Source organism: Candidatus Phytoplasma asteris (genome assembly GCF_038505995.1).
Classification (GTDB): Bacteria; Bacillota_I; Bacilli_A; order Acholeplasmatales; family Acholeplasmataceae; genus Phytoplasma; species Phytoplasma asteris.
Window position 1 is genome coordinate 286743 of the sequence record NZ_CP128414.1, and the last position, 115343, is coordinate 402085.

Below are 115343 nucleotides of genomic sequence, written 5' to 3' on the forward strand. Positions count from 1 at the left end.
GCAAAAAAATGTCTAAATCTTTGGGCAATGTCATCGATCCATTAACTGTTGCTGAACAAAAAGGAGCAGATATTATTCGTTTATGGGTTGCAAACACTAATTATAATCTTGATGTGCGCATTAATCCTTCCATTTTAAAACAAGTAGAAGATCTTTATCGCAAAATTAGAAACACCTTCCGTTTTATGTTAGGTAATTTAGATAATTTTAAAAAAGATACTAATTATATTGCCTTTGAACAAAGAACTTTTATCCATCAAGCAATGATGCTAGATTTTGAAGAAGTGTTAAAAAACGTACTACATTCTTATGATACTTATAATTTTGAAGGTGTTTTAAGGCATCTATTCCCCTTCATTACTAATAAAATCAGTGCTTTTTATCTCGATTTTGCCAAAGATATTTTATACATCGAAAAAGAAGATCACAAAGAAAGAAAGATGATTCAATCAACTATCTATGATTTGTTATTATCGCTTTTACAAGTTTTAACTCCAATTATTCCTCACACTACTTCAGAAGTTTACGGCTTTTTTCCTTTTGCTGTAGAAAAAGATATTTATTTAGAAAAAATGCCACAACTCAAAGCACGTCCAACTTCTCATCTTTTATTAGAATATCATAAATTTTTAACATTAAGAAAAAACGTTTTACAATATTTGGAAAAAGCAAGACAAAGTGAGCTTATTAATTCTTCTTTGCAAGCCCATATTACGTTATCATTAACCCAAGAAGAAATGCATGCTTTGGATGTTTTACAAATTAAAGATCAATTGCATCAACTTTTTATAGTCTCTAAAGTAACACTTCAATTAAAAGATACTTTTGATGTTAAAGTTGCCAAAGCTTCTGGGTATGCTTGTCAAAGATGTTGGAATGTAGTAATCACCAAACCCCTTACTCCTTTGTGCACGCGTTGCCAAAATATATTAAAATAAAAGAAATAGGTTTATTATGAAAAATGGTATGGAAAATATTGAAAAATTTCCTCCAATAAAGAAAAAAATTCAATATGTTCAAGAATTTAAAAAAATATTAATTTTATCCTTATCCTTAATAGTATATGTTTTAGTTTCTGTTTGGGCTTTTGATTGCACCCGAGATGGCGGATATAAAACTGATCTTTTTCCTACTGGGGTTATTGGTTTAGGCAATGTAATAGGTAAATTATTACATAAAGCAGGAAAGATTGAAACCAATAATATTATAGTTATTGCTGGTACTTTTTACTTTGTTGTTAATGTTTTCTTATTGTTTTTTATCTCTCGTCGTTATTTGGGTAAATATTTTACCATTACTACTGCATTTGCAACTGTCCTTCTTTTTGTTTCAGTGTTTTTTATTGAAAACCAAGTTAAACAAGGTTTTTTATATCATACTGAACGATTTTTTGGAATATTCAAAACTGAAAGTGATTTTTTAAGCGATCTTACCAGAGTTTTTTTTGCAGGTATTTTAATAGGTATTTTTAATGGTATTCCTGTAAGAATTGGTGCTTCTACTGGAGGACTTGATATTGTTGCTAAATATTTATCTGTTTATAAGAAAAAAGATATCTCTTTTGTAGTAGAAATGTTTGGCTATACTCTTATGATTTTTGGTGCTGTGGGTGTTTTTATTATTGAATATTTTTATAAAGAAACAGGTCTCAAAGAACTTACTACACAAATATCTTTATCACTTTTTTATACTGTTTTACGTATTAAATTATCTGCCTTATTTATGGGATTGATAACTTCTGTTCCCCAAAAAGAAACGAAACTAAACTGCTAAAACAGTTTAGTTTTTTTATTTTATTTGCACGCTTCACTTATTTTTATTAGTTGTAAAACTCAATTTCATAATACATGCAAAACAAATTGAAATTTTTACTTTTTGCTTTGCACAAAATATTTTTTGTATTTATATTAAATTAAAGGAATTTTAATGAAACATTCATTTAGTCAAAAAAACCCTGAACAATCGCAAGCATTGTTACAAACCAAAATCACAAAAGGGCTTACTTCCCAAGAAGCCTTGCAAAGACTTCAAATTAACGGTAAAAATCAAATTCAATCCCTTACCAAACCCACTTTTTGGCATAAATTCCAACAACAATTTAAAGATTTTTTAGTTATTGTCCTTCTATTAGCAGCTACAATTAATTTCGTGATTGGTATTTTACAAGGAAACAAAGAAGAACTTTTGGAAGGCTGTTTTATTTTGATTATTGTCCTTCTTAACGCCTTTTTAAGTATTTATTACGAAACTAAAACCCAAAAAGTTTTAGCTAATGTATCAAAAAAAGCTTCCCTTAATGCCAAAGTAATAAGAGATAGCAAACCGCTTTTAATTCCTATGCAAAATTTAGTGATAGGAGATATTGTCATTTTAGAAACTGGTGATATTATTCCAGCTGATATGATACTTTTAGAAACATTTAATTTATATGTAGATGAATCTTTGTTTACAGGAGAATCGCAAGCTGTTTTAAAAAGTGCTTGTGTTTGTGTCCAAAATGCAGCTCTTACTAATCAAAACATGGCTTTTATGAATACTGTTATTTTAAAAGGAAGAGCTAAAGGAGTGGTTTTTGCTTCAGGAATGCAAACTGAAATTGGAAAAATTACCCAGTTTATTTCTCAACCCCAACAAGAAAAAACACCATTAGAACAAAATATTGCCAAATTAACCAAAAAGTTAACTTTGATAATTGGTATTATTATTTTCCTTAATGGCTTGTGGACGATTTTTAAAAACATTTACAGCTCAACTTTTAGCTCTCACATTTTGAAACATACTTTTTTGGATGCCATTGCTCTTGCAGTTGCTGCTATTCCTGAAAGTTTATTAATTATTATGACTTTAATTTTGGCTTTGGGAATGAAAAAACTTGCTCTTAAAAAAGCTATTGTCAAAAATTTAAAAACCTTAGAAACTTTGGGGGCTGTTAATGTTATTTGTACTGATAAAACAGGAACTTTAACCCAAAATAATATGACTGTTAAAAAAATTATAGTTTGTAATTCTTTGGAAAAAATAAGTCCCTTTTGTGTGGAAAATATTAATGAACCCAAACCCTTTAATTTAGAAAAGTTGCTTTTATTTGGTATTTTATGTAATGATGCTTTGATTAGTGTTGCAAAAACAACCAACGATAAAACTTCAAACAACTTAGAAATTATTGCTGATCCTACTGAAAAAGCCTTTATTAATTTAGCTTTGTTTTATCAATATGATGCGTTTTTACTCCAAAAGAAATATCCTCGATTTGCAGAAATTGCCTTTGATTCCCAAAGGAAATTGATGACTACTTTTCATCATAAAGACGGATTTATTTATGCCATTACTAAAGGTGCTCCAGAAGTTTTGTTGCAAAAATGTAGTCAAGTTCAATATCAAGAACAAACCATTGCAAAAGATACTAAAATAATAAAAATATTAGAAAAACAAATTAGTCAATTAAGTGAGCAATCTTTGCGAGTTTTGGGAGTTGCTTATCGTGTATTTTCTCTTGATTTAGAGACGATTATTAAAAACAATCCTGATATTTTTGAACAAGATCTTATTTTTTTAGGGGCAGTGGCGATGGAAGATCCCATTCGAAAAGAAGTTATGCAAGCCATTTTTAAATGCAATCAAGCACGCGTCACTCCGATTATGATTACAGGGGATCATTTAAAAACTGCTTTTGTGATTGCCAAAAAATTAAATATTTTATCCAAACCTCAAGATTTAGCCATTACAGGAGATGAATTAGCTCAAATGCCAGAGGAAGAATTTTTGGAAAAATTATTGCAAATTAAAGTTTATGCAAGAACTAATCCTCATCATAAATTAAAAATTGTGAAAGCTTGGCAAAAAAAAGGTTTTGTGGTGGCAATGACAGGAGATGGCATAAATGATTCTTTAAGCATTAAACAAGCCAATGTGGGAATTGCTATGGGAATTGCAGGTACTGATGTTTGTAAAATGGCATCAGATATGATTTTAACAGATGATAATTTTGCTACTATTACGAATGCTTTAGAAGAAGGGCGAAATATTTTTAATAATATTAAAAAAAGTTTAGTTTTTCTTTTGAGTTGTAATGTTGGTGAAATTATTTTGATTTTGCTTGGTAATTTTTTAGGAATTTTCTTTTTTGGGTGTGATTTTAAAATTTTGACTGCTTTACAAATTCTTTGGATTAATTTAGTTACTGATTCATTGCCAGCAATGGCTTTGGGAATCGAACCACAAGAAACAAATTCTATGTCGCCAAAAACTTATAATCCTAAAGGAAGTTTGCTAAATAAAAAAACTTATCAAAAAATTATTTTGGAAGGATTTTTAATTGGTCTTTTGGCTTTTGTGGCTTCTTTAATAGGATATTATAATCATGATAGTGATAAAATAAGATATGCTCAAACTTTTGCTTTTATGGTTTTGGCGTTTTCACAATTGATTCATGTATGGAATTTGCGAAGTTTTTGCACTTCTGTTTTTAAGTTAAAAATAAATTCCTTTTTGATTAAAGCGTTTGCCATTAGTGTATTTTTGCAATTAATCATAATTTTTGTCCCTTTTTTAAGAGATTTATTTCAATTAATTTCTTTAACAACAAAAGATTTTGTAATCATTTTATTACTATCTTTGTTGCCTTTGTTGTTTGTAGAAATTAAAAAAAGATTTTGTCATTGTAAATGCCATAAATGTAGATGATATTAAAAAACAAAAAAGACTCTTTCAAGAAGAGTCTTTTTTTATATTCTTAAATTAATTATTCAAATATTTATTTTCTAAATATTGTAAAAAGGTTTCAGGGTTAATTTGGGGCATGCCTGTTGCTTTGAACACAAATTCTTGGTTGGTATAAAAAGAACCCCAGTTTCTTATTTTTTGATCTAAATATTGATTTAAAGTTTCAAATTTGCCTGTTTCAAACCCCTCTTTAATATTAGGATTTGCTTTTTGAACGTTTTTCATTATCATGGATGCTAAAATAGCTCCATTTAAATAGCTGGGGAAATAACCAAAACTTCCTTGAGGCCAGTGAATATCTTGCAAGCATCCAAGACCTACGTTGGGTGGGGTAATTCCTAGATATTCTTTCATTTTGCAATTCCAAAAGTGAGGTAAATCATCCAAAGACAACTGATCAGAAATTAATAATTCTTCAATTTCAAAACGCAAAATAACATGGAAAGGATAAGTTACTTCATCAGCATAAATACGAACAAAATCAGGTTTTACTTGGTTGGCTTGTTTAAATAAATTTTGTGGAGTTAATGAAGGATTGTAAAAATTTAATTCTGTTTTTAAAATATTTACTAAGTAAGTTAAAAATTCTTGAGATTTAGCAACTTGTTTTTCCATTAATGAAGATTGGCTTTCATCAAAAGAAAAGCTTCGTGGAGTGCCTACTGGTTGATTTTTGTATTGTTGGGGTAAATTTTGGGCGTATAAACCGTGTCCTACTTCGTGTATAGTGGCTAAAAAACTATCTAAAAAATTGTTTGCATTATAATTGGAAGTAAGGCGAACATCATAAGGAGTGCCTCCACAAAAAGGGTGGATGGATTCATCTAGGCGACCATAATTGCAATCAAATCCTATTTTGGGCATAATGATTTGATTTAATTTTTTTTGGTTTTCTAAAGTCATTGCAATATCTTTGTAAAGGTGTTTTTCTTGTTCTTGTTTTTGCAAAATAGTTTTCATTAAAGGTGGTAATTTTTCTTTGATGACGTTAAATATTTGTTTGATTTTGGTAGCAGTCATTCCAGGGTCATATTGATCGATGAGAGCATCATACAAAGATACGCCTAATTTTTGGGATCTGAGATTTGCTACTTCTTTGGTGTAATTGAGTACTTTTTGAAAATAAGGTTTGAAGCTGTTATAATCATTATTTTTTTTGGCTTGTCTCCACATTATTTCTGATTTGGTAGTTGCTAAAATTAAATTATTTTGTAGTTCTTCAGGGATTATTTCTTCGGATTGTATTTTGGATGTTATTTCTCGTAGATTAGCTTGTTGCCAAGAATTTAGAGTTTCTTGTTCTTGTTGTGTTTGTAAAAGCAAATTTTTGGTTTCTTGTGAAGTTAATAGTTTTTTTATAATTTGGGTTAAATCGATGATTTCTAAAGTGCGGCTTTCTTGGGAGCCCTTTTTAATGTTGCAAGCCATATCCCAGTTTAATATATTGATAATATTTTCTAAACGACCAATTTTTTCAAATCTTTGTTCTAATTTTTGATAATTAATTGACATATAAGGATTCCTTAGTTATTTATATTATTTGTAAACAAATGTTTTTTTGCGATGGGTTTATGAGAGGTTAATTTTTGAAAAAAGCTTTGTTTTTTTATTAAAGTTGAAAAAAATAGTTTGATTTAAGTATAAATCAAACTTTAATTTTTAATAAATTATTATTTTGTTTATTGCGATTTTAATGGTGTGTAAGTTTGCAAATATTTTATTTTCTAATTTGCATCTTTTGGATTAAAAATTTGGATAAAACCTTTACCTATTAAATTAAAAGATAAACTAGTTAATAAAATAATGATAAAAGGTCCAAAAAATAAATGAGGATAGAATCTAATATCACTTCTACTAGCATTTAAAATATTGCCCCATTCAGGAATTGTAGGATCGAGACCTAATCCAACAAAACTTAACCCCGATATTGTTAAAATAACTGTTGCCATACCTATTGTTATTCTTGTGATAATAATAGACCATAGATGAGGCAAAACATGTTTGAAAATTATACAAAATTCATTTGATCCTAAAGCTTTAGAAGCTTTGATAAAACCTTTTTGCCTAATTTTCATGGTATTTGCTCTTATGATTCGAATAAAAGTAGGAGCATTAGAAATACTTAGAGCAATTATTAATGATAATTTTTTGTTGTCTTTCAAAAAAAACATAATTAAAATAGCTAAAATAACATCGGGAAAAACTACTAAAATATCACATATAAAATTAATGATATTATCAAAAATATTTTTGAAATAACCTGAAATAATTCCTAATAACGTTCCTATTATACTAGCCATCATAATAGAACAAAAACCTATAGTTAAAGATTTTTTAGTTCCTTCTAACATTCTATTAAATAAATCATGTCCAGTAGAATCTGTTCCCATGAGATGTTTTAAACTAATGCTTTGTAAACGTTTATAATGAGATGATGCATCAGGATTTTTATATAAAGGAGTAAAAGGAATTAAATAAACAGCTAAAAATAAAATAGTTAAAAATAAAGAACCAAATAAAATATTTTTATTTTTTGCCCAATATTTTAATTTTTTTTGGAAAAAAAGAAATGGTTTAAAGTTTTTTTTCATAATAAATGATTGTATCCTTTTTGCATATTTATCCCTTTTGTTTAATTTTGGGATCTAACCAAGCATACACTAAGTCTAGAAATAAATTCCAAATAGCTATAAATAAAGCGAGTAAAATAATACAACATTGAATAACAGGATAATTTCTATTATCAAATGCATGTTTTATTAAAACACCTACCCCTTTTATTTCGAAAATATTTTCTGTAATAATAGAACCACCGATTAAAAAACTTAGAAGTAAACCGATGTGTGCTACAACAGGAATTAAAGCATTTTTTAAAGCGTGCTTAAAAATAATATTTTTTTTAGACAATCCTTTAGAATAGGCCGTTTTGATATATGGTTGTGACAAACATTCTTCCATGCTTGTTTTAGTAGTTTTAAAAACAGAACCCGATATTAATAAAGAAAGAGTTAAAATAGGCAAAACCACATGTTTAGGAGTATCAAAATCAGCTACTGGGAATAATCTTAAATAATGACCTAATGTAAGTTGCAATAAGATGCCAATGATAAAACTAGGAGAAGAAATGATGATAATAGAATAAAAATCTAGTATAAAGCTTTTTTTGGACCCTTCATAAAAAGCTGATAATGCTCCTAAAAAAATCCCTAATAAAGAACCAAAAAAACAACTTAAAAAAGCCAATTTAAAGGTATTAGTAAAAGCTTTTGTAAAAAGGTTGAAAACTGGCTCTTTTGTGCCATAATAAGATTTTCCAAAATCTCCTATAAAAATATTTTTGAAATAATTTATAAATTGAGTTTTTAAAGGTTTATCTAATCCTAATTCCTTTTCCTTTAATTTTCTTAGTTCAGGAGTAAGTCCTTTTTCAAACATAGCATCAACAGGATCACCTGGTATCATTTTCATAGTAAAAAAACTGATAAATATGACTGTTATAAATAATGTTATAGTGTATAAACTTTTTTTAAAAATATATTTTATCAACGAAATTTACCTCAAAAATTTAGAATATTTCATTTATGAATTTTTATTGGGTGATTTAAATAATATAAAAAATTATAGGTTAATTTTAATTGATGTATTAAAAAACATATTTGTTTTCTATAACGAAATTAACCATTTTTTTAATATTAAATTTTTTTTATAAATGTATTAATCAAAACCCATTATTTTTTTATGATTTTTGTAAAATCAAAATGTGAGAAAAGATCTGATTTAAAGCCTTGTTTGATATTTTTGGAAGTAATTACATAATTAGGATAACTATATAAAGGAATAACATAAAATTCTTTATGTATATATTGGCTTATTTCTTTTAATAAATTAGTATATTTTTCTTCACTTGTTTCTTTTTCAACTTGTAATAATTTATTTTCTATATGGCTTTTATCATCATTATCAATATGACAAAAATTATTGGGATTGTTGTTAGTTAAAAAATAATCACGTAAAACTTTATGCCCCCATTTTGATTCATAGTTTTCACCTAAAAAAATCATATTGTAAGAAGAGTTATCTTTTTTGGCTTCTGTTAATAAAGCTTTAAAATCCATAGGAGCAAATTCTATTATAAAACCAACTTTTCTTAGTTGTTCTATTATTTTATGTTCAAAAAGATACTCAGATTTTGTAATGCATCCTATTTTAAGTTTTTTAGCAGTTTTATCTAGTTTTTGGACATATTTTTTAGCTTGTAAAAAGTTTGTTGGATAAGCATCTAATTCGTTATCGAATCCTTTCAAGGTTTCTGGCAAAAAAGTTTTTAATTTTTGAGCAGGGATTTCCAAATCAGATATTATTTTTTCAATATCTAACGACCAAGAAATAGCTTCTCTTGTTTCTAGAGAGGTTTTATCTTTATTAATGTATAAATATCTAGCTGAAACATCTTTATTTTCAACTACTTCAACACTATGGCTTAATTTATCTTTTATAATTTGAATTTTATGAGATGGATAATCCAGACAAGCGTCTAAAGAACCATTTTCTACTTGTTGTAAATTAGTATCATTATTTTTATTAATTTTGAAAATGATTGTTTTAGGACTGTCTTTAATTGTGTCTTTATTGTAATAATTATTAAATTTTTCCATTTTGATTTCATCATTTGATTTATATTCAATTAATTTATAAGGTCCAGTGCCAATTTGTAATCCTTTTTCTTCGTTTTCTTCTACAGCTTTTTTATTTAGGATTCTGATAAAATTACAAAAAGTAAAGTGCCAATAAGGTGTTTTTTCTTTTAATTCGATTTCAAATTCTATGTTGTTTATTCTTTTGATTGCTTTGATTTCTTCAAACTGAGGATGTTTATTTTTGTGTCCTCTTTCGATTGTAAATATAACATCATCAGTTGTTATATTTACGCCATTGTGAAATAAAATATCATCTCTAAGTTTAAACTTTAATAAAGTTTTGTCTTGGTTTTGATTTGCATCACTTTCAACTAATTTAGCTAATTTACTTATGATTTTACCTTCTTTTTCTTCTAATAAAGTGTCATGAACTAAACGTAAATATCTATTAGAATAAGTAGAAAAAGTGTTTTCTGGAGAAGTAATATCAAATCCTTGGATATCTGATATAACAGCTATTTTAATTGTGTCTTTATCGTCTTCATGTTTTTTGCTTGGGAATAAATGCCACCACAAAATGATTAAAATTATAAATGTTAAAACTCCAACACTTATATATATATTTTTATTTTTTTTCATTCATTTTGATTTGTTTTTACTTTCCTAATTATTTAATTATAAATCTATTTATTATTTATTGAATATTTTTTTATTTACTTAATTGGACTTTTGTAAAATCAGTTCTTGTGAAAAGATCACATTTAAGACCTTGGACTTTTTTGCTTGTTAAGAAATATATGTTTTGTTGATAAAAAGGAACAACATATTTCTTTTGGTCTAAATGAGTTTGAATTTGTTGAATTTTTTGTACGTAAGTACTTAAATCTATATTTGTTTGAGATTGTTCTAAAAGATCTTTTAGTGTTTGGTCTCCTGAAATATGAGCCCAAGTTCCTTGGGTAGAATCCCCCTCTTTTTTTGGTGTCATATAATCTGTTAAAACTTTATGACCGTATGCCATTTCATGCATATCACTCATAAACAAAATGTCATAATCTCCTTTTTTTAAATTTGTTTTGAATGTATTAAATTCTGGTATGTCTAATGTTACTTCAAAACCTACTTCTTGTAGTTGTTCTTTTATTTTGTTTGCTACTTCTGGAGTTTCCTTAGCAGAAAAACCGAATTTAATTTTTTTATTTGGAAGTTGGCTAACTTGGTTTTTAACTTCTTGTGTGTTTGTATTATAAGCATATGAAATATTTGGATTATGACCTTTTTCTCCTTCGGGGATAAAAGTTTTTAAAGGTTTAACTGGTAATTCCAGTTGAGTAATTATTTTTTCAATATCTAAAGCTTGAGCAATTAATTTTCTTTTTTCAAGTTCAACTTTTTGATTATTCATCATTAAATAACTACATTTAACAGCGGCATTTTCAACAACTGTAATATCTTTTTGTTTTTTTGCATCGGCTACTTTATTTACTGGAAAGTCTAAGACAGCATCCACAGTCCCTGCGCTTAACTGTAATAAAGCTGTATCCTGATTAGAAATGGTTTTAAAAACGATTTCTTTTTGGCTGTTTTTTATTTTTTCTTTGTCAAAATATTTATCAAAAAGTTTTAAATTTATTACTTTTTCAGAAGAATCCCATGAAACTAATTGATAAGGACCTGAACCAACCTTAAGTCCTTCTAATTGATCTTTTGTTTGGTCTTGTTTAACTGCTTCTTGGCTTATTATTCTTTGCTTAGCGATGCTTTCATAGGCAAAAGCAGGGAATGCTTTAAGATTTAGTTTTACTTTTGTGCCGCCTTCTAATTCTTCAACTGATTCAATATTTTCATATTCATCGTGTTGTTTTCCTTTTGCTCTTTCAAAAGAAAATTTGACATCTTTTGCAGTTAATTTTTTACCGTTGTGAAATAAAACATCATCTCTGAGAGTAAAAACAACTGCATCTTCATTTTCCACTTTAAACCATGATTTAGCTACTTGAGGTAAAACATCGCCATTTTCATTTGTAGAAACTAAAGTAGAGTGGATGCAGTAAAACAATCTATCTCCTTGTGCACTTTGAGTGTGATCTTTATTTCCTGGGTCATAACCTACAATATCATTTGGCATTGCTACTACAAAATTATTTCTTGGGGGAGTTGTTTTAAAAAGCTTTTTGTAGACTACAAAACCCATTACAACAAATAAAATAACTTCTGCTCCTATAACTAATTGTTTTTTATATTTTTGTAATAATTGTTTAAAATTCATTTTTTTATTTCCTTTTTTGTTTGTGTTTTGAAAATAAAATTATTTTTATTATGAATAAAATTTTATTTACTTACTTTAACTTGGGTAAAATCAGTTCTTGTAAAAGGATCGCATGTAAGACCTTGAACTTTTTTACTCGTTAAAAAATATATGTCTTGTTGATAAAAAGGAATAACATATTTATTTGTGTATAAATGAGTTTGAATATCTTTTACTGTTTGTTCGTAAATGTTTTTATCAGTGATTGTTTGGGTTTCATCTAAAAGTTTTTTTAGTGTTGTGTCTCCTTGAATGTGAGAATGGCTTTTGGGAGTTTGTTTTCCTTCTTTTTCGAATATTGGGTTCATATAATCTATTAAAACTTTATGACCGTATGGCATTTCATTCATATTACTCATAAAAGATATGTCATATTTGCCATTTTTGGAATTTGTAAAAAAAGTAAGCGATTCTGGTATGTTTACTATAACTTCAAAACCTACCTCTTGTAATTGTTCTTTTATTTTGTGTACTACTTCTTTTATTTCTTTAAAAGAAGCTCCTAATTTAATTTCCTTGTCTTTTTCGCTTAAAAGACTAACTTTGTTTTTAACTTCGTTTTGGTTTGAATCATAAGCGTATTGAATATTTTCGTTATGTCCTATTTCTCCTTGAGGAACAAAAGTTTTTAAAGGATTAACGGGTAAATTTAGATCAGCAATTATCTTTTCGATATTTAGAGTTTGGGCGATTAATTCTCTTTTCCCCTTTTTAACTTTGTTGTTGTTGATAAATAAAACACTACATTTGGCACCTTTATTTTGGACGACTTCAATATTTTTTTTGTTGCTTGCATTAGTTATTTTGTTTATTGGAAAATCTAAGATAGCATCCACAGTTCCTTCTTCTAATTGCAATAAAGAAGTATCGTAGTTAGAGTTAACTTTAAAAAGGATTTCTTTTTGGCTGTTTTTTATTTTGTCTTTATTAAAGTATTTGTCAAAAAGTCCTAATTTTATTATTTTGTTAGAAGAATCTTCATAAATTAATTGATAAGGACCTGAACCAATTTTTAGTCCTTCTAATTGATTGTGTGTTTGGTCTTTTTCTAGTGATTCTTTACTAAGTATTTTGTATTTAGCAATAAGTTCATAGACAAAAATAGGTAAAGCTTGCAACTTAAGTTTTACCTTTGTATCATTTTCTAGCGTTTCGATTGATTTAATAATAGCATATTCGTCATTTCCTTTTTCTTTGGCTCGTTCAAAAGAAAATTTGACATCTTGTGCAGTTAATTTTTTGCCGTTATGAAATAAAACATCATCTCTTAGAGTAAAAATAATGGCATCTTCATTTTCCACTTTATCCCATGATGTAGCTACTTGAGGCAAAACATCGCCATTTTCATTTGTAGAAATTAAAGCAGAGTGAATACAACAAAATAATCTGTCTCCTTGTGCGTTGGAAGTGTGTGCTTTTTGTCCTGGATCAAATCCGTTAACATAGTTAGGAATTATAACTATAAAATCATTTCTTGGGGGTTGTTTTTGAAAAAATATTTTGTAGGTTGCAAAACTTATTATACTAAGTAAAAAAAATGTTCCACTAATAATTAAATATTTTTTATATTTTTGTAATAGTTGTCTAATGACCATTTTGCTCCTATATTCTTCTTTTTGATTTTTTTATATTGCAATTATTTAATTTTTGCGGTAAAATAAGTATTTTTTTATTGTTGTAAAAGAAATAAGAATTCAAAATATGGATGAAATGTTGGGAAATAAAAATAATATTTAGTAACAAATAATATTAATAAATATTTAGGAGATATTATTGTTGATTCACTATTTTTTTAACAAACTAAACATTATGATAACCAAGCCCAGTTTTTAAAAAATTATTAAGTAAACTTTTAGTGTAGGGGTGTTTTGGATTTTTTAATATTTGGGATGTTTTAGCACTTTCTACAATTTGTCCTTGATACATGACAATAATATCATCGGCTACTTGAGAAACTACTCCTAAATCATGGGTGATAAATAAAACAGCAGTGTTTTGTTCTTGTTGTAGACAAGCAATTAAATTAAGAATTTCTTTTTGGACAATTACATCTAGGGCAGTAGTTGCTTCGTCAGCAATTAAAAGTTTAGGTTTACAAACTAATGCCATAGCAATCATTATTCTTTGACACATTCCGCCTGAAAGTTGATGAGGATATGAATTCATTACTCTTTGAGCGTTAGGAATTTGCACTTTTTCCAAAATATCAAGAGTTTTTTGATAAGCTTGGGTGTAATCAAGTTTTTGATGGAGCATTAGAACTTCTATAATTTGATTTTTGATTTTAAAAACAGGGTTAAGGCTAGAAATGGCATCTTGGAAAATCATAGCAATTTCGTTTCCTCTGATTTTTTGCATTTCTTTTTCACTAAATTGAGAAATAATACGATTTTCAAAAGTAATTTCGCCTTGGTAAATTTTTTGGTTTTTTTCAAATAATTTGAGAATAGAAATTGCAGTTTGGCTTTTGCCGCTACCAGATTCTCCAACTATTCCTAAAGTTTTGCCTTTTTGAACTTCAAAAGAAACACCACGAACTGCTTTGATTAGACCTTTTTGGGTTTCAAAATAAGTATGTAGATTGCTAACTTTTAATAAACTCATATTTTACTCCTTTATATTTTAGTAGCTTTATTTTTTAAAGTGCAAGAAATAAAATGATTAGGGGCTACTTGATACCAATCTAGGTCTTGTTTTTGAGTGTGAAATAAAAATCTAAATTTGTTAGTTTCGTAGGTGATTGGCATTTCTTCTAAAGCTTTATTTTGAGTTTTTAATTTAGGGATAGCATTTAGAAGTTGTTTGGTGTAGGGATGATAAGGTTTTTTAAAAAGGCTTTCTGAAGGTGCTATTTCAATTACTTTTCCTAAATGCATTACACAAATGCGGTCACTTAAAAAACGAGCAACTCCTAAATCATGAGTAATAAACAAGAAAGTTAGTTGGTAATCTTTTTTTAAATCATTTAAAAGGTTTAAAATTTGGGCTTGAATTGATACATCTAATGCTGATACTATTTCATCGCAAACAACAAATTTAGGTTTAATAATTAAAGCTCTTGCAATTGCAATTCTTTGTCTTTGTCCCCCTGAAAGTTGATGAGGATAACGGTCATAAAGAGAAGTATCAATGCCACATTTTTTCATGATAGCTAGAATCATTGTTTGATATTTGGGGTCTTTTTTGCCTTTTGTCATTTTGTGGATTAAAAGTCCTTCGCCAATGATATCTGATATTTTGAGATGAGTGTTAAGGGAAGAAAAAGGATCTTGGAAAATAATTTGTAAATCTTTTCTTAAAAAGCGCTTTTCTTTATTACTTAAAGTAGTTAAATCAATTTCTTCAATGTCTTTTGTCTGTGTTTCCTTAGTTTTGGGGATTGTTTCTTTGTGATAAAAAACATTGCCTGAAGTAGGTTTTACAAGTTGTAGAAGAACTTGTCCTAAAGTTGATTTTCCTGAACCAGAGCCTCCAACTACGGCTAATGTTTCGCCTTTGAAAATGGATAAATTAATATTTTGGTTGGCTTTTAGTAAGGTATCTGGTTTTAAAAAGTTTTTTTTGATAGAAAAGTTTTTGGATAAGTTTTTAATTTCAATTAAAACTTGGTTTGAGGATGTCATTTTTGCCTCCTTTCTTAGTTTTTTGCTTCATTTTGTGAAAAATTTACTTTTTGCCTTAATCCTTAATTATTATTGTTTTGATAAATTATTATTTAAAATTTTTTTTAAGAAATTAATATTTATCACAAAATAATAATTACTTTAATTATACACTAAAAAAAATAAAAATGCAAATAGATTTTAAATATTGTTGTAATAAATGATTTTTTTGGGTGGTTTTGTTAAACTGTTTTATTCCTATATTTTTTAAGAAATTTGTTATTATATTTATTTATAAATTATAATTTCATTTTATAATATTTTATAATATCAATATTTTTTTGCTTTAAGAAATTTGTTTATCAAGGGCAATAGTTTTTTTGATTTGTTTGGTAATTTGTTTTTGGTGATGTTTTATTTTGAATTTTCCTTTTTGTTTTTGCCAAAAAAAAGACCATTTTAAAAATATAGTTTTGAGTTTGGTTTGGAAATTAGTTAGTTTGATTTTAGTAAGTAAGTTTTTTTTGGTTTTTTTGATTTGTTTTTCTATTTTGGTTATTTTTTTGTGATTAGCTTTTTGTTTGTGAGTAAATGATTGGGATATTTTTTCTTTTTGTTTGTTGAAATGTTTAAAGATTTGGTTGTTTTTTTGTTTGATGGCTATTTTTTTATGTTCGAAAAATAATTTGTCTTTTTTTTCAAAATTGAGGAGAGCTTCTTTTTTGAGGTTTGATAGTTTTTGGCGTAATTCTTTTTGTGTTTGTTGCCATGATAAATTAAGATTGATAAGAGCATCACTTAGATTTTCGTTTAATAATCCTAATTTTTCTTTCATTAAATTAGTTGTTTGGGTTAAACTTTTTTCTTTGGATTTAATTGTTTTAGTAATTTCTTGTAATAAAGATATTTGATTTTGTTTAAATGTTTTTTCCAAAGAAACATTAATAACATTTTTTATTAATTCATTTTGGTTGTAAAAAACTTTGTTAAGGTGTTTAGTTGTGTTAGTGGTATTTGTAGTTGTTTGAATTAATTTTTGTTCTTTTTTTATTTGTTCTTTGAGTAAAGTATTTAAACATTGATAAATGTTTTTTTGATAATTATTATAGAATAAAATATCTTGGATAACATTTGTGATTGTTTTTTGGCAAGCATTAAAAAAAGATTTGTTTGATATTTTGAAATTGATTAAAGGAGTAAGAGCAATGTTTTTGGAGGCAGGTTTTAAATAGTGCCATAAAGTTAAAAGTTTGGTTATTTTAAGTTTGGTTTTGTTGATTTTTTTTTGGTGTTTGTTAGTTGTTTTTTCTAAAATATGTTGGTGTTTTTTGGTTGCTTTATCTTTTTTTGTGGTGAGGTTTTTGATAATTTTTTCATAACGTTCTTTGTGAGTTTTGATTTGGTATAAAAGGGGATATAGGTCAGTTCCTTTTTGTTTGTATTTGTGAAAAAATCCTTGTATTCCTTTCTTTTTGTCAGTGTGTATTTTTTGATTAAGAAAGGTTAATTGTTTGTCATAAAAAGATATTATTTGTTCGTTAAGATTAATTTTATTTTGTAGGCTAGTTTGGTTTAATTGGTGTTTTTTTTGTAAAAGATTAATTGTTTGATTAAATTGTTTTTGAATGATAGGAAATAAGTTAGTTTCAATTATGGTTTTTATTTGGTCTAAGATTATTTGTTCGATAAGACAAGTTTTAGTTTGATAATTACTTGTAAAAGTATTAATTTGTAATTGGATTTGTTGTAAAGTTTGTTCTAATAATGTGCTTTCTTTTTGCCAAGATGGATAAGTGTTGAGTAAATTATTTAAAGTTTGTAAAAGTTCTATATTTTGGGTTTGTAATAATAAATAGATGTCTTTTTGCATTAAGGTGATGTCTTGTAAAAAGAGATGTTTTTCTTTTTCTTGGGTAAGTTTGAAGGTTAGAAAATCATCTTTTTGAAATATTTTATTAAGTGTTAATTGGGTTTGGAAGTTGTTAATTTCTTTTTTTAAAGTAGTTGTTTGTTCTAAATAATAATGTTGGATTTTGGTTTTTTCTAATTTTAGTTGTAGGGCAATACTTTTAGTTTTAAGGTCAAATTCTTGTTTTTTTGCAAAGAAATGATAATGATAATCTATTTGGTAATTGTTTTTTTTACGTTGTAAGGCTAAAAGAGTTTTTTGATAAGCAAAGAAAGTTTCTTGATAGTCTTTTTGATTATCAAAGATAGCTGTTTCTTGGAGATGTAAGTTAAGGACTGTTTTTATTTGTTCTTTGATACCGTTTATTTTTTGGGAGAATAAATAATTTGTTTTTTGGTGGATGAGATGATAAATTTTTTCTAAGGTTTGTTGGTAGATGTGTTTGTATTTGTTTTGTTTGTGGTGTTCTAAATGCCACATATTAATTGCTTGTTGGTGTAAAAGATTGATGAGGTGATATTGTTGGCTCCATAAAGATTTTTGGTTTTGGTAAGAAAGGCAGTTTGTTTGTTGTTTGTAAAAAAGAGCTTTTTTGGATGTTTCAATTTGGTAATTGGAAAGAATTGGTATATTTATAAAAGGAAAAGGTCTTATTTGGAGAAAAAAAGCTTGTATTTGTGCTTGGATGATAGTTTTTTCTTGTTGGTAAGCATCTTTTATGGTGTCTAGTTTTTTGTCGTTTATACTTAGTTTATTTTGGTATAGTTTGTGAGTTTTGGTAATGGTTTTTTGATAAGTTTGTTTTTTTGTAGTCTTTATTTGTTCTAAGATGCAAATTGATTTGCCTTTGTCTTTTTCTTGTAAATTAAGAGTTGTTTCTAGTTGTTTTAATAAATTGGTGTTTTTTTGATTGAGGTTAAAATCAGTAGTATAAAAGTTTTGTTTTGATTCTTGGTTTTGTTTTTGGTTTTTGAGTTCTAATTTTTGTTTGTCTTTTTCAATTTGAATTAATAAATTATTAATGTTGTTATTTTTGTTGTTGAGATTAGTTATAAGAGTAGTTTCTTTGTGATTGTTTTTTTTAGTAATTTCCTTGAGTTCTTTTTGTAAGATTTCTTTTAATTGGAGGTTTTTATCGTTGTTTTTGTTTTTTTGATAAATAAGTTCTTGGGTTAAAAGAGTTTGGGTTTTTTGTTGTTGTGAGTTGTATTTTTGGAGGATTGTTTTTTTATTGGTTTGGAGTTTTTCTATTTGTGCGTAAATGTTTAATAATATGTGATGGTATTTTTCTTGTAATTGTTTTGTTTGGGTATTGTGTTTGTTATTTAGGGTTTGTAGTCTTTGATTTAATTGTTTGTTTTGGTTGTTTGTAATAATGTTTGGGGTTGTGTTTTTTTCTTGGATGTTTTTTAGGTTTGTGATATTATTTGTTAATTGGGATAAAAAAGGAGAGAAAAAATCGCTTGATAATGTTTTATTGCGTTTTAAGAATAAAGCCAAAAATCTATTATAATATGATGACATAAAATTTTTCCTTCAATCTAAATATTGATTAAACAATATAAAAACACTTAATTGTAGTTTATTATTAATTTTTTTTGTAATGTTATATTATTTTGGTTTTTCAAAGAAATAAGTTCTAAATTATTTTATCATTTACCTTTATCATAACATAAACCAAATTAATTTGGGATGTAAAAAAGAATACTTAGCTTTTATATTTAGATCTTAAAAACAAAAAAACTATCCTGAAGGATAGTTTCTTTCATTATTTATATTATTTTTATTTTTTAAATAGTTTATTAATTTATTTTAAATATGGAAATAATTATTTCTTACGATAAGGTTTATACCAAGTTGTTTTTTTAGGATAGAGATATTTTTGGATTAAAGTTGGTTCATAGTAAAAAATATATAAACTATTGTATTTATTTTTCATGTTTATGATTGCTTCTAAGGTATGTGTTTTATCCTTAATAAATGGCATTTTTCCATCATGATAGATAAATATAATATTTTGGGGACAATTAATAATTGACTTAGACATTAATTCGCCTTTGTTTTGATTAATTGTTTTGTGAAATGAGACTTTTTTGTAATAATTAGGATCAATATTTTTATGTATAAAGATAATAGCTTTATTAGTGTTTTTTACTTTAATGTTATGAATTGTATTATTTAGAGTCTCTTTTTTTACTTTTATTTTAAAAGTACTTTTGATTTGATAGTTTAATTTAAATGTTGAATGTGCTTTAATAAAATAAGAATTAATGTTAAGTAATAGTATTAATATATTTATAATTATAAGCATTAAAAAGGAATTAAAGTTTATATTTGGTCTTTTTTTAGAAGTCTTGTTAATTTTGTTAATGTAAAAAACAGACTCCTTTCTTTTAAAAAAGGTAGTTAATATTAATTATAAGTATAAATTATTAAGCTACCAAAAAGATAATATAAATTAATATATATAATTAAAAAGATAAAAGAAAAGATTTATTGTTGTTTATTGTTGAGTGTTTGCCCAATCTCTCAGACGCCTTACCATTCCTGAAATCCATCTAGAAGTAGGTTTTTAGCTCCATCTAATTTTTTGGTATTTTCTATGTCATGGTAAAAAATATACAAATTTGTATATTTGCCTGTCATTTTTGTTAGTTCTTGATAAGTATATTTTTTATCTAGGTCACCTCGAATTTCTCCATCATGATATAAACAAATTGTACTTGGCTCGCATGTTCCTGTAGCAATTTCGAACGATATATTCCCATCTTTTATTCTATTTATTGTTTTTCTTTTGGTTAATGTTCCATTAAAATTAGGATTAATCTTTTCTTTAATATGTTTTATTATTTTGTCCAGGTGGGAATCCCAATCCCCTTCAATTTCTACAAGGTGTAATTTTGGTCCTTGTTGTTCTTATGTTGGCTCTTCTTGTACTTGTGTTTTTGTTTGTGCTTTTCTTTCTTTTTTTCTCAAACTTATTTTTATACTTGTTTTATAATCATATCTTAATTTAAGATTTGATTGAGCTTTGGTAAAATGAGGGATAATAATAAATAAAGTAAATATTATAATAATTAAAAATAAAAGTGTTTTTTTGTTATAAGTATTGGATAAAAACATTTTAGTTAATGCCTTTTTTTAGAAAATTGATAAATTTTTGGAAAAATATCCCCTTCTTTCTTTCTAAAATTGACGGTTTTTTAATTATTTAAGTTAATTATAAAGTATTCATTAGGTTTTTAGTTAGTTAAACCATCAAAAAAGATAAAGAGTTTAAGACATCAAAGACTATTAAATAATTAATAGCCTTTGAATTGATTATTTGATATTTATTTAAGTTAATGAAAGATTATAAAATAATGTTATTAAAGAGTAATTTATTCAATTTATACATGTTTGTTAATGGAAAGTGTTTGTTAGTATGTGTTAGTGTAATTTATTTTGGATTTAGCTGATTGAGCTTCTGTTAGTTTGTTATTTTCTGCAATTACATTACCATTTTCATCCACTACTTCATATTGCATAGTTAATTCAAAATCAGCAGTATCGGTTTTATTTTTAACTAAACCATCAAGAGTTAATAATTCTACTTCTAATTGAACTTCTGCTGAAACAAATTTGTTATCTTTGGTAAGAGCAAATTTAGAGTCTTTGGTATATACTTCAAAATCATTGTTATCTTGTGTTTTAACTTTTACTCCAACTCTAAATTTGTCAGTTTTGTCTACGTCGTTAACTTTTAATGTTGGTAAAAATACTTTTAAGAACCATTTTTTAGTAGTTTCTTTGTTTTCAAAACCTTTTACGGAGGTGAAACATAAAAATGGGACTTCAACAAAATTAATTTATTAAAAAAACTCAAATTAATTTAGTTATATTGTTGTAATTTGACAAAATAATAATTAAAGTAGCAAATAAATAAGAAAAAAGTAAAAAAAGCTCAAAATAGATTGACAAAACAGCTTTTTTAAGATAAAATAAACTTAGGTTTAAAATTAATTTTTGCACGCTTTGGCATGATTATTAATTTTTTAAGCTTGATTAAAGTGCTAATAATAATTTTTGGCAGTTATTAATTGGGTTTTGATTAACCTTTTATTTGTTAAAAGTTTTATTATTATTTATAATAAATACTAAAAACAAAAAATTATAAAGAAAGGATTTGATAAAATGGCTGTTCCTTTTAGACGCACCGGAAAAACGGCAAAAAGAAAAAGACGTACTCATTATAAGTTAAGCAATCCTGCTTTAGTACTTTGCAAAGAAACTAATACTTTTACTTTGTCTCACAGAGTTACTAAAAATAGTGGTTATTACAAAGGAAAACTTATTTTGGAAAACAAACCTTCTAAATCTCAAAAAACAACTGACAATTAATTTATCATTATTAGACAAATTATTTTGTTTAAATAATTTTTTTCTTAGATGACGATATTGTTTTTTCTTATTTGATATTATTTTAATTTATAGTTTTAATATTATTTTGGATTTATTTATTTTTTGATAGTTACTATTTAATTTATTTTAAAAGAATTATTTTATTTTTAAGTGTATAAGATAAAAAAATAAATAAAATCAAGGAGAAACATAAATGTTATTAAAAAAATCATTATCACAATTTTTACTTACTGTTAGTTTTGTATTTTTAAGTGTGTTTGGGTCTTTTGTTGTTTTAGAAGCATCAAAAAAATATCAAGAAGCAGATACGGCATCATTTTCTAAAACTTATAATGATAATTCAACGAAATTTTACAAGGAGAATTCATATTCAGCTTCTTTGGTTAATGAAGAAGCTAAAAAAAGCTTATGATGCCAAATTAGAAAAACATAACGAAGATCAAAAAGCCCTCAAAGAAAAACAAGAAGTAACTAAAAAATACGTTTTCCTTTTTGTAGAGTTTTTCTTTGTATTGGCGTTAGTAGGATTTAATGGTTATTTCTGTTATTCTAAATCTAAATCATTTAAATAATTATAAGTAAAAAATATGTCTGATATTAAACAAAACATATCTTCTTTATTAAAAACATCAATTTTTTATTATTAAGTGTATTTGGAATGATTGTTACTTTTTTGATATATACGTTTTTTGAAAATCTAAATACTCAAAAAGTTTTACAACAATATCTAGATTCATTACAATCTAATACAAATATACTATCAAATTATAATTTATTATTACAACTTACTAAAAAACAAATGTATACAAGTTATTTAAGAGTTTTTATATTAGTTATTATTTGGGTTTTAATTATAATATTTAATGGTTATATGTGTTTTGCCAAAATTAACCCTTTTAAACAGTTTTTTAAATTTGTTAAAAAAGTTATCAATAAATATAAATATAAAAATGAACCTTTTCATTAAATCATTTTATCTTTTAATATAAAGATATTTGAATTAACTTAATGAGGATATTTGAATTAACTTATTGTATTTTTTAACAAACAAAATCCAAAATAAATAAATCTTTTCACCATTTTACTTATTTGAAACAGCTTTTTTTATTTTAAAAAACATTATTAATTACTTTTTTAACTTTTGTAATTAAAATGACTTGCAATAAAATCTTTTTTAAGGTATAATAAAAAGGCTTGTTTTAAATATTTTTTCTTTTAATCCAAAAAACAAAACACCAATGTCAGTTGTCTAAGAAAAAAATTATTTAAGCAAAATATTTGTCTAATAGGCAATATTTTCAAACATTTCTAAAAAAGGAGAATATAAGTGAACAAAAAAGAAAAAGAAATTATCAAAATAATTCTAAGAGCCTACGACCATCATTTAATTGATCAAGCAGCTAAAAAAATTATTGATATTGTCACTAAAACAGGAGCAAATATTGAAGGTCCAATACCTCTTCCTACCAGAAAAGAATTATTTACTGTTTTGCGTTCCCCTTTCGTTAACAAAGATTCAAGAGAACAATTTGAACGACGCACTCACAAACGTTTAATTCAAATTATCAATCCTAATAAAAAAACAATTGAATCTTTAATGCACATTAGTTTGCCACCTGCAATTGATATTTTGTTAAAAAAAAACCAATAGCAAAAGCAAAATTTAGGCACTATTCATTTTAATATGAATAAATATTTACTTTTTTATAACCATTTCATTTAAATCATTTCATTTGGTTGAATCACAATCACAATTGCAATTACAATTTCAATCAACTTTTGAAAATCACTTTAAAAAAACTTTTTACAAACTTTAAACCAAAATTAAAAAAAGAAAGAGGAAGGACATGGCTCAAGGAATCTTAGGTAAAAAAATAGGAATGACTCAAGTTTTTAACGAACAAGGAGAATTAGTTCCAGTAACAATAGTAGATGTTGCACCTAACGTTGTTTTACAACAAAAAAACGTTGACCAAGACGGCTATCAAGCTACTCAAATAGGTTTTTGCGACAAAAGAGAAAAAAACACTTCTAAACCTATGTTAGGAAATTTTAAAAAAGCAACTACTGCCCCTAAGCGCTTCATTAAAGAAATTAATTTTAGTTCGGATGTCAATTCAAACCTAGCTAATTTAGCAGTAGGCGCCCTAATCACAAACGATTTATTTCAAGTAGGTGATTTAGTTGATGTAACAGGAACTTCCAAAGGTAAAGGTTTTGCTGGTTCTATTAAGAGACACAATCAAAGCAGAGGTCCTGAAAGTCACGGGTCTCGTTATCACCGTCGTCCAGGTTCAATGGGCCCTATTAAAGGTAAATTAAAAGGTAAAAAACTACCAGGACACATGGGACACGAAACTGTTACTATCCAAAATTTAGCTATTCTTTCGGTTGATACTGAAAAAAACTTATTCTTAATAAAAGGCAATGTCCCAGGACCTAATAAAGGTTTTGTAATTATCAAATCTGCTGTAAAAAAATTGACAAAGGAGCAAACGCATGCCAAAAATTAATATTCTTAATCAACAAGGCGACTTCGTTTCTGAAAAGGTTTTAGCAACTACTGTTTTTGACATTAAACCTAATCAACAAGTTTTATACGACGTTGTAAATGCTCAAAGAGCTGCAATGCGTCAAGGCACACATGCTACCAAAACTCGCGCTTTAGTTGCTGGTGGAGGTAAAAAACCATGGAGACAAAAAGGAACTGGTCGTGCTCGTCATGGCTCTATTCGTTCTCCTTTATGGCGTGGTGGTGGAGTTACTTTTGGACCGTCCCCAAGAGATTATTCTGTTAAAGTAAACCAAAAAGTACGTAGTCTGGCTCTAAAATCAGCTTTATCACTCCAAGCTAAAAATAATCAATTAGTAGTTGTAGACAACATTAATTTAGCAACTCATAAAACTAAAGATTTCCAACAAATGTTACAAAAATTAAACATCACTTCCAAATCCTTAATTGTAGTTACTCAAATGACAGAACAATTAGCTTTGGCTTCTCGCAATCTATCTTATATTACTTTAGCTCCAGCTTCTCATGCAAGTGTTTATCAAATCCTTAATTGCAAACAATTAGTCCTAACTGCTGCTGCTGTTAACTATTTTGAAGAGGTTTTAAAATAATGAATAAATACTATGATTTAGTTAAAGCACCAATCATTACTGAATTAACTAATAAATTGATCGAAAGACAAAATAAATACACTTTTAAAGTTGCCAAAACAGCTAATAAAGTAGAAATTAAAAAAGCTTTAGAAAGCATTTTTCAAGTAAAAGTTTTATCAGTTAACACTCGCAACGTTTTACCACAATTCAAAAGAAAAGGTAAATTCGAAGGCTATACTTCGGGTTATAAAAAAGCTATTTGTAAAGTAGCTCCGGGACAAAAAATCGAAATCCTTGCTAACGAATAAACTCAAACCCAACCAAAACAACGATTAACGATTAAAAAAATACAAGGCAGGTATAAATTATGGCAATTAAAAAATATAAGCCTACTACAAATGGATGTCGTAATATGAGTGTTTCTGCTTTTTCAGAAATCACCACTCAAACTCCTGAAAAAAGATTATTGGTATCTCATAAAGACCAAGCCGGACGCAACAACCAAGGTAAAATTACAGTAAGACATCGTGGCGGCGGCGTTAAAAGAAAATACCGTTTAATTGATTTTAAAAGAAACAAAGATAACATTGTTGGCAAAGTAGCTACCATTGAATACGATCCAAACCGCAGTGCTAACATCGCTTTAATTCACTATTTAGACGGCGAAAAAAGATACATTCTTGCTCCTAAAGGACTTACAGTAGGGATGCAAATTGTCTCTGGTAAAGAAGCAGATATTAAAGTTGCCAATTGCCTTTCTTTAATGAATATTCCAGTAGGAACCACTGTTCATAACATCGAATTAAAACCAGGTAAAGGCGGACAAATTGCTCGTAGTGCTGGTTCTTTTTGTCAAATTATTAGTAGAGAAGACAAATACGTGCTATTACGTCTTCAATCAGGCGAAGTTCGCAAAGTTCTTGGAACTTGTCGTGCTACTATTGGAGAGATCGGCAACGAATCTTATAAACTAATTAATTACGGTAAAGCAGGCAAAAAACGTTTCTTAGGAATAAGACCAACAGTAAGAGGTTCTGCGATGAACCCGAACGATCACCCTCATGGCGGTGGTGAAGGTAGAGCTCCTATTGGACGCAAATCACCAATGACACCTTGGGGCAAAAAAGCTCGTGGGGTCAAAACTCGTGACCGTAAAAAAGCATCTAATGCTTTAATTATTAGACGTCGTACAAAATAAGGAGTTGTTAATATGCCACGTTCAGTTAAAAAAGGACCTATTGTTGCTAGCCATCTATTAGCAAAAATAGAAAAACAAAAAAACTTAAAAAACAAAAAAGTGATCCAAACTTGGTCACGCAGTTCTACAATCACACCTATTTTTGTAGGACACAAAATCGCTGTTTATAACGGACGCGAACACATTCCAGTCTACATTACAGAAAACATGGTAGGACATAAGTTAGGTGAATTTTCCCCTACACGTACTTACCGCGGACACAACAAAAAAGACAAAAAAATTCAAAAAAAATAAAATAATGGGAAGGAATAACTATGGAAACCAAAAACGCCAAAGCGATTGCTAGAAAAGTTTCAATCGCCCCTCGAAAAGCACGTTTAGTTGTTGATTTAATTCGAGGAAAAAATATTGCACAAGCTCAAGCCATTTTAACTTTTACCCCTAAAGTAGCTGCTCCCGTTATTTTAAAACTTTTAAACAGTGCTGTTTCCAATGCTGTTAATAATTTAAAATTAAACCGCGAACAACTTTATGTTAAAGAAGTTTTTGTCAACGAAGGTTTGCGTTTAAAACGTATGTTTCCAAGAGCTAAAGGTTCTGGTGATATGATTAAAAAAAGAACCAGCCACATTACTTTAGTAATAACTTCTAGCACAAACTTGCAAACATCAAAGGAGGAAGAACAAAGTGGGTCAAAAAACTAATCCTAACGGCTTAAGATTAGGCATTATTAGAACTTGGGAATCTCAATGGTGTGTTAATGATAAAGAAATTCCTAATTTAATTAAAGAAGATTTTTTAATTCGTAAACTAATCAATAATTTTACTAAAAAAAGTGCTATCAGTCAAATTGACATTGAACGCCTAAAAGAAAAAAATAAAAACCGTATCACTATTTCTGTCCACACCGCTAAACCAGGCGTTATTATTGGAAAAGATGGCGATACACGCAACAAATTAGTTGCCAAACTCAAAGAACTTACCCAAAAAGACGTTAATCTTAACGTGTTAGAAGTTAAAAACTCTGATAAAATCGCTTTATTAATTGCTCAAAATATGGCTGAACAACTAGAAAATCGTATGTTTTTCCGCCGTGTTCAAAAAATGGCAATCCAAAAAGCCCTAAAAGCTGGTGCCAAAGGAGTAAAAACTTTAATTTCTGGTCGTTTGGGTGGTGCTGAAATAGCTCGTAGCGAAGGACATGCCGAAGGCAGAGTTCCTCTACACACTCTAAGAGCAGACATCGATTACGCTGCTGTTGAAGCTCACACTACTTATGGAGTTTTAGGAATTAAAGTATGGATTTTCCACGGTGAAGTTTTACCAGGACAAACCATTCTAGACACTAGAAAACCGTTTGCTTCCCAATCTTCTAACACTCCTAACAGACGCCCTCGCAATTTCAAAGGAGGCAACAATAATCATGTTAATGCCAAAAAGAACTAAATATCGTCGTCCTCACCGCGTTAGTTTTGAAGGAAAATCAAAAGGTAAAAACGTTATTGCCAACGGAAACCACGCTTTGGTTGCCAAAGAAGGTGCTTTTATCACTAACAAACAAATTGAAGCCGCTCGTATTGCAATGACACGTTACATGAAAAGAACAGGAAAAGTGTGGATCAACATTTTCCCACATCTATCCTTAACTAAAAAACCTTTAGAAGTAAGAATGGGTTCTGGTAAAGGTTCTCCTGAAGAATGGGTAGCTGTGGTAAAAACAGGTAAAGTTTTGTTCGAAGTTAAAGACACCACTAATTCTTCCAAAGTAGAAATGGAAGCTTTAAGACTTGCGTCTCACAAACTACCGATTAAAACTAAAATCGTTAAAAAAGGTGCTGAAGTATGAAAACTCAAGAAATTTTAAAATTAAATCCAGAAGAATTAGAAAACAAAGTAGACAAGTTAAAACAAGAACTGTTTGATTTGCGTTTTCAATTAGCTTTAGGCAAACTCACTAACACTGCCAAAATCAAAAAGCTTAAAAAAACCATTGCTCGCATCAAAACAATCCTAACCCAAAAAAGCAATCAACAAACAGCCACTACTCCAACTTTTGTCACTTCCACTGCCAAACCTGTTTTATCAAATCAAAGCCCAACCCCACAACCAACTACCCCTGATTTAGATGACACTGTAGAAACTATCAAGGAGGAGCAACAATAATGCAACGCAATTTTAGAAAAACTTTCGTAGGTAAAGTAGTTTCAGATAAAATGGATAAAACCATTACTGTTATTGTTGATATTTACAAAAAAGACCCTTTATATGGCAAAAGAGTGAAACAATCGAAAAAATTCCACGTCCATGATGAAAATCAAGAAGCCAAACCAGGCGATTTAGTTAATTTTATGGAAACAAGACCTCTTTCTAAAACTAAAAGATTTCGATTATTCAAAATTCTTTCCCATGCAAAGAGCGCAAAGTAAGGAGATTTTGATATGATTCAACGAGAAAGTCGTTTAGTTGTAGTTGACAACAGCGGTGCTAAAGAAGTTTTAGTTATTGGTATTTTAGGAGGCACTCGTCGTAGTCATGTAAATATCGGAGATATTGTATTAGTAACTGTTAAATCAGGTTCTGGTACAGTTAAAAAACATGACGTTCTAAAAGCTGTCATTGTACGCACCAAAAAAGGTCTAAGACGTAAAAATGGCTCTTACATTAAATTTGACGACAATGCTGTAGTACTTTTAAAAGAAGATTTAAATATTATTGGCACCCGTATTTTTGGTCCAGTAGTTAGAGAATTGAGTGATAAGAAATTTTCCAAAATAGTTTCTTTAGCCCAATTAGTTTTGTAAGGAGACAACTCAATGCGTATTAAAGTAGGAGAAACAGTAGCTATTTTAGCTGGCAAAGATCGTTTTGTAACAGACGAATCAGGTAAAAAAATGACTAAAACAGGCAAAGTATTAAAAGTTTTTGCCAAAACTCAAAAAATTATTGTTGAAGGTGTCAACATCAAAATCAAACACCAACCCCCTTCCCAAAACGAAGAAAAGGGCACCATCGTTAAACAAGAAGCTCCCATTCATGTTTCTAATGTAGCTTTAGTTTGCCCCCAAACACAAACTCCCACTAAAGTAGGAATTCGAATACAATCAGGTAAAAAATTTCGTTATGCTAAAAAATCAAATCAAACATTAGACGAAAAAAATTAAGGAGGCTTTGCATCAATGTCAATGAAAAAAGAAAATACTCTAGACTATTCCAAAATCACTGCCACCTTAATGGAAACTTTTAATTATAAATCCGTTATGCAAGTCCCAAAAGTAGAAAAAGTTGTCATCAATATGGGCGTAGGCGATGCTATTTTTAATGTTAAAGTTTTGGATGATGTAGTAGAAGAATTAAAATTATTAAGCGGACAAAGCCCTGTTATCACTAAAGCCAAAAAAGCTATTTCTAATTTCAAATTACGTGAAGGCATGCCAATTGGAGCTAAAGTGACTTTAAGAGGAGCCCGCAAAGAGGCGTTTTTATGCAAACTAACTCGTTTAGTTTTCCCCCGCGTAAGAGATTTTAGAGGCATTTCTGGTAAATCTTTTGACGGCAGAGGCAATTACGCTCTAGGATTAAAAGAACAAATCGTTTTTCCAGAAATTAATATCGACAAAGTTAAAAAAATTCGTGGCATGGATATCATCATTGTAACTACTGCCAAAAATAACACTCAAGCCAAAAAGCTTTTAGAGCTTTATGGTATGCCGTTTAAAAATTAAAGGAACTATTACTTATGGCTAAAAAATCCAAAATCGTAAAAGATCAAAAACAAAGAGAGCTAGTTTTAAAATATGCCAAACTACGCTTAGAACTTAAAAAAAAAGCTGACTATGCTGGGTTGTCTCAAATTCCTGCCAAAGCATCACCTGTACGTTTAAAAAACAGAGATTCTATTGATGGAAGACCACGCGGATACATTCGTAAATTCGGCATTTCCCGCATTAATTTTAGGCAGTTAGCTCATCAAGGTAAATTACCTGGAGTCAGAAAAACTAGTTGGTAAAGGTAAAAAGGAGGCTCAAACATGGTTATGACAGACCCTATTGCAGATATGCTGACACGCATTCGTAATGCCAATCAAATGTCACATTTAAAAGTGTTAGTACCTGCTTCTAAGTTAAAATTAGAAATTTTAGCAGTTTTAAAAAAAGAAGGTTTTATTAAAGATTTTTATCTACCTCAGTCATCTCGCGAAATAATTATTAGTTTGAAATATGCTCCCAACAAAGAAAGAGTTATTAAAGGCTTAAAAAGAGTTTCCAAACCAGGACTTAGAGTTTATGCATCAGCAGAACAAATTCCTAAAGTGCTCAACGGTTTAGGAGTTGCTTTGGTTTCTACTTCTAAAGGAATTCTAACAGATGCTCAAGCTCGCCTTTCTCAAGTTGGTGGCGAAGTTTTAGCTTATATTTGGTAATTAATTGCCAAATCAAAAGTAGTTAAAGGAGATAAAGGAGAAAATTATGTCACGCGTAGGAAACAAAGCAATTGAAGTCCCTAATGCGGTTAAAGTTGATATCAAAGATAGAAATTTTATCTCAGTTGAAGGCCCTAAAGGCAAATTAGAATATCAATTCAATCACAGATTAACAATCACTAATGAAAACAAAGTCATCACAGTAAAACGCCCTAATGATGAAATTTTTATGAAAAAAATTCACGGCACCACTAGAGCCTTACTTTCCAATATGGTAGAAGGCGTAAGCAAAGGCTTTCAAAAAACCTTAAAAATTGTAGGGTTAGCTTATCGTGCTCAAATTAAAGATAAACAACTAATTTTATCTTTGGGTTTTTCTCATCCTGTAAGCGTTGCCATTCCTGATAATCTAGAAGTGGTAGTTAACCAAAACACAGAAATTGTTATCAAAGGAATTGACAAACAACTTGTCGGCGAATTTGCTGCCAAAAACGTAAAACTACGTAAACCAGAACCTTACAAAGGTAAAGGAATCCGCTACGTAGGACAATACGTTAGACAAAAAGCTGGGAAAAGCGCTAAAAAAACAAGAAAGGACTAAAAATAAGTTATGATAACAAAACAATCCTCTAACGTGCTTCGTAAAAAACGTCATCTTCGCCTTAGAAAAATTGTTTCAGGCACATCACAAAGACCACGTTTAAATGTTTTTAGATCTAATAAATTTCTTTATGTGCAAATAATTGATGACACCCAACAAACAACTCTATGCAGCGCTAATAGCAAAGAATCCAATGTTTTGGGATCCAACATCAAAGCCGCTGAAGCAGTAGGCGCTCTTATCGCTAAAAAAGCCTTAGCCCAAGGCATTAAAAATGTTGTTTTTGATAGATCAGGGTATTTGTATCACGGCAAAATCAAAGCCTTAGCTGATGCTTGTCGTAAATCAGGCTTACAGTTTTAAAGGAGAAAAGCAAAATGAAAGCAATAAAGAAAGAATTTAACAAAAAAGCCCCTCTTTTAGAAGAAAAAGTTGTTAAAATTAATCGTATTACTAAAGTAGTTAAAGGCGGTGCTCGTTTTCGTTTTTCTGCTTTGGTAGTTGTTGGCGATAAAAAAGGGCAAATTGGTTTCGCCACCGCTAAAGCTAAAGAAATTGTAGAAGCTATTAAAAAAGCTTTAGAAAAAGCCAAAAAACAATTAGTTCGCATTCCTATTACAGGAACTACTATTCCTCATGACACTATTGGACGTTTTGGAGCGTCTAAGTTTTTTTTAAAACCAGCTTCCAAAGGAACTGGAATTGTTGCTGGAGGAAAAGCTGCTAGAACTATTTTAGAATTAGTAGGCATTAATGATGTTCTTACTAAAACTTTTGGTTCACGCACCTCTATTAACGTAATAAGAGCAGTAATGGATGGATTACAAAGTTTACGCACTAAAGAAGAAGTAGCTAAATTAAGAGGCATCACTTTAGCGAAAAAAGAACAATGAAATTAAAAATTACTCTTACCAAAAGCCTTATTGCTTGTCGTGTTAATCAAATTAAAACCGCTCACTGTCTAGGTTTGAAAAAAATTAACAATCAAGTTATTAAAGATGACACTCCAGCCATCCATGGAATGATTAAAACCATCAGTCATCTTGTTGTAGTTGAAAAAGTTTCTGATACAAAGGAGCAAAAATAATGTTACACACACTAAAACCGGTCACTAATGCTCGTAAATCCACTAAACGTTTAGGACGTGGACCTGGTAGTGGCACTGGTAAAACTTCTGGTAAAGGACACAAAGGACAATTAGCACGTTCAGGAAAAACTTTGCGTCCCGGCTTTGAAGGCGGACAAATCCCTTTTTTTCAAAGAATTCCTAAAAGAGGATTTCACAACTTTGCCCAAAAAAGATACGCCCTTCTTAACCTTAAAACTCTAGAAAACTTTCCTCAAGATACCGTTGTTACTCCTCAATTATTGTTAGAAAAAAAAATAATTAAAGACCAATTATGTGGTATTAAAGTTTTGGCGCAAGGAACTCTCACTAAAAAATTAGTCGTAAAAGCTTCAAAATTCTCCAAACAAGCTCAAGCAGCCATTTTAGCAGTTGGTGGAAATATAGAGGTAATTTAAAGATGAAACGTCAATTAAAATTAGTTTTAGGCAATCGTAAATTAATGTTTCAAATCTTTTTTACCTTATTTATTATTTCTATTGTTTGTTTAGGAACTTCTTGGCCTCTTCCTTTTATTAATACTAAATCCCTTGATTTGTCCAAACTTTTTGGGGTTTTTTCCATAAATGCTGGTACTCTTTTTGGATTGGGAATCACTCCTTACATCACTGCTTCCATTGTAGTGCAATTTTTGCAAAAACTTCTTCCTATTTGTCGCGAATGGAAAGACCAAGGACAAATGGGCAAACGCAAACTTAATCTTTTAACACGTAGTCTTGCCTTATTGTTTGCTTTTGGGCAATCTTTTGCTTTTTTGAACAGTTATTCAAAACTTTTTGTCACATCAATAAGTACAAGCCAACTGTTTTTGTTAGCTTTAATTGCTACTGCAGGAGTTGCTATTTTAATTTGGTTTGCTGACCTTATCAATTCCAAAGGTATTGGAAACGGGACTTCTATTTTAATTGTTGTTTCGATGAGCCACAGCCTAATTAATCTATTTGTAAATCTGAACGAATCATATTTATCTCAAAACAATTTTTTAACTTTGAAAACTTTTAATTTTGCATGTATTGTTCTTTTACTTCTCTTATTTTTAATTTTTACTGTAGTTGTGCAAATAACATCTTTAAAAATACCTATCAATTATGCGCGCAATCAAGTGCAAGGGAAAAGCTACATTCCATTAAAAATTAATAGTGCAGGAGTTATGCCAGTTATTTTGGCATCTGCTTTATTGCAACCTTTCCAGATGTTAGCAGGAGTTATTGGGAATACAAAATTTACAGAATTAGTAGATTTTTTTGCCAAAACTAACTTTCCTGAAAACCAAATTAACTTTTTTGCCATAGGCTTTTTAGTCTTGTTAGTAATTGTTTTTTCTTTCTTTTCTGCTTTTATGAATGTCAATCCTGAAGATATTTCAGAACATTTATCCAAACAAGATGCCTATATTGCAGGTTTAAGACCAGGTGAACAAACTACTCGTTATTTAGCTAATACCTTATTTAAAATCACTGTTTTAGGAACTGTTTTTATTGCTGCTCTTGTTGTAACACCTATTCTTATGGAACATTTTTTAGGTTTGAAAGATATGAAATTAGGAGGAACCAGTTTGCTTATTATTGTTAGTGTAGCCCTTGAAACTATCCAACGCATCAAAGCTACTGCCAACAAAAAAGAATATCAAAAATTATTTTAATTAAGCAAACAAGACAATATGATACTAATATTATTAGGACCGCCCGGAATTGGTAAAGGGACTCAAGCTTCTGTTTTATCAGATATTTTAAAAATTAACCACATTGCAACAGGCGATATTTTTCGTAAAAATTTTAAAGAAAATACTGAATTAGGCATTTTAAGTAAAAAATTTATTGCTCAAGGACTTTTAGTTCCTGACGACATTACTAACCAAATGATAGCTGATTACTTGTCTAAGGACATCGCTACTAAAGATTTTTTATTAGACGGTTTTCCCCGCAATGTTTTGCAAGCTCGTTTTTTGGATGATTTTTTCAAAAACTCTCATTTATTTTTAACTAAAGTCATCTATTTTAACGCTGGCACCCAAGATTTAATGAAAAGAATTGTAGGACGCAGAATTTGTCCCGAATGTGGTAAGGTTTATCACATCGAAAACATTCCTCCCAAAACTCCAGGTATTTGTGACAAAGACCAAAAAACCTTAATTCAAAGAGAAGATGACAAACCAGAAACCTTCCTTAAACGCCTCAAAGTGTTTAATCAAGAAACATTGCCATTAGTGCAATATTATCGCGAACAAAATCAACTTTTTGAAGTAGATGGTATGCAAAACATCGACCAAGTTACTAAAATGATTTTAGAAGTTTTAGAAACAGACCGCAAATGATTTCCATCAAAACTCCTCATGAAATTGCTATCATGAAACAAGCAGGAAAAATCATTAACGAAGCCCACAGATTGCTTGCTTCCTTTGTTATTCCAGGAATGTCAACTTTTGATCTAGATTTATTAGCTAAGAATTTTTATCAAAAAAAAAGTGTTATTTCTGCTTTTAAAGGTTACAACGGATTTCCCAAACATATTTGTGCCTCAGTTAATGAAGTGGTAGTTCACGGCATTCCTTCCAAAAAAACCATCCTTAAACAAGGTGATATCATTACCTTAGATTTAGGAATTAACTATCAAGGTTATTATGTTGATTGTGCTTATTCTTATGCTGTAGGAACTGTTTGCCAAACTACTCAAAACTTGCTTGCAATTACTCAAAAAGCCTTATTTCAAGGTCTTTTGCAAATTAAACCCCAAAATCATTTTTCTGACATTTCTCATGCCATTGAACTTTTTGCCAAAAACAATAATTTAGGCATCGTAGAAGAATTTACCGGACATGGTATTGGTACATCTTTGCACGAAGAACCCTATATTCCTAATTTTGGCAAACCCCACGAAGGCGCAATCCTACAACCAGGAATGACTTTTTGTGTAGAACCAATGCTTACTTTAGGAAATCCCGAAATTGCTATTTTGCAAGATAATTGGACTGTAGTTACCACAGACAAAAGTCTAAGTGCTCATTTTGAACACACAGTTTTAGTAACTCCTACAGGATACGAAATACTTGCATAATATGTTTTTCATTTTACCAAATTACATCACAACCACCCCCAAACCCAGAAATCAAAATTAAAGGAATCACTTTGAATGTCAAAAAACAATTTAAACGAAACTGAATCCAAAATTGAAATCGAAGCTAAAGTTGTTGAATTATTATCAAATGATAAATTTAAAGTAGAGCTTCCAAATAAAAAAACGATTATCGCTTATGTTTCTGGTAAAATACGTATCAACAACATACGCATTTTACCTGGTGATAAAGTAAGAATTGAATTATCACCATACGACCCTACACGAGCACGAATCACTTATCGTTTTAAGTAAGGAGAAAAGATTATGAAAGTTAGAGCTTCAGTTAAAAAACGCAGTGAAGATGATATCATTGTTCGTCGTAAAGGACGCATTTATGTTATCAATAAAAAAAATCGTAGACACAATCAAAGACAAGGATAAAAGGAGATATTTATGGCGCGAATTGCAGGAATAGATATTCCAAGCGACAAAAGAGTAGTAATTGCACTAACTTATATTTATGGTTTAGGCAATAAATTATCTCATAAAATTTTAAACGAGTTAAACATTGACCAAAATATTAGAGTTAAAAATTTAACCGAACAGCAATTATCAGCTTTACGTAGTGAAATTACTAAATACAACGTAGAAGGCGACCTAAGACGTGAAGTTACTTTAAATATTAAACGTTTAATGGAAATTGGAGCTTACAGAGGGTTACGCCACCGTAAAGGATTGCCTGTAAGAGGACAAAAAACCAGAAACAATGCTCACACTGTTAAAGGTAAACCTAAAGCAATTGCTGGTAAGAAAAAATAATAAAATTAACTAAATAATAAAAATAATAAAGGAGAAAGGCATTGGCAAGAAAAAAAACTACCAAACGCAAAGTTAAAAAAAATGTTCCTTTAGGAATTGCACATATTCATACCACTTTTAACAACACTATCGTTACTATCACTGATCTTAACGGTAATGCTGTTACTTGGAGTAGTGCAGGTGCTTTGGGTTTTAAAGGAAGTCGTAAATCAACTCCCTTTGCAGCACAATTAGCCGCTGAAGCAGTTGCCAAAGCAGCGATGGAACACGGAATGGTTAAAGTAGAAACTTTCATTACAGGACCAGGTCCCGGAAGAGAAGCAGCTATCCGTTCTTTGCAAGCAGCAGGATTAGAAATTACTGCTATTAAAGATGTTACTGCAGTACCACATAATGGTTGTCGACCGCCAAAACCTCCTAGAGGATAATAATCTTGTTCGACATTTCAAGGAGTAATTATGAAAAATATTAAATTTATTAAACCTTTTTTTGTTGAAGAAATTGATGAAAATCCCATTTCTGGGAAATTCATCATTAAACCTTTAGAAAGAGGATACGGCATTACTGTAGGAAACGCTCTAAGAAGAGTTTTGTTATCTTCTTTGCCTGGTACTGCTATTGTAAATGTTAAAATTCAAGGAGTAGAACAAGAATTTACCACTATTCCTGGCGTTTATGAAGATGTCATGACAATTATTTTAAATTTAAAAAAAATTGTTTTTGCCGTAGACGACGAATCAGATGATTTTGAAGAAAAACTAGAACTAATTGCCAAAGGACCACAACGCCTAACCGCTTCTTCTTTCGAACTGCCTGCAGGAGTTAAAATCATCAACCCCGATCATTACATTACCACTCTTTCTGATGATGTTTGCTTTCATATGACAGTTACCCTTAAAAAAGGCATTGGTTATGTTGGCGCCAAAGACAACAAAGTTCACGGCGAAAATCAAGTAGGCGTTATTGCAATTGATTCTTTATTTACTCCTGTTGTCAATGTTTCTTATCAAGTAGAAAAAAAATTAGGCAACAAAGACGAATTAACTATTGAAATTACCACTAACGGCGCTCTTTTAGCTAAAGAAGCTTTAGCAACTGCAGCTAGCATTTTAGTAGATCATTTTAATGTTTTAGTAGAATTAAGCCAAAAACCTGCTCATGTAGAATTTGTTTCTGAATCTAAAAAAGAAGCTCACAATTACGTACTAGATTTAGAAATTGAACAACTAGATTTATCTGTAAGGCTTTTTAACAGTCTTAAAAGAGCAGGGATTGACACAGTTGCTGCTTTAGTAAAATTAAGTGAAAAAGAAGTTGTCAAACTTAAAAGCTTAGGACGAAAATCTTTCCAAGAATTAAAAGATAAATTTTTAGAATACGGTTTAGAATTCAATGATTATCTTAAAGAAGTTTTGCATCACAGCGTTGAAGAAGACAAAGACAAACATTAAAACTAAAAAACACATTAGAAAATAGAAAGGACAGATAAATTTTATGCCTTTTAGCAAATTAGGACGCAATAAATCTCAAAGAAGAGCTTTGTTAAGAACTTTAATGACTGATTTAATTGTGCAAGAAAAAATTATGATAACTGAACCCAAAGCTAAAGAATTACAAAAATTAGCTGATAAAATGGTTACTTTATCTAAAAAAAATACTTTGCATACTAGACGCCAAGCCAAAAGACATCTTTTTGATGAAAAAATCAACGATGACACTACAGTTTTGCAAAAACTATTTAAAGATATCTCATCTAAATATCTTGATCGTCCAGGTGGATATACTAGAGTTATTAAAACTGTTCCTCGTCGTGGTGATGGTGCTCCAATGGCAATTATTGCTTTTGTTTAATAACAATTAACCGAGCATTTTTAGGTTCTTGCTCAAAAAACTTAAATTATCAAAACCTTCTTATCTTAAGGATTAAGGAGGTTTTTTTTAATATTAACCCCTTTTTTCTTCACTCCTTATTTCCCATTTTAAATTCTTAATAAATATTTTGTAGTTACACAAGGAGGCATTTTTGCAACACTTTTTTTATAAATTAATTTTAAGCTATGATGGCACTTGTTATTATGGATATCAAAAACAACCTCAAAAAATAACCGTTCAACAAACTTTTGAAAAAGCTTTAAAAAAAATGACCCATCAAAACATCCCTAATTTTGCAGCTAGTAGAACCGATAAAGGAGTCCATTCCCAAGGGCAAACCCTCCATTTCCAAACCACTTTTTTTCTAAAACCCACACATTTCCAAAAAACTCTTAATTATTTTTTGCCTCCTGATATTAGAGTTAGACAAATGAACTTTGCCACTCCTAATTTTCATGCTCGTTATTCAGCGAAATCAAAAATTTATCAATATGTTTTTTCCAAAAAACCTCTCAACGCTTTTAACCATCATTTTCAAATTTTTGCTGACAAACTTGATTTTGATAAAATCACCAAAGCCCTAAAATTTATTGAAGGCACCCATAATTTTTTTGCTTTTACTAGTGAGACCCAACCTAAAAATTTTTTTAAAACCATTTTTCAAGCCTTTCTCAAAGAAACTTCACACAAATATATTTTAGTTTTTCATGGAAACGGTTTTTTAAAATATATGATTCGTTTTTTGGTAGGAAGTTTAATTGAAATTGGTAAAAATAAACTTTCTTTGGAACAATTTCAAGCGATGTTATTAGGCAACACAACTAAAAAAGCCACCCTTTTGGCTCCTGCTAAAGCCTTAGTTTTAAAAAAAATTTTTTATTGATTTTGTGACAATAAATAAAAATACACAAAAAGGAGAATTTATAATAAATGTTTATTTCTTTTGAAGGTTGTGAAGGCACCGGAAAAACCACCCATTCACGTTATTTATTTGAAAAATTAAGTAAAAAATATTCGTGTTTTTTAACCAAAGAACCTGGTGGCGGTTTATTTAATGAAGTAATTAGAAATATTTTGTTGCATTCTTCTAACAAACAAATAGATTTCTACACTGAGGCTTTGTTATTTGCAGCAGATAGAGCAGAACATTTAAGCAAATTAATTATTCCTGCTTTACAACAAAACAAAATAGTTATTTGTGATCGTTATTTAGATTCGACTATAGCTTATCAAGTTTATGCTCGCGGTTTAAGTCAAGATTTTGTTTTAAATATTAATAATTTTGCTCTAAATTACATGCCCAACATTACTTTTTATCTAGATTTAGACCCTAAAATAGGCATTCAAAGAGTCAAACAATTTAGATCTAAAGAAATTAATTCGTTTGATTTGCAAAAACTGTCTTTTCATAAAAAAGTACGCAAAGGCTACCTTGACCTTTGTCAAAAAGACCAACAAAAAAGAATTTTTTTAATTGATGCAAGCAAGCCCTTGGAAAACATTTATAACATCATTGAACAAAAACTCAAAGAAGTCTTTCAAATAGAATTATGAACAAAACCCAATCTTTGTTAGCCAAATTTAACCAAATTATCCAAAATAATAAACTCGCCCATCTTTATTTAGTTGTTGGCTCCACTCTTTCCCAACAAAAATTATTTGTTTTGGGACTTGCCTATCTTATTTTCAAACCTCATGACCCTCATCTTTTGAAAAAAGATACCTTACTTAATTCGCAATACCCCAATTTTTATTATTTAACCAAACAAAACCATCTTTTTACCAAAGAACAAATTTTGCAATTTCAAAAAAACTTTTTGCAAACTTCTTTATTCGGAACCCAAAGAATTTATGTAATTGAAGAAATAGAAAAAATAACTACCCAAACTTCCAACAGTTTATTGCATTTTTTTGAAAATCCTTCCAACAACAATACTATAGGTTTTTTATTAACAAATAATTTAGAACAAGTTTTACCAACCATAGTTTCTCGTTGTCAAATTATTAATATCTCTGATACTGTGGATGCAAAATCACAAAATTTAGACTCTAAAACCAAATCCCAAATAGATGATTTTGATTTTTCCTTAAGTAATTTAATAAATAAAAATTCCGATCAAATGGATTTATTTATTGCCAGCGATTATTATCAAAATTTTAAACAATTTTTTTTGGATTTTCTTATTCAATTCCCAAAAACAATTTCATTAAAATTAGCAGTTTTTGCCTCTCCTCTGCTTGCAAAACTTATCTCTTGTCCTCATTTTTTAAATGATTTTTTATCAGTGTTATTACGTTTTTTTTCTGATATTTTATATGAAAAAACACCTAACTCCAAAACACCCATTTATTTTTCCAAAACACAAATTTTAACAAATCCAGAATATCAAAAATACTATCAAACCCTACCCCTTCCAACCACTTTTAATATTTTAAAAATTATTCACCAAATTTACAAAAAACAAAATATATTATCTAATCAAGAAAATCTTTTCATGGCTTTGTTAATTCAATTAGAAGCCCAAAGACTTTCATTTTAAATCTTTAAAAATTTGCAACCCACTATTTAAAGCAATATAAAATTTTGCACACACCCAAACCCAACAAATAAGGTAAAAAATATGTTATTTCAACAACAAAGTTTTTGCAACGCCAAACCTACTTTATATTTGGTAGCAACTCCAATAGGCAATTTAGAAGACATCACCTTAAGAGCACTTGCCACTTTAAAAGAAGTTTTTTTAATTTTAGCAGAAGATACTAGAAGAGCCAAAAAACTTTTACACACTTATCAAATCCAAACACCTTTACTTTCTTATTATGAACACAATCAAACAAGAAGGCTACCTCAAATTTTAGAACTTTTATCACAAGGAAAAAATATTGCCTTAATTAGTGATGCAGGCACTCCTCTTATTAGCGATCCTGGGTTTTCTTTGGTTTGTGAAGTGCAAAAACATGGTTTTAATGTGGTAGCGATTCCAGGAGTATCTGCTTTTTTAACTGCTTTTATGACTTCTGCCATCCCCTCACCTTTTATCTTTTTGGCTTTTTTACCCCGTTTGTCTCAAGCTTTGGAAAAATATTTACTCCAATATAAAAACGCCTCAGAAAGCCTTGTTATTTACGAATCTCCTCATAGAATTAAAAAGACTTTACTTTTAATACATAAATTATATGGTAATAGAAAAATTTCTTTAGCGCGCGAATTGACTAAAAAATTCGAAACCATTATCAATGGCAATCTTGACTCTATTTTAGAATTTGATTTAATTAATAAGGGCGAATATGTCATTGTTGTTGCAGGCAACCCCAACCCCAACGAACATTTGCTTGCTCTAAGCATAAACGATCACGTTCTTTTTTACCTTAAATTAGGCTTTAACGAAAAAGAGGCTTTTAGCAAAGTTGCTCAAGAAAGAAACATTACCAAAAAAGAAATTTATCACCAATACAAAATCAAAAACCCCCAATCTTGATTTGATTTCCCAAACCACATGCAGATTTTTCCCAACAACCCACAATTAAAAAATATTTTTGTCACCATTTATTTAAGGAGTTTTTATGAAAACAACCCCCAACCAAAAACCTAAATTTTTTCTTTCCACAGCAATTGCCTATGCTTCTGGCATTCCGCACATTGGAAACGTTTACGAATCTATTTTAGCTGATGCCATTGCTCGTTTCAAACGCCTAGAAGGATTTGATGTTTTGTTTCAAACAGGAACCGATGAACACGGACAAAAAATTGCTGCCAAAGCTTTGCAACAAGGCAAAAATCCCCAAGAATACGTAGACCAAATATCTTTGGAAATTAAAAGAATTTATGATTTAATGCAAGTAAGTTACGATAAATTTGCAAAAACTACCAATCCCCACCACAAACAAACAGTTCAAGCCATCTTTTACAAGTTATGGCAACAAGGAGATATTTATTTAGGAAAATATCAAGGGCTTTATTCAGTTGCTGAAGAATCTTATGTGGCTGCCAAAGATTTAATTGATGGAAAAACTTTTAATGGTGAAACTCCTATTTTAATCAGCGAAGAAACTTATTTTTTTAAGCTTTCCAAATATCAAGCCCAGTTATTGCAATATTTAGAAAACAATCCCTCCTTAATTAAACCTGATGCCCAAAGAAAAGAGCTGTTAAATTTATTAAAAGAACCATTAGCAGATTTGTCTGTTTCTAGAACTTCTTTCAAGTGGGGCATTCCCGTTCCTTTTGACCCCAAACACGTTATTTATGTTTGGATTGATGCTCTAAGCAATTATCTAACCGGACTAGACTACAATCCTACATCCAAAAATAGTCAGTTTAATCGATATTGGCCCTGTGATATGCATGTTATTGGTAAAGATATTTTAAGGTTTCACCTTATCTACTGGCCTATTTTATTGATGGCACTTGAAATTTCACTACCCAAACAGTTTTTAACCCATCCATGGATTTTGTTTGATAAAAATAAAATGTCTAAATCTAAAGGTAACGTTTTGTACGTTGATGATTTGTTAAAATATTTTCCGGTGGATTCCATTCGTTATTTTGTTCTATCAGAAATTCCTTATGCTCAAGATGGTAATATCACTTATGAATTGTTAGTAGAAAGGCACAATAGTGACCTAGCTAATGTTTTGGGAAATTTAGTTCATAGAGTTTTTGGGATGGTAAAAAGTTATCGCCAAAATAATTTATCCAAAACTTTAATTACAACTAATTTAGATCCCAAATTTGATTTATCCAAACAAGCTTTAGCAACTCTTCCTTTGGTTCTTCTCAAAATGCAAGATTGTAAAGTAGGAGATGCCTTGAAAGAAATTATGAATTTGGCTCGTTTTGCTAATAAATACATTGATTTGGTAGAACCTTGGAATTTATTTAAAAATCCTGAAAAACAACAACTATTAGACCACACACTATATTCTTTGGTAGAAACTTTAAGGTTTTTAGGAGTTTTATTGCAACCTTTTTTACCTCAAACTGCTCATAAAATTTTAACTCAACTCAAAGCCTCCGATATTACTTTTGAAAGTTTAGATACTTTCGGGCTTCTTTCAAGTCAAAAATTAGATAATTATCATATTTTATTTAATCGTTTGGAAATTGATGAAGTTTTACCTAGATAATTAAATTATTAACATACAATAATTTTATTTATTTTAATGAGTTTGCACTTTTTTGAAACTTCTTTATATTATTACGTTTATATGTTCACATTTAAAATAATGAATTCATAATTAATTTTAATTTCTCGAAGAATGGGTATGGCTCCAATGATTATAATTTTAAAAAAGAACTTTTTGCGATGTTGCCTGATCCTTTTTATAATATCTTTTTGGAATTATTTTCTTTTTGCAAATTTAATGGTAAAAGGGGCAATACCCAAAAAAAATAATCCAGAAAAAGAATCCGAACAACCACAATCACAAGAAACAATTGCCAAACAAACTCCCAAAAAAAGAATAAAAAGATCTTCCAAACAATAAAACAAAACGGATTTTGAGCCAATCTCAAGTGAAACTAAATTTAATGATGTGGCAGGGATGGAAGAAGAAAAACAACTTCTCCAACGTTTTATTGATTTTTTAAAAGAACCTAAAAAATATCATGAAGCAGGAGCCAAAATTCCTAAAGGAATTTTGTTGTATGGACCTCCAGGAACAGGAAAAACCTTACTTGTAAAAGCTCTTGCAGGTGAATCAGACTCATCCTTTTATGCTTTTAGTGGTACTGATTTTTTGCAAAGAATTCATGGTGATGGTGCTAAAAAAGTAAGAGATTTGTTTGAAAAAACAAAAACCCATAAAACAAGCATTATTTTTATTGATGAAATTGATTCTTTTGGTATTGCTAGAAACGATTTTAGCCAAAAAGAAAAAGAAATAACTACAGAATTATTAAATCAAATGGATGGGATTAAATCCAAAGATAATGAAAATAATGTCATTTTGATAGCTGCTACTAACAGAGTAGAATCTCTAGATTCTGCCTTGCTTCGTCCAGGACGTTTTGATTATGTAGTTAATGTTTTGCTCCCTGACCTTAAAGCAAGAAAAGCTATTTTAAAATTATGTGCTAAAGGCAAACAAATAGCTGATGAGGATATTAATTTAGAACAATTAGCCCAAGAAACCCAAGGATTAAGTGGTGCTCAACTCAAAGCCATTTTAAATGAGGCTTCAATGCTTCAAGCAGAAAAAAACAAATAACAAGAATTGCAAAAAATTTCTTCTGAAACAATTATTCAAGCTAAAGAAAACGTTTTATTAGGGATAACAAATTCTTCCAAAACATATAATCACAAAGAAAAAGAAATTGTTGCTACTCATGCAGCTGCTAAAATAATTATCAGCCAAGTCAAAAACACTCATTTTTTAAGTTCGTTTTCTTTAATTCCACGCTCTTCTGATAAAATATTGACTTTATTTGCTAAAGAACAGACCCCTAATATTTTATTAAAAGAAACTTTAATCCAAGAAATTACCGTTCTTTTAGCAGGAAAATCTGCTGAAGAAGTGATTTGCGAAACAACTATTGATAAAGTTTGTTCTGATTTTGTTGAGGCTTTCCACAAATCCCAAGAACTAACACGTTTTTTTGGTTATAATTCGATATCAGTTAAAGATAAAGAAGATTTACAAAGAGATATTTTAAAAAAATGTTTTTCTGATGCCAAAGCTTTAGTGAAATTAAATGAACCTTTAATTAAAGAATTGTCTCAAAAATTACAAGAACAAAATATCACTCCAATGCCACAAATTAAAGAATTTTTACAAAACAAACAAATAAAAGATATGAAAGAAATTAAAATTCAACCATTCCAACCTGCAAAAGGTTTTAACAAAACTACTATTTGGCATTTTATTTGCACTTTGCTTTTTGTCCTTTTTCTTTTATTATCAAAAATTTTAATTTTTAAAACCATTTATTGGTTGTTTGCTATTCCTAAAAATTCTTTTATTTTCAAGAAAAAAATTATCACCCCCTTTTTAATTGTGGTAAGTTTGATGTTTTCTATTTTGTTGTTTTCTTTTGATTGCTATCATCATTTGCCTTTTATAAATGCCACTTCCAACATTACTGTTTCTGATTTATTGAATAAAATTGATAATTATGAAACCAAAAAAATTACTTATGTTGCTAAAAATAGTTGGCTGGAAGGTTTTTATTACCATATCAAATTAATTGATAAAAACGGAGTCCCTTTTTATTGCAAACTAAAACCTATTTCTCAAAACATTTTGGAACAAAAAATAGCTTCTCTTAAATACAAAGATTTTATTTCCCAAGAAGAAAAATATTTTGATTGGGTAAACTTATTAATTAAAATAATCCTTTCTTTGTCTTCATTTGTGTTTTTGCTTTATGGTTGCCTTAACATTAAACGGATTAGAAAACAATTCTCAAACGAACAAATTTCCAAAAAAATATGATTCATAAAAATGCATTTTTTCATTTTGTTTTAAAAATTAAAATAACTAAAACATATCTTTATTAATTAACATTTTTTAAATTATAATAAATGGTGTATGCCAAAACCCAAACCCCAAAAAAACAAAAGGAGTTTTAAATATAATGAGTAATTTAATGAATTATCAAGGACAAGATTTTGAAACCATAACTGCCACACAACAATTGGTAGTTGTTGATTTTTTTGCTACATGGTGTCCTCCATGTCAAAGATTATTGCCTGTTTTGGATGAAGTTTGCCTTTTAGAAAAAGACATTCTTTTTTACAAAGTAGACGTTGATTTTTTTAGACAATTAGCATTAGAAAAAGGTGTTTCTGGCTTTCCCACCCTTATTTTATACAAAGATAAAAAAGAATTAGCAAGACATAGTGGTTTTCTAAATAAAGAAGACTTGCTTAAATTTTTACATTCTTATAAATAATTTTACCACAAACCGAAAGTAAAATCAAACGTTATGAACGGATTTTTTTTAGTCAACAAACCAGAAAAGATGACATCACATGATGTAGTTTTTCAAATTAAAAAAAAATTTCATTTTGACAAAGTAGGACACACAGGAACTCTTGATCCTTTAGCCTCAGGACTTTTAATTATTTGTGTGGGTAAAGCCACTAAACTGGCTTTTTTGTTCGATAAACTACCAAAAACTTATCAAGGAACCTTTCTTTTTAATAAACATTATGATACTTTGGATGTGACAGGTAAATTGTTGGATACCAAAAACACCCCTTTAACTGATTGTACCATCCAAAAAAGTTTTGCATCTTTTCATCAAAAAAAGTATTTGCAAATACCTCCTATGTTTTCAGCAGTTAAAATTAAAGGGAAAAAAATGTATCGTTTAGCACGCAAAAATCAAGTTGTAGATATTCCTCCAAGAGAAGTTTTTATTCATCATTTTGAAAAAACATCTTTGTTTTGTCGCGACCAAGTAGATTTTTTGGCACATGTTTCCAAAGGAACTTATATTAGAAGTCTTGCGCGCGATCTAGCTTTGCAATTAAATACTTATGGTGCTCTTCTTCGTTTGCAAAGAACTGTAATTGGCACGCATTTATTACAAAACGCTAAAACTATTGAAAATTTAGAACTCAATGATTTGATTTTGGATAGTACTTTTTTTGCTGCTTACGATGAACTTATTTTAAATGATTATTTAATTAAGTTAGTAAAAAACGGCACTCATTTAGACCAAAGACAAATAACTACTAAAAAACCTTTTATAGTTAAAGATAGTAATAAAAATTTTGTTGCTTATTATGATACCTTGGATGAAAATAAATACTATCCGCGTTATTTTTTTTAATTTGCAATATTTTTAATTATTAACTATTAGAAAAACAAAAGACATTTTTGAACAATATTTTAATAATAAGTTTTTAAACATCAAACCACACAATCAAGTAAGGAAGGATTGGAAAATAATGCAAAGATTACAAAAAGTTTTGGCTTATGCAAATGTGGCATCTAGAAGAAAAGCAGAAATTTTAATTTTGGAAAAACGCATTAAAGTTAATGGCAAAATTATTTCTGAATTAGGAACCAAAGTATCTTCCAGCGACATTATAACTTTGGATGACAAACCGATCACCAAAACCACTTATTCTTATTTTTTGCTCAACAAGCCCAATGGATTTCTTTCCACTGCCAAAGACAATAAAAAACGCCCTACTGTTTTGGATTTAATCGAAGAAGCAAGCATACAAAGATTATATCCGATAGGACGCCTTGATTTTAATACTACAGGACTACTTTTAATTACTAATGACGGCGATCTTACTCAAAAATTAACCCATCCTTCCTTTTGTATTCCTAAAGAATATCATGTTAAAATTAATGCTTGTTTGCAAAAAAAAGACCTTGCCACATTCCGCAAAGGAATTATCATTGATAAAAATTATTTGGCTGTTTGTAAAGAAATTGATATTTTGAAAAGTTCTTATACACCCAAACCTTCTACTTGGTTAAAGCTAGTAATAACTGAAGGAAAAAACAGGCAAGTTCGTAAAATGATGCAAGCTTTAGGCTATCAAGTTTTAAAGTTAAAACGTTATCGTTATTCTTTTTTAACTATTGAAAATCTCACAATAGGTGCTTATCGCCCTTTAAAAATTCATGAAATTAAAAAATTAAAAACCTTAACTACTCAAATACCGCATTAATTTAGTAAATTTAAGATCACTATAAGGAGTTAGTTATATATGCATATGAAAAGTTTTAAAATCGCCATTGATGGTCCGGCAGGTTCTGGCAAAAGCACTATTAGTAAAAAGTTGTCCCAAAAATTAGGTTGGAATCACATTGATACTGGAGCAATGTTTCGGGCACTAACTTTATATTTGTTAGAAAATGAAGTTTCATGGCATCATGAAAAAAGTCTTAATCAAGCTTTAGATAAAATCAATCTTTCTTATTCTTGTAATAAAATTTTTCTTAATCAAGAAGACGTTTCTTTAAAAATTAAGTCTTTGGACGTCGAAAAACATGTCTCTTCAGTAGCTTTAATTCCTGCTGTAAGAACTAAATTATTGAAATTGCAAAAAGAAATTTGTGGCAATACTCCTAATTTAATTATGGATGGAAGAGATATTGGAACAGTTGTAATGCCAGATGCTAATTTAAAAATTTTTCTTACTGCCAACATTACTAAAAGAGCTTTGAGAAAACAACAAGAAGATGCCCAAAAAGGAAAAATCACAGACATTGCTCAAATTATGAAACAACTCAAGGAACGCGATCATAAAGATTATCATCGCCAACTTGCTCCCTTATCTAAAGCTTTAGATGCCATTTTACTAGATACTACCGAATTATCGATTGATGAAGTAATTGCCAAAATTATTGCCTTAATTGATAAAAAAAGGAGAACTTAAATGTCTTTTAAAATTGCTATTGTGGGTCGTCCTAATGTTGGCAAATCAAGTTTGTTTAACCGCATTATTGGGAAAAGACACGCTATTACTCATCAAAAAGCAGGCATTACTCGGGACCGCATTTATGCTACTGCCGAGTGGCTTACTAAAACATTTGGAGTTATTGATACGGGCGGTATCGAAATTCAATCAACTCCTTTTTTGGAACAAATTAAATTACAAGCTCAACTTGCAGTTGATGAAGCTGATGTAATTGTTTTTGTAGTTGATGGGCAAACAGGACTTACTCAAAATGACATTTATTTAGCTAAACTTTTGTATAAAACTAAAAAACCAGTTCTTTTGGCAGTTAATAAAATTGACAACCACAATTTATTATCTAACACTTATGAATTTTATGCTCTGGGATTTGATACTCCTTTTGCAATTAGTACTCAACATGGTATAGGTATAGGTGATTTGTTAGATAAAATTGTTTTTCTTATGCGCGATGCTGCTTTAATTTCTGATTCTTCCTTTTTAGAAGACCTTCCAATAGATACAGCTTTGCAAAGCCCCCCTTCCGAATTTAATTATGAAATCCCAGAAAAACAACTGTTAGAACCAGAACAAAACCAAAACCAAGAAAAAGACAACAACATTATTAAATTTTGTGTTGTGGGACGCCCAAACGTTGGCAAATCAACCCTTACTAATTCTCTTTTAGCATCCCAAAGAATGATTGTCTCTGATATGGCAGGAACTACCACCGATGCTGTTGATACTTTTTTTGAAAATGATGGGCAAAAATACCAAATTATTGACACTGCAGGTATTAAAAAAAGAGGTAAAATTTATGAACAAGAAGACAAATACAGCGTTTTGCGTGCTTTAGGTGCTTTGGAAAAAGCAGATATTGCTTGTTTAGTTTTAGATGCTAAAGAAGGTATTTTAGAACAAGATAAAAATATTGCAGGGTTTATTTTAGAACATCATAAAGCTTGCATTATTATTGTCAATAAATGGGATTTGTTAGAAAAAGATACCAATACCCTAAAGAACTTTGAGCAAAAAATTCGTCAAGAGTTTGTTTTTTTATCTTATGCGCCTGTTATTTTCTTATCAGCTTTGAAAAAAAGTCGTCTTACTCAAATTTTTGCTATTTTAAAACGAGTTTTTAACAATTATAAAAGTCAGTTTAGCACTAGTCTTTTAAACGATATTTTACAAGAAGCAACTCTTATAACTCCTCCCACTTTCTTTAATCAAAAAAAAGCTAAGTTTCAATATATTTTTCAAACTAAAACCAAAGCTCCTGAATTTCTTTGTTTTGTTAATGACCCTAAACATATTCATTTTTCTTATGAAAGATTTTTAAAAAATCAATTTAGAAAAAGCCTTGATTTAGAAGGAACACCCCTCAAAATTATTTTTCATCAAAAAAAGTCTAATTTTTAAAACTATTTTGAATCCCCCTTTTTCTCCTTCCCCTTCTTTTTGCATTTTGTTTGCAAGTATTTTATTATTTGTTCTTATTTTATGATTTAATTATAGTGGTTGAAAAAAAATTCAACCTTATTTTTAATTATCAAAAAAACTTTTGTCATTTTTGCTGTAACTTTTTTCATGACCGTTTTTGCTATTTTGATTACAAGAAAGAAGCTATATTTTATGAAAATTACTATTATTGGCAGTGGTGCTTGGGGTTCTACTTTGGCACAAGTTTTAACTGATAACAACAATCAAGTTTTACTCTATGACACTAACCTTTCTTATGTGGAAAAAATAAATCAAGGAAAACATCCCATTTTTAATGCTCCACTAGTAAATGTCAAAGCAGTTTCTTGCCTTAAACAAGCCCTTGATTATTCTGATTTGATAGTTTTGGCAGTTCCTATGAAATTTATGCGTCATCTTCTCAAACAAATTGCCCTTATGTTAACTACTCCCAAATCGTTTGTCAATGTTTCTAAAGGTATTGAACCTTTAACTTTTTTGCGTGTTTCTGAAATTGTCAAACAAGTTATTCCTGCCCCTCTTTTAGCTAATTTTGCTTCCTTAATGGGTCCATCGCATGCTGAAGAAGTTATTTTACGCAAATTAACTCTGTTAACTGCAGCTTCTTCCAATCCCGCTTTTGCCTTGGAAATTCAAAAATTATTTTCTTGCCCTAATTATTTGAAAGTATATACTTCTTCTGATTTGGTAGGAAATGAAATTTGCAGTGCTTTTAAAAATGTTTTAGCCTTTATTAACGGTATTTTAGTAGCCAAGAACTTTGGAATTAATTCTCAAGCAGCTTTGATGAGTCGTGGTATTTTAGAAATGTCGGTGTTAGTTACTTTTTATCAAGGAAACCCCCAAACCGTTTTAGGACTTCCAGGATTAGGTGATTTAATTGTGACTGCTTTTAGCAAATACTCCAGAAATTTTAATGCTGGTGCTAAAATTGCTGCAGGCATTACTTACCAACAAATTATTGACTCTTCTTTGCAAACCATCGAAGGATTCCAAACTCTTAATGCTTTTTATCAATTGCAATTAAAACATAATTTAGATCTGCCCATTATTCAAGCCTCTTATCAATTAATTTTTGAATCCAAGCCCTTTGAAACTGTTTTTGCAACTTTAATGCAAAGACCTTTCAAAAGTGAATTCTAAATTATTTTTTTACCCACCCACCATTTTTTTAATCCATTTTGCAAACACCCCCGCAGTCAATTAAGAATAAAATGCAAATAATTACCAATAATTTCAAATAATTGTTGGTTTGCGCTTGTAAATTATTTTTTTGATGTTATAATAAGTACGTAAATAAAAAGAAAAGGAGGCAAAAAATGAACAAATTAGAATTTTTAAGAAAATTAGCTGAAAAAAATGGCGTTAGTCAAAAAGAAGCTGATAAATTTCTTAATAACTTTATTGAAGTTATTTCTCAAAGTCTTCAAGAATTCAAAGAAGATGAAAAAGTTACTTTAACAGGTTTTGGCACCTTTGAAGTAAAACACAGAAGTGCTCGCGAAGGAAAAAATCCAAGAACTGGTAAAACTATTGACATTCCAGCTAAAAAGGTTCCTACTTTCAAATTTAGCAAAAGTTTTAAAGATCTTTTCGTTGCTTAAAATCTTTACTATTAAGTTTTTTAATATTTTACAATAAAAAAACAAACTAACTAGTTTGTTTTTTTATTTACACTTTTTGATAAAGTGAACCCATAAGGAAGTAGGTTAGTGCTTTTGCAACCCACAGCTAAAAATTATTTAATAGGAACTCGCGCCAAAGTTCAAAACGAACCCCAAATAGCAGTTATTACTCGCATTGATTATCAAAGAGGTTTTATTTACTTGTTATTTAAAAGAATGAGAGAAGAAAAATATCCTTTTCCCCAAGCCTTAGAACAAAACATTATTCAACCTATTGTTTCTAAAAATAAATCTCATCATCAATAATTTATCATTAATCAAATTTATAACTTATCTTCATTATCCATTATTTTAATTGCATTTGTAAATATTTAAATGTTAAATCAAAAAGGAAAGATATGAAAAGAAAATTAAGATTTAAAAAAATTGTTTTAAGAAATTATTTTAAAAAGCCCAATGTTGTTTTTCTTTTTTTAATGTTGTCTATTTGTACTTTAATGCTTGTTTTTTTTCATGATTTTAAAGAATGTGTTAACAAAGGACAAATTTATTGGCAATATAAGTACAAAGCCCCTACTTTTATGCCTGAAATTGATTTTGACACCACAGGAAAAGAAGACAACATTTTAGATTACGAAGAAGGTTATTATCCTGGGCACCACACTTTTATCAAAACAGTTTGGTATTTTACCCATCAAAGTAATTTATTTGTATTAATTGTTTATGCTTTATTTTTTACCAAAGTAAGACAAAAAAATTGGTATCATTATGTAGTTTTTGCATGTTTAGTTAGCATTTTGATGACAGCTTTAATTTTTCACACTTTAATTGATAAAGGTAGACATTTTTACGAACCTAAATTTAGTCTTTCTTTTTTTCTTTCTCATCTCCACCACACTTTAGCTCCTTTATGTTATCTATATTTTTATTTTAAAGTCAATTCTTATGCTATTCCTTATAAAAAAATGTGGATAGCTTTTATTCATCCCTTGCTTTATATGACCTTTTTTAGTTTATTTGGCTTTTTATCTATGCAAGATTATTTTCAAGATCTGCAAAAAGACAAACCAATTATAACTTCAGAAAAACAAGCAGCTAAAAGAGATCCTTTTAAAATGTTTCCTTATGTTTTCTTTTCTCCTTTTAAACAAAAATTAAATAATCCTGCAAATGCCCAAAATTTAGAAGATAAGGAAAATCGCCATCATAAACGTTATCGTTTTGTTTATTCATGTTATGACTTTGTTTGTTTGGTCTTTTCTTGCCTTTTTGTCTTTACAGTTTCTATGACTTATACTCTTTTATGGATTAAAAAACGTTTAATTAATAAAAAAACTACTCCTCATTATAAAAAAACTAAAAAATAATAATTTTAAAAACTCTTTATTATTTATTAAAAAATTTGATATAATAGTACTATATTGCTTAATTAGTTAGGAGAAAATTAACATGCGTGATTTAGTAAAATTAGTTTGTACAGAGTGCAAAAGAGAAAATTATCATACTGATAAAAATAAAAAAAAGACCCCAGGACGTTTAGAATTAAAAAAATACTGTCCTTTTTCTAGAACTCACACTCTACATAGAGAAAAAAAATGAAAAACAAAACAAATGTTTAATATTTAGAAAATCAAAACTTTTAGCCAAACAAATTTTTTCAATATTTTTCCAAGAAATTCGCAAAACAAAAGTTTAAATTACTTCCCAAAATCAAATTATTTAAATGTTTTAAAAAAGAAACATTATTTTGAAAATTAAAAATTTTTGGAATTATTTCCCAAAGCAAAAGTTTAAATTACTTCCCAAAATCAAATTTTTTCAAATCAAAAGTTAAATTATTTTGCCAAGTTTTTTGCCTGCTTTTTTATTCCAATTTTTTAATATTAAACATTTTTCCGTTTGCTTTATGAACTTATATTTTTTTCATTTCTATCTTAAAAAAGGAAAATCGTGTTTTTATGTTTTTGCACAATAGAAATAATTTCATCCAAAAAATGAAACCAAACACCGCTGCTCTTTTTTATTCTGGAAAAGCAATTACTAAGAGTGGCGATCAAACTTTTCCTTTTGAAGTTGATCATAATTTTTATTATTTGACAGGAATTAACCAACCAAACACTATTTTATTGTTGGTAAAAACACCTAATTTATCTCATACTTTTTTATTTTTAGAAGAAAATAACCCTAGTAAAGCCTTGTGGGATGGAGATATTTTGAGTTTTTCTGATGCTTCTTTGATATCTCAAATTAATTTATCAAACCTCAAAAACATATTAACTTTTGAAACTTTTTTATTTCAGATGATAAATCCTTTGAGAGGTTCTTTTGTGGATTCTTTAGAAGGTTTTTATTTTGACCTATCCAAGCAAACCTTAGACCAAAAAGCAAGTTGGGCTTTAGAATATTGTCAAAAAATGACTTCTTTATATCCTTTTTTGCAAGTTTATAATAGCTCTTCTTTTTTATTTTTTTTTCGTCAAACAAAAAGCGTTTACGAACAAACCCAAATCCAAAAAGCTCTAGATATCAATCATCAAGCCCTTAATTATTTATTAAAAAACTTAAAACCTGGAATGTATGAATATCAAATAGCTGCTCTTTTTCATTATTTTTTGGAAAATAACCAAACTCAAAAATCCTTTGAAACCATTGCTGCTTCAGGAAAAAATGCCTTAATTTTGCATTATAACAAACCTAACTGCCAATTAAAACCCAACGACCTTTTATTATTTGATGCTGGCGTTACTTATAATCATTATTCCTCTGATATTACTCGTTGTTATCCTGTAAGTGGACAATTTAGTTCTTTGCAAAAAGATATTTATAATTTAGTTCTTAAAGCTAACAAAGAAATCATTGCTTGGGTAAAACCGCATCACACCTTTACGCAATTAAACCAATATGGCAAAGATATTTTATTGCAAGGATTAAAAAAAATGTCTTTACTTAAAGAAGGCGAAACAATCCATCAATATTGCTATCACGGATTAGGACATCACTTAGGATTAGATATTCATGATGTTTGCAATTATACAGGTGTTATTGGAACAAACAGCGTAATTACTGTCGAACCAGGTCTATATTTAAAAGATTTAGGGATTGGAGTAAGAATTGAAGACAACCTTTTAATCACTCAAGAAGGGGCTGTTAATTTATCCAAACACATCCCTAAAGAAGTCAAAGACATTGAAGCTTTAATGAAACCATTTGTCACTCATTAATTTAATTATAACAAACTCGCATTAAAGCGATGTTTGGCCCTGTAGCCAAGTGGTAAGGCATGGCTCTGCAAAAGCTTGATCAACGGTTCAAATCCGTTCAGGGCCTCCATTTATTTTATTTTTTTAATCCACTTTTGGGATATTTTTTTAACACATCTCAATTACTATTTTTTTCATCCCCTCTTTTTTTTATTTTTATTTTTTATATTTGCTTACATTCACCTATTTATTTTTTTATTTTGCAAATCTATACAATATAATTTAGGAGTAGTACTCAAGTGGCTATAAGAGGCGTCCCTGCTAAGGACGTAGTCCGAGAAATCGGTGCAAGGGTTCGAATCCCTTCTGCTCCGCCATTTTGAATTTATTTTTTTATCCTTTATTTTTTAATAAATATCTGGTATTTTTTTAATCAATAAAAAAACTTTTATCCCCCCTTTTTTTATTATGGATTACCAAATTATCATCTCAACTGCAATTATTTCTTGTCATTTCCAAACTATAACAACATTATTATAAATCGAAATAAAAGAATTGTTAGATTCTTTAAAAAATAAATATTTTCAAAAGACCTTCATTTACAAGTCATCATTATGCTTTTAAATATTTATTTTTTATTATTTTTTCATGTTATAATATTTTTGCTTATAGTTTGTTCTTTCCCTGAAACCAACACAAATAACAAATTAATTAAAATATTTATAATATATTATAACTAAACAAAGGTAATGCAAAAATGAAAACAATGAAACGAGTTAAAACAGTTACTGCTCGCTCATCTGATTTTGGAAAATGGTATACAGATGTTTGTCTTAAAGCTGAATTAATAGCTTATTCTGAGGCAAAAGGTTTTATTATCTATCTTCCTTATGGTTATGCTTTGTGGGAAAATATTCAAAAACATCTTAATTGTACTTTACAAAAAACAGGTCATCAAAATGTTTATTTTCCGTTAGTTTTTCCAGAAAAACTATTTCACAAAGAAAAAAATCATATTCAAGGATTTTCTCCAGAAGCAGCAATGATAACAACTACAGGCAAAAAAAACTTATCCGAAAAACTAGTGATTCGCCCTACTTCAGAAATTTTATTTTCGCAATATTATTCTAAAACAATCACTTCTTATCGTGATTTACCTAAGTTATATAATCAATGGTGCAATGTGGTTCGCTGGGAAAAAACGACTAAACCTTTTTTAAGAGGTAAAGAGTTTTTGTGGCAAGAAGGACACACTGTTCATGCTACCGAACAAGAAGCGATGCAGCAAACTTTATCCATCCTTGATATTTATCAAAAGTTAGGCAAAAACCTTTTAGCCCTTCCTTTTGTATGTGGCAAAAAAACCGAAACAGAAAAATTTGCTGGAGCCCTCATCACTTATTCTATCGAAGCGTTAATGCATGACGGACAAGCTCTTCAAGCAGGAACTTCTCATTACTTAGGTACTAATTTTGCTAAATCGTTTCAAATCCAATTTCAAGATTGCGACCATCAAAAAAAATATGTTCATCAAACATCTTGGGGTGTTTCTACACGTTTAATTGGAGCTTTAATTATGGTTCACAGCGATGATGAAGGACTAGTTTTACCGCCTTATGTTTCTCCTATGCAAATTGTAATCATTCCTTTGCAACCTCAAGATGATGCAGTAAAACAAACATCCGAAAACCTCTTTTCCATCCTTCAAAAAAACTATCGCGTTCATCTCGATCTACAAGACAAAACTGCTGGTTGGAAATTTAGTCAATATGAACTTAAAGGTGTTCCTTTGCGTATAGAAATTGGCAAACGTGGTTTAGAAAATGATGAAGTTACTATTTTTCAAAGATATAACTTCGCCAAACAAAATATCAAAACCAAAGATTTGCCATCTCAAATCCCGCAATTATTTGAAACCATCCACAATAACATGTATCAAAAAGCACTGCAACATTTAGAACAAAATCGCAAACAAGCTACCACTTATGAAGAATTTAAAACTTATCTCAAACAAGGTGGTTATGTAGCAATGAGTATTTCAGGAACTGATGCCGAATTGCAAATTAAACAAGAAACAGGAGCTACTGCCAGAGTTATTTTGGAAACTAATTTAATTACTGCTAACTGCCCTGTTACTAACAAAAAAGCCCTTCAAACTGTCTTATTTGCTAGAGCTTATTGAAATTATTTTAAAAATGATTTGTTATAAAAGCCAACCAAAAAGTTTCAACACATTTAATACTAAATCATTTCTCCAAATATTTTCTTTCTTTTTATAAACATTTTATTTTTTACATTTTTACCCCCACAACCACTATTTTTTAATTATTCAAAACTTTTAGGCTTGACATTTCATACTAAAAAAGCTATAATTAAGGAAGTGTGTTAAAAAGAAAAGAGGTTTTTTTATGAAACGAACATATCAACCTAGTAAAATCAAAAGAAAAAGAACTCATGGTTTTAGAGCCAGAATGGCAACTGTTGGAGGATGCAAAGTTCTTGCTAGAAGAAGAGCTAAAGGACGTTTGCAACTAACAGTTTAAAATCAAACTAACTTGATTTTGATTAATTCAAACCAAAAATAAACACCGCTTTTTCGGTGTTTTTTTGATAAATTTCTTTTTATTGCTATTGTATCATTAATAATTGTGGAATTTATATTTTTTAAAATTGTTAATTGATGTTTTGAATATAAAAGTTAAGAATTTTAGGATTATTAAGAAGATGAAAAGAAAATATATTCTTAAAAAAGAAAGCGAAATCACCCCTGTTTTTAAATCTAAAAAAAGATACGGGAACTCCCTTTTTATTATTTATTACGTCAAACAAACTGCCTTTCCTCATTTTAAATTTGCTTTAAGTGTTGGCAAAAAATATGGTAAAGCCCACGAAAGAAATTTAATTAAACGTCGTTTAAGAGCAATTATTAGGAGTGTTTCTCCTTGCCTTAATCCCAAAATGTTTTTTGTTATTGTTATTAAAGCTCAAGCCAAAAGCCTAACTTTTCAACAATTAAAAACTTTCTTTTTGCAATTTGCTACCAAAACTCGCATATTACTTTCAAATAAATAAAATAAGGAGTTAATTAAAATGGATGTTAGAAATCATTCTTCAAAAAAAAAGTTTTTATTTTTAGCAATTTTTCTATTCGGGTTATTTTTTTGGCTCCTTACTCCTCCAAAGCGTGAAAAAATAGAAGTTTTTGACAAAGTTTTTGTTTTTAAAAGTAGCGAAAAATATGAAGAATATTTTACAAATAATGATCCTTCTAAATTAAATGAATGTGCTGATATTTTTGTGGTTTATGTTATCAATAACAAAAAGAAAGAAATTCAAATAGCTATGCAAGACGAATTTAAAGGCATGTTAAATAAAAAAAAACAAGCAAAATATTTTTTTGGTTTAATGAAAAAACCAGATCCTGAAGTAGAAGATGTTTCTAATTTTGATCTTTCTAAATTAAATAAAAAAGAATGTTTTTTAACTTTTAAACCAGATGCTGATGTTTTTAAAAATAAAAACGATAAAGAAAAAACCGAATTCAAAAATAAATTAATGAAGGATTTTTTAACAGTTTCTGCAGGCACTAATGATGATTATATTCAAAACAATAAATATCAAAAAAAAGAATTAAAAGATGCATTAGAATTTAGAACATATGAAGATAAAACCCCTCTTTCTTTAGAAAATATAAAATTAGATTTTGACAAAGATCATTATGCAGAAAATATCAAAAACACTTCCAATAATGATTCATCTAACATTGATATTAAATTTACAAACAACAATAACGACCATTTAATATCTAGAAAACTTTTTATAACTAATTCTTCAGTTCCAATTCAATTTCCTTCTAGACTGGAATGGAGCCTGTTTGGTTATTTTTGGAATGTTTTAATAATTTCAATTGGCTCTTTTTTATATTTTTTCTCAACTTTCTTAGTTTCTGGTGCTTCTGGTATGTTTTTTGGCAACTTAGGGTTAGGAATTGTTTTAGCTACTATTTTCATCCGTACTTTAACTTGGCCTATTTATACTAAAACAAGTACTTTGAGTATGAATATGAGTTTAATTCAGCCCGAAATTGAAAAAGTAAAGCAAAAATATGCTCTCAAAAAAGATCCTGCCTCAGCTCAAAAAATGCAGTTAGAAATTTTAAAAGTTTATCGCAAAAATAATTTTTCTTTTTGGGGCTTTTTATTGTCTTTCTTGCAACTTCCCTTATTTATTGCAATTAATCAAACCTTAAGTCGCTTTATTATTCCTGGAGGTATTTTTGCAACTGATAAATTAATTGAAAAGCCCTTTTTAGGATTCATTAATTTAAACCCTTCTAATCCCAATAATGCTTTTGTTATCTTTTTGCTTTCTTTTTTAGTGGGAGCAACGATGTTTATTTTGAATAAAATTAGTTTTAAAAAACCAGATTATTTAAAAACCCCTTCTTATCATTTGACTTCAGAACAAAAACAAAAAGCTAAACAATCAGAAAAAAGCATGAAAATTATGAGTGTTTTTATGATTTTAATGATGGTATTTTTCTCGCGTTCTAACCCAATATTGTCTTTATATTGGATTGTGGGAAACACCTATACTATTTTCCAAACTTTGCTCACTAGAAAAAAGATGCAACAAAAATATTTTGCATTAAAACAAAACGCTTTATAAAAACTTTTTCCTTCATCAATACTTGCAACAATTCAAAAATCAAAATAAGTAAAAAACAAACAAAACTTTTATATTTTTTTCTGCAGTTCTTAATTTTCATCCTTATAATTTTTAAAAAACATCTTTTGGAAAGCAACATATTTAGTTAGGATAATTTCTTCATAAATATATTTTTTATTTTGCAAAAAAAATATTTCAAACACCATTATCCAATTCCAAAATATCTTTTTCCAAACCCCAAATTCCTATCAAAAATAACAACCTAAATTAAAATTTAAAAAAAATCAAAAAAGCTTGCTTTTCATTTTTATATGTGCTATAATATCTAAGGTAAATAAATTTGAAATTGTTAAGCAATTTCGGAGGGATAGCGAAGTGGCTAAACGCAGCAGTCTGTAAAACTGTTCCGTAAGGTACGGTGGTTCGAATCCACCTCCCTTCACCATTAATTTTTTTAATCTTTGAAAACTGAAGATGATAATTAACGAATATTTTTAATTATTTTTTAACACCTTAAAATTGACACCAAAAAGCAATTTTTGATGTATCAATTTTGTAACATACGAAGAGTTTGATCCTGGCTCAGGATTAACGCTGGCGGCGTGCCTAATACATGCAAGTCGAACGGAAGTTTAAGCAATTAAACTTTAGTGGCGAACGGGTGAGTAACGCGTAAGCAATCTGCCCCTAAGACGAGGATAACAGTTGGAAACGACTGCTAAGACTGGATAGGAGACAAGAGGGCATCTTCTTGTTTTTAAAAGACCTAGCAATAGGTATGCTTAGGGAGGAGCTTGCGTCACATTAGTTAGTTGGTGGGGTAAAGGCCTAACAAGACTATGATGTGTAGCCGGGCTGAGAGGTTGAACGGCCACATTGGGACTGAGACACGGCCCAAACTCCTACGGGAGGCAGCAGTAGGGAATTTTCGGCAATGGAGGAAACTCTGACCGAGCAACGCCGCGTGAACGATGAAGTATTTCGGTACGTAAAGTTCTTTTATTAGGGAAGAATAAATGATGGAAAAATCATTCTGACGGTACCTAATGAATAAGCCCCGGCTAACTATGTGCCAGCAGCCGCGGTAATACATAGGGGGCAAGCGTTATCCGGAATTATTGGGCGTAAAGGGTGCGTAGGCGGTTAAATAAGTTTATGGTCTAAGTGCAATGCTCAACATTGTGATGCTATAAAAACTGTTTAGCTAGAGTAAGATAGAGGCAAGTGGAATTCCATGTGTAGTGGTAAAATGCGTAAATATATGGAGGAACACCAGTAGCGAAGGCGGCTTGCTGGGTCTTTACTGACGCTGAGGCACGAAAGCGTGGGGAGCAAACAGGATTAGATACCCTGGTAGTCCACGCCGTAAACGATGAGTACTAAACGTTGGGTAAAACCAGTGTTGAAGTTAACACATTAAGTACTCCGCCTGAGTAGTACGTACGCAAGTATGAAACTTAAAGGAATTGACGGGACTCCGCACAAGCGGTGGATCATGTTGTTTAATTCGAAGGTACCCGAAAAACCTCACCAGGTCTTGACATGCTTCTGCAAAGCTGTAGAAACACAGTGGAGGTTATCAGTTGCACAGGTGGTGCATGGTTGTCGTCAGCTCGTGTCGTGAGATGTTGGGTTAAGTCCCGCAACGAGCGCAACCCTTATTGTTAGTTACCAGCACGTAATGGTGGGGACTTTAGCAAGACTGCCAGTGATAAATTGGAGGAAGGTGGGGACGACGTCAAATCATCATGCCCCTTATGACCTGGGCTACAAACGTGATACAATGGCTGTTACAAAGGGTAGCTGAAGCGCAAGTTTTTGGCAAATCTCAAAAAAACAGTCTCAGTTCGGATTGAAGTCTGCAACTCGACTTCATGAAGTTGGAATCGCTAGTAATCGCGAATCAGCATGTCGCGGTGAATACGTTCTCGGGGTTTGTACACACCGCCCGTCAAACCACGAAAGTTGGCAATACCCAAAGCCGGTGGCCTAACTTCGCAAGAAGAGGGAACCGTCTAAGGTAGGGTCGATGATTGGGGTTAAGTCGTAACAAGGTATCCCTACCGGAAGGTGGGGATGGATCACCTCCTTTCTAAGGAAACAATTATCATCTTCAGTTTTGAGAGACTTAAGAAAGTTTTTCATTGTCACTTGCTTGCAAATTGTATTTGCAACATTTTAATCTTTTTAAGATTAAGGGCCTATAGCTCAGTTGGTTAGAGCACACGCCTGATAAGCGTGAGGTCGGTGGTTCAAGTCCATTTAGGCCCACCATAACCACAAATAGGCAAAATCTTAAAAAAGCTCTTTGAAAAGTAGATAAACGAAGGTTAAAAAATCAAAGGAACTAAGGGCGCACAGTGGATGCCTTGGCACTAAGAGCCGATGAAGGACGCAATTAACGGCGAAACGCCACGGGAAGCTGTAAATAAGTGAAGATCCGTGGGTCTCCGAATGGGAAAACCCATTACATTGAAGATGTAATATTCTTCTAATGCGATTTATCTTGTTAGAAGAAAGGAAACGCGGCGAACTGAAATATCTAAGTAACCGCAGGAAAAGAAAGTAATAACGATTCTGGTAGTAGTGACGAGCGAACCCGGAACAGCCTGATACCATTTCTAGTTACAAAATTTTAACGAAGTAGAAGCTTTTGGAAAGAAGCACCAAAGAAGGTGACAGTCCCGTAAACGTAAGTTAAAATCTAGGGTATCAATAAGTACGGCGAGACACGAGAAATCTTGTCGGAAGATGGGAGGACCATCTCCTAAGGCTAAATACTTCTTAGTGACCGATAGTGAACTAGTACCGTGAGGGAAAGGTGAAAAGAACCCCGAAAGGGGAGTGAAATAGATCCTGAAACTGTGTGCCTACAATTAGTCAAAGCACGTTAATGTGTGATGGCTTGCCTTTTGCAGAATGAACCGGCGAGTTATGATATGGAGCAAGGTTAAGTTTTAAGGAACGGAGCCGTAGCGAAAGCGAGTCTTAATAGGGCGTTTAGTTGCATGTCATAGACCCGAAACTGAAGTGAGCTAGCCATGAGCAGGTTGAAGTTTAGGTAAAACTAAATGGAGGACCGAACCAGGACACGTTGAAAAGTGTTTGGATGACTTGTGGCTAGGGGTGAAATTCCAATCGAACTCAGAGATAGCTGGTTCTCCCCGAAATAGCTTTAGGGCTAGCGTTGATTTAGTAATTTGGTGAAGGTAGAGCACTGAATGAGTAAGGGCTTCACCTCGGGGTACCGAACTCAATCAAACTCCGAATGTTACCAAATAAAATCAGCAGTCAGACTGTGGGTGATAAGGTCCATGGTCAAAAGGGAAAGAGCCCAGACCGTCAGCTAAGGTCCCAAAATTGATGTTAAGTGGCAAAGGAAGTGAAGACGTTTAAACAACTAGGAGGTTGGCTTAGAAGCAGCCATCCTTTAAAGAGTGCGTAATAGCTCACTAGTCGAATGACTCTGCGCCGAAAATGTACCGGGGCTAAAACATCATACCGAAGCTACGGATTGAAATAACTTCTTAGTTATTTGAATGGTAGGGGAAGCGTTCTGACATCAGTGAAGCCATAGCGGAAGCAGTGGTGGAGAGGTCAGAAGTGAGAATGCCGGTGTAAGTAACGAAAAGATAGGTGAGAATCCTATCCGTCAAAAACCCAAGGTTTCCAGGGCCAGGTTCGTCCTCCCTGGGTTAGTCGGGTCCTAAGGTGAGGGAGAAATCCGTAATCGATGGCAAGCAGGCTGAGATTCCTGCACTAGTTAATCAACTGACGGAGGGACAAAGCAGGCTAAACACGCCCCTTATTGGATTGGGGTAGAAAAACTAAGTCTGAGAAGACAGGCAAATCCATTTTCTCATTTAAAGACAAGGTTTGAAAGTAAAGTGATTGATGTCATACTTTCAAGAAAAGCTTCTAGGGCTAATTGATTAACTACCCGTACCGCAAACCGACACAGGTGGGTAGGTAGAGTATACTAAGACGCGCGAGCAAACTCTTGTTAAGGAACTCGGCAAAATTACTCCGTAACTTAGGGATAAGGAGAGCTTTTATTAAAACTAAAAGCCGCAGAGAATAGGCCCAAGCGACTGTTTATCAAAAACATAGGTCTCTGCTAAACCGCAAGGTGATGTATAGGGGCTGATGCCTGCCCGGTGCTGGAAGATTAAAAGGAGATGTCAGGCAACGAAGCATTGAATTGAAGTCCCAGTAAACGGCGGCCGTAACTATAACGGTCCTAAGGTAGCGAAATTCCTTGTCGGGTAAGTTCCGACCCGCACGAAAGGCATAACGATTTGGGCGCTGTCTCAACAAGAGCCTCGGTGAAATCAAATTACCGGTGAAAATGCCGGTTACCCGCGACAGGACGAAAAGACCCCATGGAGCTTTACTGCAACTTAATATTGAAATTGGAAATAAGATGTACAGGATAGGTGGGAAACTGTGAGAGAAAAACGCTAGTTTTTCTGGAGTTGTCCTTGGGATACCACCCTTGTTATTTTTAGTTTCTAACCTGCACATGTGTAATGTGAGGGACAGTGTTTGGTGGGCAGTTTGACTGGGGCGGTCGCCTCCTAAAGAGTAACGGAGGCGTTCGAAGGTTCCCTCAAAATGGTTGGAAATCATTTGTAGAGCATAAAGGCACAAGGGAGCTTGACTGCAAGACTTACAAGTCGAGCAGGGACGAAAGTCGGACTTAGTGATCTTACGGTACCGAATGGAAGGGCCGTGACTCAACGGATAAAAGCTACCCTGGGGATAACAGGCTTATCGCTTCCAAGCGTTCACAGCGACGAAGCGGTTTGGCACCTCGATGTCGGCTCATCGCATCCTGGAGCTGGAGAAGGTTCCAAGGGTTGGGCTGTTCGCCCATTAAAGCGGAACGCGAGCTGGGTTCAGAACGTCGTGAGACAGTTCGGTCTCTATCCGTCGTGGGCGTTGGAAATTTGAAAGGAACTGTCCCTAGTATGAGAAGACCGGGATGGATATACCGCTGGTGTTTCAGTTGGTTCGCCAGAGCCACAGCTGAGTAGCTATGTATAGAAGGGATAAACACTGAAAGCATCTAAGTGTGAAGCCTCCCTTAAGATGAGATTTCCCTATGAGGTCCCTGAAAGACTATCAGGTTGATAGGCTAGAGGTGTAAGAAGAGTGATCTTTTCAGCTGACTAGTACTAATAGACCCATTGACTTTGATTTTTTAAATACCAACGTTTATCTAGTTTTGAAAGATCCTTGGTGCATAAAACTAAGGGGCAACACCTGTTCCCATCCCGAACACAGCAGTTAAGTCCTTAGTACTGACAATAGTTCTTTATTGAGCGAAGATAGGGAGTGCCAAGGTTTGCTTTATAAAAAAGAATAAAAAAGAGGATTAGCTCAGTTGGGAGAGCGTCTGCCTTACAAGCAGAATGTCGGGGGTTCAAGTCCCTCATCCTCTACCAAAAACTGCCTACGTAGCTCAGTTGGTTAGAGCATCTGACTGTTAATCAGAGGGTCCTAGGTTCGAGTCCTAGCGTGGGCGCCATCTTTGTTGTGTTTTTTCTTTTGTCCTTGAAACCCATTTTTTAAATTAGTATTTTCTAATTTATTAAGTCAATTTTACTTTTTTAACAAAATTCTCTTTTTTTAAGAAAATAATTTTAAATTGATTTTTTATAAATATCACTTAAAATTAAAATAATTATCTAATTATTAAGCTAGTTTGTTGAAATCAATTCAAAATCTAGCTTTTTATTTTTATATATTTTTTTATCACATCCAAAATTCCCCCAACCCCAACCCAGTTACTTAAAGGAGTATCTCAAGTGTTAAAAAAAGTTTTTGAAACTACTAATTTAAAAGATTCTTTTCAAGTCGAAATAGGAACTTACGCCAGAAACGTTGATGCTTCCATTTTAGTACGCTACCAAGATACAGTGGTTCTTACAACTACTGTTTTTAGTCGCAAACCCAATAATCTTGATTTTTTACCTCTTACTGTTATTTATCAAGAAAAATTATATGCTGCTGGAAAAATTCCTGGCAGTTTTTTACGCCGAGAAGGACGTTCCAACGATCACGAAATCCTCACTTCACGCCTCATCGACCGTTCTTTACGCCCCCTATTCCCTGATTATTTTCAACAAGAAGTGCAAGTAATTAATACAGTTTTAAGCCTAGACCCTGATTTTAAAAGCGAGCTTGCCTCCATGCTTGGAAGCTCTCTTTCTCTATTGATTTCTGAAATCCCCTTTTTTGAAGCTATTTCTGGAGTTTATGTAGGAAAAATCAACGACAAGTTTATCATCAATCCCACTTTGCAACAACTTGCCAATTCTACTCTACATTTGATGGTTGCAGGTACCAAACACAACGTTACTATGATAGAAGCACACGCCAATGAAGTTAGCGAACAAGACTTTTTAGAAGCCATTAATTTTGCTCACCAATATATTAAAAAACTGTGCTTATTTCAAGAAAATATCAAGCAACAATTTGCACCTGCTAAAATAACAAACACCTTGCACCCAACCGAACAAACCCAACAACAAGCCTTTTTTGCCAAACACCAATCCCAAGTTAAACAAGCTATTTTAAGTTGCAACAGCAAAAACGATTTACAGCAATTAAAAGAACAAATCCTATATCAAGCCAAACAAACTCCTTTTTTCAAAACTATTGATACTACCACTGTTTTTGATTACGAAGCCCACAAAAAACATTTACAAACAACAGAAACCCTATTTCAAAAATTATCCAAACAAGAAACACGTTCTTTAATTTTGCAAGAAAAAATAAGACCAGATAAAAGAGGATTAGAAGAAATAAGAACTCTTGAATCTCAAATTGATTTGTTGCCCCGCGCTCATGGTTCTGCTTTGTTTACTAGAGGACAAACCCAAAGCCTTGCTGCAGTGACCTTAGGATGTTTATCAGAAAGCAAAATTATTGACGGTCTAAGCGACGAACAAAATAAACGTTTTATGCTTCATTACAACTTTCCTCCTTTTTCAGTTGGTGCAGTTGGTCGTTATACTGCCCCTAGTAGACGAGAAATCGGACACGGCACTCTTGCCGAAAAAGCCATATCTCAAGTTTTGCCCGAAGAAAAAGACTTCCCCTACACTATTAGAGTAGTTTCTGAAATTCTAGAATCTAACGGCTCTTCTTCTCAAGCCACTGTTTGTGCTTCTTCTTTGGCATTAATGGCATCAGGAGTTCCTTTAAAAAAAGCAGTTGCAGGAATGTCAGTAGGATTAGTTTTTGACCAAGCAACGAATAAATACGTTATTTTAAGCGATATCCAAGGTTTAGAAGACCACGTTGGAGACATGGATTTAAAAATCGCAGGCACCAATAAAGGAATTACTGCTTTACAAATGGATCTTAAAATTCAAGGAATCCCTTTTAAAATTTTGCAAGAAGCTTTTTTGCAAGCCAAAAAAGGACGTCTTCATATTTTAGAACACATGAGCCAAACAATTTCTCAACCTCGTTTAGAAGTTTCGAAGTACGCCCCTAAAGTTTGTATGATGCAAATCAAACCAGAAAAAATTCGTGATATTATTGGAAGTGGTGGCAAAATCATCAATCAAATTATTGAATCTCATGATGGTGTAAAAATCGATATTGAACAAGACGGACGCGTTTTTTTAATGCATTCCAACTTAGAAACAGTCAAAAAAACAGTCGCTTTTATTGAAAGTTTAATCCAAGAAATTCAAATAGGCACTTGTTATCAAGCCTCTATTTTGCGTTTTTTAATTGACAAACAAGGAAAAATAATTGGAGCTGTGGCACAAGTTTGTCCAGGAATCGAAGGACTTATCCACGTTAATCAAATGAAATTTGAAAAAATCACCGATGTTTTAAAAATAGGTGAAACAGTTTCGGTTAAATGCACCAAAATCAACGACCGCGGAAGAATTGATTTTTTGCTTTTGCCCAAAAATACACAAGAAAAAAACTCTTAGTTTGGCTTTCAAAAATTATTACCAATACCCATTAATTTATAAAAAAAATACCGATATCATTTAAGAAAAGTGTGGTGGTTGTGCATGAATGAATCTTTAAATAATCCCAATATCGCAACAAAACAAAACTTTACAGGACTAACTAACAAGCAAGTAGAACAAAAAAAAACTGCGGGTCAAGTTAATGTTTCTAACTATAAAAATTCTAAAAGTATTAAAGATATCTTATTTAGTAATTTATTTAATTATCTTAATTTGTTGATTTTAATTGTAGCATTAATCATTATTTTCATAGAACAATATGAACATTTATTTTTTTTAGTAGTTTCTTTAACCAATGTTTTTATTAGTTTTATTCAAGAAATTAAAGCTAAAATAACTCTTGACAAAGTATCTTTGTTGATAAAAAACCATTCTCAAGTAATAAGAAATAGTCAAAAAGAAAAGGTTTTTTCTTCTGATTTAGTTTTGGGAGATCTTTTATTTTTGGAAGCAGGAGAACAAATTGCAGCTGATGCCAAGGTAAAATCGGGTGTTTTAGAAGTTAACGAATCACTTTTAACTGGTGAATCTAAATTAGTTATCAAAAAAGAAAATGATTTTTTATACTCTGGTAGCTACGTGGTATCAGGTCAAAGTTATGCCGAAATTGTAGCTGTAGGAAGTGATATGTATATTGAAAAAGTTTTCCAAGAAGCTAAAAAATACAAAAAACCGACCACTCCTTTAATGCAAAACTTATCTTCGTTAATCAAAACAATCATTATTTTCGTCACACTTTTTGCTATTATTTTAGCTTTTTTTGCTTTTAATAAAGAAAATAATAAAATATCAGGTTTCAGGCAAAATTCCTTACTAGGTTTGTGTGGCATGATGATATCAATGCTTCCTTTGGGACTTTTTTTGCTGACTAACATTTCTTTGGCAGTAGGTTTTGTACGTTTAGCAAAACAAAAAACTTATGCCCAAAATCTATTTGGAATCGAAATGTTAGCTCAAATAAACACTTTATGCCTCGACAAAACAGGAACTATTACTGATGGCACTATGCAAGTTAAAAAAGTCATTCCTTATCACCCTAAAGAACTTGATTTTACTAAATTAATGAACTCTTTTTTATCTGCTTGCCCCACTTCTAATAGTACTTATAATGCTTTAATAAACAAATTTAGCCCCAATACTTTTCCTACTTCAACTCCTTATCAACCCTCCCAAAATCTTCCTTTGTCCAGCACAAGAAAATATAGTGCAGTTGAATTTAACAATTTAGGAACCATTTTTTTGGGGGCTCCTGAATTCATTTTAAAAAACAATTTTCACCTTATTCAAAAAGATTTTGAAACTTACACTAAATCAGGTTATCGAGTGCTTTTATTAGCCAAAAGCCCTGAGCCTTGTATTTCTCAAATAACTTGTAAAAACCAAAAATTACACGACATCCCATGCATTCCTTTAGCTTTAATTATCATCAAAGATACTATTAAAAAAGACGCAGTTACTACCATTGATTTTTTCCAGAAAAATGGCGTTTGTGTTAAAGTAATTTCTGGTGATAATCATGTGGCAGTTTCTCAAATAGCTCAAAGAGTAGGTATTATTGATGCTTATAAAACCATCAGTTTAGAAGGACTTTCTGACCAAGAAGTTATCCAAATAGCTACTAAATATAATGTTTTTGGAAGAACTTCGCCCCAACAAAAAAAAATCTTAATCCAAACTTTTAAACAAGCAGGACAAAAAGTTGCCATGACAGGCGATGGTGTAAACGATATTTTAGCCCTAAAAGAAGCCGATCTTTCCATTGCGATGGCATCAGGCAGCCAAGCTACTTGTAATATTGCTAATTTAGTTTTGTTGGATTCTAATTTTTCTTCCATGCCTAAAGTAGTTTTTGAAGGCAGAAGAATTATTAACAATTTAGATAAAATCTCTATTTTGTTTTTTACCAAAACTATTATTGCTTTTATGCTTGCAGTTGCTGTTATTTTATTTAATTTTTTAAGGCGTCCTTGCTACTATCCATTATCACCTTTGAAATTACAATTTGTCATGGATTATTGGTCAATTGGCATTCCTTCGCTTTTTTTATCTTTTGAAAAAAACAACGAAATTATCAGCAAAAACTTTTTACTTAATAATCTCAAAAAAGCCTTTCCCTATGCAAGTCTAGCTTTTATTAGTTATGTCTTAACTTTTGGTGTGCGAATTGGTTTTGTATCAACCCAAACTCCCGATTTCAAACAATTAGAAACAGTTTCTAATTTTGTCATTTTGCTTTCCACCTTCATTTTATTTACTGTTTTATTTAGAATTTCTAAACCTTTAAATCTAGCTAAATTACTTTTATTTGTAGCAATGTTAATGGGATTTATGACAGCTTCATTTATTTTGGATGTTTTTGAAGAAATGTCTCAATTCGATAAACTTGAAAAAGTTTTATTAGTTTTAATCATCATTTTATCCCTTGTCATAACCCAAATCTCCCAAAAACCCCATCCAACAAAAACTACAAAATCGAAAGAAAACAAATAATTAATATGATTATTTACGGAAAAAACCCCATCAAAGAAGCAATTAAAGCGCAGAGAAAAATTTATCAACTATATTTAGATGAAAAAATTAAAGACCATCTTTTTATAATGTTTTTGCAAAAACACAATATTGCTTATCAATTAGTTGACAAAAAGTTTTTATATGATCTAACCAAACAAAAAAACCATCAAGGAGTCGCTGCCAATGTTTGTGACTACACTTTTTATGACTTAGACACTTATTTAGATTCTGCCAAATTCCAAAAATTCTTAATTTTAGACGCCATTAATGACCCTCATAACTTAGGAGCCATTTTAAGAACTGTTGAAGCTTGTGCTTTGGATGGTGTTATTATGAGTAAAAAACATCAAGTCCCACTCAATTCCACAGTTGCCAAAATTTCTTGTGGTGCCTTGGAATACACTAAAGTTTTTTTAGTTACTAATTTGCATCAAACCATTTTAAAACTAAAAAAAAATCAAGTTTTAATCGTTGGTACCGATAGCAATTCTTCCCAATCTTTTCACCAAATCCCTAAAAACAGTTCTTTGGCTATTATTGTTGGCAACGAAGGAATAGGCATTAGACATTTATTAAAACAGCAATGTGATTTGTTGGTTAAAATTCCTATGTATGGAAAAATCAATTCTTTAAATGTAAGTGTTGCTGCTGCATTAATGATCTACTCCACTTTTATTTTTGGCGATAATTAACCCTTGCCTCCTCCAAAAAACAAACTAATCACTAGCTTTTTTAAGCAGCTAATCATTTATCTAATTTGGGTTACTGTTAGTTTTCTTACCATCTTTCATCCAACATTCCAAATATTTTCTTCCCGGGATATTTTTTTGCACAAAGCAATTTTTATATTTTATTTTTTGCACAAAAACACTGATTTATGATATAATAAAAAAAGATGTTTTGAAAATAAATTAATGTTTTTTCAACTTTCTAACATAAAAGGAGCTATTTTTTTGAAAAAAAATATTTTAGTTTGTGTTTTGTGTCTAAACCGCAATTACAACACCAAACCACGAGCCAATCAAAACTCAAAACGTTTAACTTTAAAAAAATATTGCTCTTATTGCAACAAACACACTTTGCATCAAGAAACTAAGTAAAGGAGTTTTTAACTTTATGGGAATTAAAATAGTAAGCGAAAACAAACCAAATCAGTTATTAGAAGTAATCAAAAGAGAATATAGTTGGCTCAATATTTTACTAATTACCACTTCTATTTTGTCTCTTGCTCTTTGTGGGCAATTATGGCAACAAAAACAGTTTGAAACTATGCATTGGGCATTGCCTTGTGCTTTAGTTCTTTTGAGTGTTTTTATTTTTGCGATAGGTTCATTTGCTTTTTTCAAAGATGCATTTTTGCAAATTTTTAACATTAGTTGGCCTTCCTTAAAACAAATTTTGTTTAAAACATTACAAGTTATTTTTTTCACATTGTTCTTAATCCTTTTTGTTCATGCCATAGATTCTTATGTTATTGGCAAATTAACCCAATTTTGTGTCAAAATCAAAAATTTGTTGAGCAAATAAAATGAATAAAACAGAAAAACAAATAAAAGAGACACAAGCGCAAGAACAACAAGATCAAGAAAAAGACTCCCAAAATACATGTCACCTTAAATGGTATATTGCTCAAACTTATTCAGGTTATGAAAATGTTGTAAAAGACGATTTGTTAAGAAGAGTCGAAAGCATTGGCATAGGTGATTTAGTATCTAATGTTTTGTCTCCCAAAGAAGAATATTATGAAACTCGTTTGGATGGAAAAAAGGTTAAAAAAGAGCGTAAAATGTACCCCGGGTACGTTTTTATTCAAATGATGATTACTGACCGATCTTGGTTTGTTGTCAGAAACACTCCGCGAATTACTGGTTTTTTAGGTTCCAGCGGGATGGGTTCTAAACCAGTTCCTTTATCTGAAAACGAAATCAATCCTGTTTTATTAAAAATGGGCATCATCAATAAACCCGATTATAAAAATTTTATCGGCAAAAAAGTAGAAATTATTTCTGGTTCTTTTTCGGGTCAAATAGGGCAAGTATCAAGTATTGATGACGACCGTGAAAAAATGACAGTGGAAGTAGATTTGTTTGGTAGAGCAACTCCAGTAGAAATTTCTTTCAACGACTTCAAAGAAATATCTTAATTTTTTCATAATTTCTAACATTTTTTTATCAAATATTTAAAATTTATGTTAAAATAAGTTGTCTAAAAAATTTTATCATATTTTTTTATGTGACAATATCAACAATATTCCAAATTTAATGAAACACAAACAAAGAATAAACAACTCAAATTATCAAGTTTTTTATTTTAAGTCCCCGTTCCAAAGAAAGGTTTTTTATGGCTAAAAAAGTTGTTAAAACGGTAAAATTACAAATTCCTGCAGGAAAAGCTAATCCAGCTCCTCCAGTAGGACCTGCTTTAGGGCAAGCCCAAGTTAATATTCCTTCTTTTTGTTCCCAATTTAACGAAACAACTAAAGATCAAATGGGTTTCGTTATCCCTGTTATCATTTCTGTTTATGAGGACAGAACATTTACTTTTGTAACTAAAACTCCTCCAGCAAGCGATCTTTTAAAAAAAGCTGCTAAAATTGAATCTGGTTCTGCTAATGCAAGTCAAACCAAAGTAGCTACTATCACCCACAAACAAGTAGAAGAAATCGCCAATTTAAAGCTTCCAGACCTAAATGCTTATTGCGTTGAAAAAGCTTGCAAAATCATTGAAGGAACAGCTCGTAATATGGGAATTTTAGTAAAAGATTAAAATATTAAAATAGTTTTTACCCCAATTATTCAAATTTCAAATTAAAAAAATTTCTAAAAAATGTCAAGTTGTTTTGAGAAAGGAATTACTGCGATGAAACGAGGCAAAAAATATTTAGCATCATTACAAATGTTTGATGTTAAAAAAACATATCCGCTTCAAGAAGCTATTAGCTTAGCTAAACAAACTCAAGTTGCTAAATTTGATGCTGCGGTAGAATGTGCTTTTCATCTAAATTTAGATCCTAAAAAAGTTGATCAAAATTTAAGAGGAGCCTTAGTTTTACCACATGGCACTGGTAAAGTCTTAAAAGTAGCAGTTCTTGCTAAAGGAGAACAAGCTAAACAAGCACAAGAAGCCCAAGCAGATTACGTAGGCGACCAAGATTTAATTGATAAAATTGCCAAAAACTGGTTTGATTTTGATGTCTTAGTTGCTACTCCCGAAATGATGCCGCAATTAAGTAAATTAGGGCGTCTTTTAGGACCCAAAGGACTAATGCCTAATCCTAAAACAGGTACTGTAACAAATGATGTTTTACAAGCAGTCAAAGAAATTAAAAATGGTAAAATTGAATACCGCCTAGACAAAAGCGGGAATATTCACGCCATATTAGGTAAGGTTTCTTTTGATGAGACAAAATTACTAGAAAACTTAAAAACTTTATATCTTCAATTAATGGCTGTTAAACCTCGTACAGTGAAAGGTACTTACATTAAAAGTGTTACTATTTCAACTACGATGGCACCAGGTATTAAAATTGACCCTGTTACAATTTCACAATAATCAAGATCAAAATTTTGAAGGAAGGAAAAGGGCATAATCATGATAAAACCTCAGTTAGCCAAAAAAATAGATTCAGTTGCTGTTTTGCAAGAGAAAATTAGCACTGCCAAAACAGTTATTGTTTTTGAATATGCAAGCTTACCGGTAAGCTCTTTTATGCAACTGCGTCGTGAGTTAAAAAAAACTAGTTGTGAAGTAAAAGTATATCCCAAAAACATCATGCAAAGAGCTGTTACCAACGCCAAACAAGATGATTTAGTTACCTTTTTAAAAGGAGCAAAAGCTTTAATTATTAGTCCCCAAGAATTATTAGAACCAATCAAAACGATTTATAATTTTGCTAAAAAAAATAAAGCAGTTAAAATAGTTTCTGGCATCGTGGAACAAAAAATTGTCTCCTTGCAAGAAATAAAAACCTTAGCTACTTTGCCTTCAAAAGAACAAATGTTAGCGCTTTTAGCTGCTTCAATGTTTGCACCTTTGCAACATTTAGCAATTGGTCTAAATATGTTAGTACAAACCAAAGAACAAGAAAACCCCCAACAATAAACAATTAATTTATGAATGAAAAGATTATAACAAAGGAGATTGACATGGCTAAGTTAACGAAAGAAGCTTTTGTATCGGCTTTAAAAGAAATGTCTTTATTAGAGATTAAAGAATTATTAGATGGTTTGAAAGAAGAGTTTGGAATTGACCCAACTGCTTTAGCAGTTGCAGCTCCTGGAGCAAATAATTCAGCTGAAGTAGAAGAAAAAACCGAATTCACAGTAGTTATGAAAAGTTTTGATGAAAAAAAGAAACTTGCTGTTATCAAAACAGTGCGCGAAGTAACAGGATTAGGCTTGCTAGATGCTGCTAATTTTGTTAAAGTTCCTGACTCTAAAGTAAAAGAAAATGTTTCCAAAGCTTTAGCAGAAGATATCAAAAACAAGTTAGAACAAGCTGGAGCTGTTGTTGAACTTCAATAAATTATTATCTTGTAAGTAATATAAAAACCTGAGTTTTCTCAGGTTTTTTAGTCTTGAATTGTTTTTATTTTTATAACCCAACCCCCCAAATCCCAAAAATCGCAAAGACACAATTAAAAATAAAGATTTTGGCAAAACAAACTACCAATTAATAATTTATAGGAGCATAAGATGGGTTATCATAATGTCAAATATGGCAAAAAAGCACAACGTCGTAATTATTCTAAAACAATTTATGATGTTGATTTGCCCAATTTAATTGAAATTCAAAACCAATCTTTTGATTGGTTTTTAAAACACGGTATTAAAGAATTGTTGCAGGATTTTTGTCCTATTGAAAGTTATAATGGGGATTTAAAAATTCACTTTGATGATTATTTTTTAGCACCCCCAAAATATAGCATTGAAGAAACTAAAATTAAAGATATAAGTTATGTTGCCCAATTATTTGTCAAAACTACTTTAGAAAATGTTTTAACTGGCGAAACTAAACAAAGCAATATTTTACTTACTGAATTGCCTCTAATGACTCCCACTGGGACTTTTGTTATCAACGGCACTGAAAGAGTAGTAGTTTCTCAAATTGTACGTTCCGCTAGTGTGTATTTTGCAGGTAATTTTGACAGCAAACTCAACAGAACCACTTATTCTGGACAAGTAATTCCTTCACGTGGTGCTTGGATTGAATACGAAGAAGGCTCTAAAGAAATTTTGTATGCCAAACTAGATCGTTCCAAAAAAATCCCCTTGTCTAATTTTATTTATGCTCTAGGTTTTGACAGCAAAGAAGCAATCGAAAATGTCTTTGGCAAAAGCGCTATCATTGATTCTGTTTTTGATAAAGAAACTGATATGGACTCAGACAATGCTTTGGTAGAACTGTATTCTAAAATCCGTCAAGGCGAAAAAGTTCCTGTCGACACTGCTAGAGATTTTATCAGAACAAGACTTTTTGATCAAAAAAAATACGACCTGGCTAAAGTGGGAAGATACAAATTTAACAAAAAACTAGACGTTCTTACCCGAGCTGAAAACACTTATTTAGCTTGTGATTTTGTCAATCCCGAAACTCAAGAAATAATAATTGCACAAGACGAACTTTTAACCAAAGAAAAAATTGCAATCCTGAAACAAAATCGTCATTTTTTGCTCCAAGAAATCTTCGACTCTAAACATAATTTAGAAAACGAAACTGATGAAGAGATTTTAGCATATAAAAAAGACCCCCAAAAAAACGAATTATTCACCAAAACTAACATCATCAACTCTCGCACTGGTGAAGTTTTAGTAGCTAAAGATACTTTAGTTAACGACGATATTATCAATCATTTAAGACACAATATTCACACTCTTGATGAAAAAGTATCTAAATTTTTCTTAGGAACTAAAGATATTTATCAAAAAGAAGCAGACCGTCAAGGAGTTTTTAACGAAATTTTAGAAGTCTATACTTCAAAAGACGAATCAGGCAAGCTATATCACAAAGTCAAACTTATTGGAAACGACCAAAGAGAAACCAAAAAACACATCACTTTATCAGATGTTATTGCAAGTATTAATTATTATTTGAATCTTTATGAAAACGTAGGCACTGTTGATGATATTGATCATTTAGGGAATCGTCGTTTAAGATTAATTGGAGAATTGTTAAAAAACCAATTCCGAATTGGTCTTACCAGAGCTGAAAAAAATATCAAAGATATGATTTCCACTAGCAAATTCAGCGAAGTTAACGGTCCAGGCGACCTAGTTAATTTTACTTTTTTAATGAGTGTAATCAAAACTTTTTTCACAAGTTCACGCTTATCGCAATTCATGGATCAAATCAATCCTTTAGCAGAATTAACCCAAAAAAGAAGGGTATCAGCTTTAGGTATCGGAGGAATTAATCGTGATCGTGCAGGCATTGAAGTGCGCGACGTGCACAATTCCCACTACGGCAGATTATGCCCCATTGAAACTCCTGAAGGACCTTCCATCGGACTTATCACATCCCTTTCCACTTATGCCAAAGTCAATAAGTACGGTTTTATCCAAACTCCTTTCTTTAAGGTTTTGCACCAAGACGGGAAAACTACCCTTTCGCGCCACATAGATTATTTAACAGCTGACCAAGAAAAAGAAGAAATTATTGCCTCAGCTGGGTTTGTTTTGGATGCCAATAATGCTTTTAAAGACAAAAAAATAATTGCTCGTAGCAACGGTGAAACAGGCATTTTTGAAAGAAGCCAAATAACATATGCTGACGTTTCTCCTAAACAAATTGTCTCTGTTGCAACTTCTTCGATCCCCTTTTTAGAACACAACGACGCTTCCAGAGCTTTAATGGGAGCCAACATGCAACGTCAAGCAGTCCCTTTATTAATCCCTGAATCTCCTATTGTAGGAACAGGTGTTGAATATCGCGCTGCCAAAGACTCAGGTTGCTTAATTATTGCCCGCGAATCAGGATTTGTTACTTATGTTGATGCTCAAAAAATAATTATCACTAAAAAACCCAACCAAAATGTTTCATTAAATGGCAAAACCCTTTACGATACTACCCAAGAATTTACCTACGCCCAAGCCAAGGCTTTATACGAGAACAACTACAAAGAACACCAAGCCGAATACACCCTCATCAATTTTGCCAAATCCAACCAAGACACTTTAGTATTGCAAAAACCGATTGTAGTTTTGGGAGAACAAATCAATGAAGGCGATATTTTAGTAAGTGGACCTTCTACATCTCAAGGCGAATTAGCACTTGGCAGAAATGTTACAGTGGCTTTTATGACTTGGGAAGGTTACAACTATGAAGATGCCATCATTATGTCAGAAGAATTAGTCAAACACGATGTCTACACTTCCATCCACATTGATAAATACGAAGTTCAAACTAGAGAATTAAAAAAAGGTAGCGGTCAAGAAGAAATCACTAGAGAAGTTCCCAACGTGGGCGTTGATGCTATTAAAAACCTTGACGAAAGAGGAATTATTATTCCTGGTTCCGAAGTTAAAGAAGGAGATATTTTAGTAGGTAAAATAACTCCTCAAGGAAACATTGAACCTTCCCCTTCTGAAAAATTAATTCAAATTGTAATTGGTGAAAAAGCCCGCGAATACAAAGACTCTTCTTTAAGGGTTCCTTTTGGTGAAGGGGGGATCGTTCAAAGTGTTCATTATTTCTCCAGAAAAAACGGTGATGTTCTTCCTGCTGGTGTCAACGAAAACATCCGTGTTTTCATCGCTAAAAAACGTAAAATCAACGAAGGCGACAAAATGGCAGGACGCCACGGAAACAAAGGTGTAATTTCTCGCATCTTACCTAAAGAAGACCTTCCTTATATGGCAGACGGCACCCCAATTGATATCATGTTAAATCCTTTAGGAGTTCCTAGTAGGATGAACATTGGACAAATTTTAGAAATCCATTTAGGAATGGCTGCCAAAAAATTAGGCATCAAAGTGGCAACTCCTGTTTTTGACGGCGTTAATGACTACGACCTTAAAGAAATCATGAAAGAAGCCAATTTAGATCCTGATGGCAAAATGGTTTTATATGACGGACGCACCGGCGAACCTTATGACAGTCGTATTTCTGTAGGAGTTATGTATATGGTTAAATTATCTCACATGGTAGATGACAAACTCCATGCCAGAAACGTAGGACCATACACTTTAGTGACCCAACAACCTATGGGAGGAAAAGTCCAAAACGGTGGACAACGCTTCGGTGAAATGGAAGTATGGGCGCTTTATGCTTATGGAGCTGCTCATACCTTACAAGAAATTTTAACAGTTAAAAGTGATGATATTGTAGGTAGAAACAAAACTTACAGTGCCATCGTGCAAGGAACTCCACTGCCTAAACCAAGCATTCCTGAAAGTTTCCGAGTTTTCATTAAAGAATTACAATCTTTAGGATTGTATGTAGAACTAATCAAAACCGATACTAAAGAAAATGAAGTTAATAAATCCTTAATTGATTACAAAAAGGAAGGTTATAATTAAAGATGAGTGATAACAGATTATTTACTTCAGTAGAAACTTTAAATCTTTCATCTCCAGTTTTAGAAAAATTAAAACTTTCTGGAATCAATACTTTGGAAGATTTTAACACTTTTACTTTAGAAGAGTTAAGGCTTTTACTGCAAGAAGCTTTTTTAGAAGTTTTACCTATCCTCAAAAACTTCGCCCTACCTCGCAATTTACAAAATCTAGATTTGAGTGAAGCCGTTATTAACATTCTTACTGAACTAGGAATGGAAGATTTTCAAGATCTTTTACAAACTAAAATGGCTGTCCTTACAAAAGCATTTGAAACCAATCCCCTTGCTTTTCAAAAATTAAACGACCTATTTAAGTTATACAACCACTTCCCTTCTATTTCATCTGACAAAGAATACGGTAGTAGAGATTATGATTATTTTAAAATCCGTCTAGCTGCTCCTGAAGAAATCAGACAGTGGTCTTATGGTGAGGTTACTAGCTACGAAACAATTAACTATCGCACCTATAAACCAGAGATATCAGGATTATTTTGTCAAAAGATTTTTGGTCCAGTAGTTGATTTCCAATGTGCTTGTTCTAAAAAACAAGTCAGCATCAAAAGTCAATTTTGTAACAAATGTGGAGTTGAATTTACCGAAACCAAAGTGCGTCGTGAAAGAATGGGACACATCGAATTACAAACCCCCATCGTCCACACTTGGTACCTTAACTCTTCTCCCAGCCGTTTAGCTATTCTTTTAAACATCAAAACTAAACAATTAGAAGAAATAGTTTATTATGTTTCTTACGTTGTAATTGATCCTGGAAAAACCGAATTCAAACCTAAAGAAATTATTACAGAAACCCAATACAGTGAAGCTCTTTATGAATTTGGAAACGCTTTTGTAGCTTTAACAGGTGCCGAAGCGGTTAAAAAATTACTAGAAAATCTCAATTTAGAAAAAACTATCAAAGTCCTTCGCAAATCTTTATCGGAAAATTCCAAACAAAAAAGAGAAAGCATTATTAAAAGACTAGAAATCATCGAATCTTTTCATCAATCAGACAACAAACCTGAATGGATGGTAATGGATGTTATTCCTGTATTGCCTCCGGGATTAAGACCGATGGTTCCTTTAGATGGTGGTCGTTTTGCCACTACTGAAGTCAACGATCTTTACCGCCGCATCCTTAATCGCAACAATCGTTTAAAAAAACAAATGCTCCAAAAAGCTCCTCGTTTAATCATTAAAAATGAAAAAAGAATGCTACAAGAAGCAGTTGATGCTTTATTTGATAATGCCAAAACTAGCAAAAAAAACGTTAACAACGTCGAAAAAAATCGCCCGCTTAAATCTTTATCCGAAATGCTACGCGGTAAACAAGGGCGTTTCCGTCAAAATCTTTTAGGTAAAAGAGTGGATTATTCGGGACGATCCGTAATTATTGTAGGTCCTGATTTAGAAATGCACCAATGCGGTGTGCCTCGTGAAATGGCAATTATTTTGTTCAAACCTTTCATTTTGAAAAAACTACAAGAAACCAAAGGAATTGACAAAAAAAACGCCAACACCATTTATGAAAAAATGAATGAAGAAGTTTGGAACGCCTTAGAAGAAGTAGTCAAAGAACACCCGGTCCTTTTAAACCGCGCCCCAACACTACACCGTTTAGGAATTCAAGCTTTTGATCCTAAATTAATTGACGGTAAAGCCATTCGCCTCCACCCTTTAGTTACGCCTGCCTTTAATGCCGATTTTGATGGCGACCAGATGGCAATTTATGTCCCTCTTTCTTTAGAAGCCCAAGCCGAAGCACGCTTATTGATGCTTGTTTCGAACAACATTTTAGACCCTAAAAATGGTAATCCAGTAGTAACACCTTCCCAAGATATGGTTTTAGGAAACTACTATTTAACCATTGAAGAAAAAAAAGATCGCACTATAAACAGCTATGATGCTGCCCAAAGAACTGCAGAACACCAATACAAACATCGCAATGAAGGAGCTTTTTTTGCTGACATCAACGAAGCCAAAACCGCTTATCAAAATAAAGAAATCCACCTTCACACAAGAATTTTTATCAAACCACAAGCAATTAATTTATCATTTACCGAAGAACAACGTCAAAAATATTTAATGACTACTTTAGGAAAATTAATTTTTAATGACATTTTGCCTCCAAGTTTCCCCTACATTAACGAACCAACTCAGTTTAATTTGGATGTCAAAACCCCTGATGCTTATTTTTTAGCTCCAGGAACCAACCCCAAACAATTCCTAAAAAAACTTCCCACCCCTAAACCTTTTAACAAAAAATTCCTATCTATGATTATTGCATGTTTTTTCAAACAAATGAAAATTACAGAAACTTCCAAAATGTTAGATCACATCAAAAACTTAGGTTTCAAGTATTCTACTATCGCAGGAATTACAGTTTCATTTGCAGACATCAATACTTACTCCAATAAACAAGAATTGTTACAAGAAGTAGAAGCACGCAATATTCAAATTGAGACTTGGTACAACGATGGTTTTTTAACAGATGCCGAACGTCGTCGTTTAGTAATTAACGAATGGAAAAATATTCGTGATGAAATTCAAGAAGGCTTGATGAAAGAATTTCAACAAGACAACCACATTTTTATGATGAGCGAAAGTGGCGCACGTGGTAGTGTTTCTAACTTTACTCAATTAGCAGGGATGAGAGGGTTAATGAATAACCCTAAAGGTGAAATTATTGAAGTCCCTGTTAAAGCTTCTTTCCGAGAAGGTCTGAAAGTTTCTGAGTTTTTCATCTCTACTCACGGAGCCCGTAAAGGTTCAACTGACACTGCCCTCAAAACAGCCGAGTCAGGTTATCTAACGCGTCGTTTAGTTGACGTAACTCAAGATATTGTTGTTATCAAAGAAGACTGCAATAGTGACCGCGGTTTTGTTGTAGAAGCTATGATTAGCGACGGCAAAGAAATTGTTTCACTCAAACAACGCATTATGGGACGCTTTGCTAGTTGCGACATTTGTCATCCCAAAACCAACGCCCTTATTATAGCGCGCAATGAATTAATTACTGAGTCCAAAGCCCAAGAAATTATTACTGCCAAAATTAAAAAAGTTCCTATTAGAAGCATTTTAACTTGTAATTGTGAATATGGTATTTGCGCCAAAGACTACGGCGTCAATCTAGCTACCAATAAATTAGTAGAAATTGGCGAAGCTGTTGGTGTTATTGCTGCTCAATCCATTGGGGAACCAGGAACTCAATTAACTATGAGAACTTTCCATACTGGAGGAGTTGCTTCTGCCTCAGATATTACTCAAGGTCTTCCAAGGATCGAAGAATTATTTGAAGTACGCAAACCTAAAGGAAAAGCGCTAATCAGCGAATTAAAAGGAAAAATCAAAAAAATTGATAAAATCCGTTCCCAAAATCCAGAAATTGTAATCACAGAAGAAAATGACCCTGACACAGAGCACCGTTATATTTTGGAACCTAATGTCGATATTTTAGTAAGCAAAAACAACAGTGTTTATCCCGGTCAAAAACTAACTTCTGGTTCGGTTGATCTAAAAGAACTTTTAAGAGTGGCAGGCACAACAGAGGCTCAAAAATACATCTTAGAAGAAGTACAAAAAGTTTATCGTGCCCAAAATGTTTATATCAGCGACAAACACATCGAAATTATTATTCACCAAATGTTTAAACAAATTTTAATTATTGATGAAGGTGATACTCAACTTTTACCTGGCACAGAAATTACTATTAATAACTTTAAAAAAGCTAATTTAAAAATGTTAGAAGAAAACAAACTTTTAGCAGTGGGGCGCCCCATTATTTTAGGAATTACGCGTTCTTCTTTAAGAAGTGATTCTTTACTGTCAGCTGCATCTTTCCAAGAAACTACTAAAATTCTAATCGATGCTGCCATCAAAGGAAAAACCGACCATCTTTACGGACTTAAAGAAAATGTTATTATTGGTGGCTTAATTCCTGCAGGAACAGGTATTTTAGAAACTACTTTATTTAAATATCCAAAAGAACCTGCAACCACTTCTGAACTTGCTGAAAAAACTAACCAAAATTAAAAAAAGAAAGGAAATAAAAAATGTCTACTGTTTCTCAATTAATCAAAAAACGTCGTAGCAGTAAAACTTCCAAAACTAAAGCACCTGCTCTAAGTTACGGTTTTAATGTTTTGCAAAAAAAAGCTAAACATTACAGTTCTCCTCAAAAAATGGGTGTTTGTCTGCGTGTAACTACCATGACTCCAAAAAAACCAAACTCAGCTTTACGTAAATTTGCAAGAGTGCGCCTAAGTAATGGTTCTGAAGTAACTGCCTACATTCCAGGCGTGGGACACTCCTTACAAGAACATAGCTCTGTTTTAGTTCGTGGCGGACGCGTAAAAGACCTTCCTGGTGTGCGTTATCATATCGTTCGTGGTGCTCTAGATGCTACTGGTGTTGCTAACCGCAAACAAGGGCGTTCTAAGTACGGCTCTAAATTACCTAAAGAAAAAAAATAATTACAATTACAAAGAATAAAAAATAAATAATAAAAAAATCACAAATCCCCAAAAAAATAAATAAAATAAAGAAAGTAGGTGAATTTTTGTGTCCCGTAAAGGTCATATTAAAAAAAGAGATGTACAGCCAGATCCTGTTTACAATTCTAAATTAGTTACTAAAATCATTAACATCATTATGGAAGACGGCAAAAAAGGCAAAGCTCAAACTATTTTTTATCAAGCTTTAAAACAAGTAAAAACTATCACTAACCGCGAGCCTATTGAAGTTTTTCATGAAGCCCTAAACAATATTATGCCTGTATTAGAAGTACGCACGCGTCGTGTGGGTGGTCAAAATTACCAAGTGCCTTCCGAAGTTCGTCCCGAAAGACGCCAGTCTTTAGGATTAAGATGGATTGTTAAATACACTAAAGAAAGTAATGAAAAAACAATGGAAGAAAGACTTGCCAAAGAAATAGTAGATGCTTCTTTAGGTAACGGAGTATTAGTTAAAAAAAGAGAAGAAACGCATCGCATGGCAGAAGCTAATAAAGCCTTTGCTCATTATCGTTGGTGATTGTAACTTATAGGAGAATAAAAGATGGCACGTCAGTTTTCATTAGAAAAAACTCGTAATATTGGCATTATTGCTCATATTGATGCAGGAAAAACCACCACTACAGAAAGAATTTTGTTCCACACCGGAAAAATTCATAAAATCGGAGAAACCCATGATGGCGCTTCTCAGATGGATTGGATGGAACAAGAACAAGAAAGAGGAATCACTATCACCTCTGCTGCTACTACTGCTTTTTGGAAAGACCACCGTATCAATATTATTGACACTCCCGGACACGTTGATTTTACGGTGGAAGTTTCGCGCTCTCTTAGAGTTTTGGATGGAGCAGTAACAGTTATTGATGCTCAGGCAGGAGTAGAACCACAAACTGAAACTGTTTGGCGCCAAGCTAGTGAATATAAAGTCCCAAGAGTTATTTTTGTTAACAAAATGGATAAAGTAGGCGCTGATTTTGCTTATGCAATTGAAACCCTTAAACAACGCTTAGGAGTTCATGCAAGCGCTATTCAATGGCCAATTGGCTCAGAAAATGACTTTAATGGTATCATTGATTTAGTAGAAATGAATGCTTTTGAATATGATAACACTTCCCCAGAAACAGGAAAAGTAGTTCCTATTCCTAGCGATTTAGAATCAATTACCCAAACTAAAAGAAACGAATTAATAGAAACTTTATCTACCCTAGACGAAGAATTAATGATGTATTATTTAGAAGAAAAACCAATCTCTTCTGAAATGTTGAAAAATTCCATTAGAAAAGCAACCTTACAAGCTTCCTTTTTCCCAGTTCTTTGCGGTTCTTCTTTCAAAAATAAGGGTGTTGTTAAAATGTTAGACGCTATTGTTGACTACCTTCCTGCTCCTTGTGATGTTGCAGCTATTGTTGGTTTTGATTCTGACAACCAAGAAATTGTGCGCACCGGATTAGATGAAGAACACTTCATAGCTCTAGCTTTCAAAGTGATGACCGATCCTTATGTAGGAAAATTAACCTTTTTCCGTATCTATTCAGGTTCAGTTAAAGCTGGTTCTTACGTAACTAACACTACTAAAGGAACCAAAGAACGTTTTGGACGCTTATTACAAATGCATGCTAATTCTCGTGAAGAAGTAAAAGAAGCCTACACAGGCGATATTTTAGCAGTTGTAGGATTAAAAGCAACTACTACAGGAGACACTTTAGCATCAGAAGGACAAACCATCGTCTTAGAATCAATGAATTTCCCAGAACCAGTAATTGAAATTGCAGTAGAACCAAAAACTAAAGCTGACCAAGATAAAATGGGTATTGCCCTTGCAAAATTAGCTGAAGAAGACCCTACATTTAAGGTTTTTTCCAATCATGAAACCGGGCAAACTATTATTGCTGGAATGGGTGAACTTCATTTAGATATCATTATTGAACGTCTTAAAAGAGAATTCAAAGTACAAGCAAATGTTACAGAACCTCAAGTAGCATACCGCGAAACAATCACCCAAGAAATTGAGACAGAAGGAAAATTCATTCGTCAATCAGGTGGTCGTGGACAATACGGACATGTGTGGATGCGTTTTGAACCAAATCCTGGAAAAGGTTTTGAATTCGTTAATAAAATTGTAGGTGGTGTAGTTCCTCGTGAATACGTTCCTGCAGTTCAAAAAGGAATTCAAGAAGCTCTTGCTGGTGGTATTTTAGCTGGATATCAAATTATTGATGTTAAAGCAACTTTATTTGATGGCTCTTACCATGATGTCGATTCTTCCGAAATGGCTTTTAAAATTGCTGCTTCCATGGCATTAAAAGAAACCAAAACCAAAGGAAACCCAGTCATTTTAGAACCTATTATGGACGTTGAAGTAGTTACTCCCAACGATTATGTAGGAAATGTTATTGGTGATCTAACTTCTAGAAGAGGTAGATTAGAAAACCAAGAATCACGGGCCAACGCTGTTGCTATTAGAGCGTTTGTTCCCCTTTCTGAAATGTTTGGATATGCTACTGTTTTGCGTTCCAATACTCAAGGAAGAGCTACTTTTATTATGCAATTTGCTAAATATGAAAAAGCTCCTAAAAGCATCACTGAAGAAATTATTAAAAAACGAGCTTAGACAACCTTACACTAAAAAACATTTTTATTAACAAAATAGTTGTGAAAAGCCAAAAATAAGTTAAAATTTAAATGGTAAATATATTTATTAAAACAAACCTTAAAACATAATAAAAGGAGGCCTTTGAAAAATGGCTAATGAAAAATTTATACGAAACAAACCGCATTTAAATGTAGGTACTATTGGACACGTAGACCACGGTAAAACTACTCTTACAGCAGCTATTACCCAAGTTTTGTCTACTCGTGGCTTGGCTAAAAGTAGAGCTTATGATCAAATTGATAATGCTCCTGAAGAAAGAGAACGTGGAATCACTATTAAAACTTCACACGTAGAATATGAAACAGAAAAACGTCACTATGCTCACGTTGACTGTCCTGGACACGCCGATTATGTTAAAAACATGATTACTGGTGCTGCTCAAATGGATGCTGCTATTTTAGTTGTTTCTGGTGCAGATAGTGTTATGCCTCAAACTAGAGAACACATTTTATTAGCGCGCCAAGTTGGTGTTCCAAAAATTGTTGTTTTCTTAAATAAATGTGATCTTTCCCCAGACGAACAAATTTTAGAATTAGTAGAAATGGAAGTTCGTGAATTATTATCTCAATACGATTTCCCAGGAGACGACATTCCTGTTATTAGAGGATCTGCATTAAAAGCTTTAGAAGGTGACGCTCATTACGTTGCTCAAGTAAACGAATTAATCGAAACTCTAGACACCTACATTGAAGACCCGGTGCGCGAAGTTGACAAACCTTTCTTAATGCCTGTAGAAGATGTTTTCACTATTACTGGTAGAGGAACTGTTGTTACTGGTAGAGTAGAAAGAGGTCAAGTAAAAGCTGGTGATGAAGTAGAAATCGTAGGACTTAAAGAAACTAGAAAAACTATTGTAACTGCAGTAGAAATGTTTAAAAAAGACCTAGATTTTGCTCAAGCAGGAGACAACGTTGGAGCTTTATTACGTGGAATTAACCGTGAAGACGTACAACGTGGACAAGTTTTAGCTAAACCAGGTTCTGTTAAGCCTCATTCTAAATTTGTTGCTCAAGTTTATGTTTTAACTAAAGAAGAAGGAGGACGTCACACTGCCTTTTTCTCTCAATACCGTCCTCAATTCTATTTCCGTACTACAGATATTACAGGAGTAGTTGAATTACAAGGTGATGTTAAAATGGTAATGCCAGGTGACAACGCTGAATTAGTAGTTACCCTTAACAACCCAATTGCTATCGAAGAAGGAACTAAATTTTCTATTCGTGAAGGTGGAAAAACAGTTGGTGCAGGATCAGTTTCCAAACTTCTTAACTAAAAATTCATTATACCCAACCTTATTAATAAATAAAACCCACATAATGTGGGTTTTTATCTTTTTTAACTATTTTTTATTTTGTATTTTGCCCCTTTTTGCCCTTTTGCCTTTTTATCGCTTTTTAAAACTCCACAAACCTAACCCAACTCAACTAAAAGATGCAAATTTGGCAATAATGACATTTTAAACACTTATAAAAAAATTAGTTGTGTGCCAAAAAAACGCTATTTATTATCAAATTTCACAACACTAACCAAAAAAACACCACTTTTTGTCATTTTTTGCAATAAAAAAGCAAAATATCTTCCAATTAATTTTAAAAAAAGGTAAAATATATATGTGCTTGTTTATTAAGCAAGTTAAAAAAGATGTAAATATTTTTTTAAATAATAAGAATAATAAAATAAATTTAATTTTAATAATAAATAAAATTTAAAAAGGTGGTTTAGATGGAATCCAATAAAGTAAATAATTCGTTTACCCAAATTAAAAATAACTTTCTTTCTTTATTTGAAACAACTACTTATAATAATATTGCTACTCGTAAAGGAATTGCTTTAAAAACAATTTTGCTTTTATGTGTTACAGCAATCACTTCAATGTTTTTTTACCCAATTCTAAAACCCGCGATATTAAAAAATCTAAATATTCATGCAATTTATTTTTCCATGATTGCGTTAGGTTTTTTAAATTATGGTATTTATTCTGCAGGATTAAAACAAGTTGAAATTTCTAAAGCTTGTGGATTAATTTATTCTTTTATAGAAGGAATAATTTTATCAATTATTTTTGTTGTTCTAAATTTAGTTTATGCCAATTTAGTTGAAATTGCCTTTATGGCTATTTTTGCAACCTTTATCGTCTTTGTTGCAATGTCCCATGCTTATTATAAAGGTTTTATAAAAGTAACAAATAGATTTAGACAAATTATGCTATATTGTTATTTTGCTTTGGTGGTTTCTTATATAGTTCGTTTAGTGTTGTCTTTATGCGGCATTTGGACAATTGAAAATATTATTTACAATAGCTTTTTAACTCTTCCTATTAGTTTAATTATGTTAGGATTTGTATCTATGTTTTTAGCACTTCATTTTGATTACACCGAACAAATGATTAAACAAGGAATGCCTAAAAAATATGAATGGCAAGTTTCTTTGGCTTTTGCAACAACTTTAATTGAAATTTTTTTAAGAATAATGTTAATTTTGCTAAGGTTATTTGGTCAAGAAAGAAAATAAAAAAGATCACGAATATTCGTGATCTTTTTTTTATTATATTACCTTTTTTATTCGGTTTGGAATAATAAATTAGTTCTTGTTCCTAATTGCATTGGTAATTCCAATGTTTTTGCACTAACTAATTTAACTCTTATTTGCTTAATTATCTTTTTGCTAGCTTCTAATTCTTGTTGAAAGTTTTTACCTTTCATAGCAATAAAATAACCCTTTTTTTTCACTAAAGGAACACACCATTTTAAGATAAGTTCCAGTCTAGCCAAAGCGCGAGCAACAACACAATCATAACTGCCATTTTTGGCTATGTCATATTGTTCTACTCTTTGGTGAAAAAAACATATATTATCTAATTCCAAATGGCTTGCTAATTGTTTTAAGAAATTGATTTTTTTTAAAGATGATTCAATGATTACAATTTTTAAATGAGGAAAAAGAATTTTTAAAGGAAAGCTAGGAAAGCCAGCACCCGAGCCAACATCACAAAGATTAGTTACAGTATTAAAGTTAAATATTTCTTTTAAAATTAAAGAATCATAAAAATGTTTATAGCAAACATCAGATAAAGATATTATAGAAGTAAGGTTCATTTTTTGGTTTTCTTGTTTTAAAAATTCATAGTAAAAAACAAACTTGTTTAATTGCTTTTCGTTGAGTGCAAATTTGTCTTTTAATGATTCAAAGTAAAGCATGATGTTTTTCCAAATAAACTAATAAAATCGAAATATCAACTTGATTGACTCCTAATATTCTTGTTGCTTGTCCTAAAGTTTGGGGTTTGATTAAATCAAGTTTTTCTTGAGCTTCTTTTGATAAATTTTTAATATCTGCGTAATTGATTTTGCTAGGAATTTTTTTTTGTTCTAACCTTGCTAATTTTTGAGCTTCTTTTTGGGCTTTAGCAATATAACCTTCGTATTTGATTTGTATTTCTACTTGTTCATAAATGGTTTTATCTGCTTTTTCCTGTAAAAAATGTTGTAAAGTGCAAAAATTTAATTCTGGTCTTTTTAGTAGTTGTGCTAATGTGGTTTTTTCTCCAAGACTAGCTGATTTTTGTTGTTTTAAATAAGATAGATTATCTGAATTAACTAAAATTTCATAATTTTTGCTTTTTTCTAATAAAAGGTTGATTTTAGCTTTTTTGTTTTGAAAATTGTTATAATCTTTTTCATCAATCAAACCTAGTTGATATCCGTAATCTTTGAGGCGCAAATCGGCATTGTCGTGTCTTAATAATAAACGAAATTCCGCGCGTGATGTCAAAAGACGGTACGGTTCTTTGGCGCCCTTAGTGATTAAATCATCGATCAAAACACCAATATAGGCTTCATTTCTTTTTAACACAAAAGGAGGTTTATTTTGGAGTTTTAAAGAAGCATTAATTCCTGCCATAAGCCCTTGACAAGCAGCTTCTTCATAACCGCTGGTGCCGTTCATTTGTCCTGCTAAAAAGAGATTTTGGATTTTTTTAGTCTCTAAACTGTGTTTGAGTTGGTTGGGATTAAAAGCATCGTATTCGATAGCATAAGCATATTTAGTGATTTGGGCGTTTTGTAATCCTGGAATAGTTTTAAGGATTTCGTGTTGAACGTGTTGAGGCATGCTGGTAGAAAGTCCTTGTAGATACATTTCATCCAAAGATAGGCTTTCTGGTTCAATAAAAATTTGATGACTGTTTTTATCACAAAATCTTACTACTTTATCTTCGATAGAAGGGCAATAACGAGGGCCTGTGCCTTCAACATAACCTCCATACATAGCTGATTGGTTTAAATGTTTTTGGATAACTTGGTGGGTGGTTTGGTTGGTGTGAGTTAAAAAACATGGTTCTTGGGGTCTTTGATTTGTTTGGGGAACAAAACTAAATATTTGTTCTAAATTATCTCCCATTTGTATTTTGGTTTGGCTATAATCAATGCTGTTTTTTTTAACTCTTGGTGGTGTGCCTGTTTTTAAACGAATAACTTCAAAACCTAATTCTTTTAATTGAGTGCTGATACCGTAAGTTGTAGGAACGCCATTAGGTCCCGAGGATTTTTTGGTATCTCCAATTAAAATTTGGCTTGCTAAATAAGTTCCTGTAGTGATAATGACAGTTTTGGCATTAATTTTTGTTCCATCAATAAGACAGACTCCTTGAACTTGGTTGTTTTGGATGACTAGATTGTTTACGAGCCCTTCCAATAGAGTTAAATTGAGGGTTTTTTGTAATATTTCGAAAATAATTTGAGGATATTCTAATTTATCAATTTGAGCTCTTAAAGCTCTTACTGCAGGACCTTTGGAAGAGTTAAGCATTTTGATCTGAATTTGTGCAAGATCTGCAGCTTTTGCCATAACACCACCTAAAGCATCTATTTCACGTACTACAACACCTTTGGCAGGACCTCCTATAGAAGGATTGCAAGGTAAGGAAGCAACTTGTTTTAAGGAGCCTGTAATGAGTAAAGTATTATGTTTTTTTGCCAATATTAAAGCAGCTTCAACACCTGCATGTCCTGCTCCAATAACAATGCTATCGTAGATCATTTGAGTACCTTTCTTGATTGTTTTTTTGGGTTTTATAATCATTTATTTATCATTTGTTTAATTTAATTAGTTTATTTCGTCTATTGTGTTGTCTTTGTTTTTGGAGCTGTCTTCATTGGGATTTTGGTCGGATTTGGGTTCAACAAAAGTTGGATTGAATTGTTTTTGTTTTTCTTTTAATGATTCGTAAAGTTCTATTCCTAATGTTTCTTGGATTTTGTCCAATGTTTCTTGTAATTTTTTATCTCTAAATATGTGTAATTTTTTTTGTTGGTTTTTCATCCAATAATTCATAGAAAAACAAGAAGATATCAATACAACAAAAGCAGGAATTCTTAACCAAACAGAAATTTGTCCACTAAGCAAAAAAGCATTTAATAAAATAGGCACTAAAACTGCCACAAATAAAAATTTTATTGTTTTGATTAAAGTAGCTTCTTTTTGGAAAATCTGCCATATAAAATCTAGCCACATATCGTTTATATCTTTTTGATAAAAAGCTCCAAATTCTTCGTAATATTTTTTTTCAACCAAAAGGCGGCACACTCCTTTATCAGCAGTCCAAACAGCAAATTGGCGTGATTGAAAAAGAGTACTATAATATTTGCTTTGATCCAAATAATAAAATTCTACTTTGGTTTCTTTTCCTTTTAATGTTGTTTCTTGGGTTAAAAATGGTTCTCCTTGTAAAGAGTTGTAAATATTAGTTAATAATTTAAATTCTTTTTCTTTTTGAAAAAATGAAAAATTCATATGATTGCTCCTTTTCCTTTATTTTTTAGTTGTGAAATTGTTATTTTTCGAAAGTATTTTTGCCAAAATTCATTAATAAAAATTTATTTTTTTGTTTTTTTAATTTTATGCATTGAATTGTTGTTTTAAAAATTGTTTTTTGGGTCTTTTATATTAAAAATAACCTTTTCAAACCCTATCTTCCACACAATAAAAATAACTTATGGCTGCTTCAATCAAGACCTGACCAAATTCGTCTCTTATTGTTGAATGATAAGGTTTGAAAAGGCTACCTTAGTTTTGTTGGATAAAAATACTTGTCTTTCGTTAATGTTTTTTGTGATTTGTAAATTATTTTTTTCTTGAAAACATTTTTAAAAAATTTTGTATTTTTTGTTTTAATTTAGAAATTATTTAGAAATTATTTAGAAATTAAAAATCAACATTATTATTATATACTTTTTTTATGTATTTGTGCAAACTTTTTTTATTTAATAGATATTTAATGACTTTTGGATCGTTTTTTCTTTGAGGATTTAAATAAAGAAACTATCTTCACTACTTTAATTGCTTTTTTTTGTCCAAAACAATGATTTTATAGTATAATATTTGTTGTATGTTTGTTTGAGTAGCTCAGCTGGATAGAGCAACGGCCTTCTAAGCCGTCGGTCGGGGGTTCGAATCCCTTCTCAAACGCCAGTTTATCTTTTATTTTTTGCACCATTTCCCTTAATTTAGTAATTTAGCACTTAGGCATTTATATTTATTTTTAATATTTATTTTTTTTGTCCCAAACATTTTTACAAATTTTTATTTTATGTATGTTATTTGTTTTTCAAATAAGAAATAAATATTAAAAATATTTAAAGAACAAATCTCAATAATAACCCTTTTTTTATTTTTGTTTTGTTTTTTATTTTTTGTATTTTTTTATATCAACTTTAATGCATCAAAAAGCTAAAAGACATTAAAAAAGAAAAAAAGAAAAAGGAATAACAAAATAAATGCCTCAAGATCAAATTGTTTTTTTATTAATCTTAACTTTATCCGTTATTTTGATTCTTATTTTGGGTGGTGTAACTTTCATTATTTATTTTTTTGTTGCCAAACCGAAAAAAACGCAAGTCAATATCCAAGATTTTGTGAAACAAGCTTTTTTAGAGTCAGAATCTAGGGTTATTTGTCGTTTGGATGATAAAATTAACAATTTAACTCATCAAAGTCAAGATAGTTTAACTAAAGAAATTAAAGATACTCGCCAACATTTAACAATTAATCTGGAAAATTCTTTAAAAGTTTTAAGAGAACAAAATGCAAGTGGTTTTCAAGAAGTGCAAAACATTCATAAATTATTGTGCCAAAACGATAAAACAGGACAAGCTGGAGAATTTTTGTTGGCACGCGTTTTGGAAAATGTTTCTCATTTTAAAGATAAATTAGTTTTTGAAAAACAATATTTAATGAAAAAAACAAACAATAACGGCAATCGTCTTAAAGTTGATGTGATGTGTAAAGGTTATGGTAAATTTGTTCAAATTCCTATTGATTCGAAGTTTCCTACCACAGATTTTCTAGCCTATATTAACGCCACTTTCAACCAAACAGAATTAAAGAGTCGCTTTTTATTTCACGTTAAAGAAAGAATTAAAGAAGTTCAAAAATACGTCAGCAAAGAAGACAACTGCCCTTATGCCATTATGTTTATTCCTTCTGAAAGTATTTTTGCCCAAATTAATTGCGATCATGAAATAATATCATATGCTTTTAAACGCAATGTTATCATTACAAGTCCTTCGATTTTACTTGCTATTCTTAATTCAGTTGATTATTATTTTCAAATTTTCGAAAGTGTTCAAAACAACGAAGAAAAACTTGAATGTATTGAAAATGTGCTACAAGCGATGAAAAATTTTGATAAAGTCTTTATTTATGATTTGAAAGCGGCTTTGGAAAAAGTTCTCAAAGTGATTGAAGATATTCAAAAAAAAGAAAAAACCTTAGAGCAACGTTATCAAAAATTGTTAGAAGTTCGCAAAAAAGAAAATAACAATTCCAAAAACAACATCAAAAATGAAAAGATAGATTTTTAAATCATTATTTTAACATTATTTTGCAAATACTTTTTTGAGTTATTATATAATATTTACGGATACTATTTTTTTTTATTTAGTATCTTATATATTTCATTAATTAAATTATTAAAATTATCTATATTTTTAAATCCAAATTAAAATTAAAAAATTATGCATTCAAATCCAATTTATATTATTTATTATTCTTTATTTTGATATTTTGAGTTTTGGCATGATTTTTATTCAACAACCAAAGGATATCATTTTATTTTTAAATTTACTTCCAAGCAAATCATTATTACTAGCGTTTTTATTGTGATATTACTTGCCATTCCTATTATTATATTTTTTTCTTTAGAAGAAGAATCTCCTCAAGGGTCATCTTCTGATGAAGTTATTGAACAAATGCAATTTTCTGATGAAACACAAAACCCAAACCCAGCCCCTTCGATTTTAGAAAAAAAATCTTGGAAAGATGTATTTATTGAAAAATCAGGAGAAATTGTTGAAAAAGTTATAAAATCTCCGAAAGTATCTCAATCACTAGAAACTTTTTCTAATAAATTATCAAGCACCGTTAGCAAAAGCCTTTCGCAAAATAAAAACCAATCACAAAGAAAAGCTTGATTATTAATTATATTAATAAATTCAAATATTTTGCTAGTACATAATAATATATAATAATTAAATATTTTTCATTACAAAAGCTAATCTTTTTAAGGTTAGCTTTTCAGTTTTTTTATTTTTGCCACTATTCATCACAGAACCATTGTTTTTTGCATGGTTTTTGCTGAATTGTTTTTCGCAAACCAAACTTTATTATTTTTTTTAAACCCAATTTATACATTTTTATTTTTTCATTTCACGATGAAATTTTGTACTGAACAAATTAAAAAAAATAATAAAACTTCCAACCCGCCCCATTCAAAATTAATTCTAAATTAATTATCAATATTTTAAAAAACAAACTTATTTATCGTTTTAATGACAAAATTGCATCAAAAAATCTAATTCCCCCTATTTTTTTATTTTTTGTTTTGCATTACAAATCATTAAACTAAATTCAAAAAGAAAAAGAGGTAAAACAATGATTTTACATTTGTTAACCCCCCCAAAAGAAAGGTATCAAGGATATGAAAGGTGATTATTGGCGAACTCATTGTGTAATGGGTTGTTCCCTTTTTGTCTTTGCTTTAATTTGTGGATCAATTATCGGCTATTTTTTGTATTCTTTTTTTAATCAAAAGAAATTAGAAGAAAAAAAACAAGCATTTGACAACAAACTAAAAGAAAAAGAAAAAGATTTGCAACAACGCGAACAAGAAATGATGCGTAATGCCAAAATAGAAATAACTTCTTTAAGACAAAAATTAGAACTGGATTTAGAACAAAGAACCAACACAATTGTTGATTTAGAATCCAAAAATAATCGTCGTGAAGAATTGCTTAACAACAGAACTGAGAGCCTCAATAAAAGAGAAGAGCATTTAGATTCTGAACAACAAATAATTAGCCATACTAAAAAAAACCTAGAACAACAAATCAAAGAACAAGAAACAATTTTAAACACCCAAAAACAACAATTAGAAAAAATAGCTTCCTTAACGCAAGATCAAGCCAGACAAATCATAATGAAAGAAACAAGAGACCAAACCACTTATGAAATGATGTCATATATTAAACAAGAAGAAGAAAAAGCCAAAAGCGAAGCATCTAAAAAAGCCAAAACTCTTTTAGTTTTAGCCATGCAAAAATATGCTGGCGATATTACAGGAGAAAAAAATATTAGCGTTGTTAACATTCCTAACGAAGATATGAAAGGACGGATTATTGGGCGCCAAGGCAGAAATATTAAGTCTTTGGAAGTTTTAACCGGAGTAGACTTAATTATTGATGAGTCCCCTTGCACCATTATTTTAAGTAGTTTTGACCCGATTAGAAGAGAAATTGCCAAAAAAACTTTAGAATTTTTGGTCTCTGATGGGCGAATTCATCCTTCTCGCATCGAAAAAGCCTTAGAAACTTCAACCATAGAAGTAGACAATTTTATTAAAGAAATGGGCGAAGAAGCTGCTTTTATTACTAAAATCGGCGAAGTGCACCCCGACTTAATTAAAATTTTGGGAAAACTGCACTTCCGCATTAGTTACAGTCAAAATGTTTTGAAACATTCTTTGGAAGTAGCTTTTTTAGCTGGTAAACTTGCCTCTGAAATTGGCGAAAACGAAATTCTTGCAAGAAGAGCAGGACTTTTTCATGACATCGGTAAAGCTCTAGACCACGAAATGGAAGGAAGCCACGTAGAAATTGGCGTTTTTATTGCTTCCAAATACAAAGAAAAAAAAGAAGTTATCGACGCTATTGCCTCTCATCATGAAGACCAAGAACCCCAATCAATTATCGCTGTTTTAGTTGCAATAGCAGACACCTTGTCTTCCGCTAGACCAGGAGCCAGAAAAGAATCAGTAGAAAACTACATCCAAAGACTAACCAAATTAGAAACTATTGCTAATGCAACAGAAGGAGTTGCCAAATCTTATGCTATTCAAGCTGGGCGCGAAATTCGTGTTATCGTTGAACCAGACAAAATCGCAGACAATTTTATTTTCCAAACTGCCCGCACCATTAAAGAACAAATTGAAAAAGACATTAGTTACAATGGTGTTATCAAAGTTACTGTTATAAGAGAAACCAGAGCTGTGGAAATGGCTAAATTATAATCCACCAAAGGAGATAATTAATTCATGAAAATAATGTTTATCGGAGATATTTACGGAAACCCAGGAATTAGTTATTTTGCCGAAAAAGTGGGTTTTTTAAAAGAAACTTACAAACCTAACCTCATTATTGCCAATGCTGAAAACGCTGATAATGGCAAAGGTTTAAGTTTTAAAATTTATAAAAAATTACAAAAATTAGGTGTTGATTTGATGACTATGGGAAACCATGTTTGGAAAAATAAACAAATTAAAAATTTTATTGACAAATCAAATGTAATTCGTCCCATCAATGACACCCAACAATTAGGGCAAGGTTATAAAATTATTGATTGCGAAGATAAAAAAATTTTAGTTATGAATGCTTTAGGACGTGTTTTTATTAACTCCAAATTGCATTGCCCTTTCAAAACTATTGATAATGTTTTGGAACAAAATAAAGCTAAATATGATTTTTCTTTTTTGGATTTTCATGCCGAAGCCACTAGTGAAAAAATTGCTTTAACTCATTATTTTGATGGTAGAATTGATGCTATTGTAGGCACTCACACTCATGTCCAAACTAACGACGAACGCCTTTTTCCCCACAATACTCTTTATATTTCTGATGCAGGAATGACAGGAGCCAAGGACGGCGTCATTGGTAAAGAAAAAGAACCTATAATTCAATCTTTTTTAGGAAATCGTGTTGTTTCAAGACCTAATGCCGAAGGAAAAAGACAATTAAACGGTTTACTTGTCACTCTTAAACCTCACAAAACTATTGAAAAGATTAATTTATCAGAATGAAATAAAATTTGTTTTATGAAAACTAAGCGAAAAAGAATCAAAATTATCTTCTGTATCACTTTAATTTTTTTTGTTTTTTAACGCTTTGCATTTTTTTATTTTATTCTGGTTTTTTAATTATTTAAATTATTAAATTATTATACCAAACATAACTTTTCCATATAAATTTATAATGATTTTATATTTTGGAAAATATTTAATAACCCCAAAACACTTCTACCCTCATAAAGGAAAATTATGAAAAAAGTAATCGCTATTACAGGTCCTACCGCTTCAGGAAAAACTAGCCTTTCTATTAAAATAGCTAAAAAAATTAATTTAGAAATAATTAATTGCGATTCTCTTCAAATGTATCAAAAATACGATATTGGAACTGCTAAAATAACTCTCGAAGAAGCCCAAGGAATTAAACATCATCTTTTAGATTTTCTTGCTCCTGGAACAAATTACAGTATTTATCATTTTCAAAAAGATGCCCGCAAAAAAATCGAAGAAACGCCCCTTCCTTTATTTGTGGGTGGTAGCGGGCTTTATCTTAAATCAGCTCTTTTTGATTATGAATTAACTCCTAAATCTTTGTTTTTGCCACCTACTTCTTTACCTGCAATAGAAAATATGATTGATTTTATTAAACAAAAAGATCCTCAATTAATTGCGAACCTAGATTTAAAAAATCCTCGTCGCATCCTAAGCGCTTATCAAGATTTACTTGCAGGCACTTTAAGGTCACAAAAAAATAAAAAACACAATCCTCTATATTCTTCGCTAATTTTTTATCTCGATATTGATAGACAAATTTTGAAAAAAAGAGTTATTTTAAGATTGGAACAAATGTTAAAACAAGGTTTTATAGAAGAAGTTAACCAAATTCAAACTCATTTTCCAAACGCCAATTTTAATATTATTGGTTATCGTGAAATTAAAGCTTTGTTAGAAGGAAAAATAACTTTAGATCAAGCCAAAACCTTAATTATTCAAAAAACTATGCAATATGCCAAACGCCAAAAAACTTGGTTTAAAAATCAAATTAAGCCCATCATTCTAGATGCCTTATCCCCTGATTTAGAAAAAACCACTATTTGCCTTATTAACGATTTTTTAAAAACTGATTAAACATTAAACAATTAAACCAACGAAAACAATTCCAAAAAATAAGAAAGTAATTAGAAATATGATTAATACAAACGATTTTAAAACTGGACAAACCATTAAATTCAACAACCAAATTTATCAAATCCTAGAATTTTTACATGTCAAACCTGGTAAAGGTGCTGCATTTGTAAGAACCAAATTAAGAAACCTAAGAACAGGTAGTGTCATTGACTACACTTTTAACGCTGGTATCAAAGTGCAGCCTGCCTTAATTACTAAAATTAAGATGCAATTTCTTTATGCTTTGGAAGATAATTATATTTTTATGAATACTCAAAATTACGAACAATTAGAAATTAACAAACATCAATTAAAAGATTTTCTTAAATATCTTTATGAAGGGCTTTTAGTAGATATTATTTTTTATGAAAATGATGAAATTGTAGGTATCAGTTTACCTGACAAAATCTCTATTAAAGTAGCTTACACCGAACCTGGAGCCAAAGGAGATACCAAAACTAATTCTTTAAAAGATGCCGCTTTAGAAACAGGTTTAGTAATTAAAGTTCCTCTTTTTATCAATATTGGAGAAAAAATTATTATCAATACTGAAACAGGACTTTATTTATCAAGAGACAACAATAAATAAAACACCTTATTTTTGCAGTTTTAAACTGCTTTTTTGTTTTATCCACCACATTTAAGCCCTTTTCTTATATATTTTTATAAATTGTGTTTGTTAATTTCTTTGTTTATTATATAATTATAGGTAGTTCATGTCATCTACATTTTGCCTTTATATAGTGTTTTGCGATTTGAATCCGTTTATAAAAATTATAAAAAATAAAAAAAGGATGATGATATTGTGTCTTTTTGGGAAAAATTTTTCAACATAACAAAACAATTTGCTTTTTTTAATACTTTCTTTATGGGTATTCTTTCTGGTGTTATTTTAAGCTCTTTTATTTATTGTCTTCTTTCTTTGTGTAGTGTGAAAAAAACTTTAGCAGCTCATAGACTAGAAAAAACAGATGTTAGTCAACAAGAAATAATTAAATTAATTGAAGCTAAGAAAAAAGATTTCAAAGAAAAAATGAAAAAAGATAAAGGCAATTTTGGGAATTTTTTGATAACTTCTATCCAAGAATTAATTTTAGAAATCTCAATCCAATTTTATCCCAGCTCCAAATATCCCTATCTGGAACTTACCATTGATGAAAGTCTTATTTTGATGTTTTACATAAATCAAAGAGTTGACAAAGTATTTCAAAACAAAATTTTGAGAATGTTTCGCAAAATGACTTTAAAAAGAATCTTTGTAATTAGAGAAATGGTTGTTAAAAAAAACATGATTCAAAAGTATCAAAAAGTTGCCAAAGTAACTAATAATTTTAATAATATCAGAAATTTTTTCAATCCTTTTCATTGGTTTAAAAAAATAATTTTTGACAAACCCTTAGAACTTATTTATCATCAAATAGGAGTTTCTTTGATTGCAATTACAGGCGAAGAAGTTTATAAAATTTATAGTAAAAAGATTTTTGAAACTGAAGAAGACCTCGAAAAAGATCTACAAAAAGTTTTAGATACTATCTCTAAAGTAAGTGCAGATCAAAGCGAAAAAGAGTAATTTACTTAACAAAAGAAATAGGTTTAACAATGAAAACATTTAATTGGTTTCCTGGTCATATGAAAAAAACTTTTGACCAAATTAAAAATAATTTATCTTTGGTTGATATTGTTTTAGTAATTTTGGATGCAAGAATTCCTCTTTCAAGCCTCAATTCTCAAATTTTTTCTTTAATTAACCAACGCCAAAAACCCCTCCTTATTTTGCTAAATAAATTTTCTTTAACTGATCCTTGTAAAATCAATAATTTTATCGCTAATTATCACAAAAAACAAATTCCTGTTTTAACAATTGATGCTATCAAATCCCCTAAACTTCAAGAAATATATCAAAAAGCTTTAACAACAATCAAAGCCAAAAATCCCCTTTTTAAATCTAGAAGAATAGCAACCCAAACTCCCAACATTAAAGCTATGATTGTAGGAACTCCCAATGTTGGCAAATCAACTTTAATTAACAGTTTTGCCCAAAAAAAAGTTTTAAAAACAGCTAATTTAGCAGGCACTACCAAACGCATTCAATGGATTGACATTGCTAAACCCAATATCCAGTTTTTGGATACTCCAGGAGTTTTGTGGCACAATTTTTCTGATCCTCGCATAAGTTTGGCATTAGCACTTGCAGGCTGCTTTAAAGATTCCATTTTACCTTTAGAAAAATTAGGCATTCACGCACTTTGCTATCTTATAAAACATTATGGTACCAATTTGCAAAAACGCTTCAATTTAGACCAAAATGATTTATCTAACCCTAATTTAGTTGATATTATCGGACAAAAAAGAAATATTTATACTAAAAATCAAAAAGTTGATCAATCTAGAGTTTATCAAATGTTATTGCAAGAAATAAGGCAAGGTAACTTAGGGAAATTAAATTTTGACTTAGATGTTTTATCTCTCTTTGAAAAACTTTTCTAAAACCCAACCAACCACCAAACCAAAAAATAGAAACGCAAAACAATTAATTACCCAAACTAACCATATCTTTTAATTGAGGGAGCCCAAAAAATGAAATCAAAAGTTATTATAGTAGAATCTCCTGCTAAAACCAAAACTTTAAGCCGTTTTTTAAATGACGAATTTTTAATTTTATCTTCCAAAGGTCATATTAGAGATTTGTCGCTAAAAGGCAAAGACAGAATGGGAATTGACATCGAAAAAGGATTTATTCCTAAATACAGCATTATCAAAGAAAAAGACAATATCGTAGAAACTCTTATCCAAAAAACTAAAGGCAAAGAAGTGCTATTAGCAACCGATCCTGATCGCGAAGGAGAAGCAATTGCTTGGCATTTATCACAAATTCTTAATTTAGACCCCCAAAAAACTAATAGAATTGTTTTTCGAGAAATTACCAAAGAAGCAGTCTTAAAAGCTTTGCAACAACCTCGCAAAATCGATGAACTATTAGTGTTTTCACAAGAAACTCGCAGAATGCTAGACCGTATTATTGGGTTTAAACTGTCGCGTTTGGTAAGGAGACTCAAATCACAATCAGCAGGAAGAGTGCAATCAGTTGCCCTTAAATTAATTGTTGATTTAGAAGAAAAAATAAAAGCTTTTGTCCCTGAAGAATACTATATTATTACTGCTTTTTTTAAAGATTTTCAAGCAGAATACCAAAATCCTTACAAAGGCAAAACCAAAGCCAAAGAAGCTTTTAAAATTGTCCAACAAATCACAGATAAACCCTTTTTAGTTAAAGAATTAAAACAAAAAGAAGCCAAACAATCACCCAAACCACCCTTTATTACATCTACCCTGCAACAAGAAGCCATCAACAGCCTAAATATAACTTCTAATCAAGTTATGAGAGTTGCTCAAAAACTTTATGAAGGAGTTGATATTTTAGGTGAATCTATAGGGTTAATTACTTATATGAGAACAGATTCGCAAAGACTTGCAGACAGCTTTGTTAAAGATGCTCAAAAATTAATTAAAACACAATATGGCAAAGAATATTTAGGTACTTACAAAACCAATAAAAAAGCTCAGTCGCAAGACGCTCACGAAGCTATAAGACCCACTGATTTATCCAAAACGCCTGAAAGCCTAGCCCCTCATCTTGATAAATACGAAAATAAACTCTATAAACTTATTTATCAAAGAACTTTGGCTTCTTTAATGACACCTGCCATATTTCAAAAAACCCAAGTTTTTTTTGAAGTTGCAAACCATCTTTTTTTAACTGAAGGTTTGATAAAAACTTTTGATGGCTATCAAAAAATTTTGCAAGATGGCACCAAAGACAAAATTATTCCTTCCTTTAAATTAAATGAAACTTATTTGCCTCAAGAAATCCAAAATTTACAAAAATTTACTAATCCTCCAGCACGCTTTTCTGAATCCACTTTGATTAAAACTTTAGAAAAACTAAATATTGGAAGGCCTTCTACTTACTCTCAAATCATTTTTACCCTCAAAAAAAGAATTTATGTTGATTTAGTAGAAAAACGTTTTGTTCCTACCGAACAAGGAATTTTGACTGCTAAAAACTTAGAATTGTTTTTCAAACAAATTATTGATGTTAAATATACTGCCAAAATGGAAGAAAATTTAGATAAAATCTCTTCAGGATTAGTTAATAATAAAGAATTATTGCAAGAATTTTATGATGCTTTCAAACAACTTTATCAAATAGCCGATCAAAAATTAGAAAAACCAAAAGATATCGAAACCGATCAAAAATGTAATTTATGCAATGCCCCTTTACTCATCAAAAAAGGACGCTATGGTATTTTTTTAGGTTGTAGTCGCTTTCCTGAATGTAAAAATATTGTTTCTTTAAAAGAAAAATCAAGTTCTGTAGAAACAAATCCTTCTATGCAAACCGATCAAAAATGTAATTTATGCAACGCTCCTTTACTCATCAAAAAAGGACGCTATGGTAATTTTTTAGGTTGCAGTCGCTTTCCTGAATGTAAAAATATTGTTAAAATTAAAAAAACTTAAGTTTTTTCAATGAAAAACATAAAAAATTTATTTCATATTTACAATATTTTCAAGTCATTTATATAACAAAAAAGACTATCGATTGATAGTCTTTTTTAATTTATGAATTTATTTAAAACTTTTTGGTTGCTTTTCCTTTTTTAATTTATATACAAAACGAACACATACAAAAACCATAAACATTAACATAATGAAATTAGCACTGAAATTGGCAAATCCATATGCATTATTTATTTTAATGCTTGTTTTTTCTTCATTTCCAAACCAAACATTTCTAAAGAAATAAAGGGCAGGTATTCTGAAAAGAAAAACACGACCAAAACTTAACAACAAATCATATTTAGGTTGTTTAGCTGCAATTAAGAAAGTAGAAAAAACTTCTAATTGATTAGTTAATAGACAAGTTGTTAAAAGAGCACCCAACAAAAAGGACTTAAATTCTGGGTTTTTTGCATGAAACATATCTAATGTCATTTGGTCTTTTTTTTCTTTGCCTAAATTTTTAAAAAATAAGCATAAATCATCACCAAAACCAAGCCCACAATATTCTTTAGGAGCACAAATTAAATAAGTAACTGCAAATACTAAAAAACAACAAAATGAGACAAGCATTAAAGTTTTAATTGCTCTTTTGTTATTTTTGTTCCCTAAGTTTTCAGAAACAATCATTAATTGTCCTTCTTTTAACGAAAACGATATTTGAGCAAATAAAGTAATAATGCTATCAGCAACTCCAATTGCACCTAAGCCGCCCAAACCTTTAAATTCGAAAGGAGTTCCAGCTAAAAATGGTTTATCAAATGTGCTATCTACCATAAATAAGGTAAACATTCTTCCGCCTTCATAAATAAATTTGCCTATTGTTAAAGTAATACTTAATTTCAAAATAGTTTTAAGTAATTTTTTGTCTTGGAAAAAAGTTTTAAAAGAAAAATCGCCTAAACTTAAAAATAAAGGATTTTTTTTGTTAAAAAGAGTGAAAAAAGCAACTATTGTAATAAATAAATAAGCAAGACATGAAGCTGTTTGCAACCCTAAAACATTGGGACACAACGCTTCTAAACCAATGACTTTGATGCCAAAACATAAAGTACTTAATCCAATTTTTAAACCCATCATAATACAGTTTAGAACCAAAATTTTTTTAAGTTTTCCCAAAATTCTTTCAATTCCTAAAAAGAAAACATTAATAGCAGCTAAAATAGTGCCCAACATTTGTAATCTAAAAGCGTTAATGCAAAGATTTTTTTCCTCAGTTGTTATTGCCTTTGGTACTCCGTTAATTACTTTTTCCTTTAAAAAAAGACTACAAATAGGGCTGGAAAAACCAACCATAACACAAGCTACAACCAAACTTACTATGAATAACAAAACAAAAACGCTAGATGCTATTTTACGAGCTTTTAAAGATTTGACATTTTTATTTTTACCCACTTCGCGCGAAATTAATGCAACTCCTGTAATTCCTAAACAAACTCCTACTGCTTCTACAATGCTTTGAGCGGATTTGGAAAATTGAATGTAGCTTTGGGTTGCTCCTTCTAGACCAGCTCCAAAAAAAGTATCAACACTACCGAAACAAGCTTTAAAAACATTAAAAACAATAATAGGCAAAGAAATAATCCATAAAGCTTTTAATAAGTTTCCCTCCAAAACAAGCCTACTTATTTTATCTTTTTTATTAATTACTTTGTTTTTCGTCATTTATTTAAAAAACCTTCCTTTTGATTTGAAATTAATTGAAATAAATTGATAAATTATTATATTTATTTTTATTGCATTTGTTGTGCAAAAAAGTATAAATTTAAAAAACAAATGGCAGTTATTTTTTGCAGTTTTAAAAGTGTTTGTTTGTATCTTTTTTGTCAAGGTAAAAATTAATTATTTTTCAAACAAACATTTTTGCCTTTATTTTAAGGATTTGTAATTAAGGATTTTTAAAGGTTTTCAAAAAAAGATTTTAGGTTTAATTGGTTAAAGTTTTTGTTTTCTTTTAGCAATCATTTGATGAAAAAACATAACAAAAAAATGCTTATTAAATCTAAAATAACTGCAAATTGTTTTCTTAACTACTCTTTAAGTATAACATATAAAAAAATAAGTGTTAATATTTTTGCTACTCCCAAAGATAAAAAACAACTAAAAAAAGGAAATCCAAATCCAAAAAGCTAATAAAATTATTACAAAAAAACAACTTCATTATTTTTTTGAAAACTTATTTTTCAATTGTTTTATTTATTTTAGCCAATAAATATTTGTTGCAATATTTTGTTTTATTTTGCGAAAAAGCCCAAATATCACAAAATTTTTACAAAAAGAACAAAAATAATACGTTTTAATTGCAATATTTGATTAAATCGTATACAATTTAAATGTAGCTGTTAATAAATCAAAAAATTCTAAGACTAGCATAAAAAGTTTTTTCATAAAAATTTTCATAAAAAAAGATTAGTTAGTTTTTGAAATACCTAAAAATTTACTTAAAATAATAATTTATAATTTGGATAAAGACACAAAAAAGACAGTTAAAACAAAAACCAAACTAATCATATTATATTTTATTATTTTTTTTAAACGCTTTGGAACTTTTTCAAGTACACTATTTTTTTACTTATTAACATTTAACAACTATTTATTTCATTTATTTTAATTTTGACTCGCGCACTCGGATTTATTAAAAAACATTCATCAAACTAATCATTTAACAATATTTACAATATTTCAAAAATATAAAGGAGACTTAATTTTAAAATGAAAAATGAAAACCAAAAAGCAAAAACAACAACAAAAGAAAACAAAAAAATTGCTGTGTTAACTTCAGGCGGCGATGCTCCTGGAATGAATGCAGCTATTCGTGCTTTAGTTTTTGAAAGCGCTAAACAAGGATTTGAAGTTTTCGGCGTAAAAGATGGTTATTTAGGACTTTTTAATAACCAAATCGAAATCTTAAATCCTCAAACATTTCCTCGTGTTCTTAATGTGTCTGGTACTTTTTTGGGAACTTCTCGTTTTTTAGATTTTCAAAATAATTTAGATGTTCGCAAGCAATGCGCCCAAAATTTAAAAACTTTAGGAATTGATAAATTAGTTGTAATTGGTGGTGATGGTTCTTATAAAGGAGCATCCAAATTGCACGAACTTGGCATCAAATGCGTAGGACTGCCAGCCACCATTGACAATGATATTTGTGCCACTGATTTTACTATTGGATTTAGCACTGCTCTCAATAATATTGTAGATGCCATTGAAAAATTGCGCGATACTTCTGTTTCTCACAACCGATGCAGTATTATTGAAGTGATGGGACGCCACAAAGGGGATTTGGCTTTATTTGGTGGACTTGCTGCAGGAGCAGACGTTATTGTTACTCGCGAAAATCTTTTATCCCAAAAAACTATTTGCCAAAAAATTAAATCTTTGCGCCAAACAAACCAAAGACATGCTATTGTAGTTGTCACTGAACATATTTTTGATGTTGCAAGTTTAGCCAAAGAGGTAGAAAATTACAGTGGTTTCGAAACTAGAGCCCAAGTTTTAGGACACATTCAAAGAGGTGGTAAACCAACTGCAGAAGATCTAGTCCTTGCTTTTAGAATGGGAAGTTATGCCGTTTCTTTATTGCAACAAAACATTTTTAATTGTGCTGTTGGCACTTGCGGACTTAATTTGCATTACACTACTTTTGGTGATCTTTTTGAAAAAACTTATGAAAAAAATGAATTATTTAATGTAGTAGCTAAATTGTTGTAAAATGATTGTAGAATAAAATATTGTATTTATCAAAATTAATTTTTGTACTTCCAAATCCCAAACCCCAAATAAATTACAATTGATTTTGATATAAATACTAAAAAAATAAAACGGAGTATATTTATGTCTATTGAAAAAAATCATTTGCCACACCCTTCCAAACCTGCCAACCAAACCCCTAAATCATTTAAAAGACCTATTTGGATCAATTTAATTATTCTTACTTTTCCCATTGCTATTTATTTGTTATTTCAACAATTATCCGTATCCATTGATTTTTATATTATTGGGAACCAACCCAATTCCAGCACCAATTTAGATAAAACCATCTCTTATATGGCACAAATTAAAAAAATTTTGCAAAGTGTTTCTACAGCTTTAGGTGGAGCAAGTGTTATTTTAGTAGCTAGAGAATACAAAAAAAAGAATTTTACTAAAGCCAAACAATACGCTACCCTAGCTTTTTTATTGGCAATTATTTCTTCTTTATTCTTTTTAGTGGTTTTGGGTTTAGGTGTCCTTTTACCAGCTCCATTTGGAGATATATTTTTAAATAAAAGTTATCATAGCCAAAATGGACTTACATATTATTATCTTATTTTAATTACTTTTGTAGCTATTACTATGAATGCAGTTTTTATTGGATTAGAACGCGCCAAGGAAAAAACTAGATTTGTCTTAATCCTTAATATTTGTCTTATTATTACAAGAATTAGTATTTCTTTTGCTTTTAAAGCAATCAAACAAAATCAAGTTAATTTAATTGATTTAGCCCTAGCTGATTTAATTGCTAATTTATTGCTTACTTTGGTAACTTTTTATTGTATGTTTAGTTCTAAAAATATTTTTAAGTTGCAATTTAAAAACCTAGTCTTTTCTAAACGCACAGTAAAAACTATCCTGAAATTAGCAGTAACATTAATTATTGCCAAATCTACTTATGAAATTGGTAAACTCATTATTCTTGCTATGATAGACAGTTATTTTACCAAAGATCAAGAAAACTTAGTAGATATTTTTGGATTTGTTATGGCAGTTAATGGTATTTTTTATGCTATTTCTAATTCTTTTGAAGATAGTCAATCTGCTATGGTATCTCAAAGTGTTACTTTTCAAAGCAATAGCAAAACTTTTAAAATCTTTAAAAATGTTGTTGTAATTACTCTTATTATAGGAATTATTGGAGTATTTATAAATCAATTTTGTGGTGAACAATTATTGCGTGCCTTAAAACCTGAAAAAGTTTTTACCACACAAAAAATAACATCCTTTAAAGAAATCCTTAATTGGGAACAAACTTCTTTGTTTTTTTCTGTATGGACTACTTTAATGATGGGTTATGTCGCATCTTATAAGAAAAATGCTAATCTTATTTTTGTAATTAATCTTTTAAGAGTTGTTTTAAGAATAACTATTTTATGGTTTTTGCATGACATTTTGCCCCAATTAAAAGATGTTTCAATTCCTGATGCTACTCAATGTGGTTTAAGTACTTTTGGAAGCAATATTATTGTCTTTTTGACAACTACTTATTTATTTGTATCTTTTTTGCGTCAAAACAAAACCAACCAAACCCCGCGTTTTAAGAAAAATAAAAATAATGCTTTGCAAACCAAAATTATTAAATAAAAATTAATACAATACTGAAAAACATTTAAAAATATTTAAACATTTAATAAATGAGAATAAAATATTTAATAAATTATAACAAAGCACCAAATAATAAATAATAAAAGGAGTAAAATTACACAATGTTGAAATTAAACCTTGAAGGGATTTATAATTTTTTAGATTGGCACAATTATGCCCAAACTTTTGCCCCTCAAATCAAAGTCATACACCAAAAATTACATCAAGACCAACAACTAAAAGAAAAATATTTGGGTTGGTTAGAACTACCCTTACATTTTGATTTCCAAGAACTTGAAAAAATGAAACAACTAAAAAATTCCCACCCCAATTTAGATGTTTTAGTAGTAATTGGCATTGGAGGCTCTTATTTGGGAGCCAAAGCAGGAATTGAATTTTTGCAAACGCCCTTTAAAAAAACTAAGCCAGAAATTCTTTTTGCAGGTCATCAAGCATCAGGCAATCACTTAACTAATTTGCTCCATTATCTTAAAGACAAAAATTGGGCAATTAATGTTATTTCAAAATCAGGTATCACTTTGGAACCAGCCCTTGCTTTTAGAATCTTGAAAAAAGAAATAGAAGAAAAATACGGCAAACAACTTGCCAAAAATCGTATTTTTGTAACCACTGACAGCCAAAAAGGCGTTTTGTTAAATTTAGCCCTTAAAGAAGGTTATCAAACATTTGTTATTCCTGATTCTGTGGGTGGAAGATTTAGTGTTTTTACAAGCGTAGGCATCCTTCCTTTTGTTTTTGCTAATTTAGATGTTGTCTCAATGATGAAAGGCGCTTTGCAAGCTTATCACGACACTTTTCAAGAAGACCTTTTTCAAAATCAAGCCTATCAGTACGCTTTAGCAAGGTATTTGCTTCACACCCAACAAAACAAAAAAATGGAACTATTGGTAAGTTACGAACCGCATCTCCTTTCTTTTTCGGAATGGTGGAAACAATTATTTGCTGAATCTGAGGGCAAAGAAGAAAAAGGGCTTTTTGTAGGAGCCACCAACAATTCTACTGATCTACATTCCTTAGGGCAATTTATCCAAGAAGGCACCAAAATGCTTTTTGAAACAGTTTTAAATGTTACATCAATAAAAGATGATTGCGTTGTTCCTCACATTCCAAACGAACTTGATAATCTTAATTATGTAGCTGGAAAAACTTATTCACAAATTAATCAAAAAATTCTTCAAGCCACTAAACAAGCCCACATTGAAGGCAAAGTTCCTAATTTAGAAATTGTCATTCCTACTTTGGATGCATATCATTTTGGATATTTAGCGTATTTTTTCCAAAAAGCTTGTGCAATGTCAGGTTCGTTGTTAGGAATTAACCCTTTTAATCAACCCGGAGTAGAAATATACAAACAAAAAATGTTTGCTTTATTAAAGTCATAATTGCAATTATTACAAAAATATTCATTTATTACACATTAAAATACATTTTTTAGCAAAAAACCATTATAATATTTATGGTTAGTAAATTTAACTATTTGTCCCAAAAACAAAAGTTATTTTATTTTTCATTTTATAATTAAAAGCCAATTTAAAAAAGGAGTATTAATTATGCCATATATTGAAAGTATTTTAGCGCGCGAAGTGCTAGATTCCAGAGGAAATCCTACAGTAGAAGTAGAAGTTTATACAGAATCAGGAGCGTTTGGAAGAGCTATTGTTCCTTCAGGAGCTTCTACCGGACAATACGAAGCAGTTGAATTAAGGGATGGGGATGCCAAAAGATTTTTAGGTAAAGGCGTTTTGCAAGCTGTTAAAAATGTTACTGAAGTTATTCAACCAGAATTAGAAGGTTATTCTGTCTTAGAACAAACTTTAATTGATAAATTATTAATTAAACTTGACGGAACTCCTAACAAATCTAATTTAGGAGCTAACGCTATTTTAGGTGTTTCTTTGGCTTGTGCTAAAGCTGCAGCTAACTACTTAAATCTTGAGTTTTATCAATATGTAGGAGGCGTTTTACCTAAACAAATGCCAGTTCCTATGATGAATGTTATCAACGGTGGAGCTCATGCTTCTAACAGTGTTGATTTTCAAGAGTTTATGATTTTACCAACTGGACCAACATCTTTTAAAGAAGCTTTACGTTATGGGGCTGAAGTTTTTCACCATTTAGGAAAAATCTTAAAACAAAAAGGACTTCCAACTACAGTAGGAGACGAAGGCGGATATGCACCTGACCTTAATTCTAACGAAGAAGCCTTACAAATCATTTTGGAAGCTATCAAAAGTGCAGGATACGAGCCAGGAAAAGACATTTTTTTAGGAATGGACGTTGCAGCTTCCGAGTTTTATGACAAAAAACTTCAAAAATACGTTCTTGCATCTGAAAATAACAAAGCTTTTAGTAGCCAAGAATTAGTTCATTATTACGAAACTTTAGTTTCTAAATATCCAATTATTTCAATCGAAGACGGACTTGATGAAAATGATTGGGATGGATGGAAATACTTAACCCAAAAATTAGGTAACCAAATCCAATTAGTAGGGGATGACCTATTTGTTACTAACACCCAAAAATTAGCTCAAGGAATTGAAAACAAAATAGGAAACTCTATTTTAATTAAATTAAATCAAATAGGAACTCTAACAGAAACCCTAGAAACAATTGAAATGGCAAAAAAAGCTTCTTACACCGCTGTTATTTCTCACCGTAGTGGCGAAACCGAAGACACAACTATTGCTGATTTAGCTGTTGCTACTAATGCGGGTCAAATTAAAACTGGTTCTTGTTCACGTACTGATCGTATGGCAAAATACAATCAATTATTAAGAATTGAAGACCAATTAGTAGAAGCTCCTTTTTTAGGATTAAAAACTTTTTATAATTTGAAAAAATAAATCCCAATTAAACACAAAACAAAAGTGATTTAATAATACAAACAATACAAAAACAAAATAACATTATTATTGACAAGACCATCGTTTAAGATGTTCTTTTGAGGTAAGGAGTTTGGGAATATGACTAAAAAATTTGTAGGATTAATTATTTTAGATGGCTTAGGCTTAACCGACCAAAAAGAAAATAACGCTTTTCATTTGGCAAAGACTCCCTATCTAGATTATCTTTTAAAAAACTTTCCCAATACCACTCTTAAAGCCTCAGGTGAAGAAGTGGGTCTTCCCCAAGGTCAAATGGGAAATAGTGAAGTAGGACACCTTAATTTAGGAGCAGGAAGAGTTGTTTATCAATCGCTTACTCAAATTAATAAAGCTATTCGTGATAAATCTTTTTTCACCAACAAACAATTTCTTCAAGCCATCGAACATGTTAAAAAAAACAACAGTAAAATGCATCTTTTAGGACTTATCTCTGATGGAGGAATTCATTCTCATTTAGATCATTTTAAAGCTTTATTTGATTTATTAAAAGAAAACAATTTAGCAAACAACACCTTTTTACACGCTTTTACTGATGGAAGAGACACAAGTCCTCATTCAGGTATTAACTACATTAAAGACCTTCTTGATTATGGCTTTAATATTGCTTCTGTTGTTGGTAGATATTATGCTCTTGACCGTGATAACAATTGGAACCGCATTAATTTAGTCTATAATATGCTTACATCCAAACAAGCTCCTGTTATTGACTTGCCATTAGAAAACACTATACAAAATTTTTATAATCAAGGCATTACAGATGAATTTATCACTCCTTTTATTACCAATCCAAATGGTTTAATTAATGATAATGATGCAGTTATTTTTGTTAATTTTCGTCCTGACCGTGCCATGCGTCTTGCAACTGCTCTATCTAATCCTTGTGCTACTAATGCTTTTTGTTCTGAGGGTAAAACCAATTTTTGCGGTACTAAATTATTAAATAATCTTTTTTTAGTAACAATGACTAAATACAGCGCTCAAGTTAAAAGTGTAGTTGCTTTTGAAAAAATAACTCTAAAAAATATTTATGGTGAAGTAATTGCCAATTTAGGAATGCACCAACTAAGAATTGCAGAAACTGAAAAATATCCTCATGTAACTTTTTTCTTTGATGGTGGCAAGGAACTGCAATTAAAAAATGCAGATAGAATCTTAATTCCTTCTCCCAAAGTAAAAACTTATGATCTTAAACCCGAAATGAGTGCTTTAGAAATTACCACCCATGCTAAAACTGCTATTTTATCTGGTAAATACGATACTTTAATTCTTAATTTTGCAAATCCTGATATGGTAGGACATACTGGTTTTTTAGATGCTACCATTAAAGCGATTCAAACAGTAGACAGCTGTCTTAAAGAAGTTTTAAATGCCATTTTTGCAGTTAAAGGCAAAGCCTGTATTGTAGCAGATCATGGAAATGCCGAACAAATGACAGATAACCAAGGAAATCCACACACAGCTCATACCACTAATTTAGTTCCTTTCATCGTTACAGATAAAAATGTTGTCTTAAAACCGGGGTCTTTATGTGATGTTGCACCCACAATGCTAGATTTATTAGAAATTAAAAAACCTCAAGAAATGAAAGGAAATAGTTTAATTAAAAAACTAGTTTAATCATTAACTTTATTATTTAAGAATACCATAATTAATTATTTAAGTGATTTTGATTACTTATTTAGCTAATAATTTTGAAAATAAAAAATCACAAAAAACAATTTATTAACCATTTATTTATAACTTTATTATTTATATTACATCATATTTATGAATTTATTAGTTATTTTATTTTTTTTGTGTAGAATCGGAGTAAATTATAATGAAAAAAGACAAACAAATAAAGATTTTTGGGTTTCACCCTTTAATGTTTCTTTTTTTTGTAGCTGTTTGTGCTTTACATCTTTTTGCAGTTAAAGAATGGGGAATAAAAAAATTATATCACCCTCTTTTAACCCCTTTATTTATTATTTTTGTCTTAGGATATGGTCTTAATTTTATTGGTGATAGTGTCCCTTATTTAAATAAAATAGGATTAGGATTTTTGCTTTGTATTTTTGTTCCTTCTTATTTAGTTTATAAAGGATGGATACCGCAAGATTTAGCAAACAAATGTAATGAAAATTTTTTCAGTACAAAAACACCAAATAATCATTTAGGATCTGATTTTGCTAACTTTTTTATAACTTGTGTTATTGCTGGAAGTATTTTAAGTGTTGATAGAAATTTATTAAAAAGATCGCTTTCTAAGTTTCTTCCTTTAACATTAATTGTTTGTTTAGTAGCTATTTTAAGTGTTGGTTTTGTAGGATTCTTATTTAATTATCAAAAACCAGAAGGGTTTAGCACTCAAGGTTCCTTTTTAGACTCTATTTTTTATGTAGCTGTTCCGTTAACAAATGGAGGAACTAATTTAGGTATTAATGGTTTTGCAAATGGTATTTATAAAGATGCTTTTCCTCAATTAGATCAAAAAACTATTAGAACAGCAATTATAGTGCCTTTAATTATGGCTAGATGTTTAAGTATTTTATTTGCTGGCTTAATGTATGTTATTTTTGATAAAACTAAATTTAGTGGTAAAGGAAAATTAGAATACAAAAACAATAAACTTACACCCAAACCAACAGAGAAAAAAACTCCTTTAGAATATAAAAATATTGGTATGGGTTTAACGATGATTTTTGTATTATTTAGTTTAAGTGGTCTTTTAAATAAATTATTATGGGGTTATTTAGAATCGTTAGTTTATTTTATTCTTTTCTTAATTTTGATTAGAGTTTTTAATTTATTATCACAAGAAAATCAAAGTCATATTTCTCAAGCAGGACAAGTAATATCTAAAAATTTCACTACTCCTATTTTAGCAGGTTTGGGAATGACAGTTAAATGGCAACAATTAATGGGAGGAATAAAACAAATACCTGTTTTAACTATGGTTTTAACTGCTTTATTGGTAGTTGTTTTAGTATCCTTTGTTCTTGCTAAAGCTTTGGGTTTTTATCCTTTTGAAACATCTCTTACAGCTGGTTTAGGTGCTTTAAGTGTAGGAGGAACTGGACATTTAGGAATAATGTCAATAAGTAAAAGAGACAATTTATTACCTTTTATTATGATTGCTACTAGAATTATTGGACCTATTATCTATACTTTGGCTTATTTCTTATTTAAATTTTTTTATATGTCATAATGTCATAATTTAACTAATTTTGACAATCATTTTTATATTTTAAAAAACAAAAAAGGATATAGTTATTCATGAACAAAACTAAAATAATTTGTACCTTAGGACCTGCTTCTTATGATAAAAACATTTTACAAGCCTTAATTCAAACAGGTTTGAATGTAGCAAGATTTAATTTTTCTCACGCTCAATACGAACAAACTAAACTTTTAATGAAAACCATTAAAACTATTAGCGATAAATTAGACAAAAACACAGGACTTATGTTAGATACTAAAGGACCTGAAATTAGAACTCACGAATTTGATGGTGTAGTAACAATTCAAAAAGATTCTGAAGTAAAAATATCTATGACAGAAGTTTTAGGTAATGCTAAACTTTTTTCAGTTAGTTATTCTAATTTATACAATGAATTAAAAGTTGGCGATATGGTTAATATTGATGATGGATACTTATCTTTGGAAGTTGTAGGCAAAGACGAAGCCAAACAACAATTAGTTACTAAAGCCAAAAATACTCACTCCATCAAATCTCGTAGAGGTGTAAATGTTCCTAAAGTTAATTTAGAAATGGATTTTATTTCTCCTAAAGATTATCAAGATATTGTTTTTGCTGCCCAACAAGATTTTGATTATATTGCTGCTTCATTTGTTAGAAGAGCTCAAGATGTCAAAGATATTAGAAAAATTTTACAAGAACAAGGAAATTCCAACATCCAAATTATTTCTAAAATAGAAAATCAAGAAGGTGTTGATAATTTAGAAGAAATCATTCAAGAATCAGACGGTATTATGGTTGCAAGAGGTGATTTAGGAATAGAAGTTGATGGTGAATTAGTACCACTTTACCAAACACGTATGATTACTAAATGTTTAGAATACGGCAAACCAGTTGTAGTAGCTACTCAAATGTTAGAATCTATGCAAAGAAATCCGCGTCCAACCAAAGCTGAAACTTCTGATGTCTTTAATGCAGTTAGAGAAGGCACCACCTTTACTATGCTATCGGGCGAAAGTGCTTCAGGTGAATATCCTGTAGAAGCTGTAACTTATATGAAAAAAATTAATTATCAAGCTGAAAAAGTAGTTAATTATCAAGCTTTATCACAAGTATACCAACCTAAAAACTCCAAAGAAAACCTTTTATTAAGTGCTGTGGAATTGGCTTTACGCACCGATGTTAAAGCAATTGTTGTCTATGACTTAAAAGATGCTTATAATGTTTCTAAATTTCATCCATCCGTTCCTGTTTTGGCTTTAGTTAAAACTGAACAAGAAGCTCGTCGTTTAGTACTAAATTTTGGGGTTTGTCCTTTTGTTTCTGAAACCAAATTACAAACTAAATTGGAAGAACTTACCCAAAATCAAAGTAGTAATTGTCTTGTTGTTAAAGATGGGATGCTTTATTTTAAATAATAACATTAAATAACAACGAACCAAACATACATCAAAAAAACATTCAAATTATAATTTAGGTAGTTATTACCTCATATTTTATATTAAAAAAACAGTAGATTGCAAATTC

General features: G+C 30.6%; 107 protein-coding genes, 7 tRNA genes, 3 rRNA genes and 1 other RNA gene (1 of these 118 only partly in view). 102 read left to right on the plus strand and 16 right to left on the minus strand.

Going from position 1 to position 115343, the window contains the following annotated elements; all coding sequences use genetic code 11:
* The 3 genes from ileS to QN326_RS01630 form a co-directional block, all read left to right on the plus strand.
* Positions 1-938, plus strand: the 3' end of a protein-coding gene (gene ileS, locus QN326_RS01620; RefSeq protein ID WP_342386745.1) for an isoleucine--tRNA ligase. Its footprint begins 1765 nt before the window's first position; 938 of the gene's 2703 nt are visible here — the last part of the coding sequence; its start codon lies off the left edge, out of view; it ends in the stop codon at positions 936-938.
* Positions 939-954: 16 nt separating this feature from the next.
* A complete protein-coding gene (locus tag QN326_RS01625) occupies positions 955-1773 on the plus strand; it encodes a YitT family protein (protein ID WP_342386746.1) in 819 nt (272 codons plus the stop codon).
* Between the two features lie 153 nt (positions 1774-1926).
* Positions 1927-4683 (plus strand): cation-translocating P-type ATPase, encoded by a 2757-nt coding sequence (locus QN326_RS01630; protein ID WP_342386747.1) that lies wholly within the window; start codon positions 1927-1929, stop codon positions 4681-4683.
* Between the two features lie 54 nt (positions 4684-4737).
* Here QN326_RS01630 and QN326_RS01635 read toward each other — a convergent pair whose 3' ends face one another.
* The 11 genes from QN326_RS01635 to QN326_RS01685 all read right to left on the minus strand — a co-directional run bounded on the left by QN326_RS01635 (position 4738) and on the right by QN326_RS01685 (position 20301).
* Positions 4738-6234, minus strand: coding sequence for a carboxypeptidase M32 (locus QN326_RS01635; protein WP_342386748.1), 1497 nt, complete (start codon positions 6232-6234; stop codon positions 4738-4740).
* 212 nt (positions 6235-6446) lie between these two features.
* Positions 6447-7313 (minus strand): ABC transporter permease, encoded by an 867-nt coding sequence (locus QN326_RS01640; protein ID WP_034172112.1) that lies wholly within the window; start codon positions 7311-7313, stop codon positions 6447-6449.
* A 28-nt stretch (positions 7314-7341) separates the two neighbouring features.
* Entirely contained in the window at positions 7342-8268 is a 927-nt protein-coding gene (locus QN326_RS01645; RefSeq protein ID WP_011160565.1) for an ABC transporter permease, read from the minus strand.
* Between the two features lie 182 nt (positions 8269-8450).
* Positions 8451-9998: an ABC transporter substrate-binding protein gene (locus QN326_RS01650; RefSeq protein WP_342386749.1), complete on the minus strand. Its 1548-nt coding sequence runs from the start codon at positions 9996-9998 to the stop codon at positions 8451-8453.
* 70 nt (positions 9999-10068) lie between these two features.
* Complete coding sequence (locus QN326_RS01655) at positions 10069-11628, minus strand: ABC transporter substrate-binding protein (protein WP_342386750.1); 1560 nt, start codon at positions 11626-11628, stop codon at positions 10069-10071.
* 62 nt (positions 11629-11690) lie between these two features.
* Positions 11691-13262 carry an ABC transporter substrate-binding protein gene (locus tag QN326_RS01660; protein WP_342386751.1) on the minus strand — a complete coding sequence of 524 codons (1572 nt, stop codon included), beginning with the start codon at positions 13260-13262 and terminating at the stop codon, positions 11691-11693.
* A gap of 205 nt (positions 13263-13467) precedes the next feature.
* Positions 13468-14271, minus strand: a complete 804-nt coding sequence (locus QN326_RS01665) for an ABC transporter ATP-binding protein (protein WP_219474833.1) — start codon at positions 14269-14271, stop codon at positions 13468-13470.
* An 11-nt stretch (positions 14272-14282) separates the two neighbouring features.
* Positions 14283-15290 carry an ATP-binding cassette domain-containing protein gene (locus QN326_RS01670; protein ID WP_041624692.1) on the minus strand — a complete coding sequence of 336 codons (1008 nt, stop codon included), beginning with the start codon at positions 15288-15290 and terminating at the stop codon, positions 14283-14285.
* Positions 15291-15615: 325 nt separating this feature from the next.
* Positions 15616-18702, minus strand: coding sequence for a hypothetical protein (locus QN326_RS01675; protein ID WP_342386752.1), 3087 nt, complete (start codon positions 18700-18702; stop codon positions 15616-15618).
* A 304-nt stretch (positions 18703-19006) separates the two neighbouring features.
* On the minus strand, positions 19007-19225 hold the full coding sequence (locus tag QN326_RS01680) for a hypothetical protein (RefSeq protein ID WP_156956362.1): 219 nt from the start codon (positions 19223-19225) through the stop codon (positions 19007-19009).
* Between the two features lie 869 nt (positions 19226-20094).
* Positions 20095-20301, minus strand: coding sequence for a hypothetical protein (locus QN326_RS01685; protein ID WP_342386753.1), 207 nt, complete (start codon positions 20299-20301; stop codon positions 20095-20097).
* 1050 nt (positions 20302-21351) lie between these two features.
* Here QN326_RS01685 and rpmF point away from each other — a divergent pair.
* From rpmF to QN326_RS02095, 82 genes are all read left to right on the plus strand, one after another.
* On the plus strand, positions 21352-21558 hold the full coding sequence (gene rpmF, locus QN326_RS01690) for a 50S ribosomal protein L32 (RefSeq protein ID WP_212508898.1): 207 nt from the start codon (positions 21352-21354) through the stop codon (positions 21556-21558).
* A gap of 214 nt (positions 21559-21772) precedes the next feature.
* Entirely contained in the window at positions 21773-21991 is a 219-nt protein-coding gene (locus QN326_RS01695; RefSeq protein ID WP_342386754.1) for a hypothetical protein, read from the plus strand.
* The gene (locus tag QN326_RS01700) at positions 21966-22151 is read left to right on the plus strand and encodes a hypothetical protein (RefSeq protein ID WP_342386755.1); all 186 of its coding nucleotides are present in this window, start codon (positions 21966-21968) and stop codon (positions 22149-22151) included. The genes QN326_RS01695 and QN326_RS01700 overlap by 26 nt, the downstream gene beginning before the upstream one ends.
* 755 nt (positions 22152-22906) lie before the next feature.
* Complete coding sequence (gene rpsJ, locus QN326_RS01705; protein WP_342386756.1) at positions 22907-23230, plus strand: 30S ribosomal protein S10; 324 nt, start codon at positions 22907-22909, stop codon at positions 23228-23230.
* A 196-nt stretch (positions 23231-23426) separates the two neighbouring features.
* Positions 23427-24092, plus strand: coding sequence for a 50S ribosomal protein L3 (gene rplC / locus QN326_RS01710; protein ID WP_034172272.1), 666 nt, complete (start codon positions 23427-23429; stop codon positions 24090-24092).
* Positions 24079-24702 carry a 50S ribosomal protein L4 gene (gene rplD, locus QN326_RS01715; protein ID WP_034172273.1) on the plus strand — a complete coding sequence of 208 codons (624 nt, stop codon included), beginning with the start codon at positions 24079-24081 and terminating at the stop codon, positions 24700-24702. Before rplC ends, rplD begins: the two co-directional genes overlap by 14 nt.
* Positions 24702-24992: a 50S ribosomal protein L23 gene (gene rplW / locus QN326_RS01720; protein ID WP_011160577.1), complete on the plus strand. Its 291-nt coding sequence runs from the start codon at positions 24702-24704 to the stop codon at positions 24990-24992. The genes rplD and rplW overlap by 1 nt, the downstream gene beginning before the upstream one ends.
* A gap of 59 nt (positions 24993-25051) precedes the next feature.
* Complete coding sequence (gene rplB, locus QN326_RS01725; protein WP_034172274.1) at positions 25052-25882, plus strand: 50S ribosomal protein L2; 831 nt, start codon at positions 25052-25054, stop codon at positions 25880-25882.
* Positions 25883-25894: 12 nt separating this feature from the next.
* Positions 25895-26176: a 30S ribosomal protein S19 gene (gene rpsS / locus QN326_RS01730; protein ID WP_011160579.1), complete on the plus strand. Its 282-nt coding sequence runs from the start codon at positions 25895-25897 to the stop codon at positions 26174-26176.
* Between the two features lie 20 nt (positions 26177-26196).
* The gene (gene rplV, locus QN326_RS01735; protein ID WP_024563686.1) at positions 26197-26586 is read left to right on the plus strand and encodes a 50S ribosomal protein L22; all 390 of its coding nucleotides are present in this window, start codon (positions 26197-26199) and stop codon (positions 26584-26586) included.
* Entirely contained in the window at positions 26570-27328 is a 759-nt protein-coding gene (gene rpsC, locus QN326_RS01740; RefSeq protein ID WP_011160581.1) for a 30S ribosomal protein S3, read from the plus strand. Before rplV ends, rpsC begins: the two co-directional genes overlap by 17 nt.
* On the plus strand, positions 27306-27728 hold the full coding sequence (gene rplP / locus QN326_RS01745) for a 50S ribosomal protein L16 (protein ID WP_011160582.1): 423 nt from the start codon (positions 27306-27308) through the stop codon (positions 27726-27728). Before rpsC ends, rplP begins: the two co-directional genes overlap by 23 nt.
* Positions 27725-28045, plus strand: coding sequence for a 50S ribosomal protein L29 (rpmC, locus tag QN326_RS04160; protein ID WP_034172276.1), 321 nt, complete (start codon positions 27725-27727; stop codon positions 28043-28045). Before rplP ends, rpmC begins: the two co-directional genes overlap by 4 nt.
* Positions 28045-28308 (plus strand): 30S ribosomal protein S17, encoded by a 264-nt coding sequence (rpsQ, locus tag QN326_RS01755; RefSeq protein ID WP_011160584.1) that lies wholly within the window; start codon positions 28045-28047, stop codon positions 28306-28308. Before rpmC ends, rpsQ begins: the two co-directional genes overlap by 1 nt.
* Positions 28309-28320: 12 nt before the next feature.
* Positions 28321-28683: a 50S ribosomal protein L14 gene (gene rplN, locus QN326_RS01760; protein ID WP_011160585.1), complete on the plus strand. Its 363-nt coding sequence runs from the start codon at positions 28321-28323 to the stop codon at positions 28681-28683.
* Between the two features lie 12 nt (positions 28684-28695).
* Positions 28696-29043: a 50S ribosomal protein L24 gene (rplX, locus tag QN326_RS01765; RefSeq protein ID WP_342386758.1), complete on the plus strand. Its 348-nt coding sequence runs from the start codon at positions 28696-28698 to the stop codon at positions 29041-29043.
* A 21-nt stretch (positions 29044-29064) separates the two neighbouring features.
* Positions 29065-29604, plus strand: coding sequence for a 50S ribosomal protein L5 (gene rplE / locus QN326_RS01770; RefSeq protein ID WP_034172278.1), 540 nt, complete (start codon positions 29065-29067; stop codon positions 29602-29604).
* Between the two features lie 14 nt (positions 29605-29618).
* Complete coding sequence (gene rpsN, locus QN326_RS01775; RefSeq protein ID WP_011160588.1) at positions 29619-29888, plus strand: 30S ribosomal protein S14; 270 nt, start codon at positions 29619-29621, stop codon at positions 29886-29888.
* Between the two features lie 21 nt (positions 29889-29909).
* Positions 29910-30302: a 30S ribosomal protein S8 gene (gene rpsH, locus QN326_RS01780; RefSeq protein ID WP_011160589.1), complete on the plus strand. Its 393-nt coding sequence runs from the start codon at positions 29910-29912 to the stop codon at positions 30300-30302.
* Between the two features lie 46 nt (positions 30303-30348).
* Positions 30349-30903: a 50S ribosomal protein L6 gene (rplF, locus tag QN326_RS01785; RefSeq protein WP_011160590.1), complete on the plus strand. Its 555-nt coding sequence runs from the start codon at positions 30349-30351 to the stop codon at positions 30901-30903.
* A 9-nt stretch (positions 30904-30912) separates the two neighbouring features.
* Complete coding sequence (gene rplR, locus QN326_RS01790) at positions 30913-31266, plus strand: 50S ribosomal protein L18 (protein WP_011160591.1); 354 nt, start codon at positions 30913-30915, stop codon at positions 31264-31266.
* Between the two features lie 14 nt (positions 31267-31280).
* On the plus strand, positions 31281-31796 hold the full coding sequence (gene rpsE / locus QN326_RS01795; protein ID WP_011160592.1) for a 30S ribosomal protein S5: 516 nt from the start codon (positions 31281-31283) through the stop codon (positions 31794-31796).
* Positions 31793-31990, plus strand: a complete 198-nt coding sequence (gene rpmD, locus QN326_RS01800) for a 50S ribosomal protein L30 (RefSeq protein WP_011160593.1) — start codon at positions 31793-31795, stop codon at positions 31988-31990. Before rpsE ends, rpmD begins: the two co-directional genes overlap by 4 nt.
* Positions 31990-32427 carry a 50S ribosomal protein L15 gene (gene rplO / locus QN326_RS01805; RefSeq protein WP_041624699.1) on the plus strand — a complete coding sequence of 146 codons (438 nt, stop codon included), beginning with the start codon at positions 31990-31992 and terminating at the stop codon, positions 32425-32427. Before rpmD ends, rplO begins: the two co-directional genes overlap by 1 nt.
* Before the next feature lie 2 nt (positions 32428-32429).
* A complete protein-coding gene (gene secY, locus QN326_RS01810) occupies positions 32430-33671 on the plus strand; it encodes a preprotein translocase subunit SecY (RefSeq protein ID WP_034172280.1) in 1242 nt (413 codons plus the stop codon).
* Positions 33672-33689: 18 nt separating this feature from the next.
* Positions 33690-34343 carry an adenylate kinase gene (locus QN326_RS01815; RefSeq protein ID WP_034172281.1) on the plus strand — a complete coding sequence of 218 codons (654 nt, stop codon included), beginning with the start codon at positions 33690-33692 and terminating at the stop codon, positions 34341-34343.
* Complete coding sequence (gene map / locus QN326_RS01820) at positions 34340-35083, plus strand: type I methionyl aminopeptidase (protein WP_342386759.1); 744 nt, start codon at positions 34340-34342, stop codon at positions 35081-35083. The genes QN326_RS01815 and map overlap by 4 nt, the downstream gene beginning before the upstream one ends.
* 75 nt (positions 35084-35158) lie before the next feature.
* A complete protein-coding gene (gene infA, locus QN326_RS01825) occupies positions 35159-35395 on the plus strand; it encodes a translation initiation factor IF-1 (RefSeq protein ID WP_011160598.1) in 237 nt (78 codons plus the stop codon).
* Between the two features lie 12 nt (positions 35396-35407).
* Entirely contained in the window at positions 35408-35524 is a 117-nt protein-coding gene (gene rpmJ / locus QN326_RS01830; protein WP_011160599.1) for a 50S ribosomal protein L36, read from the plus strand.
* A gap of 12 nt (positions 35525-35536) precedes the next feature.
* On the plus strand, positions 35537-35902 hold the full coding sequence (rpsM, locus tag QN326_RS01835; protein ID WP_011160600.1) for a 30S ribosomal protein S13: 366 nt from the start codon (positions 35537-35539) through the stop codon (positions 35900-35902).
* A gap of 41 nt (positions 35903-35943) precedes the next feature.
* Entirely contained in the window at positions 35944-36330 is a 387-nt protein-coding gene (gene rpsK, locus QN326_RS01840; protein ID WP_011160601.1) for a 30S ribosomal protein S11, read from the plus strand.
* A 30-nt stretch (positions 36331-36360) separates the two neighbouring features.
* Entirely contained in the window at positions 36361-37353 is a 993-nt protein-coding gene (locus QN326_RS01845) for a DNA-directed RNA polymerase subunit alpha (protein ID WP_034172284.1), read from the plus strand.
* Between the two features lie 43 nt (positions 37354-37396).
* Entirely contained in the window at positions 37397-37753 is a 357-nt protein-coding gene (rplQ, locus tag QN326_RS01850; protein WP_342386760.1) for a 50S ribosomal protein L17, read from the plus strand.
* 172 nt (positions 37754-37925) lie between these two features.
* Complete coding sequence (gene truA, locus QN326_RS01855) at positions 37926-38657, plus strand: tRNA pseudouridine(38-40) synthase TruA (RefSeq protein ID WP_034172286.1); 732 nt, start codon at positions 37926-37928, stop codon at positions 38655-38657.
* A gap of 47 nt (positions 38658-38704) precedes the next feature.
* Entirely contained in the window at positions 38705-39328 is a 624-nt protein-coding gene (gene tmk / locus QN326_RS01860; RefSeq protein WP_034172287.1) for a dTMP kinase, read from the plus strand.
* Entirely contained in the window at positions 39325-40314 is a 990-nt protein-coding gene (locus QN326_RS01865) for a DNA polymerase III subunit delta' (protein ID WP_342386761.1), read from the plus strand. Before tmk ends, QN326_RS01865 begins: the two co-directional genes overlap by 4 nt.
* Positions 40315-40395: 81 nt before the next feature.
* Entirely contained in the window at positions 40396-41253 is an 858-nt protein-coding gene (gene rsmI / locus QN326_RS01870) for a 16S rRNA (cytidine(1402)-2'-O)-methyltransferase (RefSeq protein WP_069028274.1), read from the plus strand.
* Between the two features lie 85 nt (positions 41254-41338).
* Positions 41339-42901, plus strand: coding sequence for a methionine--tRNA ligase (gene metG / locus QN326_RS01875; RefSeq protein ID WP_034172290.1), 1563 nt, complete (start codon positions 41339-41341; stop codon positions 42899-42901).
* Between the two features lie 237 nt (positions 42902-43138).
* Entirely contained in the window at positions 43139-43261 is a 123-nt protein-coding gene (locus tag QN326_RS01880) for a hypothetical protein (RefSeq protein WP_274518120.1), read from the plus strand.
* Positions 43262-43282: 21 nt separating this feature from the next.
* Complete coding sequence (locus QN326_RS01885) at positions 43283-43984, plus strand: AAA family ATPase (protein WP_342386782.1); 702 nt, start codon at positions 43283-43285, stop codon at positions 43982-43984.
* Between the two features lie 6 nt (positions 43985-43990).
* Positions 43991-45208 (plus strand): hypothetical protein, encoded by a 1218-nt coding sequence (locus QN326_RS01890; protein ID WP_342386762.1) that lies wholly within the window; start codon positions 43991-43993, stop codon positions 45206-45208.
* A gap of 142 nt (positions 45209-45350) precedes the next feature.
* Positions 45351-45668: a thioredoxin family protein gene (locus QN326_RS01895; RefSeq protein ID WP_034172118.1), complete on the plus strand. Its 318-nt coding sequence runs from the start codon at positions 45351-45353 to the stop codon at positions 45666-45668.
* A gap of 33 nt (positions 45669-45701) precedes the next feature.
* A complete protein-coding gene (gene truB, locus QN326_RS01900; protein WP_342386763.1) occupies positions 45702-46553 on the plus strand; it encodes a tRNA pseudouridine(55) synthase TruB in 852 nt (283 codons plus the stop codon).
* Between the two features lie 118 nt (positions 46554-46671).
* Positions 46672-47409 (plus strand): pseudouridine synthase, encoded by a 738-nt coding sequence (locus QN326_RS01905; protein WP_342386764.1) that lies wholly within the window; start codon positions 46672-46674, stop codon positions 47407-47409.
* Between the two features lie 45 nt (positions 47410-47454).
* A complete protein-coding gene (gene cmk, locus QN326_RS01910) occupies positions 47455-48120 on the plus strand; it encodes a (d)CMP kinase (protein WP_342386783.1) in 666 nt (221 codons plus the stop codon).
* The gene (gene der / locus QN326_RS01915) at positions 48121-49557 is read left to right on the plus strand and encodes a ribosome biogenesis GTPase Der (protein WP_034172121.1); all 1437 of its coding nucleotides are present in this window, start codon (positions 48121-48123) and stop codon (positions 49555-49557) included.
* A gap of 213 nt (positions 49558-49770) precedes the next feature.
* Positions 49771-50760, plus strand: a complete 990-nt coding sequence (locus tag QN326_RS01920) for an NAD(P)H-dependent glycerol-3-phosphate dehydrogenase (RefSeq protein WP_342386765.1) — start codon at positions 49771-49773, stop codon at positions 50758-50760.
* A 176-nt stretch (positions 50761-50936) separates the two neighbouring features.
* Positions 50937-51221: an HU family DNA-binding protein gene (locus QN326_RS01925; protein WP_011160617.1), complete on the plus strand. Its 285-nt coding sequence runs from the start codon at positions 50937-50939 to the stop codon at positions 51219-51221.
* Positions 51222-51329: 108 nt separating this feature from the next.
* Entirely contained in the window at positions 51330-51548 is a 219-nt protein-coding gene (locus QN326_RS01930) for a hypothetical protein (RefSeq protein ID WP_173401680.1), read from the plus strand.
* A 92-nt stretch (positions 51549-51640) separates the two neighbouring features.
* Positions 51641-52609: a hypothetical protein gene (locus QN326_RS01935; protein ID WP_342386766.1), complete on the plus strand. Its 969-nt coding sequence runs from the start codon at positions 51641-51643 to the stop codon at positions 52607-52609.
* 82 nt (positions 52610-52691) lie between these two features.
* Positions 52692-52841, plus strand: a complete 150-nt coding sequence (gene rpmG / locus QN326_RS01940; protein WP_011160619.1) for a 50S ribosomal protein L33 — start codon at positions 52692-52694, stop codon at positions 52839-52841.
* A gap of 359 nt (positions 52842-53200) precedes the next feature.
* Positions 53201-54463: an aminopeptidase P family protein gene (locus QN326_RS01945; protein WP_342386767.1), complete on the plus strand. Its 1263-nt coding sequence runs from the start codon at positions 53201-53203 to the stop codon at positions 54461-54463.
* A gap of 35 nt (positions 54464-54498) precedes the next feature.
* Positions 54499-54572: transfer RNA gene (locus QN326_RS01950), tRNA-Cys, on the plus strand.
* A 155-nt stretch (positions 54573-54727) separates the two neighbouring features.
* Positions 54728-54819, plus strand: a tRNA-Ser gene (locus QN326_RS01955).
* A 380-nt stretch (positions 54820-55199) separates the two neighbouring features.
* Positions 55200-56624, plus strand: coding sequence for a proline--tRNA ligase (gene proS, locus QN326_RS01960; RefSeq protein WP_011160621.1), 1425 nt, complete (start codon positions 55200-55202; stop codon positions 56622-56624).
* A gap of 226 nt (positions 56625-56850) precedes the next feature.
* Positions 56851-56985 carry a 50S ribosomal protein L34 gene (gene rpmH, locus QN326_RS01965; RefSeq protein WP_024563646.1) on the plus strand — a complete coding sequence of 45 codons (135 nt, stop codon included), beginning with the start codon at positions 56851-56853 and terminating at the stop codon, positions 56983-56985.
* Positions 56986-57166: 181 nt separating this feature from the next.
* Positions 57167-57514, plus strand: coding sequence for a ribonuclease P protein component (gene rnpA, locus QN326_RS01970; protein ID WP_034172051.1), 348 nt, complete (start codon positions 57167-57169; stop codon positions 57512-57514).
* Positions 57515-57532: 18 nt separating this feature from the next.
* On the plus strand, positions 57533-59110 hold the full coding sequence (locus QN326_RS01975) for a YidC/Oxa1 family membrane protein insertase (protein ID WP_342386768.1): 1578 nt from the start codon (positions 57533-57535) through the stop codon (positions 59108-59110).
* Positions 59111-59471: 361 nt separating this feature from the next.
* Positions 59472-59555, plus strand: a tRNA-Tyr gene (locus QN326_RS01980).
* Positions 59556-59669: 114 nt separating this feature from the next.
* Positions 59670-61202, plus strand: a 16S ribosomal RNA gene (locus QN326_RS01985).
* A gap of 105 nt (positions 61203-61307) precedes the next feature.
* Positions 61308-61384, plus strand: a tRNA-Ile gene (locus tag QN326_RS01990).
* Between the two features lie 63 nt (positions 61385-61447).
* Positions 61448-64312: ribosomal RNA gene (locus QN326_RS01995) — 23S ribosomal RNA — on the plus strand.
* A gap of 35 nt (positions 64313-64347) precedes the next feature.
* Positions 64348-64456 (plus strand): 5S ribosomal RNA (rrf, locus tag QN326_RS02000).
* The 16S, 23S and 5S rRNA genes sit together here with 4 tRNA genes alongside, the layout of an rRNA operon.
* A gap of 25 nt (positions 64457-64481) precedes the next feature.
* A tRNA-Val gene (locus QN326_RS02005) sits at positions 64482-64557 on the plus strand.
* Positions 64558-64563: 6 nt separating this feature from the next.
* A tRNA-Asn gene (locus tag QN326_RS02010) sits at positions 64564-64640 on the plus strand.
* Between the two features lie 280 nt (positions 64641-64920).
* Complete coding sequence (locus QN326_RS02015) at positions 64921-67068, plus strand: polyribonucleotide nucleotidyltransferase (RefSeq protein WP_342386769.1); 2148 nt, start codon at positions 64921-64923, stop codon at positions 67066-67068.
* Positions 67069-67152: 84 nt separating this feature from the next.
* Positions 67153-69600 carry an HAD-IC family P-type ATPase gene (locus QN326_RS02020; protein ID WP_342386770.1) on the plus strand — a complete coding sequence of 816 codons (2448 nt, stop codon included), beginning with the start codon at positions 67153-67155 and terminating at the stop codon, positions 69598-69600.
* A gap of 5 nt (positions 69601-69605) precedes the next feature.
* Positions 69606-70313, plus strand: coding sequence for a 23S rRNA (guanosine(2251)-2'-O)-methyltransferase RlmB (gene rlmB, locus QN326_RS02025; protein WP_219474955.1), 708 nt, complete (start codon positions 69606-69608; stop codon positions 70311-70313).
* Between the two features lie 222 nt (positions 70314-70535).
* Entirely contained in the window at positions 70536-70721 is a 186-nt protein-coding gene (gene rpmG / locus QN326_RS02030) for a 50S ribosomal protein L33 (RefSeq protein WP_011160627.1), read from the plus strand.
* Positions 70722-70737: 16 nt separating this feature from the next.
* On the plus strand, positions 70738-71148 hold the full coding sequence (gene secE, locus QN326_RS02035) for a preprotein translocase subunit SecE (RefSeq protein ID WP_011160628.1): 411 nt from the start codon (positions 70738-70740) through the stop codon (positions 71146-71148).
* Between the two features lies 1 nt (position 71149).
* Complete coding sequence (gene nusG / locus QN326_RS02040) at positions 71150-71764, plus strand: transcription termination/antitermination protein NusG (protein ID WP_011160629.1); 615 nt, start codon at positions 71150-71152, stop codon at positions 71762-71764.
* Between the two features lie 197 nt (positions 71765-71961).
* Entirely contained in the window at positions 71962-72387 is a 426-nt protein-coding gene (gene rplK, locus QN326_RS02045) for a 50S ribosomal protein L11 (RefSeq protein WP_011160630.1), read from the plus strand.
* Between the two features lie 93 nt (positions 72388-72480).
* The gene (rplA, locus tag QN326_RS02050) at positions 72481-73173 is read left to right on the plus strand and encodes a 50S ribosomal protein L1 (RefSeq protein ID WP_034172138.1); all 693 of its coding nucleotides are present in this window, start codon (positions 72481-72483) and stop codon (positions 73171-73173) included.
* A 39-nt stretch (positions 73174-73212) separates the two neighbouring features.
* A complete protein-coding gene (rplJ, locus tag QN326_RS02055; protein ID WP_034172139.1) occupies positions 73213-73722 on the plus strand; it encodes a 50S ribosomal protein L10 in 510 nt (169 codons plus the stop codon).
* Between the two features lie 44 nt (positions 73723-73766).
* Positions 73767-74144 carry a 50S ribosomal protein L7/L12 gene (rplL, locus tag QN326_RS02060; RefSeq protein WP_034172140.1) on the plus strand — a complete coding sequence of 126 codons (378 nt, stop codon included), beginning with the start codon at positions 73767-73769 and terminating at the stop codon, positions 74142-74144.
* A 171-nt stretch (positions 74145-74315) separates the two neighbouring features.
* Positions 74316-78137 (plus strand): DNA-directed RNA polymerase subunit beta, encoded by a 3822-nt coding sequence (locus QN326_RS02065; RefSeq protein WP_342386771.1) that lies wholly within the window; start codon positions 74316-74318, stop codon positions 78135-78137.
* A 2-nt stretch (positions 78138-78139) separates the two neighbouring features.
* A complete protein-coding gene (gene rpoC, locus QN326_RS02070; protein ID WP_011160635.1) occupies positions 78140-82201 on the plus strand; it encodes a DNA-directed RNA polymerase subunit beta' in 4062 nt (1353 codons plus the stop codon).
* A 20-nt stretch (positions 82202-82221) separates the two neighbouring features.
* On the plus strand, positions 82222-82641 hold the full coding sequence (gene rpsL, locus QN326_RS02075; protein ID WP_011160636.1) for a 30S ribosomal protein S12: 420 nt from the start codon (positions 82222-82224) through the stop codon (positions 82639-82641).
* An 88-nt stretch (positions 82642-82729) separates the two neighbouring features.
* Positions 82730-83200, plus strand: coding sequence for a 30S ribosomal protein S7 (rpsG, locus tag QN326_RS02080; protein WP_034172143.1), 471 nt, complete (start codon positions 82730-82732; stop codon positions 83198-83200).
* A gap of 24 nt (positions 83201-83224) precedes the next feature.
* The gene (gene fusA, locus QN326_RS02085; protein ID WP_342386772.1) at positions 83225-85291 is read left to right on the plus strand and encodes an elongation factor G; all 2067 of its coding nucleotides are present in this window, start codon (positions 83225-83227) and stop codon (positions 85289-85291) included.
* Positions 85292-85421: 130 nt separating this feature from the next.
* The gene (gene tuf, locus QN326_RS02090) at positions 85422-86606 is read left to right on the plus strand and encodes an elongation factor Tu (RefSeq protein WP_011160639.1); all 1185 of its coding nucleotides are present in this window, start codon (positions 85422-85424) and stop codon (positions 86604-86606) included.
* A 449-nt stretch (positions 86607-87055) separates the two neighbouring features.
* Positions 87056-87844: a Bax inhibitor-1/YccA family protein gene (locus QN326_RS02095; protein WP_342386773.1), complete on the plus strand. Its 789-nt coding sequence runs from the start codon at positions 87056-87058 to the stop codon at positions 87842-87844.
* 47 nt (positions 87845-87891) lie between these two features.
* On the opposite strand, the gene rsmG is transcribed toward QN326_RS02095, so the two are convergent.
* From rsmG to ffs, 4 genes are all read right to left on the minus strand, one after another.
* Positions 87892-88530, minus strand: a complete 639-nt coding sequence (gene rsmG, locus QN326_RS02100; protein WP_034172397.1) for a 16S rRNA (guanine(527)-N(7))-methyltransferase RsmG — start codon at positions 88528-88530, stop codon at positions 87892-87894.
* Entirely contained in the window at positions 88517-90370 is a 1854-nt protein-coding gene (gene mnmG / locus QN326_RS02105) for a tRNA uridine-5-carboxymethylaminomethyl(34) synthesis enzyme MnmG (protein WP_011160642.1), read from the minus strand. The genes rsmG and mnmG overlap by 14 nt, the downstream gene beginning before the upstream one ends.
* Before the next feature lie 66 nt (positions 90371-90436).
* On the minus strand, positions 90437-91123 hold the full coding sequence (locus QN326_RS02110) for a hypothetical protein (RefSeq protein ID WP_342386774.1): 687 nt from the start codon (positions 91121-91123) through the stop codon (positions 90437-90439).
* A gap of 168 nt (positions 91124-91291) precedes the next feature.
* Positions 91292-91383, minus strand: an RNA gene (gene ffs / locus QN326_RS02115) — signal recognition particle sRNA small type.
* A gap of 341 nt (positions 91384-91724) precedes the next feature.
* On the opposite strand from ffs, the gene QN326_RS02120 reads away from it, so the two are divergent.
* The 10 genes from QN326_RS02120 to topA all read left to right on the plus strand — a co-directional run bounded on the left by QN326_RS02120 (position 91725) and on the right by topA (position 102353).
* Positions 91725-91801, plus strand: a tRNA-Arg gene (locus tag QN326_RS02120).
* Between the two features lie 305 nt (positions 91802-92106).
* Positions 92107-93192, plus strand: coding sequence for a DNA recombination protein RmuC (locus QN326_RS02125; RefSeq protein ID WP_034172060.1), 1086 nt, complete (start codon positions 92107-92109; stop codon positions 93190-93192).
* 297 nt (positions 93193-93489) lie between these two features.
* Positions 93490-93801, plus strand: coding sequence for a hypothetical protein (locus QN326_RS02130; protein WP_342386775.1), 312 nt, complete (start codon positions 93490-93492; stop codon positions 93799-93801).
* Between the two features lie 506 nt (positions 93802-94307).
* Positions 94308-95894: a ribonuclease Y gene (gene rny / locus QN326_RS02135; protein ID WP_342386776.1), complete on the plus strand. Its 1587-nt coding sequence runs from the start codon at positions 94308-94310 to the stop codon at positions 95892-95894.
* Positions 95895-95918: 24 nt separating this feature from the next.
* Positions 95919-96680 carry a TIGR00282 family metallophosphoesterase gene (locus QN326_RS02140; RefSeq protein ID WP_034172400.1) on the plus strand — a complete coding sequence of 254 codons (762 nt, stop codon included), beginning with the start codon at positions 95919-95921 and terminating at the stop codon, positions 96678-96680.
* A 237-nt stretch (positions 96681-96917) separates the two neighbouring features.
* The gene (miaA, locus tag QN326_RS02145) at positions 96918-97793 is read left to right on the plus strand and encodes a tRNA (adenosine(37)-N6)-dimethylallyltransferase MiaA (RefSeq protein ID WP_069028239.1); all 876 of its coding nucleotides are present in this window, start codon (positions 96918-96920) and stop codon (positions 97791-97793) included.
* A gap of 58 nt (positions 97794-97851) precedes the next feature.
* Entirely contained in the window at positions 97852-98421 is a 570-nt protein-coding gene (gene efp / locus QN326_RS02150) for an elongation factor P (protein WP_034172026.1), read from the plus strand.
* 216 nt (positions 98422-98637) lie between these two features.
* A complete protein-coding gene (locus QN326_RS02155) occupies positions 98638-99402 on the plus strand; it encodes a hypothetical protein (protein WP_342386777.1) in 765 nt (254 codons plus the stop codon).
* A gap of 29 nt (positions 99403-99431) precedes the next feature.
* Entirely contained in the window at positions 99432-100319 is an 888-nt protein-coding gene (gene ylqF, locus QN326_RS02160; RefSeq protein ID WP_042068218.1) for a ribosome biogenesis GTPase YlqF, read from the plus strand.
* Between the two features lie 90 nt (positions 100320-100409).
* Positions 100410-102353, plus strand: a complete 1944-nt coding sequence (gene topA, locus QN326_RS02165; RefSeq protein ID WP_011160653.1) for a type I DNA topoisomerase — start codon at positions 100410-100412, stop codon at positions 102351-102353.
* Positions 102354-102461: 108 nt separating this feature from the next.
* On the opposite strand, the gene QN326_RS02170 is transcribed toward topA, so the two are convergent.
* A complete protein-coding gene (locus tag QN326_RS02170; RefSeq protein WP_342386352.1) occupies positions 102462-104057 on the minus strand; it encodes a multidrug transporter in 1596 nt (531 codons plus the stop codon).
* A gap of 1047 nt (positions 104058-105104) precedes the next feature.
* Here QN326_RS02170 and QN326_RS02175 point away from each other — a divergent pair.
* The 7 genes from QN326_RS02175 (at position 105105) to pyk (ending at position 115234) form a co-directional block, all read left to right on the plus strand.
* Complete coding sequence (locus QN326_RS02175) at positions 105105-106103, plus strand: ATP-dependent 6-phosphofructokinase (protein ID WP_342386353.1); 999 nt, start codon at positions 105105-105107, stop codon at positions 106101-106103.
* A 123-nt stretch (positions 106104-106226) separates the two neighbouring features.
* A complete protein-coding gene (locus tag QN326_RS02180) occupies positions 106227-107732 on the plus strand; it encodes an MATE family efflux transporter (protein WP_342386354.1) in 1506 nt (501 codons plus the stop codon).
* Between the two features lie 122 nt (positions 107733-107854).
* On the plus strand, positions 107855-109135 hold the full coding sequence (locus tag QN326_RS02185; protein ID WP_342386355.1) for a glucose-6-phosphate isomerase: 1281 nt from the start codon (positions 107855-107857) through the stop codon (positions 109133-109135).
* Positions 109136-109303: 168 nt separating this feature from the next.
* Positions 109304-110596 (plus strand): phosphopyruvate hydratase, encoded by a 1293-nt coding sequence (gene eno / locus QN326_RS02190; protein WP_034172190.1) that lies wholly within the window; start codon positions 109304-109306, stop codon positions 110594-110596.
* A gap of 120 nt (positions 110597-110716) precedes the next feature.
* Complete coding sequence (gene gpmI, locus QN326_RS02195) at positions 110717-112255, plus strand: 2,3-bisphosphoglycerate-independent phosphoglycerate mutase (protein WP_342386356.1); 1539 nt, start codon at positions 110717-110719, stop codon at positions 112253-112255.
* Between the two features lie 202 nt (positions 112256-112457).
* Positions 112458-113825, plus strand: a complete 1368-nt coding sequence (locus QN326_RS02200; protein ID WP_342386357.1) for a 2-hydroxycarboxylate transporter family protein — start codon at positions 112458-112460, stop codon at positions 113823-113825.
* 68 nt (positions 113826-113893) lie between these two features.
* Positions 113894-115234: a pyruvate kinase gene (gene pyk / locus QN326_RS02205; protein ID WP_011160661.1), complete on the plus strand. Its 1341-nt coding sequence runs from the start codon at positions 113894-113896 to the stop codon at positions 115232-115234.
* The last annotated feature ends 109 nt before the right edge of the window (positions 115235-115343 follow it).

Excerpts from the sequence above, each read along its gene's own strand:
- QN326_RS01625 (WP_342386746.1), top strand. The coding sequence starts at position 955 with ATGAAAAATGGTATGGAAAATATTGAAAAATTTCCTCCAATAAAGAAA.
- QN326_RS01630 (WP_342386747.1), top strand. The coding sequence starts at position 1,927 with ATGAAACATTCATTTAGTCAAAAAAACCCTGAACAATCGCAAGCATTG.
- QN326_RS01635 (WP_342386748.1), bottom strand. The coding sequence starts at position 6,234 with ATGTCAATTAATTATCAAAAATTAGAACAAAGATTTGAAAAAATTGGT.
- QN326_RS01640 (WP_034172112.1), bottom strand. The coding sequence starts at position 7,313 with ATGAAAAAAAACTTTAAACCATTTCTTTTTTTCCAAAAAAAATTAAAA.
- QN326_RS01650 (WP_342386749.1), bottom strand. The coding sequence starts at position 9,998 with ATGAAAAAAAATAAAAATATATATATAAGTGTTGGAGTTTTAACATTT.
- QN326_RS01655 (WP_342386750.1), bottom strand. The coding sequence starts at position 11,628 with ATGAATTTTAAACAATTATTACAAAAATATAAAAAACAATTAGTTATA.
- QN326_RS01660 (WP_342386751.1), bottom strand. The coding sequence starts at position 13,262 with ATGGTCATTAGACAACTATTACAAAAATATAAAAAATATTTAATTATT.
- QN326_RS01665 (WP_219474833.1), bottom strand. The coding sequence starts at position 14,271 with ATGAGTTTATTAAAAGTTAGCAATCTACATACTTATTTTGAAACCCAA.
- QN326_RS01670 (WP_041624692.1), bottom strand. The coding sequence starts at position 15,290 with ATGACATCCTCAAACCAAGTTTTAATTGAAATTAAAAACTTATCCAAA.
- QN326_RS01675 (WP_342386752.1), bottom strand. The coding sequence starts at position 18,702 with ATGTCATCATATTATAATAGATTTTTGGCTTTATTCTTAAAACGCAAT.
- QN326_RS01680 (WP_156956362.1), bottom strand. The coding sequence starts at position 19,225 with ATGTCTAAGTCAATTATTAATTGTCCCCAAAATATTATATTTATCTAT.
- QN326_RS01685 (WP_342386753.1), bottom strand. The coding sequence starts at position 20,301 with ATGTTTTTATCCAATACTTATAACAAAAAAACACTTTTATTTTTAATT.
- rpmF (WP_212508898.1), top strand. The coding sequence starts at position 21,352 with ATGGCTGTTCCTTTTAGACGCACCGGAAAAACGGCAAAAAGAAAAAGA.
- QN326_RS01695 (WP_342386754.1), top strand. The coding sequence starts at position 21,773 with ATGTTATTAAAAAAATCATTATCACAATTTTTACTTACTGTTAGTTTT.
- QN326_RS01700 (WP_342386755.1), top strand. The coding sequence starts at position 21,966 with ATGAAGAAGCTAAAAAAAGCTTATGATGCCAAATTAGAAAAACATAAC.
- rplC (WP_034172272.1), top strand. The coding sequence starts at position 23,427 with ATGGCTCAAGGAATCTTAGGTAAAAAAATAGGAATGACTCAAGTTTTT.
- rplD (WP_034172273.1), top strand. The coding sequence starts at position 24,079 with ATGCCAAAAATTAATATTCTTAATCAACAAGGCGACTTCGTTTCTGAA.
- rplW (WP_011160577.1), top strand. The coding sequence starts at position 24,702 with ATGAATAAATACTATGATTTAGTTAAAGCACCAATCATTACTGAATTA.
- rplB (WP_034172274.1), top strand. The coding sequence starts at position 25,052 with ATGGCAATTAAAAAATATAAGCCTACTACAAATGGATGTCGTAATATG.
- rpsS (WP_011160579.1), top strand. The coding sequence starts at position 25,895 with ATGCCACGTTCAGTTAAAAAAGGACCTATTGTTGCTAGCCATCTATTA.
- rplV (WP_024563686.1), top strand. The coding sequence starts at position 26,197 with ATGGAAACCAAAAACGCCAAAGCGATTGCTAGAAAAGTTTCAATCGCC.
- rplP (WP_011160582.1), top strand. The coding sequence starts at position 27,306 with ATGTTAATGCCAAAAAGAACTAAATATCGTCGTCCTCACCGCGTTAGT.
- rpmC (WP_034172276.1), top strand. The coding sequence starts at position 27,725 with ATGAAAACTCAAGAAATTTTAAAATTAAATCCAGAAGAATTAGAAAAC.
- rpsQ (WP_011160584.1), top strand. The coding sequence starts at position 28,045 with ATGCAACGCAATTTTAGAAAAACTTTCGTAGGTAAAGTAGTTTCAGAT.
- rplN (WP_011160585.1), top strand. The coding sequence starts at position 28,321 with ATGATTCAACGAGAAAGTCGTTTAGTTGTAGTTGACAACAGCGGTGCT.
- rplX (WP_342386758.1), top strand. The coding sequence starts at position 28,696 with ATGCGTATTAAAGTAGGAGAAACAGTAGCTATTTTAGCTGGCAAAGAT.
- rplE (WP_034172278.1), top strand. The coding sequence starts at position 29,065 with ATGAAAAAAGAAAATACTCTAGACTATTCCAAAATCACTGCCACCTTA.
- rpsN (WP_011160588.1), top strand. The coding sequence starts at position 29,619 with ATGGCTAAAAAATCCAAAATCGTAAAAGATCAAAAACAAAGAGAGCTA.
- rpsH (WP_011160589.1), top strand. The coding sequence starts at position 29,910 with ATGGTTATGACAGACCCTATTGCAGATATGCTGACACGCATTCGTAAT.
- rplF (WP_011160590.1), top strand. The coding sequence starts at position 30,349 with ATGTCACGCGTAGGAAACAAAGCAATTGAAGTCCCTAATGCGGTTAAA.
- rplR (WP_011160591.1), top strand. The coding sequence starts at position 30,913 with ATGATAACAAAACAATCCTCTAACGTGCTTCGTAAAAAACGTCATCTT.
- rpsE (WP_011160592.1), top strand. The coding sequence starts at position 31,281 with ATGAAAGCAATAAAGAAAGAATTTAACAAAAAAGCCCCTCTTTTAGAA.
- rpmD (WP_011160593.1), top strand. The coding sequence starts at position 31,793 with ATGAAATTAAAAATTACTCTTACCAAAAGCCTTATTGCTTGTCGTGTT.
- rplO (WP_041624699.1), top strand. The coding sequence starts at position 31,990 with ATGTTACACACACTAAAACCGGTCACTAATGCTCGTAAATCCACTAAA.
- secY (WP_034172280.1), top strand. The coding sequence starts at position 32,430 with ATGAAACGTCAATTAAAATTAGTTTTAGGCAATCGTAAATTAATGTTT.
- QN326_RS01815 (WP_034172281.1), top strand. The coding sequence starts at position 33,690 with ATGATACTAATATTATTAGGACCGCCCGGAATTGGTAAAGGGACTCAA.
- map (WP_342386759.1), top strand. The coding sequence starts at position 34,340 with ATGATTTCCATCAAAACTCCTCATGAAATTGCTATCATGAAACAAGCA.
- infA (WP_011160598.1), top strand. The coding sequence starts at position 35,159 with ATGTCAAAAAACAATTTAAACGAAACTGAATCCAAAATTGAAATCGAA.
- rpmJ (WP_011160599.1), top strand. The coding sequence starts at position 35,408 with ATGAAAGTTAGAGCTTCAGTTAAAAAACGCAGTGAAGATGATATCATT.
- rpsM (WP_011160600.1), top strand. The coding sequence starts at position 35,537 with ATGGCGCGAATTGCAGGAATAGATATTCCAAGCGACAAAAGAGTAGTA.
- QN326_RS01845 (WP_034172284.1), top strand. The coding sequence starts at position 36,361 with ATGAAAAATATTAAATTTATTAAACCTTTTTTTGTTGAAGAAATTGAT.
- rplQ (WP_342386760.1), top strand. The coding sequence starts at position 37,397 with ATGCCTTTTAGCAAATTAGGACGCAATAAATCTCAAAGAAGAGCTTTG.
- tmk (WP_034172287.1), top strand. The coding sequence starts at position 38,705 with ATGTTTATTTCTTTTGAAGGTTGTGAAGGCACCGGAAAAACCACCCAT.
- QN326_RS01865 (WP_342386761.1), top strand. The coding sequence starts at position 39,325 with ATGAACAAAACCCAATCTTTGTTAGCCAAATTTAACCAAATTATCCAA.
- rsmI (WP_069028274.1), top strand. The coding sequence starts at position 40,396 with ATGTTATTTCAACAACAAAGTTTTTGCAACGCCAAACCTACTTTATAT.
- metG (WP_034172290.1), top strand. The coding sequence starts at position 41,339 with ATGAAAACAACCCCCAACCAAAAACCTAAATTTTTTCTTTCCACAGCA.
- QN326_RS01880 (WP_274518120.1), top strand. The coding sequence starts at position 43,139 with ATGGTAAAAGGGGCAATACCCAAAAAAAATAATCCAGAAAAAGAATCC.
- QN326_RS01895 (WP_034172118.1), top strand. The coding sequence starts at position 45,351 with ATGAGTAATTTAATGAATTATCAAGGACAAGATTTTGAAACCATAACT.
- truB (WP_342386763.1), top strand. The coding sequence starts at position 45,702 with ATGAACGGATTTTTTTTAGTCAACAAACCAGAAAAGATGACATCACAT.
- QN326_RS01905 (WP_342386764.1), top strand. The coding sequence starts at position 46,672 with ATGCAAAGATTACAAAAAGTTTTGGCTTATGCAAATGTGGCATCTAGA.
- cmk (WP_342386783.1), top strand. The coding sequence starts at position 47,455 with ATGAAAAGTTTTAAAATCGCCATTGATGGTCCGGCAGGTTCTGGCAAA.
- der (WP_034172121.1), top strand. The coding sequence starts at position 48,121 with ATGTCTTTTAAAATTGCTATTGTGGGTCGTCCTAATGTTGGCAAATCA.
- QN326_RS01920 (WP_342386765.1), top strand. The coding sequence starts at position 49,771 with ATGAAAATTACTATTATTGGCAGTGGTGCTTGGGGTTCTACTTTGGCA.
- QN326_RS01925 (WP_011160617.1), top strand. The coding sequence starts at position 50,937 with ATGAACAAATTAGAATTTTTAAGAAAATTAGCTGAAAAAAATGGCGTT.
- QN326_RS01935 (WP_342386766.1), top strand. The coding sequence starts at position 51,641 with ATGAAAAGAAAATTAAGATTTAAAAAAATTGTTTTAAGAAATTATTTT.
- rpmG (WP_011160619.1), top strand. The coding sequence starts at position 52,692 with ATGCGTGATTTAGTAAAATTAGTTTGTACAGAGTGCAAAAGAGAAAAT.
- QN326_RS01945 (WP_342386767.1), top strand. The coding sequence starts at position 53,201 with ATGTTTTTGCACAATAGAAATAATTTCATCCAAAAAATGAAACCAAAC.
- proS (WP_011160621.1), top strand. The coding sequence starts at position 55,200 with ATGAAAACAATGAAACGAGTTAAAACAGTTACTGCTCGCTCATCTGAT.
- rpmH (WP_024563646.1), top strand. The coding sequence starts at position 56,851 with ATGAAACGAACATATCAACCTAGTAAAATCAAAAGAAAAAGAACTCAT.
- rnpA (WP_034172051.1), top strand. The coding sequence starts at position 57,167 with ATGAAAAGAAAATATATTCTTAAAAAAGAAAGCGAAATCACCCCTGTT.
- QN326_RS01975 (WP_342386768.1), top strand. The coding sequence starts at position 57,533 with ATGGATGTTAGAAATCATTCTTCAAAAAAAAAGTTTTTATTTTTAGCA.
- QN326_RS02020 (WP_342386770.1), top strand. The coding sequence starts at position 67,153 with ATGAATGAATCTTTAAATAATCCCAATATCGCAACAAAACAAAACTTT.
- rlmB (WP_219474955.1), top strand. The coding sequence starts at position 69,606 with ATGATTATTTACGGAAAAAACCCCATCAAAGAAGCAATTAAAGCGCAG.
- rpmG (WP_011160627.1), top strand. The coding sequence starts at position 70,536 with ATGTTTTTTCAACTTTCTAACATAAAAGGAGCTATTTTTTTGAAAAAA.
- secE (WP_011160628.1), top strand. The coding sequence starts at position 70,738 with ATGGGAATTAAAATAGTAAGCGAAAACAAACCAAATCAGTTATTAGAA.
- nusG (WP_011160629.1), top strand. The coding sequence starts at position 71,150 with ATGAATAAAACAGAAAAACAAATAAAAGAGACACAAGCGCAAGAACAA.
- rplK (WP_011160630.1), top strand. The coding sequence starts at position 71,962 with ATGGCTAAAAAAGTTGTTAAAACGGTAAAATTACAAATTCCTGCAGGA.
- rplA (WP_034172138.1), top strand. The coding sequence starts at position 72,481 with ATGAAACGAGGCAAAAAATATTTAGCATCATTACAAATGTTTGATGTT.
- rplJ (WP_034172139.1), top strand. The coding sequence starts at position 73,213 with ATGATAAAACCTCAGTTAGCCAAAAAAATAGATTCAGTTGCTGTTTTG.
- rplL (WP_034172140.1), top strand. The coding sequence starts at position 73,767 with ATGGCTAAGTTAACGAAAGAAGCTTTTGTATCGGCTTTAAAAGAAATG.
- QN326_RS02065 (WP_342386771.1), top strand. The coding sequence starts at position 74,316 with ATGGGTTATCATAATGTCAAATATGGCAAAAAAGCACAACGTCGTAAT.
- rpoC (WP_011160635.1), top strand. The coding sequence starts at position 78,140 with ATGAGTGATAACAGATTATTTACTTCAGTAGAAACTTTAAATCTTTCA.
- rpsL (WP_011160636.1), top strand. The coding sequence starts at position 82,222 with ATGTCTACTGTTTCTCAATTAATCAAAAAACGTCGTAGCAGTAAAACT.
- fusA (WP_342386772.1), top strand. The coding sequence starts at position 83,225 with ATGGCACGTCAGTTTTCATTAGAAAAAACTCGTAATATTGGCATTATT.
- tuf (WP_011160639.1), top strand. The coding sequence starts at position 85,422 with ATGGCTAATGAAAAATTTATACGAAACAAACCGCATTTAAATGTAGGT.
- QN326_RS02095 (WP_342386773.1), top strand. The coding sequence starts at position 87,056 with ATGGAATCCAATAAAGTAAATAATTCGTTTACCCAAATTAAAAATAAC.
- rsmG (WP_034172397.1), bottom strand. The coding sequence starts at position 88,530 with ATGCTTTACTTTGAATCATTAAAAGACAAATTTGCACTCAACGAAAAG.
- mnmG (WP_011160642.1), bottom strand. The coding sequence starts at position 90,370 with ATGATCTACGATAGCATTGTTATTGGAGCAGGACATGCAGGTGTTGAA.
- QN326_RS02110 (WP_342386774.1), bottom strand. The coding sequence starts at position 91,123 with ATGAATTTTTCATTTTTTCAAAAAGAAAAAGAATTTAAATTATTAACT.
- QN326_RS02125 (WP_034172060.1), top strand. The coding sequence starts at position 92,107 with ATGCCTCAAGATCAAATTGTTTTTTTATTAATCTTAACTTTATCCGTT.
- rny (WP_342386776.1), top strand. The coding sequence starts at position 94,308 with ATGAAAGGTGATTATTGGCGAACTCATTGTGTAATGGGTTGTTCCCTT.
- QN326_RS02140 (WP_034172400.1), top strand. The coding sequence starts at position 95,919 with ATGAAAATAATGTTTATCGGAGATATTTACGGAAACCCAGGAATTAGT.
- miaA (WP_069028239.1), top strand. The coding sequence starts at position 96,918 with ATGAAAAAAGTAATCGCTATTACAGGTCCTACCGCTTCAGGAAAAACT.
- efp (WP_034172026.1), top strand. The coding sequence starts at position 97,852 with ATGATTAATACAAACGATTTTAAAACTGGACAAACCATTAAATTCAAC.
- ylqF (WP_042068218.1), top strand. The coding sequence starts at position 99,432 with ATGAAAACATTTAATTGGTTTCCTGGTCATATGAAAAAAACTTTTGAC.
- topA (WP_011160653.1), top strand. The coding sequence starts at position 100,410 with ATGAAATCAAAAGTTATTATAGTAGAATCTCCTGCTAAAACCAAAACT.
- QN326_RS02170 (WP_342386352.1), bottom strand. The coding sequence starts at position 104,057 with ATGACGAAAAACAAAGTAATTAATAAAAAAGATAAAATAAGTAGGCTT.
- QN326_RS02175 (WP_342386353.1), top strand. The coding sequence starts at position 105,105 with ATGAAAAATGAAAACCAAAAAGCAAAAACAACAACAAAAGAAAACAAA.
- QN326_RS02180 (WP_342386354.1), top strand. The coding sequence starts at position 106,227 with ATGTCTATTGAAAAAAATCATTTGCCACACCCTTCCAAACCTGCCAAC.
- QN326_RS02185 (WP_342386355.1), top strand. The coding sequence starts at position 107,855 with ATGTTGAAATTAAACCTTGAAGGGATTTATAATTTTTTAGATTGGCAC.
- eno (WP_034172190.1), top strand. The coding sequence starts at position 109,304 with ATGCCATATATTGAAAGTATTTTAGCGCGCGAAGTGCTAGATTCCAGA.
- gpmI (WP_342386356.1), top strand. The coding sequence starts at position 110,717 with ATGACTAAAAAATTTGTAGGATTAATTATTTTAGATGGCTTAGGCTTA.
- QN326_RS02200 (WP_342386357.1), top strand. The coding sequence starts at position 112,458 with ATGAAAAAAGACAAACAAATAAAGATTTTTGGGTTTCACCCTTTAATG.
- pyk (WP_011160661.1), top strand. The coding sequence starts at position 113,894 with ATGAACAAAACTAAAATAATTTGTACCTTAGGACCTGCTTCTTATGAT.